At 40.4% G+C, this 115,343-nt stretch carries 100 protein-coding genes and 2 tRNA genes (2 of these 102 running past the window's edge); 31 read left to right on the plus strand and 71 right to left on the minus strand.

The window, feature by feature from the left end; genetic code table 11:
* The 14 genes from P162_RS06060 to cyoE all read right to left on the minus strand — a co-directional run.
* On the minus strand, window positions 1-169 hold the 5' end (the start) of the coding sequence (locus P162_RS06060) for an efflux RND transporter periplasmic adaptor subunit (protein ID WP_031426355.1). Its footprint begins 1,115 nt before the window's first position; the window shows 169 of its 1,284 coding nt (coding positions 1-169); it begins with the start codon at window positions 167-169; its stop codon lies beyond the left edge, outside the window.
* Window positions 170-172: 3 nt separating this feature from the next.
* Window positions 173-1,612 carry a TolC family protein gene (locus P162_RS06065; RefSeq protein ID WP_031426356.1) on the minus strand — a complete coding sequence of 480 codons (1,440 nt, stop codon included), beginning with the start codon at window positions 1,610-1,612 and terminating at the stop codon, window positions 173-175.
* A 65-nt stretch (window positions 1,613-1,677) separates the two neighbouring features.
* Window positions 1,678-2,838, minus strand: a complete 1,161-nt coding sequence (locus P162_RS06070) for an efflux RND transporter periplasmic adaptor subunit (RefSeq protein ID WP_031426357.1) — start codon at window positions 2,836-2,838, stop codon at window positions 1,678-1,680.
* A 125-nt stretch (window positions 2,839-2,963) separates the two neighbouring features.
* Window positions 2,964-4,223, minus strand: coding sequence for an ABC transporter permease (locus P162_RS06075; RefSeq protein ID WP_031426358.1), 1,260 nt, complete (start codon window positions 4,221-4,223; stop codon window positions 2,964-2,966).
* A 26-nt stretch (window positions 4,224-4,249) separates the two neighbouring features.
* Complete coding sequence (locus P162_RS06080) at window positions 4,250-5,494, minus strand: ABC transporter permease (protein ID WP_031426359.1); 1,245 nt, start codon at window positions 5,492-5,494, stop codon at window positions 4,250-4,252.
* Window positions 5,487-6,188, minus strand: a complete 702-nt coding sequence (locus tag P162_RS06085) for an ABC transporter ATP-binding protein (protein ID WP_031426360.1) — start codon at window positions 6,186-6,188, stop codon at window positions 5,487-5,489. Before P162_RS06085 ends, P162_RS06080 begins: the two co-directional genes overlap by 8 nt.
* A gap of 134 nt (window positions 6,189-6,322) precedes the next feature.
* Window positions 6,323-6,532: a hypothetical protein gene (locus P162_RS06090; RefSeq protein ID WP_031426362.1), complete on the minus strand. Its 210-nt coding sequence runs from the start codon at window positions 6,530-6,532 to the stop codon at window positions 6,323-6,325.
* 10 nt (window positions 6,533-6,542) lie between these two features.
* Entirely contained in the window at window positions 6,543-7,118 is a 576-nt protein-coding gene (locus P162_RS06095) for a DUF420 domain-containing protein (RefSeq protein ID WP_031426363.1), read from the minus strand.
* 4 nt (window positions 7,119-7,122) lie between these two features.
* A complete protein-coding gene (locus tag P162_RS06100) occupies window positions 7,123-7,869 on the minus strand; it encodes an SCO family protein (protein ID WP_031426364.1) in 747 nt (248 codons plus the stop codon).
* Between the two features lie 8 nt (window positions 7,870-7,877).
* Entirely contained in the window at window positions 7,878-8,510 is a 633-nt protein-coding gene (locus tag P162_RS06105) for a hypothetical protein (RefSeq protein WP_316931591.1), read from the minus strand.
* 166 nt (window positions 8,511-8,676) lie between these two features.
* Window positions 8,677-9,051: a cytochrome C oxidase subunit IV family protein gene (locus P162_RS06110; RefSeq protein ID WP_031426366.1), complete on the minus strand. Its 375-nt coding sequence runs from the start codon at window positions 9,049-9,051 to the stop codon at window positions 8,677-8,679.
* Between the two features lie 41 nt (window positions 9,052-9,092).
* The gene (locus P162_RS06115; protein WP_031426367.1) at window positions 9,093-10,073 is read right to left on the minus strand and encodes a cytochrome c oxidase subunit 3; all 981 of its coding nucleotides are present in this window, start codon (window positions 10,071-10,073) and stop codon (window positions 9,093-9,095) included.
* Between the two features lie 192 nt (window positions 10,074-10,265).
* Window positions 10,266-10,847, minus strand: coding sequence for a heme-copper oxidase subunit III (locus P162_RS06120; RefSeq protein WP_031426368.1), 582 nt, complete (start codon window positions 10,845-10,847; stop codon window positions 10,266-10,268).
* A 3-nt stretch (window positions 10,848-10,850) separates the two neighbouring features.
* A complete protein-coding gene (gene cyoE, locus P162_RS06125; RefSeq protein WP_031426369.1) occupies window positions 10,851-11,744 on the minus strand; it encodes a heme o synthase in 894 nt (297 codons plus the stop codon).
* Between the two features lie 281 nt (window positions 11,745-12,025).
* On the opposite strand from cyoE, the gene P162_RS06130 reads away from it, so the two are divergent.
* Entirely contained in the window at window positions 12,026-12,904 is an 879-nt protein-coding gene (locus P162_RS06130) for an MBL fold metallo-hydrolase (protein ID WP_031426370.1), read from the plus strand.
* A 3-nt stretch (window positions 12,905-12,907) separates the two neighbouring features.
* On the opposite strand, the gene P162_RS06135 is transcribed toward P162_RS06130, so the two are convergent.
* The 9 genes from P162_RS06135 to ruvA all read right to left on the minus strand — a co-directional run bounded on the left by P162_RS06135 (window position 12,908) and on the right by ruvA (window position 26,781).
* Window positions 12,908-13,318, minus strand: a complete 411-nt coding sequence (locus P162_RS06135) for a Dabb family protein (RefSeq protein ID WP_031426371.1) — start codon at window positions 13,316-13,318, stop codon at window positions 12,908-12,910.
* A 97-nt stretch (window positions 13,319-13,415) separates the two neighbouring features.
* The gene (locus P162_RS06140; RefSeq protein WP_031426372.1) at window positions 13,416-14,261 is read right to left on the minus strand and encodes an aldo/keto reductase; all 846 of its coding nucleotides are present in this window, start codon (window positions 14,259-14,261) and stop codon (window positions 13,416-13,418) included.
* Between the two features lie 28 nt (window positions 14,262-14,289).
* Complete coding sequence (locus tag P162_RS06145; protein ID WP_031426373.1) at window positions 14,290-14,763, minus strand: GAF domain-containing protein; 474 nt, start codon at window positions 14,761-14,763, stop codon at window positions 14,290-14,292.
* A gap of 177 nt (window positions 14,764-14,940) precedes the next feature.
* Window positions 14,941-17,037, minus strand: coding sequence for a hypothetical protein (locus P162_RS06150; RefSeq protein WP_031426374.1), 2,097 nt, complete (start codon window positions 17,035-17,037; stop codon window positions 14,941-14,943).
* A 275-nt stretch (window positions 17,038-17,312) separates the two neighbouring features.
* Window positions 17,313-18,041, minus strand: a complete 729-nt coding sequence (locus P162_RS06155; protein ID WP_031426375.1) for an energy transducer TonB — start codon at window positions 18,039-18,041, stop codon at window positions 17,313-17,315.
* Window positions 18,042-18,097: 56 nt separating this feature from the next.
* On the minus strand, window positions 18,098-18,502 hold the full coding sequence (locus P162_RS06160) for a VanZ family protein (protein WP_051907800.1): 405 nt from the start codon (window positions 18,500-18,502) through the stop codon (window positions 18,098-18,100).
* Window positions 18,480-18,860 carry a glycine cleavage system protein GcvH gene (gene gcvH / locus P162_RS06165; RefSeq protein ID WP_031426376.1) on the minus strand — a complete coding sequence of 127 codons (381 nt, stop codon included), beginning with the start codon at window positions 18,858-18,860 and terminating at the stop codon, window positions 18,480-18,482. Before gcvH ends, P162_RS06160 begins: the two co-directional genes overlap by 23 nt.
* A 95-nt stretch (window positions 18,861-18,955) precedes the next feature.
* The gene (gene sprA, locus P162_RS06170) at window positions 18,956-26,119 is read right to left on the minus strand and encodes a cell surface protein SprA (protein WP_081868461.1); all 7,164 of its coding nucleotides are present in this window, start codon (window positions 26,117-26,119) and stop codon (window positions 18,956-18,958) included.
* 80 nt (window positions 26,120-26,199) lie between these two features.
* Window positions 26,200-26,781 (minus strand): Holliday junction branch migration protein RuvA, encoded by a 582-nt coding sequence (gene ruvA, locus P162_RS06175; RefSeq protein ID WP_031426378.1) that lies wholly within the window; start codon window positions 26,779-26,781, stop codon window positions 26,200-26,202.
* 314 nt (window positions 26,782-27,095) lie between these two features.
* Between ruvA and P162_RS06180 the strand changes: the two genes are divergently transcribed.
* Complete coding sequence (locus P162_RS06180; protein WP_035916897.1) at window positions 27,096-27,569, plus strand: DUF4168 domain-containing protein; 474 nt, start codon at window positions 27,096-27,098, stop codon at window positions 27,567-27,569.
* A 222-nt stretch (window positions 27,570-27,791) separates the two neighbouring features.
* On the opposite strand, the gene P162_RS06185 is transcribed toward P162_RS06180, so the two are convergent.
* Window positions 27,792-28,937: a mechanosensitive ion channel family protein gene (locus P162_RS06185; protein WP_031426380.1), complete on the minus strand. Its 1,146-nt coding sequence runs from the start codon at window positions 28,935-28,937 to the stop codon at window positions 27,792-27,794.
* Window positions 28,938-29,335: 398 nt separating this feature from the next.
* On the opposite strand from P162_RS06185, the gene P162_RS06190 reads away from it, so the two are divergent.
* Window positions 29,336-30,211, plus strand: a complete 876-nt coding sequence (locus P162_RS06190; protein WP_031426381.1) for an NAD(P)H-binding protein — start codon at window positions 29,336-29,338, stop codon at window positions 30,209-30,211.
* 499 nt (window positions 30,212-30,710) lie between these two features.
* Here the strand turns inward: P162_RS06190 and P162_RS17670 are convergent, their stop codons facing one another.
* From P162_RS17670 to P162_RS06225, 7 genes are all read right to left on the minus strand, one after another.
* Window positions 30,711-30,950 (minus strand): hypothetical protein, encoded by a 240-nt coding sequence (locus tag P162_RS17670; protein WP_164076223.1) that lies wholly within the window; start codon window positions 30,948-30,950, stop codon window positions 30,711-30,713.
* A 188-nt stretch (window positions 30,951-31,138) separates the two neighbouring features.
* A complete protein-coding gene (locus P162_RS06200) occupies window positions 31,139-32,302 on the minus strand; it encodes an MFS transporter (protein WP_031426383.1) in 1,164 nt (387 codons plus the stop codon).
* Between the two features lie 59 nt (window positions 32,303-32,361).
* Window positions 32,362-32,688: a DMT family transporter gene (locus P162_RS06205; RefSeq protein ID WP_031426384.1), complete on the minus strand. Its 327-nt coding sequence runs from the start codon at window positions 32,686-32,688 to the stop codon at window positions 32,362-32,364.
* A gap of 254 nt (window positions 32,689-32,942) precedes the next feature.
* On the minus strand, window positions 32,943-34,259 hold the full coding sequence (locus tag P162_RS06210; RefSeq protein ID WP_031426385.1) for a DUF3570 domain-containing protein: 1,317 nt from the start codon (window positions 34,257-34,259) through the stop codon (window positions 32,943-32,945).
* Between the two features lie 9 nt (window positions 34,260-34,268).
* Window positions 34,269-34,481 carry a DUF4266 domain-containing protein gene (locus P162_RS06215; RefSeq protein ID WP_031426386.1) on the minus strand — a complete coding sequence of 71 codons (213 nt, stop codon included), beginning with the start codon at window positions 34,479-34,481 and terminating at the stop codon, window positions 34,269-34,271.
* Complete coding sequence (locus P162_RS06220) at window positions 34,478-35,461, minus strand: FAD:protein FMN transferase (protein ID WP_031426387.1); 984 nt, start codon at window positions 35,459-35,461, stop codon at window positions 34,478-34,480. The genes P162_RS06215 and P162_RS06220 overlap by 4 nt, the downstream gene beginning before the upstream one ends.
* A 5-nt stretch (window positions 35,462-35,466) precedes the next feature.
* Window positions 35,467-35,910 (minus strand): thioredoxin family protein, encoded by a 444-nt coding sequence (locus tag P162_RS06225; RefSeq protein WP_031426388.1) that lies wholly within the window; start codon window positions 35,908-35,910, stop codon window positions 35,467-35,469.
* 143 nt (window positions 35,911-36,053) lie between these two features.
* On the opposite strand from P162_RS06225, the gene P162_RS06230 reads away from it, so the two are divergent.
* The 4 genes from P162_RS06230 to P162_RS06245 all read left to right on the plus strand — a co-directional run bounded on the left by P162_RS06230 (window position 36,054) and on the right by P162_RS06245 (window position 43,688).
* A complete protein-coding gene (locus P162_RS06230) occupies window positions 36,054-36,722 on the plus strand; it encodes a response regulator transcription factor (RefSeq protein WP_031426390.1) in 669 nt (222 codons plus the stop codon).
* Window positions 36,719-38,101 carry a sensor histidine kinase gene (locus P162_RS06235; protein WP_031426391.1) on the plus strand — a complete coding sequence of 461 codons (1,383 nt, stop codon included), beginning with the start codon at window positions 36,719-36,721 and terminating at the stop codon, window positions 38,099-38,101. Before P162_RS06230 ends, P162_RS06235 begins: the two co-directional genes overlap by 4 nt.
* Before the next feature lie 98 nt (window positions 38,102-38,199).
* Window positions 38,200-42,555, plus strand: a complete 4,356-nt coding sequence (locus P162_RS06240; RefSeq protein ID WP_031426392.1) for a CusA/CzcA family heavy metal efflux RND transporter — start codon at window positions 38,200-38,202, stop codon at window positions 42,553-42,555.
* Between the two features lie 143 nt (window positions 42,556-42,698).
* Window positions 42,699-43,688: an efflux RND transporter periplasmic adaptor subunit gene (locus tag P162_RS06245; protein ID WP_051907801.1), complete on the plus strand. Its 990-nt coding sequence runs from the start codon at window positions 42,699-42,701 to the stop codon at window positions 43,686-43,688.
* Window positions 43,689-44,274: 586 nt separating this feature from the next.
* Here P162_RS06245 and P162_RS17940 read toward each other — a convergent pair.
* The 4 genes from P162_RS17940 to P162_RS06265 all read right to left on the minus strand — a co-directional run bounded on the left by P162_RS17940 (window position 44,275) and on the right by P162_RS06265 (window position 46,561).
* Entirely contained in the window at window positions 44,275-44,409 is a 135-nt protein-coding gene (locus tag P162_RS17940) for a response regulator transcription factor (RefSeq protein WP_206340678.1), read from the minus strand.
* 351 nt (window positions 44,410-44,760) lie between these two features.
* Window positions 44,761-44,832: transfer RNA gene (locus P162_RS06255), tRNA-Arg, on the minus strand.
* A gap of 24 nt (window positions 44,833-44,856) precedes the next feature.
* Window positions 44,857-45,993 (minus strand): methionine aminotransferase, encoded by a 1,137-nt coding sequence (locus P162_RS06260; RefSeq protein ID WP_031426394.1) that lies wholly within the window; start codon window positions 45,991-45,993, stop codon window positions 44,857-44,859.
* Window positions 45,983-46,561, minus strand: coding sequence for a DUF3109 family protein (locus P162_RS06265; protein ID WP_031426395.1), 579 nt, complete (start codon window positions 46,559-46,561; stop codon window positions 45,983-45,985). The genes P162_RS06260 and P162_RS06265 overlap by 11 nt, the downstream gene beginning before the upstream one ends.
* A gap of 112 nt (window positions 46,562-46,673) precedes the next feature.
* Here P162_RS06265 and P162_RS06270 point away from each other — a divergent pair, with 112 nt between their 5' ends.
* Together P162_RS06270 and P162_RS06275 are read left to right on the plus strand one after the other, a co-directional pair.
* On the plus strand, window positions 46,674-47,255 hold the full coding sequence (locus P162_RS06270) for a MarC family protein (RefSeq protein ID WP_031426396.1): 582 nt from the start codon (window positions 46,674-46,676) through the stop codon (window positions 47,253-47,255).
* Between the two features lie 7 nt (window positions 47,256-47,262).
* A complete protein-coding gene (locus tag P162_RS06275) occupies window positions 47,263-47,454 on the plus strand; it encodes a hypothetical protein (RefSeq protein WP_031426398.1) in 192 nt (63 codons plus the stop codon).
* A gap of 162 nt (window positions 47,455-47,616) precedes the next feature.
* Here the strand turns inward: P162_RS06275 and P162_RS06280 are convergent, their stop codons facing one another.
* The 4 genes from P162_RS06280 to P162_RS06295 all read right to left on the minus strand — a co-directional run bounded on the left by P162_RS06280 (window position 47,617) and on the right by P162_RS06295 (window position 50,621).
* Window positions 47,617-47,910: a hypothetical protein gene (locus P162_RS06280; RefSeq protein WP_031426399.1), complete on the minus strand. Its 294-nt coding sequence runs from the start codon at window positions 47,908-47,910 to the stop codon at window positions 47,617-47,619.
* The gene (locus P162_RS06285) at window positions 47,907-49,499 is read right to left on the minus strand and encodes a S41 family peptidase (protein WP_031426400.1); all 1,593 of its coding nucleotides are present in this window, start codon (window positions 49,497-49,499) and stop codon (window positions 47,907-47,909) included. Before P162_RS06285 ends, P162_RS06280 begins: the two co-directional genes overlap by 4 nt.
* Before the next feature lie 7 nt (window positions 49,500-49,506).
* Window positions 49,507-49,947, minus strand: a complete 441-nt coding sequence (locus tag P162_RS06290; protein WP_031426401.1) for a deoxycytidylate deaminase — start codon at window positions 49,945-49,947, stop codon at window positions 49,507-49,509.
* A gap of 89 nt (window positions 49,948-50,036) precedes the next feature.
* Entirely contained in the window at window positions 50,037-50,621 is a 585-nt protein-coding gene (locus tag P162_RS06295) for a HupE/UreJ family protein (protein WP_031426403.1), read from the minus strand.
* 276 nt (window positions 50,622-50,897) lie between these two features.
* On the opposite strand from P162_RS06295, the gene P162_RS06300 reads away from it, so the two are divergent.
* Complete coding sequence (locus P162_RS06300; RefSeq protein ID WP_031426405.1) at window positions 50,898-51,353, plus strand: hypothetical protein; 456 nt, start codon at window positions 50,898-50,900, stop codon at window positions 51,351-51,353.
* Window positions 51,346-52,341, plus strand: coding sequence for a YihY/virulence factor BrkB family protein (locus P162_RS06305; protein ID WP_031426406.1), 996 nt, complete (start codon window positions 51,346-51,348; stop codon window positions 52,339-52,341). Before P162_RS06300 ends, P162_RS06305 begins: the two co-directional genes overlap by 8 nt.
* Window positions 52,342-52,370: 29 nt before the next feature.
* On the opposite strand, the gene P162_RS06310 is transcribed toward P162_RS06305, so the two are convergent.
* Complete coding sequence (locus P162_RS06310; RefSeq protein ID WP_241077738.1) at window positions 52,371-53,462, minus strand: endonuclease/exonuclease/phosphatase family protein; 1,092 nt, start codon at window positions 53,460-53,462, stop codon at window positions 52,371-52,373.
* Between the two features lie 70 nt (window positions 53,463-53,532).
* On the opposite strand from P162_RS06310, the gene P162_RS06315 reads away from it, so the two are divergent.
* From P162_RS06315 to hflX, 4 genes are all read left to right on the plus strand, one after another.
* Window positions 53,533-56,286: a TonB-dependent receptor gene (locus P162_RS06315; RefSeq protein ID WP_031426408.1), complete on the plus strand. Its 2,754-nt coding sequence runs from the start codon at window positions 53,533-53,535 to the stop codon at window positions 56,284-56,286.
* An 18-nt stretch (window positions 56,287-56,304) separates the two neighbouring features.
* A complete protein-coding gene (locus P162_RS06320; RefSeq protein WP_051907802.1) occupies window positions 56,305-57,138 on the plus strand; it encodes a DUF5689 domain-containing protein in 834 nt (277 codons plus the stop codon).
* A 93-nt stretch (window positions 57,139-57,231) separates the two neighbouring features.
* The gene (locus P162_RS06325) at window positions 57,232-57,516 is read left to right on the plus strand and encodes a DUF1456 family protein (protein WP_051907803.1); all 285 of its coding nucleotides are present in this window, start codon (window positions 57,232-57,234) and stop codon (window positions 57,514-57,516) included.
* Between the two features lie 143 nt (window positions 57,517-57,659).
* The gene (gene hflX, locus P162_RS06330) at window positions 57,660-58,889 is read left to right on the plus strand and encodes a GTPase HflX (protein ID WP_031426411.1); all 1,230 of its coding nucleotides are present in this window, start codon (window positions 57,660-57,662) and stop codon (window positions 58,887-58,889) included.
* Between the two features lie 113 nt (window positions 58,890-59,002).
* Here hflX and P162_RS06335 read toward each other — a convergent pair whose 3' ends face one another.
* The 13 genes from P162_RS06335 to P162_RS06395 form a co-directional block, all read right to left on the minus strand.
* On the minus strand, window positions 59,003-59,935 hold the full coding sequence (locus tag P162_RS06335) for a DUF3078 domain-containing protein (protein ID WP_031426412.1): 933 nt from the start codon (window positions 59,933-59,935) through the stop codon (window positions 59,003-59,005).
* A 72-nt stretch (window positions 59,936-60,007) separates the two neighbouring features.
* Window positions 60,008-60,511 carry a DUF2480 family protein gene (locus P162_RS06340; protein ID WP_031426413.1) on the minus strand — a complete coding sequence of 168 codons (504 nt, stop codon included), beginning with the start codon at window positions 60,509-60,511 and terminating at the stop codon, window positions 60,008-60,010.
* An 8-nt stretch (window positions 60,512-60,519) separates the two neighbouring features.
* Window positions 60,520-60,849, minus strand: coding sequence for a DUF59 domain-containing protein (locus tag P162_RS06345; protein WP_031426414.1), 330 nt, complete (start codon window positions 60,847-60,849; stop codon window positions 60,520-60,522).
* 11 nt (window positions 60,850-60,860) lie between these two features.
* On the minus strand, window positions 60,861-61,220 hold the full coding sequence (locus tag P162_RS06350) for an SdpI family protein (protein WP_035916905.1): 360 nt from the start codon (window positions 61,218-61,220) through the stop codon (window positions 60,861-60,863).
* Window positions 61,221-61,226: 6 nt separating this feature from the next.
* Window positions 61,227-61,652: a SufE family protein gene (locus P162_RS06355; RefSeq protein ID WP_031426416.1), complete on the minus strand. Its 426-nt coding sequence runs from the start codon at window positions 61,650-61,652 to the stop codon at window positions 61,227-61,229.
* Window positions 61,649-62,299: a DUF4377 domain-containing protein gene (locus P162_RS06360; RefSeq protein ID WP_081868387.1), complete on the minus strand. Its 651-nt coding sequence runs from the start codon at window positions 62,297-62,299 to the stop codon at window positions 61,649-61,651. Before P162_RS06360 ends, P162_RS06355 begins: the two co-directional genes overlap by 4 nt.
* A 58-nt stretch (window positions 62,300-62,357) precedes the next feature.
* Window positions 62,358-63,596, minus strand: coding sequence for an aminotransferase class V-fold PLP-dependent enzyme (locus P162_RS06365; RefSeq protein ID WP_031426418.1), 1,239 nt, complete (start codon window positions 63,594-63,596; stop codon window positions 62,358-62,360).
* A gap of 83 nt (window positions 63,597-63,679) precedes the next feature.
* The gene (gene sufD / locus P162_RS06370) at window positions 63,680-64,993 is read right to left on the minus strand and encodes a Fe-S cluster assembly protein SufD (protein WP_031426419.1); all 1,314 of its coding nucleotides are present in this window, start codon (window positions 64,991-64,993) and stop codon (window positions 63,680-63,682) included.
* A 65-nt stretch (window positions 64,994-65,058) separates the two neighbouring features.
* Window positions 65,059-65,811 carry a Fe-S cluster assembly ATPase SufC gene (gene sufC, locus P162_RS06375; RefSeq protein ID WP_031426420.1) on the minus strand — a complete coding sequence of 251 codons (753 nt, stop codon included), beginning with the start codon at window positions 65,809-65,811 and terminating at the stop codon, window positions 65,059-65,061.
* Window positions 65,812-65,867: 56 nt separating this feature from the next.
* Window positions 65,868-66,215 carry a hypothetical protein gene (locus P162_RS06380; protein WP_031426421.1) on the minus strand — a complete coding sequence of 116 codons (348 nt, stop codon included), beginning with the start codon at window positions 66,213-66,215 and terminating at the stop codon, window positions 65,868-65,870.
* Entirely contained in the window at window positions 66,215-67,117 is a 903-nt protein-coding gene (locus P162_RS06385; protein ID WP_051907804.1) for an MBL fold metallo-hydrolase, read from the minus strand. The genes P162_RS06380 and P162_RS06385 overlap by 1 nt, the downstream gene beginning before the upstream one ends.
* Before the next feature lie 25 nt (window positions 67,118-67,142).
* Window positions 67,143-68,588, minus strand: a complete 1,446-nt coding sequence (gene sufB / locus P162_RS06390; protein ID WP_031426423.1) for a Fe-S cluster assembly protein SufB — start codon at window positions 68,586-68,588, stop codon at window positions 67,143-67,145.
* Between the two features lie 58 nt (window positions 68,589-68,646).
* The gene (locus P162_RS06395) at window positions 68,647-68,976 is read right to left on the minus strand and encodes a HesB/IscA family protein (RefSeq protein WP_031426424.1); all 330 of its coding nucleotides are present in this window, start codon (window positions 68,974-68,976) and stop codon (window positions 68,647-68,649) included.
* Window positions 68,977-69,199: 223 nt separating this feature from the next.
* On the opposite strand from P162_RS06395, the gene thiL reads away from it, so the two are divergent.
* Window positions 69,200-70,261 (plus strand): thiamine-phosphate kinase, encoded by a 1,062-nt coding sequence (gene thiL / locus P162_RS06400; RefSeq protein WP_031426425.1) that lies wholly within the window; start codon window positions 69,200-69,202, stop codon window positions 70,259-70,261.
* 519 nt (window positions 70,262-70,780) lie between these two features.
* Here thiL and P162_RS06410 read toward each other — a convergent pair.
* Both P162_RS06410 and P162_RS06415 read right to left on the minus strand, forming a co-directional pair.
* Window positions 70,781-71,020, minus strand: a complete 240-nt coding sequence (locus P162_RS06410) for a hypothetical protein (protein ID WP_035916908.1) — start codon at window positions 71,018-71,020, stop codon at window positions 70,781-70,783.
* A gap of 272 nt (window positions 71,021-71,292) precedes the next feature.
* On the minus strand, window positions 71,293-72,072 hold the full coding sequence (locus P162_RS06415) for an alpha/beta fold hydrolase (RefSeq protein ID WP_031426427.1): 780 nt from the start codon (window positions 72,070-72,072) through the stop codon (window positions 71,293-71,295).
* A 37-nt stretch (window positions 72,073-72,109) separates the two neighbouring features.
* On the opposite strand from P162_RS06415, the gene brnQ reads away from it, so the two are divergent.
* Together brnQ and P162_RS06425 are read left to right on the plus strand one after the other, a co-directional pair.
* Window positions 72,110-73,423, plus strand: coding sequence for a branched-chain amino acid transport system II carrier protein (gene brnQ, locus P162_RS06420; RefSeq protein WP_035916910.1), 1,314 nt, complete (start codon window positions 72,110-72,112; stop codon window positions 73,421-73,423).
* A 59-nt stretch (window positions 73,424-73,482) separates the two neighbouring features.
* A complete protein-coding gene (locus P162_RS06425; protein WP_031426429.1) occupies window positions 73,483-74,088 on the plus strand; it encodes a DUF2652 domain-containing protein in 606 nt (201 codons plus the stop codon).
* 72 nt (window positions 74,089-74,160) lie between these two features.
* Here P162_RS06425 and serS read toward each other — a convergent pair whose 3' ends face one another.
* From serS to P162_RS06460, 7 genes are all read right to left on the minus strand, one after another.
* Window positions 74,161-75,438 (minus strand): serine--tRNA ligase, encoded by a 1,278-nt coding sequence (gene serS / locus P162_RS06430; protein ID WP_031426430.1) that lies wholly within the window; start codon window positions 75,436-75,438, stop codon window positions 74,161-74,163.
* 94 nt (window positions 75,439-75,532) lie between these two features.
* Complete coding sequence (locus P162_RS06435; protein ID WP_031426432.1) at window positions 75,533-77,041, minus strand: tetratricopeptide repeat protein; 1,509 nt, start codon at window positions 77,039-77,041, stop codon at window positions 75,533-75,535.
* Window positions 77,042-77,097: 56 nt separating this feature from the next.
* Window positions 77,098-78,423 carry an HTTM domain-containing protein gene (locus P162_RS06440; protein ID WP_031426433.1) on the minus strand — a complete coding sequence of 442 codons (1,326 nt, stop codon included), beginning with the start codon at window positions 78,421-78,423 and terminating at the stop codon, window positions 77,098-77,100.
* Window positions 78,413-79,351, minus strand: coding sequence for a bifunctional riboflavin kinase/FAD synthetase (locus P162_RS06445; RefSeq protein WP_031426434.1), 939 nt, complete (start codon window positions 79,349-79,351; stop codon window positions 78,413-78,415). Before P162_RS06445 ends, P162_RS06440 begins: the two co-directional genes overlap by 11 nt.
* A gap of 1 nt (window position 79,352) precedes the next feature.
* Window positions 79,353-79,985 (minus strand): aminoacyl-tRNA hydrolase, encoded by a 633-nt coding sequence (gene pth / locus P162_RS06450; protein WP_031426435.1) that lies wholly within the window; start codon window positions 79,983-79,985, stop codon window positions 79,353-79,355.
* A gap of 152 nt (window positions 79,986-80,137) precedes the next feature.
* A complete protein-coding gene (locus P162_RS06455; RefSeq protein ID WP_031426436.1) occupies window positions 80,138-80,794 on the minus strand; it encodes a 50S ribosomal protein L25/general stress protein Ctc in 657 nt (218 codons plus the stop codon).
* A 153-nt stretch (window positions 80,795-80,947) separates the two neighbouring features.
* Window positions 80,948-81,889 (minus strand): ribose-phosphate pyrophosphokinase, encoded by a 942-nt coding sequence (locus tag P162_RS06460; RefSeq protein WP_031426437.1) that lies wholly within the window; start codon window positions 81,887-81,889, stop codon window positions 80,948-80,950.
* A gap of 155 nt (window positions 81,890-82,044) precedes the next feature.
* On the opposite strand from P162_RS06460, the gene P162_RS06465 reads away from it, so the two are divergent.
* The 8 genes from P162_RS06465 (at window position 82,045) to P162_RS06500 (ending at window position 91,703) form a co-directional block, all read left to right on the plus strand.
* A tRNA-Leu gene (locus tag P162_RS06465) sits at window positions 82,045-82,124 on the plus strand.
* A 297-nt stretch (window positions 82,125-82,421) separates the two neighbouring features.
* Window positions 82,422-82,880: a hypothetical protein gene (locus P162_RS06470; protein WP_164076225.1), complete on the plus strand. Its 459-nt coding sequence runs from the start codon at window positions 82,422-82,424 to the stop codon at window positions 82,878-82,880.
* Window positions 82,881-83,033: 153 nt separating this feature from the next.
* A complete protein-coding gene (locus tag P162_RS06475; RefSeq protein WP_031426439.1) occupies window positions 83,034-84,251 on the plus strand; it encodes an efflux RND transporter periplasmic adaptor subunit in 1,218 nt (405 codons plus the stop codon).
* Window positions 84,252-84,373: 122 nt separating this feature from the next.
* The gene (locus tag P162_RS06480) at window positions 84,374-87,520 is read left to right on the plus strand and encodes an efflux RND transporter permease subunit (protein WP_031426440.1); all 3,147 of its coding nucleotides are present in this window, start codon (window positions 84,374-84,376) and stop codon (window positions 87,518-87,520) included.
* Window positions 87,521-87,563: 43 nt separating this feature from the next.
* Entirely contained in the window at window positions 87,564-89,033 is a 1,470-nt protein-coding gene (locus P162_RS06485; protein ID WP_031426441.1) for an efflux transporter outer membrane subunit, read from the plus strand.
* A 161-nt stretch (window positions 89,034-89,194) separates the two neighbouring features.
* Window positions 89,195-90,088 carry a helix-turn-helix domain-containing protein gene (locus P162_RS06490; protein WP_241077739.1) on the plus strand — a complete coding sequence of 298 codons (894 nt, stop codon included), beginning with the start codon at window positions 89,195-89,197 and terminating at the stop codon, window positions 90,086-90,088.
* A gap of 118 nt (window positions 90,089-90,206) precedes the next feature.
* Window positions 90,207-90,866, plus strand: coding sequence for an SDR family NAD(P)-dependent oxidoreductase (locus P162_RS06495; protein WP_031426443.1), 660 nt, complete (start codon window positions 90,207-90,209; stop codon window positions 90,864-90,866).
* Between the two features lie 147 nt (window positions 90,867-91,013).
* The gene (locus P162_RS06500) at window positions 91,014-91,703 is read left to right on the plus strand and encodes a DUF2652 domain-containing protein (protein WP_051907806.1); all 690 of its coding nucleotides are present in this window, start codon (window positions 91,014-91,016) and stop codon (window positions 91,701-91,703) included.
* A gap of 335 nt (window positions 91,704-92,038) precedes the next feature.
* Here P162_RS06500 and P162_RS06505 read toward each other — a convergent pair whose 3' ends face one another.
* The 6 genes from P162_RS06505 to P162_RS06530 all read right to left on the minus strand — a co-directional run bounded on the left by P162_RS06505 (window position 92,039) and on the right by P162_RS06530 (window position 102,622).
* Window positions 92,039-94,261 (minus strand): xanthine dehydrogenase family protein molybdopterin-binding subunit, encoded by a 2,223-nt coding sequence (locus P162_RS06505; protein ID WP_031426445.1) that lies wholly within the window; start codon window positions 94,259-94,261, stop codon window positions 92,039-92,041.
* Window positions 94,258-95,250, minus strand: a complete 993-nt coding sequence (locus tag P162_RS06510) for an FAD binding domain-containing protein (protein WP_031426446.1) — start codon at window positions 95,248-95,250, stop codon at window positions 94,258-94,260. The genes P162_RS06505 and P162_RS06510 overlap by 4 nt, the downstream gene beginning before the upstream one ends.
* A 50-nt stretch (window positions 95,251-95,300) precedes the next feature.
* On the minus strand, window positions 95,301-95,798 hold the full coding sequence (locus P162_RS06515) for a (2Fe-2S)-binding protein (protein WP_031426447.1): 498 nt from the start codon (window positions 95,796-95,798) through the stop codon (window positions 95,301-95,303).
* A gap of 259 nt (window positions 95,799-96,057) precedes the next feature.
* On the minus strand, window positions 96,058-97,281 hold the full coding sequence (locus P162_RS06520; protein ID WP_031426448.1) for a GAF domain-containing sensor histidine kinase: 1,224 nt from the start codon (window positions 97,279-97,281) through the stop codon (window positions 96,058-96,060).
* A 255-nt stretch (window positions 97,282-97,536) separates the two neighbouring features.
* A complete protein-coding gene (locus P162_RS06525; protein WP_031426449.1) occupies window positions 97,537-99,324 on the minus strand; it encodes a RagB/SusD family nutrient uptake outer membrane protein in 1,788 nt (595 codons plus the stop codon).
* Between the two features lie 34 nt (window positions 99,325-99,358).
* A complete protein-coding gene (locus P162_RS06530) occupies window positions 99,359-102,622 on the minus strand; it encodes a SusC/RagA family TonB-linked outer membrane protein (protein ID WP_035916914.1) in 3,264 nt (1,087 codons plus the stop codon).
* Between the two features lie 607 nt (window positions 102,623-103,229).
* Here P162_RS06530 and P162_RS06535 point away from each other — a divergent pair.
* Window positions 103,230-105,617 (plus strand): S9 family peptidase, encoded by a 2,388-nt coding sequence (locus P162_RS06535; RefSeq protein ID WP_031426451.1) that lies wholly within the window; start codon window positions 103,230-103,232, stop codon window positions 105,615-105,617.
* 211 nt (window positions 105,618-105,828) lie between these two features.
* On the opposite strand, the gene P162_RS06540 is transcribed toward P162_RS06535, so the two are convergent.
* The 3 genes from P162_RS06540 to P162_RS06550 all read right to left on the minus strand — a co-directional run bounded on the left by P162_RS06540 (window position 105,829) and on the right by P162_RS06550 (window position 109,298).
* On the minus strand, window positions 105,829-106,431 hold the full coding sequence (locus P162_RS06540; RefSeq protein WP_031426452.1) for a hypothetical protein: 603 nt from the start codon (window positions 106,429-106,431) through the stop codon (window positions 105,829-105,831).
* Between the two features lie 23 nt (window positions 106,432-106,454).
* Window positions 106,455-108,863, minus strand: coding sequence for a TonB-dependent receptor (locus tag P162_RS06545; protein ID WP_031426453.1), 2,409 nt, complete (start codon window positions 108,861-108,863; stop codon window positions 106,455-106,457).
* A gap of 123 nt (window positions 108,864-108,986) precedes the next feature.
* Entirely contained in the window at window positions 108,987-109,298 is a 312-nt protein-coding gene (locus tag P162_RS06550; RefSeq protein ID WP_164076227.1) for a hypothetical protein, read from the minus strand.
* A 271-nt stretch (window positions 109,299-109,569) separates the two neighbouring features.
* Here P162_RS06550 and P162_RS06555 point away from each other — a divergent pair, with 271 nt between their 5' ends.
* The 4 genes from P162_RS06555 to P162_RS06570 all read left to right on the plus strand — a co-directional run.
* Window positions 109,570-110,271 (plus strand): DUF2064 domain-containing protein, encoded by a 702-nt coding sequence (locus P162_RS06555; protein WP_241077801.1) that lies wholly within the window; start codon window positions 109,570-109,572, stop codon window positions 110,269-110,271.
* A 97-nt stretch (window positions 110,272-110,368) separates the two neighbouring features.
* Window positions 110,369-113,578: a SusC/RagA family TonB-linked outer membrane protein gene (locus tag P162_RS06560; RefSeq protein WP_031426456.1), complete on the plus strand. Its 3,210-nt coding sequence runs from the start codon at window positions 110,369-110,371 to the stop codon at window positions 113,576-113,578.
* A gap of 10 nt (window positions 113,579-113,588) precedes the next feature.
* On the plus strand, window positions 113,589-115,040 hold the full coding sequence (locus P162_RS06565) for a SusD/RagB family nutrient-binding outer membrane lipoprotein (RefSeq protein ID WP_031426457.1): 1,452 nt from the start codon (window positions 113,589-113,591) through the stop codon (window positions 115,038-115,040).
* Window positions 115,041-115,166: 126 nt separating this feature from the next.
* A protein-coding gene (locus P162_RS06570) for an ABC transporter substrate-binding protein (RefSeq protein ID WP_031426458.1) crosses the window boundary here: on the plus strand, window positions 115,167-115,343 show its 5' portion. Its footprint extends 1,047 nt past the window's final position; only the first 177 of its 1,224 coding nucleotides appear in the window; it begins with the start codon at window positions 115,167-115,169; its stop codon lies off the right edge, out of view.

Raw genomic sequence — 115,343 nt, forward strand, 5'->3', positions numbered from 1 at the left:
TACCGGTAGCGGCAACAGTTTCCTCGAGTGCTATTTTTTTGACCTGTTGCACCTCAACCTGCTTAAATTCTCCAGAGTTACCAAACCAGCCAGCTTTCTTTCCTCCTATCAGCACTAATACAAGCACTACAACAACAGAAATAATGATGATCAGAGTCTTTTTTTTCATGTTCTAAAATTTTAATTCTGTAGCCGGAACCCCAAAATAAAGTTCGAGTACTTTTAATCTAAAGATGTAATCATATTTAGTACGGTTTAGATCGATACGCGCATTGTCATAACGCTGCTTGCTTTGACTAAGGTCAAAAGCATTTGTAAGACCCACATCATAACGCTCTTGAGCATATTCAAAAGCAAGTTCCTGTGATTCTGCGGCGGCCTCCGCAGCTTCATAGGCTTTTAAAGATCCCTGAACATCTACATACGCCTGATACACGTTTGATTCTAAATCAAGTTGTGCCTGTTCCAAATTGAAATCTGCCCGGCGTACGTTAACCTTACTCCTATTGATCTGATTGCGCGTTTGAAAACCATTAAATAAGGGTACGCTTAACTGAAAACCATAATTAATACCATCGTTAAGATAGAGTTGCTCAAAAAAGGGAAGTGGATTTCCAAGTGTATTTATCGTATTTGGCGCAACTACCACCTGTTCGGTACTTTCCACAAAACCGATCTCCCTGGTAGGTTGATCTGGATCTATACGGGAATTTGTAAATCTACCCGCACTCGATTCTCTCGTGTTATAATTAATGAAAGCACTTAATGTAGGTAAACTTGCGCCTCTGGCAATCTCGATGTCCTTTTCGGCCAACTTCTTATTTTCTTCGGCAATTTTAATTTCGTAACGTTTTTCTTTAGCCTGATCAATAATTTCGTAAGGTGAATTTAATAAAATTTCTTCTCCTGCTATCTCATAATCGGCTTCAGCTACGTCAAAGTTCTTATAATCCTCAATGAGCAAGGTCTGCGCAAGACTTATTAAAGAGATTTGAACCTGATTCTGCGCATCTACGATGTTCTGTATTTCTGTTGCGTTTTGCGCCTGCACCTCCAGTAAATCCCCTTTGGGAAGCACGCCACCATCTACTAATTCACGCGTGCGGTCTATTTGTTCTAAAGTGAGCTCATTCTGGGTTTTAAATACTTTTAGATTTTCTTTATTCAGTATAATTTGCAAAAAGTTGTTTGCGACCATTAAGCTCACATCGTCTTTCATTTTTCCCAAACTATACTGTGCAGCAAGCTTTGCTATTTTAGCACGCTGTATCTGCTTATAATTTCTCAAACCATCAAAGAGGTTTATGGAAGAAGTAGCACCAGCGGAAACGTTACGTGTAACCTGCGACTGCAAAATACCTGTTGTGATGTTCTGTGTCAGACCCGTGTTCCAGGTGTTGGAGATTTGTCCATTAAGCGATGGAAGCAGTGCACCCCAGGCATCTTTTTTATCAATTTGTGCAGCTTCCACATCAAGTTCTGCCTGTTTAATCTGAATATTTTTATCAAGGGCACGTTCCAGACATTCCTGAAGCGTCCATTTTTGTTGATCCTGGGCTATTGAGGTTTGTACCGCAAATGCCAAAATGAGAAAAGAAACTAAATATTTCATACTGTTCTAGAATTGTAATTATAGGTATAGATAAAAGCGAAGATGTTACAAATCATGCAACTTTTTTAATTGTTACTGACTTCTGCAACTGGTTTAATGGCGTTCCAGACCTTAATTTTGTCTCCTTTTGAAATCCCATTTTTTACTTCTACATTAATACCATCACTCACTCCTAGTTCTATATCTCTTCTTTCAAATTGCTGATCTCCGGTTTCTATCTCTACAAACGGTTTCTGCGTCTTGGCATCAAATTGCACTAGTGCTTCTTTGACCGCGAGCACACTATCTGCCCTGGCAAGGATGATTGATGCATTGGCACTCAGCCCAGCACGTATAAAGGTGGTATCTGCTTTATCGAGGGTACCTTTGATCTCAAATTGTATAGCTCCATTTTCGGCTATACCTTTAGGGGCAATATAATTAAGTACAGCGTCAAATTTTTTATTTTCAATGGCTCCTACTGTAATTTCCAATGGAAGGTCTTCTTTTATTTTTCCCACTTCGCTCTCATCTACTTTACCCTCAAAAATCATATTATTTACATTCGCAAGGGAAGCAATGGTCGTCCCGTCATTAAAGTTATTGGCTTCTATAACCTGATTTCCTTCTTTAATAGGTACTTCTAATACCATGCCTGATATTGTGGCGCGTACAGATGTAGTTGCAGCGTTACCAAGACCGGTAGTAGTTCCTGTTTTAACAATATCATAGTTTTGGTTTGCCGACTGTAAACTGATCTCCTGTTGTTTGAAACTCTGTTGCGCCTGATCATACGCCTGCTGTGCGGTATCAAAGTCATTTGCCGACAATACGCCACTTTCAAAAAGTGTTTTTTGCCTGTTATAGATGCTTTTCTGGTTATTAAAGGCCAATTTTGATGTCTCTAAGGCAGTTTTTGCACTGGTAATGCTGTTTTTAGCACTGGTTAAGGATGAAACATTAGGCACTACTTCAATCCTAGCAATAAGATCACCCTCCTTTACAGATTCCCCGGCCTCCACCAAAATTTCCTTAATAATACCAGAAATATTCGGCTTAATAAGGATCTCTTCCCTGGGCACGATGCTTCCCGTGGCGACCGTACGTTTTACAATTGTTTCTGTCGTGGGGCTTTCCGTAGCATAAGAGGTAGGATCTTCCTGATTTTTAGCATAGATATACCAGATGCCTATGATAAATAGCACCACAATAGTTACCAGGGTAATAACGGTTCCTGTTCTTTTCATTATAGATTATTTTTTTTGATGATGAACGTTTGGATTTATTGATTGTTTATATGAGCGTATTATTCTGAAAATGCATCTTACTATCCTTAAGATGTTGGTTTTATCTTGTTGGCCTCTCTTTTCAATTAATCGATTCTTAGGGCATCTACCGGTTTCATCTGCGTGGCCCTTGTAGCCGGTATCAACCCTGCCAGGATTCCCGAAACGATAAGTATGCCCAGTGCAGTGACGATCACACTGACATCTACAGACGGATTTACAAAATTTTCTATAGGGCCATAGATTTCAAGCACATAATTCATAACCCAGATGATTCCTGCCGCTATAGTAATTCCCACCATACCAGAAAGGATCGTTAAAACAAGGGATTCCTGTAAAATCTGGGATTTAATGCTCCATGGACTGGCCCCAAGCGCACGGCGCACACCTATTTCTTTTGTACGCTCTTTAACTACGATGAGCATAATATTGCTAATTCCTATTACGCCACTCATGAGAACGAGCGCGCCCACAAAGTAGCCTACAAAACTTAAAATGCTAAAAAGGCCATTTACTTTTTTAAATTGCTCTGCAAGATCAAAGTTACCTATGGCGCGTTCATCGGCTGGGTTTACCGTATGTTGCGCTTTCATTATATCTACTATTTGATCCTTTAGTGATGTAATTGTAGTACCATCATTTGCGGTAATAGCCATATACCCAATATCTTCACCGGTATTGAATGCCTGAGCAAAGGAGGTAAAAGGTATATGTATGGTATTTGCATTTTCCTCCCCATCACCATTGTTGTTTGTACTTTTAAAAATACCTACGACCAGAAAATTTACTCCGTTGATCTTTATGTATTTCCCCAGTGGATCTTCTCCAGTGTCAAATAGGGTTTTGACAACATCAATCCCTATTATGCAAATTTTTCGCTTATCGTTTATATCCGAATAACTTATAAACCTGCCGGCAGTAATATCCATAGGTTCCTGGTTTATATATTCAGGAAAATCACCATAAATACTGAATGCTCCGGTTTTTTCATTACGGGTCACATTGTTAGCGCCATTATAACCTCCCAATTGGTTACGGGGCGACACATATTTTAAAGCAGGAATTTTTTCTTTAAGAATCTCCACATCACTAAGATTGAATTCAAAACTGCGTCCTTTGGGAAGGCCTTTGTACGCCATTGACGTTCCCTGAGTCCACATGAACATAGAGTTCGTTGCAAATCCTGCAAAACCGGTCATTACCCCATTACGCAGGCCGTTTGTAAGTGCCAGTAAAAGAACCAAAATCATAATCCCCCAGAATACACCAAAGGCCGTAAGCAAGGTCCTGAACCTATTGGCGTTCAGTGCTTCCAGTATTTCGTCCCATCGATCTCTGCTAAACATTGGTTTTTTAGTTAGTTGATTATATATTACTCGTCACGCAAAGCGTCAATAGGTTTAATATGCGCCGCCCTTCTCGCAGGGATAAATCCAGCCACAGCTCCCGCAATAATCAGGATAATCACGGTAGTAACTGATGTTTTAAAATCTACTTCTGGAAATTTTATGAAATCGCTGTTCACCATTGGGCTGATCAATTCAAGAAGGCCTACCCCTAAGAAAAGACCGGTGAACCCGGCGATAGTGGTTATAAAGATCGCTTCTTGTAAAACCATACCAATTATAGACGAAGGTGTGGCACCTATAGCTTTGCGAACGCCTATCTCTTTAGTACGTTCCTTCACGATTATAAGCATGATATTCCCCACGCCCACAACACCTGCGATAATGGTGCCTATGCCCACAAACCAGAACACCGCGCGTATGGTATCTATGAGTGTGTATATTTTTTTAGCCTCTTCCAGAGTACCATAAATACGCACTGCCCCACGATCATCTGGCGCCACATTGTATTTGGTTTTCAGGTCGTTTTCAAAGCTTTTTTCCATTGCAGTAGAAAGCGCAACCGCCTGATCAAAGTCATCTTGCATCTTCACCGTATATGACATGGAACGTAGTGTGTCTCCCGCATTAAATGAACGTTGCGCGGTGGAAAGCGGTATAAAAACACGTGATTCTTCACGATCTCCGCCGGGATCTGAATACACCCCAATTACCCTAAAATTGATACCATAAACAGAAACCATTTCACCCACTGCCTCCTTGTCTTTAAACAATTCCTGTTTTACTTTGTTCCCTATGACCATCACTTTTTCCACGCCGCTTATATCCGTCTGGTTTAAGAAACGACCTGCGACCATACTCTCGTTCTCAATAAACTGATTTTCTGGATAGGCGCCTTCAATACGATAATTACCGGTCTGGTTTTTATAATTTACCTGACCTCCCCAGATAGTATACAAAGGGGTTTTATACTCTATATCCTCTTTATATTTTCTACTCATGTCCTGAAAATCGCTCAGGTGCAGGTTTATTTCCCTGCCGGGGTTTAGGCCTTTGTATTCTTTTGTGGTAACTCCAGTACGAATGAATATGAGACTCGCTGCGTCCTGCTCAAATTGCGAGGAAATCCCCTTTTGAATTCCTGTACTAAAACCTAAAAGTATCACGAGTATGAAAATCCCCGAGGCTACTGACAATCCCGTTAAAAACGTACGCAACTTGTTCATACGTATCGTTTCAAAAATTTCCTGCCAGCGTTCTATATCAAACATGGTTGACGGCCTTTACTTGTTCAATGCGCTTATCATCTATTATCAAACCATCCTTTAGATTGACGATACGCTTGGTCATATGCGCGATATCATCTTCATGGGTAACGATCAGGATTGTTTTTCCCTCATCGTTGATGCCTTGAATAAGTTCCATCACCTCGTACGATGTTTTAGTATCAAGCGCACCGGTAGGTTCATCGGCAAGCAATACTTTGGGATCGCTCGCCAGGGCACGGGCAATGGCAACACGTTGCTTTTGACCTCCAGAAAGTTCACTGGGAAGATGCCCCGCCCATTGACCTAGACCAACTTTTTCAAGGTAGTGCATGGAGCGGTCCACCCGTTCATTACGTTTCATGCCCTGATAATACAAAGGCATGGCCACATTATCAAGTGCACTTTTGTAATTGATGAGATTGAAAGACTGAAAAATAAAACCAAGAAATTTGTTCCGGTAACGCGCGGCGATCTTTTCGTTAAGGTTTTTAATGGGAACATTGTCAAGCGTATAGGAACCGCTATCTGCTTCATCAAGCATTCCCAGAATATTCAGTAGGGTTGATTTACCGGAACCCGAAGAACCCATTATAGATACTAGCTCACCTTCTTCAACGTCAAAATTGATCCCTTTTAAAACGTGAAGGGAGTTGGATCCCATATGATACGACTTATTTAGATCTTTTATTTTGATCATTCCGGCAGCAGTTTTGTGGTTATATGTATCTGAACACTGAAAAAATAAAGTACTCTCATAAAAGACTGCAGCTGGTCAAAAAAGTTACCGTGAGAAAAGTTATAAATTTGTTAAAATAATATTTTCTTTAACATTCAGGACTTCTTCCTGCTTTTGTAAATGTACCAGATCAAACCACCTACAAGAATATAAGGGAGTGCCATAAGATAGATAATACCATTATTTACCCCTTCTGCCATACCGCTATCTGTCTCACTTTCCAATACGGCACGACACATTGCACACTGTGCATCTACGGGCAATGTGCCAATAAGAACCAATACTAATGTAGCAACATATTTCATTGTTCTCTTTTTAATTAGGGTAGTAAGGTGATATCAAAATATAAATCACAACACCTGTTACGGCCACATAAAGCCAAAGGGGGAAAGTTATCTTAGCAATCTTCTTATGAAGTTTGAATTTGCCATTAACGGCGCGCGTATATGTTATTAAAACGAAGGGAATAACAACTATTGAAAGAATAATATGTGTGATCAGGATAAAATAATAAACATAAGAAAATGCACCCACTGAAGCCTTTTCTGCCACACTTACCACACCATCATAGTTCGCATCGCCAAATTTTGTCGAATCTGAAGTAGCATGATAGACTAGATAAAGTATCAGAAAAAGTACAGATAAACCCATTGAACATTTCATAAGCAGTTCATGGGCAGATTTATTGCCCCATTTTATCTGCATGATTGCAACTATGAGAAATATTGCGGTAAGCGCATTTATAGCCGCGTACGTGGGAGGTAAAAAACCCATGCGCTCTACTCCGGGAATACGCACGGTGAATAAATAAGCAACTATGACCGGGACTGCAATAGACGATGCGGTGATCAAAAGCTTATAATTTTTACCCTTTGTAGCGCTTTCTTTCATGGCATCAATCGTTACTCAACAATTTATTTATATCTTCTATAAGCATATCAATTTCCGGGCTCTCCCTGTCCTCATTCTCCCCTTCACCCCGCGGGATAAAACCACGATAGTAGATTTTTGGGTTACCAAAATTATCCATACGTGATCGTATAAAACCATTTTGATCTATTAAAGCAAATAGCCCAGAATGTAAAAAGTTATCTTTTACATTAGGATTTGCCTGTGCCAGTAGTCCAAATTTCTCATTGGCCATAGTATAAATAGAGTCTTTGCTCCCAGTCAGGAAATTCCAATGCGGATACGTCGCACCATACTCTTTTGCATATGCTTTTAATACTTCTGGCGTATCGTGTTCAGGATCTATACTTATACTTGCGATACCAAACTTATCTGAATCCTTAAATTCTTTTTGGATTTCGACTAGATTTTCGCTCATGGGAATACAAATATCAGGGCATCTGGTAAAAAAGAATTCAACCAGAAAAACCTTTCCCCTGTAATATTTATCTGTGATCGTATCGCCATTCTGGTTTACAAGCTTAAACTCGGGTACCCGCCGATCCTTATCGTTTATACGAATGTAGGAAAGCTCTGAAGAGCTGTTTTCAGCTTCATTAATGTTCACCACATTGAGCCTGTCATTTTCCACGACACTCCCATTTCTAAGTCGTTCAAAAATTTTAGGAATCGCAAACAGCCCAAAGATGAGCACGATTACGGCAATCCCTATATACGTTTTCTTTTTATTCATTACTATTTCTATCTAACGGCATTATTCTTTTTAAGTGCTAGTCGGTATTCTGCCAGAACGATTTTGACATCATCCTTCATCTTATCTGCAAGTTCTGCAACATCTGTGCTGTTATAGCCGTACAAGGTACCTACATCTTCATCATCATCACGCCCACGCAAATTCCGGTCTTTATCTACAATAAAGACGTAAGGGGAACCATCATTATCACTCCAGCGATGTGCGCTGTTTAAACTGCTGAAAATCGCTTTGATCTGTTCATCTTCGGCATAAACAAAATGCCAATTTTTAAGATTGCTCACGCGTTCCAATTCCGTGATAATATTTTGAAGTTCTTGTTGGGAAACCGACTTAGGAACGAGATAAACGAATTGAAAATCATTGAATTCGTAAAAATATTTGTAGATTTTCTGGTTGAGGTTGAATAGTACCGGACCGTCTTTTTTGAGGTCAGTCCCCAGAAAGCCAAGCACCGTAATTTTATCTTTGAGCTTTATATCTTGAGAGAAACTTAGTTCTTCCACACCTTCAGATACCGTGGGAAGTTTTGCAAAGTTATGGACTCCCGAAGCAAAGAAGAGGTAAGCAACTACAGGGAGTATAAATAAAATACTTAAAACGAATATTTTTTGAATCTTCATCGCTGCAAAGTTAAGCGAATAGGTTTTAAAGTACCGGTGTTCTGGGAATTTTAGTCACAAACAATTCGTTGTACCAAAGGGATTTTTTTCCTCTAAAACAACGTAGAATAAGAAACTATCCTATAAAAAAAGGTGATCTACGATCACCTTTTGGTTTTTGATACTATTAAAAGTTCCAGTTTTGATATCCTTCTGTATACACATCGTGGATATAATCTCCTTCAGTGAGAAGAATGAAGACCAGATATGCAATGAGAAATACTGACGTCCACACCACAGATCTGCGCAAACCTTTTGTCTCATGCTCCATGTGCATAAATGCCCAAGTGATCAGATAGGCTTTGTAAACCGTAAGCAGGATAAAGATCCAGTTGAGCAGTTTCATCCTGGCTATTTGCGTATGCTCTAAGAATTCTGGCCTAAAAATACCCAGTATAACTTCAGCAATTGTAACTACGGAAAGTATGATGAACACCTTCCAGATTCTTTTTACAGCCGAGTTGCTTTCAGAATCATTTGTATGTGATGCGTCGTGTGCCATTATATATAATTTACTTCAGCCCCAGCGGAACTATTTTTAGATTAAACCAGATAGAAAAAGGTAAATACAAATACCCAAACCAAATCCACAAAGTGCCAGTACAGCCCTACTTTTTCAACCATCTCATAATTCCCCCTGCGCTCATAGGTACCTATGATCACATTGAAAAAGATGATGATATTGATAAGGATTCCCGTAGATACGTGAAAACCGTGGAAACCGGTAATAAAGAAAAAGAAATCAGCAAAAAGTGGAGCGCCATATTCATTGTGAATAAGGTTTGCACCTTGAACAACACCAGCACCATCATCCTTTAATTTCTTGATCGATTCTTCTCTTGACAGTATGGTTTTTTGACCATTTTCATTGATTACATCGGTGCGGACTAGCAAATTCTCATCAGCCATAAAACCAGCCAAAACCTCAGTATAATTTACGGTGGGCATACTGGAATCGCTCTGATACCACAAGGCTTCACTACGGGTAAGCTGCGTACGCTCTGATGGTAAATCTTCAGCAAAATCCTCTAGCGCAACGCGTTCTCCGTCTGTATTTACAAATTGTAGGATACGACCCGCCCTGGTTTCAACAGCGCCATATTCACCCTGTATAAAGTTGGCCCACTCCCATGCTTGTGAACCTACGAAGATTATACCGCCTATAATGGTAGCAAACATGTACCAGATTACTTTGTTCTTCTTCATATGGTGGCCGGCATCTACCGCAAGCACCATCGTCACCGACGAAAATATAAGAACAAACGTCATGAACGCCACGTAGTACATAGGCGCATCTACGCCGTGCAAAAATGGAAAGTGATTAAAAACCTCATCTGCGATAGGCCACTCTTCAATAAATTTAAACCTCGAAAAACCGTAGGCTGCAAGAAATGCCGAGAACGTAAGACCATCCGAAAGGATAAAGAACCACATCATCAACTTACCATAACTAGCACCCAATGGCTGGTTGCCCCCTCCCCAGGTTTTACCTTCTGTGCCTGTTCTAACCGCAGTAGCGTCCATAAATAATTATTGATTTTATAAGCGTTGCAAAAATAGGAATTTTAAAATATAAATGTAATGTTAAACCTGAGATTTTAGGAGCGATAAAGGCAATAAATTGAAATCAAACCAAATAAACAGGGATAAGCGCACTGAAAATCATTCACTTTTGTAAAGATCAAAGTTTTATGAACTCACCTATTTTTAAAGATTCTATTTAAAGAACACCAGAAAAAGAAACAAATAAACCCATAAAACATCAACAAAATGCCAGAAGGTAGATCCAAGTGAAATACCAAGCATATCATCTGGGGAATATTTTGAACGCATCGTATTGACAAACATAACCATGAGCACGATGATACCTGCAACCACATGGGTTATATGCGCGATAACAAATGCATAAATAAACGAAGTGGTTATATTGCTCTCACTCCCCGTAAAAAAGTAGCCATTTGCTATGATCTCGTCAAAGCCCACAAACTGCATATAGACAAACACAATACCCAGTAAAAGTGTTGCTGCCAGAAAAATTTTAGCGCGTCCTACAGCATTTCCCTTTATGGCGCGCTTGGCCAAAAACATGGTGAGACTGCTCAGGACAATCACCGCGGTACTGATATAAAATGCCTGCGGAAGCTCAAAATCTGTCAACCAGTCCCTGCGCTCCTTACTTACGATATATGCGCTCGTGAGACCGGCAAACATCATGGCAAGACCCACAATGCCAAACCATAGCATCATTTTTTTTGCGCGTATCATTTTTTCCCCTTCAGGTTGTGAGGTATAATCCATTAGCTATCTTATAAATTTATCGGCAACATATATAATTTGTACAAGCGTAATATAACTTACGCTCATGAGCATCAGCCTTTTTGCGGTTATAGCATCCATCCTTTTGTACAACAAAAAGGCGTAATACAAAAAAGCAATTCCCAGAAGCCCAACGAGTACGCCTGCAACGGGGGTCAAAAATAAACGTCCGGTGGCGCCAAAAACCGGTATTAGTGATACTAAAACGGTCCAAATGGTATATAAAACCACCTGCAGGGCGGTTCCTTTGTCCCTTTTTCCGGTAGGAAGCATAAAAAACCCACCCTTTTTGTAATCGTCATACAAGAACCAGCCAATGGCCCAGAAATGTGGAAATTGCCAAAAAAACTGAAGCATAAACAACGTGCCTGCCTCAATTCCAAAATCATTTGTGGCCGCTACCCAGCCCAGCATGAACGGAATGGCCCCCGGGAACGCCCCTACGAATACAGATAAGGGAGTCCTGGTTTTTAATGGGGTATATACACAAACGTATAAAAAGATGGAAATAGCCCCAAAAAATGCAGTTTTTGGATTTATTATATATAACGTGACCAGACCACATATCGTAAATGCACTGGCTATAGCAAACGCCATAGGAACGCTCATACGACCGGCAGGCACCGGTCTGTTTTTTGTTCGATCCATTAGGTTATCAAGGTCACGCTCTATAATCTGGTTATACGCGTTTGAAGCGCCTACCATAAAATAACCACCTATCGCGAGGAGCAACGCAGTGCTCCAGGAAATTACGGTTGCGCCTAAAAAGTAACCCGCCATACTGGAAAATACCACACTTAATGCAAGGCGCATTTTAGTGATTTCCTTAAAATCGCCCCAGACAGAAGTCGTTGCTGTATATGTTTTTGCGATGCTCAAGCTTTTTTTAGGTACTTTTTAAAAAGTTGTGCAAAGATACGGCGCAAGCCTGTTTTAGACAATGAAATAGCTATTAATCTTAAAGGTCTTTCTTTCATCATCAAAGCAGTCAAACTGAAAATTCTATTCTTTCGGAAGAATTGTATAGCGCTTAGGGTAGCGGAAGCCGTTTGATTGATTTGAAACTATAAAGAATAAACTCAGAAAATCCTTGAGCGTATTAGAAAGTTCAAATTGACATAAAATGACGTACCTTAGAGCACCTTCATTAAACCTTCATCATGATAAAATATCTACCAATTTTTGTTACCGCTTTACTTTTCATCTCCACATCTGTCTTTGCGCAACGCGACTTTTCAGAAGTTGAGATCAAAATCGTTCCCGTCAAAGACAGTATTTACATGCTTCAGGGAAGTGGTGGCAATATTGGTCTTTCGGTAGGAAATGATGGGGTTTTTATGATTGACGATGAGTTCGCAGAACTATCCGAAAAAATAACCGCCGCTATTAGAACCTTAAGTAACAAACCCATAAAATTTTTAGCGAATACCCATTTTCACGGGGATCACACGGGTGGAAATGGAAAATTTGAAGACGCCGGAGCGGTAGTCCTAGCGCAGGAAAATGTTCGGAAACGCCTTAAAAATGACGATAAATCAGCTGGTTTACCGGTAATAACCTTTAAAAATGACCTTACGCTACACCTTAATGGCAACGATATCATGGCGGTACACGTAGATAGCGCACACACAGATAGTGACGCTTTAATTTATTTTCCGCAAAGCAATGTCATGCACACCGGAGACACCTTTATCACCAATGGTTTTCCATTTATCGACTTGAAAAGTGGTGGCAGTATCGATGGGGATATTGAAGCTGGCAAAGCCGGACTCATGCTTGCCAATTCAGAAACCATCATTATTCCCGGGCATGGCGAACTGGCTACGTATTCAGACTATGAAACCTATGTGGATATGCTCAAAACCCTTCGGGAAAACGTTCAAAATGCCATAAATAATGGCAAAAAACGTTCAGAAATCAGCACTATGGAAAACCTTACGAGTACTTTTTACACAGATGCCGAAGCCGATAAAAGTTTTATCAATGGCCCTAAAATCAGGGAAACTATATATGACAGCCTCAAAGCTAAAATGGAATAGTTATTACTCCAGACCTACAGAATCATAAACCTGTACGCGTTCCCATAAATCCTCAGATTCTTCTATAAATAGATGATGCACATCTTCATCCTGATACTTGTCCTGTATTTCTTTTGAAGGGAAAGTAAGGACGAGTGAATACGTCCATGAGTTGTCAACAACCTCTCGCGGTGTATTTGCCGGAGTTCCTATAAAATGGGTTTTAGCGTATTTACTGGTCTTTAAAAATTTCTTCAAAGAAGCCTCAAAATCTGCTCTATCCTGCTTGTTTTCTGGGTTTTTAAGCCAGAAATAGACATTGTGCACAAAGTGTGAATCAAATTCGGTTTCCTGTGTTTGCGATTGGTTTTGGTTTTGGGCTTGCATGAGTTGGCTTGATGTTAAAAGTATAAATAGGAATAGGACTGATTTCATGATATATTGTTTATCGTATTTTTGGTTTTTAAATATAGTTATTTCAGAATTAACTGGGATGCAATCAAAATAAAGTTGGTTTAGCAGTATAAAATATTCAAACCTTATCAGGCCATTCGTTTGGCAATTCCCCACTGAATCCCATTTTCGGAATTTCATTGATCGTTCTCATTTCATCTACAGAAAGTTCAAAGTCAAGAATATTCTTATTTTCTTTGATACGTTCAGGAGTTGTAGACTTTGGGATTACCACTACATCGTGCTGATAGATCCACCTAAGACAGATCTGCGCCACGGATTTATTATGCTTTTTTGCCACTTTTTCCAGAACAGGGTGACCAAAAACCCTGCCCTGCCCCAGAGGCGACCAGGATTCTACTACAATATCCTGTGCTTTACAATATTCGGTCACTGCCTGTTGCCAGTATCCAGGATGGAATTCAATTTGATTTACGGCAGTTTTTACCCTTGCAGTTTCCAGGAGCGGCTCTAAATGTTCAGGCCAGAAATTGCTTACCCCTATGCTTTTGATTGTACCCTCAGACTGTAAATCTTCCAGGGCGCGCCAGGTTTCCGCATTTGTTTTTTGCCAATTTGTATGGTTCTTAGCATTGGCCGGCCAGTGAATCAGGTATAGATCAATATACTTTAGATTCAATCGCTTCAAAGATTCCGCAAAGGCTTTTTTGGCCTGGGCATACCCAAGGTTTTCCCTCCATAACTTGGTCGTTATAAAAAGTTCCTCACGCGGTACTTCACTAGCTTTGATGCCCTCGCCTACCGCCTTTTCATTTTCATATTTTGCTGCAGTGTCTATTAAGCGGTATCCACTCTGCAATGCGGTCTTGACGGAAGCTACACCTTCCTCATCGGTGGCTTTATAGGTGCCAAAACCAATTCTTGGGATTTTATGACCATCATTGAGAAGTATAGGACCTTGCATGTAATGCGAATTATTATTTATTTTAATACTATTTATTTAAATGCGCTTCACTCATGGCTTCTCCCAGTTGCAAAAGATCATTTTCTTCCTGCTCTGTAAATTCGTAGGGAACCGGTTTTGCAATACCAAAAACGCCATAAAGCGTACCGTTTTTAATCATAGGTACCGCGATTGACCCTTCTACTTTTGTTTCTTTTGCTGCAGGACGCGCCACGCCAGAGTCATCCGTTTGCAAATTACACATTTCAACAGGTTTTTTCCTTTCGGCAGCAATGCCGGCCATTCCTTTTCCGATAGGGATTGTCGTTAGTTTAGGAATAAGAAAATCTGGTATCCCCTGCTGTGTTTCCAGTTGCAGAAGATTCTTATCATCCAGAAAATGAAGTGTCCCGGTTTTACAATCAAAATGTGCGATAATATCCTTAAGAACCCGTTCCCATTCAATGGAAGACTTGTTTATATTTTCTTTGATTTGTGCTATTGAAGTGCTTTTATCTGACATATCTTTTTTTTTAATTGAGGCCAAAAGGCTGTGCTATGACATTCTTGGGTAACAATAACCCCTAAAAAGAAGTTACCAAAGTAATACTATACAGGTAAAATTACCCAAAAAATAGAGAAATCAGGCTAATTTTAATCGCACATTATATTATAAGAAGAGATGAAGCCTTTAAGAAGATTACTGATCAAAATACCAATTAAATAGATCAGTCCTAAAACCCAGGTTAAGCCATAAAGTTTCTTCTTCCAGGTTTACGGGATCATCAATTGCTGTAGTATTGTTGCGGTACATTGCACTTGCGTACAGTTTTAAATTGGTTGCGGGATTAAGCAAATAACCCACTTCCAGGTTACCAAGAATGGTTTTTGTCTCATTCCCCTGACCTATAAAGTTGCCATTATCGGCGGGACGGTTTTCATCATTGCCATAAATACTACCGCCGTAGTAAATTTCATTCATACCCCCGGTTTCAAAACCACGTTTTCCATAGATCAATTTACCTGTACCGTACCAGCGTTCTCTCTCGTAGCGGGCAATGGCAATATATTCTGAAAAACTGGCTCCCCAGGTATGCGCCATACTCTGGTTGTTATGTCCGTAATTTAGGGTAATCTCATTATTCGAATACACATAGGGCCGTACCTGGTTAAATTCCAGTTGGAGCTGCAAATTTTTCACACTGAACGCATCATAATATTTCACGCCCAACTGTGCGCCCTGCTTATTTTTATAACTCTGGTTTCGGCTTCTAATGGCATCTACAGAAAATTCATCTATAATTACCTGTGCATACGCGTTAAAACTATTACTGAATTTATATTTCGCCGCTAAACCTATAATTGCATTACCACCGCGCGAGCCGGTAGAAAACTCTATGGCCCGGTAAAAAATAACGGGATTCAGGTAATTCAGGTCCACCCCGCGGTCGTTTTCATTTTCCCAGATCACGCTTTCAAAAAAACCAAGATTGAGCCGTTTTGAAACATTGAAGCTCAAATAGTGATTGGCCATATATTTGGTTCTAAAAGAGCCATCTGCCGTAACCTCTGGGCGCACATCGCGCAACGACATAAATGTATTTGTGTATTTAAATTTCCAAAATGTGGTATTTAATTTTATAAAAGGATAAGGACTGGCATTATCGCTAAGTAGCAGGGAGCGGTATCCATCACCTATAAATTGCTTGCCATGCCCCAGCTGAATATTGAAATGATTACTGGGCGTGAATGACAAATAGCCCTCTGCGATGGGGTAATCAAAATCCCCGCCACGCCCTTTTGCTGCGACCCCACGACCGGGAACTATCGCCGGGTTGCCACCATCAGGACGAATGGAACGCGCGTACCTGTTGAAATAACCTGCAAAACTGCCCTGACTTTCATAAAAAACAGTGTAAAAATTGAGATTTTTGCCCAAACCACCCTGAAAAATAAGCGCTCGCGTATTGTTGTACGTGAAATTCTGATCTTCATTATCTGCAGTTTCCTTGCCCAACATCAAATCTGCAGCAGGATCTACAGTAAACCAATAATCTTTTCCCTGTAGGGTAACCATATGCTCGTTCCAGAATTTACGGCCAAACCAGGATTTTTTATCCTTTAAGAGATCGTTCTTCTCTTCCGCAAAATCGTAATAGCGGTTCACCTCTGAATAAACAAAAGGTTTTCCCGCCGTGTGACTATTCGTCCCTACTTTATTCATTTCTGAATCAAACCGACTGTAGACCTGATGGGAAAAGGGAATATTCAATTGACTGGTATATTCATTATCATGATAAGCCGTTGTTTCTATGGAATCATATTCATTAGAAATAGCCGCAATAGTCTGTTTGTTCTCAATATCGGTGTTGGAATTGATCAAATTCCGTTCAAGGGGATATTTGATGGGCATGGTAAATTGCATATAGGTAGGCCTGCCATTATACGTTGCAGGAGCAATTTGCGGTAACTCTTCAAATGCGGTCAGTACGTTTGAACGAAGTTCGTCATAATCTGCCTGTATATTGAGCACTTTAAAGATCCCATCTCCATTTACCTCAAAAAGCACCATCATTTCACCTTCGTAATTTTCATCAACACCGAAATTTACGTCATTTAAGGACTCCAATATTTTGCTGATAAGCGTCTCGTTGAAACAGTCCCGAAGACCAGATTTATCAATGGCTGAACAATCTTCAAAAACAGGATAACGCTCGTAATTATCATACGTAGACTGACCATAAAAAACATTATATGACGCACCAAAGAGGAGCAGCAGAAAAATGCTGGATCTCATAGAAATACTTTAAACGTTAGGATACGAAAGATAAGTCTTTTTTAAACAAATAAGACATCTATCGAACAATATGGGCTTTTTATCGATTTTGAGCATGGTGCTATTCAAAGGAGCAGGTATTCTTCAGGTACTCTATCCTGAATAAGAATTACCTAAAATGGCCATTGCTTTGATATAGTATTTGCTTACGAAAAATTTCTTCTTTCAAATAAGAACAAAAAAAATCCCGTCTCACTAAAGTGGACGGGATTTTCTATTAAATACTTAATTCTAATTTAATCCTGTATTTGAAATACGATAGGCAATGCATAAAGTACACCTACTGGCTTACCTCGCTGCATACCTGGAGTCATTTTAGGAAGCATTTTTGTTACACGTTCTGCTTCACTCTCTAAGCGAGGGTGGGGTCCACGTGCACCCATATACTCTATGTTTCCTTGTTTATTAATCTTAAACTGAACATAAACCTTATTAATACCGCTCAATCCTAATTCGCTACCTAACTCAGTATTGAACTTCTTTTGAACAAATTGTGTGATTTTAGCAGACATACAAGCTTTTTTAGCAGCATTGTCTTTTTCACCTTCACAACCTGGGTACACAGGTACATTTTCAATTACAGCAAAGGGCACATCGGCAATTTCTTCTTCAGGCTCTTCATAGCTTACATCTTTCACCTCAACCTTTTCTTCCTGGGTCGTCTCAGTAGACTGGATTACGGTTTCTTCGATTTCAACCTCATCTTCAACTACCTCAATAACCTCCGGTGCTGGTGGTGGTGGTGGCGGTGGTGGTGGCGGTGGTGGTGCATTCAGTTCTGTGATCGGCACATCTTCTTCGAGAACGTCATCTACATTGAGCTGGCCAATGTCTATGGCTTCTTTGTCATAGGTCTTCCACTCGATTGCCAAATAGGACAAACCGAGAATAAGAATAAGACCCAATTGAAAGAAGAGTACACTTCTCCTGCCAAGATCTTTTTTCGGGTTCTTTTTAGGTTCCATACTAGTTTTGATTGTTAAGGATTGCTAATTTAGATAAAAATTGCTGCAATCCGAAATTAAAATTTTGTTTTTATACGATTCAGTCTTTTTTTTAAGATATACAGCAGCAAAACTGCGAGTAAAATCCCCGTGGAATTAGCTAGCATATCCCACAAATCGCCTGATCTGTATGTGGTGAATTCTGATTGAAGAATTTCAATAACCATACCAAAAAATAAGCCCCACCCTATTGTGATGAAAAGAATTTTGTTAAATGTATAGTTTTTGAAACCCACTAAAAATAAATACACAAACCAGAAGAGACAGAAAAAGAAATAAGCAGTACCATGCAAAAGCTTATCGCTGTTCTGTGGTGCCCCTTCTATGACTTTTGGCATATGGATTAAACAACCAATGGCAAGTGCCATTGAATAGGTAACTACTCCTAATAAAAGAATATTACGCGTTGATGACTTCTCCATATGCTTTGGCATCAAGAAGGTCTTTTAGCTGCTCTTTATCTTCAATTTTCATTTTTATGATCCATCCGTCACCATAAGGGTCTTTATTCACAACTTCCGGTTCTGCTTCTAGTTTGTCATTAAAGGCAATAATCTCTCCGGTAAGGGGTAAAAACAAGTCAGAAACCGTCTTTACGGCCTCTACGGTGCCAAAAACCTCTTCGCGCTCCAGTGTTTCCCCTTCAGTCTCCACTTCTACATAAACGATGTCCCCCAGCTCTCCCTGAGCAAAATCTGTAATCCCTACAGTTGCGGTATCTCCTTCTATGCGCACCCACTCATGATCTTTAGTGTATTTTAAATCGTCTGGTAGATTCATTTTTTTCTGTTGATTTTAGTATAAAATTGATTTATTTAGCTTAAAACTGCCTCAAAATTGCTTTTTTTCGGCTTAATAACAAAGATATTCCCCTCTTAATTTCCGAAGTTATAGCGTAGCGTAAATCCTGATCTTATCGTGGTCTGTGGGAACGCCGTTGATATGGCATAGGTCGCAAAAGAATGGTCATAATAGAAAATAGCGGTTAGGTTTTTGCTAAGCGCATAATCAGCCTTAAGGGACAAACCATAAATATCCTGACCTGCGGTGGTCTGATTGTTATCTATATCAAGATAGCGCACAATCGTCTCATTTTGCCGTAGTGAAAGGTCCGCTTTTATATTCAGGTCACTTTTTAAAATTGCCTTTTTACCACCTATTCGGGTTGCAAAGGTAATATCCTTCACCCGGTAGCCCAGTCCTACAATATATTCATTGCCCTGTATCTCGGTCATTAAATTATTATCAAAACTTAGGGAAAGCGCACGGTCTTTACGGAGCTCGGCAAGTACTTTAAGCGAATTTCGCATTTCAAAATCCAAACGTATAAGCGGTGAAAATTGTTCTACAAGGTTCATATTTGAGAACAATGTGGGGGTCAGGAAATTGCCAGACTGGTTAAACTGCGCATCATCTGGAGTGGTATTTAGGTTCCTATCGTATTTCAGGTTTGTGGTAAACTGGTTTACGGTATACCCGGAACGATAGCCATGATTTACTGAAAAGCGCTTGAACATTTTCTTGAACCATTCAATATTCATCAAGCCCGTGTACTTGATGTTCCAGTTAGGCAATGGAAAACTGCGGAAAGCACCCAGGTCCACACTTTCTGCATTTCCCACTGTATATGCCGAAAGAAAAGCAGGAATAAGAACTGCCTGGCTGGTCTGCCCATATCCTATAGGATAGCCATTTTCATCACGCGGGATTTCTGCACCTTCTCCATAAAATTGTGTTGCAAGCCGGTTTGCCACCGTTAGGCGGTTTTCCCTGAACTTGTCAAAGGTTTCTGAAAGCTCCGCCGTACTTTGCGCAAATGCGGAACCTATCATTAATGTCGAAATGCTAAAGTTTCCATTTGTTACGCCGGTAAGACTTTCATAAGCGAGACTTTCTGGATCCACACGGTAGTTCTCATTGTAGGTTTCCTGATAAATACGGTTGAAATTAACGTCTATGGTAAGTTCAGGTATAAATTCTGCTTGTGCCTGTATATCCAGTTGACGGTTTTCTACTTCTCGATATTGCTGGTTGAATTCCTGATAAAGCGTCAACCAACCCTGTCTTGCGGCGTAATCACGTACTTCAGACTGACTTCCAAAAACAAATCCTGTAGTGGGTTTTACGGTCCCCACAAAGCCTACACCGGGCAAATACCCTGGCAAATAGGTGCCATTATTTTGTTGATAGTTCACCTGTATACGCTTAACCCCTGTCAATAATCCTATTGCAGAATTTTTAACCTTGTCACCACCGCTAAGGGTTGAGGGATTCTGATCCGTGTTCTGTGCGTTGTTATCTTCATTATCAGGATCGCTATTTCCCAGCGTAGGTACCGCCCTGCTCCTTGCTCCTTTGGAAACGCCCACACCGCCGCCGGCTTTCTTTTTCTCCAGCCCCACACTTTTGTAAAGCTTATCCAGGTTCATCGTTCCATTTATGGCATGTGTATTGGCATTTTCCACCGTATTTCCCAGATTTGGAATGTTTTCTAAAGTCTGGAATTGCAGCGAACCACGGTTCCATTCAAAATCTGCGGTATACGAATAGGTTGCGTTTACAAAATCCAGAAAAGGGACTTTGCTAAAAGGAATATCATAATTGGCCTGCAAGGTCTGAAAATGCCTGTCTGGCGTACCTACTTCAAAAATACCCTGATAAACACCACCGGCATCATCATCTATACTTCCATCAAAATCAAGATAATTACGTACTATCCTGTTTTGCCCCTGGTCAAAATTGACTCGAAACGATTGCGTTATTGGGTAGTTTACGGTAAACTGCCTATCAAAGATATAGTTGCGCTGGTAAAATTCTGGTAAAATGGAATTGTTGCCCAGCGATACATATACATCCCTGAATTTTTGCTGGTTATATTGTCGGTTGATGTTCGTGGTATAACTGATGCTTGCCGGAAGATAATTAATATTAAAATCCTTGAGTAACTGCCAGTATTTATTCATGAATATGGAGTCATTCTTTTTAAACGGCTCCAGTGGTTTTGGGGTAAAGCTGTAATTATAGGTCGCACCTAAGCGTACGCTCTGGTTTGTTGCGCCTTCTATTTCAAAATCCTTATAATCCTCCTGATTGTGACTGTAGGCAAAGGTTAGGTTTTCCACATCATAGACATGGGGTTTGGCCTCGCCGGTGCGTTCTTTGCGCACACCTATGAAATTTATGCTCTGGCGGCGGGTACGCGCAATGGCCGCATCTTCTATACTGTCCCTTGCGGCAGAAGTAACTGCGGCTTCTAGGGTATTATCAAGTTCTACATCGGTAAGAAGAGGGTCATACTGTGGGGTCACCACTTCTGCACCAGAGGCGTAGTTAAAGGGGACTTTTACGCCCCATTCTTGAGGCAGGAGCTGACCCAGATTGACATTGGTCACCACATCATACGATTTAATATCTTCCCGGCTTCGGGCATTAGGACCTTCTTCAATGGCACCAAAACCGGTAGTTGTCTGCCTTCCTGTTGCTGAAACCGTTGCAAAATCGGCCAGGTTTGCGTCCAGATTCAATATTCCGGCCCAGCCGCCTTGGTTTTTGAGACCAGAAATGCGTAGCTCATTGAACCATACTTCACCGCAAACATCCCTGCCGCCAGAACGGTTACCGTTTTTAAGTCCCAACATGATCGTACGCACATCGCCAAAACTGGGATTCCCTTTGATACCAACCCGAATAACCCCCGTTTGATAAGGTGTGTTTTCTGGATTGAGTATCTGCGTACCATTTTCATCAAAATAAATAAGGTCGTCGCCGGTGAGATTTATACCGCCGCCAAAAAGTTGGGCTTTTATATCCTGCAATAATTCAAAAGGCACACTGAGCCTATTTTCTTCTGGCCAGATTGCATCCTCATTATTCGCGCCAAATGCGGTGGGACTCAACGGAAGTTCGATCTGATAGAAATTTTCGGTAAGGTCTGTCCCCATTCTTACAAACGCGACCATTTCATTGGGGACTAATGGTATTTCATTTATGCGGGATTCTGCATGCAGAAACATTTCCATCTTCTCATACTGCCGCATATCAAGACGGAAATTTTTATAAACAGCCCGGCTATCCTGCGCTTCCAGATCGCAAACGGTCATAGAAAGTGACTGTTCGTTTTGCCGAATATTGTTGTTGTTGTTGTTCAGGAACTCTTCCCTATAAACACCGGGAGGCAGTACATAGGGAATGGGGCTTCTGTTTTCGTTCTCCTGTATGCTTACCGCAGCAACTTCAAACAACGTGTTGCTTTGAGCAGGATCAGCTTCATCAGGATCAAGGGACAACTGGTACCTACGGTAATCGCCACGTACCAGATCCAGGGTACCAAAGCGCAATACGGTATTCTGCTGAAAATCTGTCATCAGCATTCGCATAAATCGAATGGACCTAAAATCTGAGATTCCCCCTACTGCATTCGTAGGCTGATTGATGGGTACTTTAAATTGATACCAGCGTACCGGCAAGGTGCTACCATTTTGTAATTCTACCTCTATATTACGCTCATCTACGATAAATTCATTATCAATATTGAGGCTTTCCCGGTTGATGTCAAGTTCATACTCAAAATAACTATCTACCGTGTTCATGGTATAATCCCGGTTGATATCTTCCACATCAGGAAACGTGGTAGAACCTCTGTTGTTCTGCCCCACTTCTACGGGAGAATTGCCTTCAACCCCATTATATTGCTTATAACGCTCTAAAATTCCGCCTTCAGCGGCAAGAAAATATTCGTAGTTATCGCCAGAAGGATCTTCCAGATCAGCAAAGCCGGTGAACATCTCCCGTTCCTGCACATCTGTAAGACCATCGTAGCCCACATCCTGATTGAGACGTTGCTGCCCTTCGGTATCAAAAGCATAAATAAGTGCCTGACTCACGGGTACTTTACCAAAAGAGGTGGACGAGGTGTTTTCAAAACCTGCATCCTGTGGCAAACCATTTTCATACTGCTTGCGGCCATCTTTGAGTATATCTTCAGAAATATTACCTAGATTTAAGGTAAGCGTACCGCCGGGATTATTTGCATTTTCCGGGTAAATGAAAGGATCCATGAGCCAGAATTCAACAAACTCCACATTAGACTGTTCAAAATCTGTTGAAGTGAACGAACGCATAATCCCTCCAAAATTATCTTCGGGATTGTCCAATATACCATCCTGCGCATCATCACTAAAATTATATGGGCCACGTTCTGTAGGATAATAGGCAAGATCAAGGGTAAATAGCGCCAGACTGGTTCCTGCTACCCTGTCCTGCTGCGGGAAAATTTCATTGTAAAGCACCCTGCGCGAGGCATAATTGGACAAATCTGAATCGTTTATACCATCTGGCCTGCTAGAATTATAAAAAATGGGATCAATTGTGTACCACGCCAATTTTGCCCTTCTAAAATTAGATTCCAACTGATCATTAACCAGATCACCACCGTAACCTACCGGCACGGAGGATAAATACCACTGTAATGGCGAACTGATATCTATGGATGTTTGCGCACCTTCAAAATCATCTATATAGGACGTCGCCTCCCCATCAAAATCAGTTCCTTTAGGCTGACCGGGCAACAGATAAGCAAATTCCCCACGCACCGAAACATTAGAGGCCACATCAGTATCAATATTGGGTAATTTATTAACCAGACGGGTAAGAAAAGGGACTTCTGTGGAATAATTACCGTTTATGCCGAAAATCGTATTGTTTATAGGCTCGTAACTATACGTTGCCTTTTGGGTAATGGGACGTTCGTTAAGGTTGATAAACGTACCGCCCAGTAAAAAGTTTTCATTAAACTGATGTTCAACATTCAATCCTGTAAAACGTTTGGTCTGTTGACCAAAAAGTGTATTATTTTCGGTAGAAACCTGAATGGGCGTGTTAGAACCAAGCAGTGCCTCGTCAAGGATTATTACCCTGCCGCGCTGATAATCCACTGTATAATCAAGCCCCTCTTGAAGTACACGACCCCCGGCAGTTACGGTTACAGATCCCTGCGGAACGTTGAAACCGCCTATGGGAATACCTTCATCCTGACTGGATTTATATTTTCCTTTTAACTGAAATTTATTCTTTTCGGCATTGTCCCTTGCAACAGTTTTAGTGGATTTATAAAGGGATTTATACACATATTTGACCTGGTTTGCATTATACGTTTCCAGCTCGGCATCGCTGGCATCCATATTATCATCATAAACCTCTCCCGCGCCATTACGCAGTTTGTTGAACAAATATTCCCCAAAAGGTTCTACGGAAGTGAATATAATGCTCCCATTACGCACATTCACGGTAAGTCCCGGTACAAAGTCAAAAAACCCATCGCCGCCTGTTTGAGGATCACCGAAGGTGGTCAAACGATCCAGGTTAAAAACGTTGAGCAACGGAGTATCTGCGACATCGGCAGGTAACGCAGGCCCATTTGTAGCAGGGTTAATATAGTTTATGGGCGAAGGCTGCGTATATACAATATTCAAACGAAAACCATCCTGCTCCAGCTGACCGCCACCCAAATTGTAGATGTTTTTCATCATCAAATCCCAGATAGGCTCATTTACGGTCGTTATATTGCTCTTAAGCATTTTTACCACCAGTGCCTGTGGCGCCCCTCCTTGCGGTCCCACGGGGTCTGGGGTATCCTCATTAGGGTTATCTATGACATTTGCTGTGGCATCTACGCCATCATTGGCAAGTTCTCCTACCTGATAGACCTGGCCATTAGCCGTAAATTGATAGGCGACACCAAGTATTTCATCATTACTTAAACGCTGGTTCAGGGATATATAGCCCAGGGTAGGCTCCAGCGTGTATTCGCTGGGAGAAAGTTTTCTGGCACTTTCAAGCAAAGCGTAATCTGTACCGTCTGAAACGGGAACACCCCCAAAACCCTGTCCTACCGTGGCGGCATCTCGAATGGCGGCATTAAGGACACTTTGCTCGTTACCTTCAATGCCCAGCGGGTTGAAATCGTTGTTATCATTCTCTGGATAACTGCCAGGGGGATTGTTGAGGAAGCCACCGGGTATCGCGGCAAGTCCTATATTATCTGGATCTGATTCCCCAAGGTCCTGAAGCGCAACCACGGTACGGGTATTTTCAAACGTCTGGCTCCTGTTAGTAACCCAGACTTCGAGGCGCGTGATCTGTACGTTAGAAGCATTAAAGGGATAATTGGCCAAATTGCGATCGTATTGATCCCGAAAGTAGTGCGACAGGAAATAGTGCCGGTTTTCATCATAATCAAGCGCAAAAACTTCAAAATCCTGAATGGTACCGCCACCTTCTGCAGTTACAGAATTGGTCTGGCTTTGCTGTTCCGAAAATACTCCGGTAACGGTAGTTTTACCAAATTGAAGCTGTGTTTTTACACCAAAAAGACTTTGTGAGCCCTGAATCAATGCGCTGTTAAGCGGCATACTTACATTACCAACTTCGATTTTCTGAATAATATCATCTTCTGTGGGGGTATACTCCAGTTTGATTTGATTCTGAAAATCAAAGGTTGATTCTGTGTCATAGTTGGCATTTACCTGTAAGCGCTGGCCCACTTTACCCAGAAGGCTCAAACTGATGCGCTGATCAAAGTCAAAGCTAAAGTTGCTTCGGTTTCTGGGAGAAAAGCTGGGATTATCCTGTTTTGTAAAAAGTGCACCAATATCAAGTTCCACCGAACCCTGTGGTATAAATTCTATCGTATTTCCTCCAAAAATGCTCTCAAAAAGGCCAGAATTGACGTAAAAATTGGGCAACAGGCTTTTTTGGGCTTCCTGTCCTGCTTCGGTACGGCCATCTACGGCAGCAATTTTCTCCTGAAAATAATCACGCATTCGCTCCTGGCGTATACGTTCAATAAATTCTTCCCGCGTGAGATATTGAGGATAGTTGATATTGTACGTACCCAGATTTTCAGTATAAATATAACGTTCTGTAAGCGGGTCGTAAGTGTATTTTGAAATAATGCTCCCGGGATCCTTTAATTGCAAACGTCCCATATAATAGCCAGATGCCGTAGAATCTTGTGGGATCGTATCATTCTGGCCAAACATATCTGCGCCACAGGCAAAAATGCTCAGCAGGAAAAAATACCGCGATAAATGATTGAAAGATAATGTTGTACCCAAAGGAATTACAAGTTTTTTAGTGCTTGTTTGATAATAGTCTCCACCCCTGCGCCAGGATCCTCACGCACAATTTTAGCACATACTTTTTCTGCTTGTTTCCGTGCAAAACCCAGTGTCTCTAAAGCAGATAACGCCTCTTCTTTATTTGTATTGCTCGCCGGTTGTGAAACATCGTCAATATCATAGACTTTTAATATTTTATCCTTAAGATCTAAAATAATGCGTTGTGCGGTTTTCGCACCTATACCTTTTACTGATTGTATAACAGGAACATCGCCGGTGGCAATGGCATGTTTAAGCTCCTCTGGATTTAAGGAGGACAACATGGTTCGCGCAGTACTTGTTCCCACACCAGAAACAGATATGAGCAATTTAAAAATTTCACGTTCTGACTTATGCATAAAACCATACAAGGTTTGCGCATCTTCCTTAACATGCATGTAGGTAAACAACTGTATTTTTTCGCCCTCGGGAAGTAACGAATAGGTGTGCAGTGAAACGTTAACGGAATAACCTACGCCATTACATTCAATGACAACGTCTGTAGGGTTTTTCTCCACCAGTTTACCGTTCAAGTGTGTGATCATATGTTAAGAAAAAGTTAGCGCCTCAAATGTACTAAATTTATTTGCTCTTCAAATTTGAAAGCTTCATAAAGGTTCTTATAAACAGGATTTAAAAAGTCTCAATTTCTTTTCTCGAAAACCTATAGCAAACTACAATTTGCTATGCATCAAACCCTTAACGGAACTATTTTTTAATCTACAGGAGTTCCTAAAAAATCAAAAGGCGTTAATATATTTCAAAAATGGATGAATTCTTTGTTAAAAAAACTCATCCTTCCCTTAAACCAGATAGATTTACTGCCAACTTATTTTTAAACAATTAAATAAATCAAATTATGTCTAAGATAAAAAGAATATTAAGCGGTGCTTTTGTATTTGCTGCCATGAGTAGCATGCCTGCTTTTTCTCAAATGGAGGCCACACCACAATTAGATCAAAGTGAAACCGAAATTTCTGATGAAGAATTACAGAAATTTGCCAACGCTTACAAACAAATGCAAGTCATGGGACAACAGGCCCAGCAGAAAATGGTTCAAAGCGTTGAGGAAGAAGGAATGGAAATTGAGCGATTCAATGAAATTCACCAGGCTTCAATGGATGCAGATGCCGAAAGTGATGCTAGCGATGATGAAAAAGCAACGCACAAAAAGATAGTTACTAAGCTAGATACCATGCAAAAGGATTTTCAGGATAAACTGACCAAGGTTGTTGAAAATCAGGATTTGGATATTGAACGTTATCAAATGATTGCAACTGCCCTACAAACAGATACTGAACTGCAACAGCGTCTTCAGAAAATGTTGCAATAAGCCTTAAAACAGCATACAAATCGATCTAAAGCGACTAAAAATCGGGCATTTTGCCCGATTTTTTTATGCCTTTTGATTAAATTCCTGTTATGGTAAAACTGTCGAATTTGAGAAAAGTAGATAGTATGTAAAGCAAAAAAAATGATTCACAAACTTAGATATCAAAGTGTTCTATTTTAAAAACCAGCAATTTACATCTTAAAATGACCGATTTATAGCATTTTACCCCTCCTTTTCATCGTTTTCTACAGCTTTTTCTTTTTTGAGATCATCTACAATAGCCTGAAGCTGTTCCTTCTTAAAAACCATCGTTCTATGTGGGAAGGGAATCTCAATACCTTCCTTATCAAAACGTTTTTTAATACTTTCCAGAAGTTCGCACCTCATCACAAAAGCCTCCGGAAAGTTCATTGCCCAGGCCCAGGCGCGCAAATCGACAGATGATTCTCCAAGCCCTGTAACCCTAACGAGCACCTTGGGTACTTCATTATGCAGATCAAGTTCGCTTCTGTTATCAATCAGATTGGGATGTTGCTCACACTCTTCCCGCATTATATGTTTGGCAAGATCTACGTCGCTATCATAGGAAATCCCTATTTCTATCCATTCGCAGCACCGCCGGTCGCCCAGATCGTAATTAACAAGTTTTTCTTTGTTAATGATAGCATTTGGGATCACGATCATCTTATTTTCATAATTGCGGAGTACGGTATGCCTGAGGGTAATATCTGTAACCGTGCCCACCATCGTATCTGTGATCTTGATCACGTCACCGGTTCTAAAGGGTTTGAAGAAAATGATAAACAGACCGCCCACGAGATTTGCCAGCGCTTCCTGAGATGCCACACCTGCTACTACCGCGATAAGTCCCGCACCTCCCAGTGCAGTCTGGGCAATGCCTCGCAAGGAGGGAAATGCAAGAATAGCCAATAAAATACCTACAAAATATACCGCAAAAACAGCCAGATACCTTAAAAACCGATAACTTGTCGTATCATCATTCAATGCGGTTTTCTTCGCTATGGCTCGTTTGAACCACATGCGAACCAGTGAAGCGACCACCAGTGTGATGACCGCTACCATACCCAGGTAGAAAACGATCTCAAAATTTTTCTGAGCGCGTTTGTAGCTCTCTTCATCAATAACTATAAAGGCAAGTGCCATTATACCCAGCACAATCCATAAGGCGTTGAGTATTCTTTTTATTAGGTGAATGGGGGCAATATCCTCCCCCTGATATTTAAGTGCCGATTTACGTTCGATGAATTTATACAAATAGTACGTGGCGATACGCAAAATGCATACAATCCCCACGACACATAGGGCATAGATAATCGTACCTTTATTCAGTTCCCAGAATTCCTGCATCACTTAATCGTGTTTTTTATATCTTTTACCAGTTCGCAATACTATAGATAATCAACGAATTTTCGGCTTAAAATTGTCCCGAAGAAAAAATAGGGATCGAGCTAATAATTGCTTGGCTTTGATTTGAGTGAAAGTACTGCTCCATCCGCTAGCGCCTTATGGTTTTAATTGAATCTTCTATACCGAAGAACTAAAAGAACGCTACGGAAATATTTGTTTCTACTTGAGAGGATGCTTCATTCCTGCAATAAATTTCAAGGGTATCGTTTAAAATTCCATTCAACTTTGCCTTATTAACTAGCAGTATTCACGCTTTTTCTAAGGGGATATAATAACGTTAAATAGGCATATTTTACCAGTTTAAACCCGTATTTTGAGTTCATACAAAAATTAAACATATGAAAATTGTACTCACTGGATCACTTGGACATATAAGCCACCAGATAGCGGAAAAGTTGGTTAAAGATCACGATGTAACCATAATTAGCAGTTCTGAAGATCGGAAAAAAGAAATTGAGGACCTGGGCGCAACGGCAGCTATAGGCTCTTTAAAAGATGCTGAATTCTTAACGGAAGCTTTCAGCAAAGCTGATGCCGTCTATTGTATGGTACCCCCTAATCATTTTACCGAACCCAATATTCTGCTCTTTTACCGTAAAGTGGGGAGCAATTATTGCGAGGCTATACAGCGCGCAGGCGTAAAACGTGTGGTGCATTTAAGCAGTATAGGCGCTCACCTGGATAAAGGTACCGGACCCATACTTGGTTCGCATGCCCTGGAGCAAATGTTTGATCAGGTACCTGATATAGTACTCACGCACATGCGACCCACTTCCTTTTACTATAACCTCAACAGTTTTAAAGAGACCATAAAAGAGCATAACGCGATCTTTGCAAATTATGGCGAGGATAAGGTACCTATGGCTTCTACCGAGGATATTGCAAACGCAATTGCCGAAGAACTTGTCAAGATGGAAGATGTGCCAACATACAGATATGTTTCAAGCGATGAGCGCAACGGGGACGAAATAGCAGACGTACTGGGCAAAGCTATAGGAAAACCAGATTTGAAATGGAAGATTATAAGTGATGAAGAAATGCAACAGGGAATGCAGGCCAGTGGTATGCCAGAACATATTGCCATGAGCCTGGTAGATCTCTATGCAAGTATACGTTCAGGTAAGCTTGCCGAAGAATACGAGCGCCAAAAGCCACAGGAAATGGGCAAAGTAAAACTAGAGGATTTTGCTAAAGCATTTGCCAAGGATTTCTAAAAGCCATTTTTGCTCTAAAAACACCAAAAATCTGCTGAAATGGCGGATTTTTGGTGTTTTTAATGATTTTCGAAAACCTCTTCGGGTTCAAATTTTTCAGAAAATAACTGCAATTAATAATTGGAATCCTTTAATCCATACGTTTCATTAAGACCAAATATAATAAGGAGCAGGCACTAACCAATATAATAGTAGTATGGCTATCAAACTACAAAGTATTACGATGGTATAGAATTTTCGGTTGCTCATAAGGCTGGAATTCCAATTTCCCGATGGAGACAATTTCCAATAAATTTTCAAAGTTAAACAGAAACCAACTTTAAGTACGTAATATACCAAATATCTGTTAATTACAAACAACTACATCGATTGATCATTTGTAAATTAGAGTTTTTGTTTAATCCGTTAAATTTTGTTTTTGCTATTTGAAAAGAAGTTTAAGTTTTGACGTCAATCTATATTTCAAATAATAAATATTGCAGTCCCGGAATACTTTAAATCAGTTTCCATTAATTAAATAAATAACCGCTTTCTCATTTGAAAATGTTTGTCTCCCATCCTTAAAACCAGCAAGTGGCTGCGCAACGGTGCGTAAGACTTCAATTGCGCTTTTAGCCTCCAGTATGACCAGATTAGCATGTGCACCTATTTTGATTTTGGACGGCCTCATCCAGCGTTCCTTCTTCAATGGAACACCGGTCGAGAATACAGGCTTTATTAAGGGGGATATGACTTTCATAAAACCCGGAACAGATAAACTGACCGCAGGCGTCGTAGGTATTTTTCGCTTCCGCGGAAGCGTCAGTATGTATACTGATACTGTCAATTTTGCCCTTTAAAATGCCAATATTTACTGGTTTTTCACCATTTTCAAGGTGTGCATTTTTTATAATCAAATCTAACATAGCGATTTGAAATTATTATAATTTATACGGTTTGTTTTCTAAAAATCAGATGTACAAGTCCAATGAGCGCCGTAAGGATTATCCCCAGGCCCGCAACGCCGTGCCAACCAAAATGTTCATAAGCATTAGCCCCCAGGACAGTCCCTAAACCACCGCCCACGAAAAAGCCCACCATATAAATGGTATTTACCCGGTTGCGTGCTTCAGGGTTTTTTGAAAAAACAATGTTTTGGTTCGTAATGTGAAGCGCCTGAAAACCCAGGTCTACCACGATAATCCCTATGATTAACCCAATGATTGAAGTAGCCGAAAAGTAGAAAATCCCCCAGGAAACGATCATCAACACAACGGCATAAAAGATAAGTTTGTTCTTGCTTACCTTATCGCTCATTTTGCCCACAACCGCAGCCGCAATGGCGCCTACTACACCAAAAAGGCCAAACGCCCCAGCAACATCACTGCCATAGCCAAAGGAATCTTCCAGAAGAAAAACCAGGGTGGTCCAGAAAGCGCTCAGACCAGCAAAACCCAGGCCACCGCGCAGCGCAGCCAGTCGTACCGAAGGTTCGGTCTTGAAGTAATATCCTATGGATTTCAACAAACTGCCGTAGCTTCCCTTATAATCCGGCCCTAGTTTTGGAAGCTTGTATTGCAGAAGAATATACAGCAGCACCATCAAAGCAGTTGCTGCATAATACATAAAACGCCAACCAAACTGCTCCCCTACCAGACCGCTGATGACCCGGCTTCCTAAAATACCTACAAGCAAACCGCTCATGACGATACCTATCGCCCTGCCCCTGTTTTCATCACTTGCCAGTTGTGCCGCCATGGGAACGAACAATTGAGGGATCGCCGATGAAAAACCAATGAAAAAACTGCTAAGGATCAACAAGAAAATTGAATTTGAAACCGCTGCAGCCACAAGGGAAATGATCATCAATAAAAAATCGTATTTCAGGATTTTCTTGTTGGCCATCATATCACCCAGCGGTACGATAAACAACAGGCCAAAAGCATAACCCATCTGCGTGGCCAGCGCTACATTGCTCACCGTCGCCTGACTCACTTCAAAATCAACCGCCATTTGATGCAACAACGGCTGGTTGTAATATAAGTTGGCAACCACAAGTCCGGCAGAAATACTCATTAAGTAAAGTACAGGATTGCTAAGCTGATTTTTCATTTTGTAATGTCTGCGGCCAGCGATAGACCATTAATTTTGAAAACGATTTTCTTAGTAAACTAGTGGGAAACAACCTTAAGCCCCACTATGGAAATAATAAGGGAAGTAAGAAAAAACAAACGCCAAAATGTAGCGGGCTCCTTAAATATATAGATACCGATGATCACCGTACCCACAGCGCCAATACCCGTCCACACCGCATACGCCGTACCTATGGGAAGTTCTTTACTTACTTTGAGCAACAGAAGCATGCTAATAGCCGCACATATGAAAAAACCGATATACCAGTATGTTGAAATTATGCCCACGCTTTCTTTAGCCTTACCTAGACAGCCAGCAAAGGCCACCTCAAAAAGGCCGGCAATGATAAGTAGAATCCAGTTCATTGAAAAAGATGTGCTTTTAAACTTATAATATGAAATCAAGGCTAATCGTTTCCGTCAAAAAGAGGAGACGGATTTTGTTTTCATAAGCAAATATAAAGCACTGATAAGGTTAAAACCTTAAACGTATCGAACCTTTTATAACGCCGATAGAAAAATAGAGCTAAAGCCGTAATATAGTCTTTTATATAGACAAACTATTTTTGTGTATTTATATGATCAAGTGGTACGTATCTATGGCGTGTACGCAATGCCCATCAATCCATAATAAACTTGAATCCTACAGCAATGATATCAGCTTTAAACTTTGAATTACGCGCGTAGCGGTTGTATTTAAGGTCAATACTTTTAAGGCCCAGTTCCCAAATATGGATTTTGGTAAAAATATCTGTATAAGTGGCTCCAAAACCGTATTGATTAGCATTAAAATTAGAAAGATCATAGTCTGAAGTATAAAATGCTTCGGTAGACAAATGACTTTCGTATCCTGCAAAATAATCTGAAGCCGTCTGGGTATAATAGCGATAGGATGGATAAATGGTAAATTTAGGTGCGACTTTTATAGGAACTTCCAGACTTGCCGTGTGGGAGCGTATGCCCCAATCATCAGTATAATAGCGATAATAGCTTCTCAGGACAAAAAGTTCATTAATGTAATAATTAAGCCTACCGCCCACTGCTATTTTAAAGCGGGTATCCGGTAAAAGTTCTATAGCATCAGCAAGCTGAAAATTTTCTATAAATGAATTTTCAATATCCTGAAAATAAACCCGCTGAAAGGGTGTGGAAAGCAATCCTTCCTGATGCACTAGATCAAGCTCTAGTGCTCCCTGTAATTTTTTCGATAGGATCTGTGAAAAGGTTAAACCCAAAGCATAAGTATTACGCGATTTGGTCTGAAACTCATCAAAACGAGGCTGATAATTAGCATTCCCCAGTATCTTATAGTTACTAAACAACGCATTTGCAAGACCATTTTGCCCTTGTGCAAAGGGACGTAGCTCTATGGGATAAATAGGTTTCCAGCTATCAAGAAAAATATTTCCTTTAACACTCAGCTCCGTATTTTTTTCATTGAATAAATGGGTATAATTCCCTCCAAAACCCACTGAAAAGTAGTCGTATTCATTAGAAAGCGAAACATTTGCAGACCAGATCTTATCCCGGTCATCTGAACTGTGGCTATATGATACATTTACATTAGTCCATACATCACTTGAAGAGGCACCCGAAGACGACACAAACGGATCTGCAGGACCATTTCCATCAAAGGGATCAATATTACTTGAAGAGGCTGAAGTATAGGCAGAAATGTTCGCATCTATACTCAAAACGTCATCAGCATTGAGCGGTATGGAAACAACAATACTGGGAGCGACATCTGTCAATTCCTCTGTGCCGCGGCCACCGGTAACAGCGGCACTGTTACCGCTCTGCGAGTAATAACTCGCCAACAGGTCTACTTCGGTGTTTTCTAAAACCCGTCTTTTATAAGTGCTTGTAGAATCCTGGGCTTGCGAATAAGTATTAATTCCGCCACTAAGACAAATCAAAAGCAAAAAGTATTTATTCATATTTTAATATTAATTGCAGCCACAACCTCCACCAGTCTTACCTCCATTTGCTCCCACGGCCGCTTCCCTGTAAGCGTGAAAATTAGTTTCAAAACGGTCTACATTTTTGGTTCCTAACACCATATCTGGGTCATTTATATAGACTTTTTCATACTCCCTGACCGCGGTACACGAGCTAAAGCAGAGCGCCAGTAATGCAACAAATCCAATTTTCTTTATCATTTTGTATCAATATTAATATTTTTTGAAGTACTTATATTACCCTCGTCATCTATAAGGATACACTCTATATTAGGCAACTGATTGATGCGATCCAGCCCTGTTTCCCTACCCATAACAAATACTGAGGTGGCGAGGGCATCTGCCAGTTCTGCTGTTGGTGCAAAAACGGTAGCGCTGATTATTCCCGTAGATGGTAAGCCTGTGCGAGGATCAATAATATGCGTATACCGTACTCCATTAAAAGTTACATATTTCTCATAATTACCTGAGGTCACGACGGCACTTTCCAAAATAGGCAAAAGTGCAAAAGCATTGTTTTTGTTCATGGGGTTAGTGATCGCAACTTTCCAGGTACTGCCATCAGGCTGCTTCCCCCAGGTATTCATATCTCCAGAGGCATTTATGATACCAGCGCTTACTCCCTTTTCTATTAGCAGCGCTTTTGCCTTATCTGCTGCGTAACCTTTACCTATTGCACCAAAACCTATTTTCATACCCGGGAGTTTTAAGAATACGCTGTGATCTTCAGCATTTAAAACAATGTTATCATACCCCACTTTTGCCACCGAGGCCCTTATGGTTTCAGGATCAGGCATCTTGGTCATACTTCCGTCAAATTTCCAAAGCGCGTCCATAGATGCGTAGCTGATATCAAAAGCTCCATCTGTCAATTTTGAAATAATTTTTGCCCTTTTTATAAGATCGTAAAGTTCAACCGCTACCGGTACGGGCGCTACACCCGCATTCCTGTTAATAGACGATGTCTGGGAATTGGGATCCCATGAAGATATCAATTTTTCTATGCGTGTTATCTCTGCAATAGCTGTATCTATAGCTGCATTTGCCATTGGAGCATTCTCTGCAACCACGGTAATCTCAAAACGACTTCCCATCAATTTAACCACACGCTTATGGGTTTCCTGCGCCGAAAGGAGCAAAAAGGACAGCGAAAAAGCAAAAAAAAGAACTGTTTTTTTCAAAGGAACTACTGAAAGGAATTAAGCGTTTTAATATAATCTTCTGGTGAAACGTGCTGATAACCTGTCTTTCCTAAAACGTCACCCTTCTGGTTTAGGACTACCACAAGTGGAAAATATCCCTCCTGATTATATGTTTCAGCTAATATATTGTTTTTATTCTGCTGTTCCTTGGCCAAAGCATTTTTGCTGCTTCTGGGAAAATCAGCTTTAAGCATTACAAAATGCTCTTTGGAATATGCTTTAAAAGCTTCGGTAGACCAGATCTCACGGTCTAGTTTAATACAGGGCGCGCACCAGTCTGATCCCTGGAAGACCAGAACAATAGGTTTATCTTCTGCAGACGCGATTTTTTTTGCCTCTTGAAAATCAGTATGCCAGTTTTGTGCAAAGACAGAAAAATGTACTGCTAAAGCGAAGAATATAAGTATTCCCTGTTTTCTTGATATCATGATTTATATTTATGATGTGTAAAAACGATTTTGCTTATCAAATTTACTTCATTTCAAACTGTCCTGAAGTAACGTATTAAAACTTAAGCGAATCTCAAGATAGCCTATGCTTGTTCTTTAATTTAAAATTTAAAATTTGCAATATGAATATCCTAGTTGTTGAAGATGAGCCAGGTATTGCCAGTTTTGTGAAACAAGGCCTGGAGGAAGAAGGCTATGTCGTTGATGTTGCTTTTAATGGAAGTGATGGATTGATACTTGCCACCTCTGGAAATTACGACTTGTTACTACTTGACTGGATGTTGCCAGGCACAAGTGGCATCGCCATTTGCCGTGAAGCACGTATTCATTTTCCTGATACTCCGGTAATTTTCCTCACCGCAAAAGATACCGTGGATGAAACCATTTTTGCCCTAAAGGCCGGGGCAAACGATTATATAAAAAAACCTTTTCATTTTGCTGAACTTCTTGAGCGTGTGCGCGTACAGTTACGCAAGATAACAAAGGAAAATAAAATTTTTAAGGTGGGTAATCTAAAGCTCGATCTTGGAACATATAAGGTTTATAAAGGCCCTGAAGAGATTCACCTTACACAAAAAGAATTTGATCTATTGGCTTTTTTAATGCTTCATAAAGGCAAGGTTTGCAAAAGGTCTGATATTATTGAACAGGTCTGGGATATACATTTTGAATACAATACCAGTGTTATTGATGTATATATAAATGCATTACGAAAAAAACTTTATCTGGGCGATACGGATAATTATATTCAAACCATACGCGGTGTGGGTTATAGCATCGCAACAGTATGAAGCTCAATTTTAAAACCAGAATCGCGCTGTACTATATGATTGCCACGGGCATAATTATGGCAGTGGTTTTTTTGGCGATATTTTTTGTTGTCCAAAATACGGTTTATAATAACCTGGATAAAGATCTTGATTTTGAGGCGCATAAGCATAGTAAAGAAGTTACGATCACAAGGGATACCATCTATTTTTCAAACAAGGCAGAACTCGAAGAGAGGGAACATCTAGAGGTGCAGGTCAATCCCGTATTTTTACAAATCACAGATGCGTCAGGTAAGCTATTTGATAAATCCCCTAATTTAAAAGGGAACAACCTTATTGTTATAGATAATCAACAAACTGGCAAATACAACAATACCACTCTTACACATATTCCTATAAGGCAGGTGCAACTCCCATTGTACCATGATGGCAGGAAGCATGGATACATAATCGCGGCGATGTCACTTACCGCATCGCTAAATGTTATTACAAATCTAAAATACACCCTACTTATTTTATATCCCGTTGTATTGTTGGGGCTTTTTTTGATATCCAGTTTTCTTGCGGGGCGCAGTATAAAACCCATTCGTACCATAATAGACACAACAAACAGGATCTCGCGTAATAATCTCAATGAACGTGTGATAATGGCACATCAAAAAGACGAGCTCTACGAACTTTCACAAGCCATCAATGCTTTGTTGCACAGGCTTAAGAACACTATAGAACGTGAACGCCAGTTCACTTCTGATGCATCCCATGAACTCAGGACTCCGCTCGCGACCCTTCGCGGAACCCTTGAAGTACTTATACGAAAGTCAAGAAGCCAGCAGGAGTATGAAGAAAAGATAAATTTTAGCATTTCCATTATTGATTTTATGACTTTAACTTTAGAACAGCTTCTTACGCTTGCCCGTATGGAAAACCCTACCTCAATTGCTAAAAACAATAGTACATTCTTATCTACATTAATCGATGACATCCTATCTAAATATAAGAGGGAAATAACGGCAAAAAATTTAAAAATAAACCTGGAGCTCGATGATGCCCTTGAAAGTAAAGTGCATGGATATTATGCGAATTTGATTCTTGATAATATCATTGAAAATGCTATTAAATATTCAAGAAAGGAAGGAGTGATTCACATTTCAATTAAACGGAATAAAAATGACGTGCTGTGTACCATTCAAGATGAAGGTATAGGCATAAGAAAAGAGGAACTTGATAAACTCTTTAATAATTTTTATCGCTCTGATGCACTTGAACATAAGCACATTTCAGGAAACGGACTTGGCCTGTCAATCGTGAAAAAATCTGTTGAAGCCATTGGCGCTGAGATAAAAATTGAAAGTAAATATAAAATGGGAACGACATGTACCATAGTATTTAAAAAGGGTTAAGGAAATCTGTTAACCCCTGATCTTAATTGAATCTTAAGGAAAGTGATCTTTTATAGCCATAAAAGAACTTTACATTTACCTAAAAGAATGAACATACTATGCTGGACCGTATTATAAAATTTAGTATCACACACAAACTTATCGTGTTGTTATTTACGGTTTTTATTATTGGTTTTGGCCTATACTCACTTTCTAACATCCCCATTGGGGCAGTACCTGATGTAACTAACAATCAAGTACAGGTCATTACTACTTCCCAAAATCTTTCTACCCAAGATATGGAACAGTATATCACGTATCCCATAGAGCTTGAAATGGCTAATTTACCCGGGGTAGAAGAAATACGTTCGGTCTCTAAGTTTGGTCTCTCAGTAGTTACTATTGTTTTTGAAGGCAGTATGGGCACTTACCTTCCCCGCCAGCTCATAGCAGAAAAAATAAAATCGGCTTCAGAAAAAATTCCGGAAGGATTCGGCAATCCCGAAATGGGCCCCATAACTACTGGCCTGGGAGAAATTTATCAATACACATTAGATGTCAAGACTGGTTATGAAAGCAGGTTTGATGCACAAAAGCTGCGCACCATTCAGGACTGGGTGGTAAAACGCCAACTTTCGGGCATTAAAGGAGTCGTGGAAATCAATGCCTGGGGTGGTTACCTCAAAGAATACGAAGTTGCCATTGATACCAGGAAGCTCAATGCCATGAACATTTCTATCTCCAGGATATTTGAAGCGTTACAAAGTAATAATAGTGTAGCGGGTGGCGGTTACATTGAAAAGGTAAATCAAGCTTATTTTATACGCGGTCAGGGACGTATTACTTCCCTGGACGATATTAGAAACATAGTTGTGAAAAATGACAATGCGACCCCCATATATATAAAAGATATTGCTGAGGTAGGCTTTGGAAACGCCATACGCTTTGGAGCGATTACGGCTAACGGAAAAGGGGAAACTGTCCTGGGACAGGTAATGATTTTAAAAGGCGCAAATTCCAATAAAGTTATACAGGCCGTCAAGGATCGAGTTGCAAACATTTCCAAAACGCTACCAGAAGGTGTGATCATCAAACCCTTTCTAGACCGTAGCGAACTCATATCACGCACGACGTACACAATAGCCGAAAACCTTATCATAGGTTGCCTTATCGTAATCTTTGTGGTAGTTATGTTGCTGGGTAATTTTCGGTCTGGACTGGTTGTAGCTTCTGTCATCCCGTTGTGTTTGCTTTTCGCGCTATCCCTAATGTACATTTTTGGTATAGATGCTAACCTTATGAGTCTGGGGGCTATAGACTTTGGGATAATTATAGACGGAGCGGTAATCATAGTTGAGTTTACCGCTTATCAACTTACCAAAAAAGAAAAGAAATATGATGACCTTTCTAAAAATGAGTTGAGCAACCTTAGGGATCGTGTCACTTACGAAGGAGCTTCAAGAATGATGAATTCAGCTATTTTTGGTCAACTTATCATTCTTATCGTATTTATACCCATACTTTCCCTAACTGGCGTAGAAGGAAAAATGTTTCGCCCCATGGCCCTTACCTTTAGTTTTGCACTTCTAGGTGCCATGATTCTCTGCTTAACCTATGTCCCGGTAGTTTCTGCTGTTTTTCTAAAAGCTAAAGAACCGTCAGATAAAAATATTTCGGTACGTCTCCTTAAATTTTTGAACAGTATGTACAAACCCGCAATTTATTGGGCACTGGCCCGTAAAAAAATAGTTCTGGGACTGGCAGGGGCGATACTGGTTTTTTCCGGCTATATCTTTAGTACAATGGGAGGCGAATTTATACCACAGTTGGACGAGGGCGATTTTGTGATTCAACCTATCCTGAAAACAGGAACCTCACTCAGCAAAACCATTGAAACCACCACACGTATAGAAAACATCCTTTTAGATAGTTTTCCCGAAGTAGATCAGGTAGTAAGCCGTATAGGTGCGGCAGAAGTACCTACAGATCCTATGTCTATGGAGGAAAGCGACGTCATCATATCACTGAAACCTAAAGATGAATGGGTTACCGCTTCCACAAAAGATGGCCTTGCCGATGCATTTAAAAAAGCGCTTACAGTCATACCCGGTATGGATATAGAATTCACCCAACCTATAGAAATGCGATTCAATGAACTTATTACCGGAGTACGGGCAGATATTGCGATAAAGATTTTTGGAGAAAATCTCGATATTCTCAATACGAAAGCCCAAAAGATAAAAACGCTTATCAAAGAGGTGAATGGCGCGGCAGACATTAGTGTTGAAAAAATCATAGGGCTTCCACAAATGAACGTTAGCTATGACAGGCAGAAAATCGCCCGATATGGCCTGAATATAGCAGATTTAAACAAAATAATAACTATGGGTTTTGCCGGCAAAACGCTGGGGAACGTTTTTGAGGGGGAAAAACGCTTTGACCTCGTTCTCCGCCTACAAAAAGAAGACCGACAGGATATTTCCAATTTAAAAAACCTTTACGTAGATACGCCTTCTGGTGAGAAAGTACCGCTTAGCGAGCTAGCTGTCATTACCTATCAAAAAGGAGCCGCTAAAATATCACGGGACAATACGCAGCGCAGGATTGTTGTGGGCATTAACGTACGCAACAGGGATTTACAATCTGTGGTGGATGATATACGTAAAATCGTGGATGAGAATATAAGCTTGCCTCCAGGCTATAGCATTACATATGGCGGTCAGTTTGAGAACCTGCAAAGCGCTACCGCCAGGCTCAAAATCGCAGTTCCTATTGCTTTAATACTCATCTTTATCTTATTGTATTTTGCCTTTGGCAGTATTAGGGAAGCACTTATGATCTATTCTGCTATTCCACTTGCGGCCGTGGGGGGTATTTTATTACTCTGGGCCAGGGGGATGCCTTTTAGTATTTCTGCCGGGGTTGGCTTTATAGCACTCTTCGGGATAGCCGTGCTCAACGGCATCGTGCTTATAGAACACTTTAAAGAACTGCGCAAAAATGGAATGAAGTATGACGATGACTTAATCGTCAACGGTGCTCAAGACCGTTTGCGTGCCGTTCTACTTACCGCCTCAGCGGCGGCATTAGGCTTTTTGCCCATGGCAATTTCTTCGGGAGCTGGTGCAGAAGTACAGCGACCACTGGCCACTGTTGTAATAGGCGGACTGATAACTTCCACAATTCTCACGCTGTTTGTACTTCCGGTGATTTATTCCTTTTTCAGTCAAGACAAAAAAGATGAAAAAAGGATCATTTCTGATGAAAAACGTATAAAACCGCTAAGTTTTCTATTGATTTTTATCGGGTTTTCCGGGTTTTCACAGGATAATGCTACGATACGTAATTTCAGTACATTAAAGACGATCGCCATGGAGAATAACATAGGCCTCAGCGCCGCTAATTTGCGCGTGGATGAAGCCAATGTATTTTCCGGGAGTGCTTTCAGCTTTGACAAAACAGACTTTTACTATAGTTATGATCAAAATAACCTGGCAAACGGCGAACCCCTCCGCATTTTCGGGATTCAGCAAAACTTTAATTTTCCAACCGTTTATTTCGCCAGGAAAAAATTGCAAAAAGCCAATTACAGACAGCAAAAAAACCATCTCTCCCTTGATCAGCGCAGGCTAGAACAGGAGTTGGCCCGCATCTATTACCGCTTGCAGTATGAAAATGCCAAAGTAGATGTTTACCAGCAGCTAGACAGCCTTTACCACCAGTTTGCCTATGCCGCAAAGCGCCGTTTTGAACTGGGGGAAACCAATTATCTTGAAAAGATCACGGCACAGGCAAAACAACAACAATTACAAACGAAACTAAAGCAGACGCAGGCAGAAATTGCCGCCTCCATGGAGCAGCTCAAGCCTCTTTTACAGAGTGATTCTATAATTACGGTCAAGAAGGTTGCTTTTGAAAAACTGCCGTTAGAACCTTATGATCTCGACAACAATCCAGGCCTTGATTATTACAATAACCGCAATGATGTTTTTGCGGCACAAGCAAGTCTGGAAAAACAGAATCTGTTGCCAGATATCAGCCTCAACTATTTCAATGGAAATAATAGTGAGATTCAACAATCATTAGAAGGATTTCAAATAGGTTTGAAAATACCTTTGCTTTTCTTTGGCACGTCGTCCAGAATTAAAGCGGCGACTTTTGCGAAGAATGCTGCAGAACAAGAGGCAGAAAATTATAAAATAAGATTAAATGCTCAATATCTCGAGCAGCAAAAGCAACTACAAAAGTATCAGGAGGCCCTTTCTTATTATGAAGCTGAAGGTAAAGACTTATATGAAGAAATATTAAAAACAGCTACATTAAGCTATAAAAATGGAGAGATTGATTTTTTTGAGTATATACAAAGTCTTGAAAATTCGTATGAGATCATTTTAAATTATTATGACAATTTAAATGCGTATAACCAGACCATTATCCACTTGAACTATCTCACAATATATCCTTCTGAAAAATAAAAAATCCAACTATAAAAGCTCTATCTCTCTCAATTATATTCTTTTGTTTCTCCTGTGAAAAAGACAAAGATAAAAATACGGAGAAGCCAGATAATCAAGAAGCCGCAGTTAAAGTAACAAAAGCGCAGTTTGAAGGAAGTGCAATGAAGTTACAGCCTATGCAAAACACTACTTTTCCTGTGGTCGTAGAGGCTACGGGGGCCATTGATGTACCCCCAGAGAACAAAGCTATAATCACCACTTATGCCTCCGGCTATATCAAGCAAACGCCACTCCTCATAGGCGATAAAGTAAAAAAGGGACAATTTTTAGTAAGCCTTGAAAACCCTGATTACGTCCAGATGCAACAGGATTACCTGGACGCCATGGAACAGATGAACTATTTAAAATCAGAGTACGAGCGTCAAAAAGAACTAATCAAGGAAAAAATCACTTCGGAAAAGAATTATCTCCATGCAGAAAGTGAATACAAACGCAACCTGGCAAAGTACCAGGGCTTACGTAAAAAACTGGAAATGCTCAATATTGATCCACATGCGGTAGAAAATGGCAACATTACCACCACAATCCCTTTGTACGCGCCCATTTCAGGAAGCATCACTGAAATGATGATCAACAAGGGAATGTATGTTTCGGCAGCAGATGAGCTTATGCAAATCATTGACCCAGAACATATGCACATTGAACTCAATGTTTTTGAAAAGGATATTTTGAAAGTTAAAAAGGGACAGGATATACTTCTTAGTATAACAGAGGCACAAACTGACACCGTACAGGGCGAGGTTCATCTTGTAGGAACTTCTATAGATGAAAAAAAAAGAACGGTAAAAGTGCATGGCCATTTTAAAAATGAAGATGAGAAACACTTTGCTACAGGAATGTTTGTGAATGCTGAAATTATTACAAGTGAGAAAAAAGTGAAATCGCTACCTACACAAAGTATTGTTTCACTTGATGCTAAAAATTATGTACTTCAACTCCTGAAAAAGAATGACAGCATGTATTTTTTCAACCAGCGCGAAATAATACCGGGTGAAGCTTATGACGGCTTTACTTCTATTTTAAACGAAGGTGAATTTAAGGATGGTGAAACATTTCTTATAAAGGGGGCTTTTGACCTTATACAGGAATAATTTTTTTAGAAACTATATATATTAAAAAAACATAACCCTACTGATCAACTAAAGAGCGTTATTCTGAAGATCGCATCAACTGAGCCTGTAGAATCTAAAGATTGATCTCTTTCTAAGAAAGTAGCTTTTTATAGTTAATTGCAGTAACTTTTGCACTTGCGCAGTCTTATTTTGCCTTTTATTGGAATCTGCCATAAATTTATATCCTGTACCATATGACATATGCACATATTTTGCGCCTCTCATGGTAAGTTTTTTACGTAGGTTATTGATATATACGTATAAAATCAAGATTATAAAGCATTTCAATATCCACGCCACCCAAATGTTCGGCGATCATGTTTTATAAAATATACTCTTTTAATTGCTACTAAATTGTGTTCTTTTCGGGTAAGACTTATATGCTTTCACTTATATACGTCGTTAGTGGAAGGGTTTCTATTCTGATATCATTAAAAATGAGGTCTTCACTACCTCCAACTTTCACCCACCTTAGAACAAATTTGGAACTTGAATTAAGTTCGGCAAAGTATAAAGAGTTAGGCCTATTGCTGGTTATAAAGTTGAAATCTTATATTACGAGATCTTAATCAAATAATTCCAGTTTTTCTAAAGCCGACCAATAATCTGCTGTTACTTCGCACACGTGTGAATCCCGCCTTAAATAACGTGCAATAGCTTTTTGTAATTCTTTTTCATCTTCGGCAATTAAAAATTTCATTCACTAAATTTAAAGTGTCTTGATTTTATCTATAAGTATACTATAAAACATATAAATTAAAGATGTAACGCAGCGTTTAAATTCCAAGATTTAAAATTTATACTGCGTTAATGTGTACTAACTGACGCCCCATATATTTAAGAGGTATTTATTACAATTCGTGGAAAGATAACTTTAATACAAACTCAAAGATCCTTTTATAGATATGAATCGGCCAAGCTAGAAAATACCTAATACAGGCAGAAACCTGAGAGGTGCGCTTCAAAAAGATTTTCAGTATTTAGGAAATTAAAGTTGAGCAACACAACACGTAGTAAGCATTTGTAGTAAGAGAAGTAATATATTAAAAAGTAGCCTCGGCAAGAATCGAACTTGCATCTAAAGTTTAGGAAACTTCTATTCTATCCATTGAACTACGAGGCCAGGGCGGCAAAAATAAGCAAATTTTTAGATGGCATTCAAAATTTCTGCTGCTTTTTCAAGTGTTTCATTTGATTTGGCAAAGCAAAAGCGCAATAAATGGTCATCTTTCCCATTCTGATTGAAAACAGAAACGGGAATACTCGCCAGACCATATTCTTTTATTAGGCGTTCAGCAAAGGCTTCATCTGCCTCTTCTGTTATAGCGCTATATTCCATAAGCTGAAAATAAGTGCCCTGCGCAGGCTCAAATTTAAACCTTGATTGCTTAACACGTTCGAGGAAAAAATCCCTTTTTTCTTGATAAAACTGCCCTAAATGAAGGTAATTTTCGGCATTTTCGAGATATTTAGCAAGCGCACGCTGGGTAGGATGATTTACGCAAAAAACATTGAGTTGATGCACTTTTTGAAACTCACGTATCAGTTTTGCAGGTGCAAGACAGTAGCCCATCTTCCAACCGGTAACATGAAAGGTTTTGCCAAAAGAACCGGTAATAAGCGCACGTTCTGCAAGTTTAGGGAAGCGGGATGCACTTTCATGCTGTCTTTTATCAAAGGCAATATGCTCATAAACCTCATCGCTTAAAATTAGAATACCTGTGTCTTTTACCAGATTTTCAAGCGTTTGCATATCTTTTGTTGAAAACATCATTCCGCTGGGGTTGTGCGGGGTATTGATGATGATCATCCTGGTTTTTGAAGATATGGCATTTTTTACAGCCTCCCAGTTCATTTGTGTATACGGCGGCTCTAATTGTACCGCAACTACTTTTGCGCCCTGCACTAAAATGGCAGGTTCATAAACATCATAGGCCGGTTTAATCACGATAACCTCATCGCCTTCTTGCACAAAAGCCGTAATCGCATTAAACAAAGCTTCAGAAGCTCCCACGGTAATCGTTATTTCGGTTTCGGGATCATAGCGCTTACCATGAAGGGCAAAGATCATTTCAGATATTTTTTCCCGAAGGCTGTAAATACCGGCGAGCGGTGCATATTGATTGTAACCTTCGCGCATCGCGGTAGCCACCAATTCTATAAGCTGGGGATCTGTAGGAAAATCAGGAAAGCCCTGAGATAAGTTGATCGCATCATATTCAACGGCCATTCCGCTCATTTTAGAAAAAATGGAGGGCCCTATATCTGGCAGCTTACTGTGCATCTTTTTCCATTTTTCCCACCACTTCTTCGAGTTCGTGGTACCAGTCTTCACCAAATTTGCGTACTAGCGCATCTTTCGTGAATTTATAAACAGGAACCTGCAACTCTTTGCCAAGGGTACATGCATCATCACAAATGGGCCAACTGTGGTAATTTACGGCTTCAAACTCACTGTATTTCTGAACCCGAACAGGATATAGGTGACAGGATACCGGTTTTCTAAAATCAACTTCACCGGCATTATAGGCATCTTCGATTCCGCAGGAGGCAACCCCTGCATCTGTAAATGTCACATAAGCACATTCTGCACCGTTTACCAGTGGCGTTTCCAGATCACCAAATTCGGTTTCTATATGCGTTCCCTGTTCAGCAATTGCCTGAATGCCCTCTGGGCGCAAGAATGGTTTTACCCTGGGATAGATATCCCTTAAAATTTTTACTTCGTCTTGCTCTACGGGCGCTCCTGCCTCACCGGCAACGCAACACTCCCCTTTACAGGCTGCAAGATTACAGACAAAATCCTTGTTGATAATGTCTTCTGAAACGATGGTTTTTCCTAGCTGAAACATGCTACAAAGATACATTTTTAGCAGCGATTACAGATTATCAAAAATTTCTTTAAATCTAGGTTGTAAATCCTTTAATTCACAGTAGTTTTGCACGCCCCAAAAAACGGTAATGATGAGTTTAAATTTAGATTTTAAAGAAATAGCAACGGCCAGCATGATCTTGTTTGCCATAATTGACATTATAGGCAATATCCCTATCATAATAGGCCTCAAGAAAAAAGTTGGAAAAATTCATAGTGAAAAGGCCTCTATAGTGGCCGGTTGCATTATGATTCTCTTCCTTTTTATAGGTAAGGAAATCCTAAACCTTATAGGCATTGATGTAAACTCCTTTGCCGTGGCCGGTGCGTTCATACTCTTTTTTATAGCACTGGAGATGATCTTGGGGATCACGCTTTACAAAGATGAAGCTCCAGAAACAGCCTCTATCGTTCCTCTTGCATTCCCACTTATTGCCGGTGCTGGTACCATGACCTCATTGATCTCCCTGCGTGCGGAATATGCGGTGGAAAATATCGTGGTTGCGATCGTGATAAATATTATCTTTGTGTACGCTGTGCTTAAATCTTCTGGCAAAATAGAGCGCATTCTTGGTAAACAGGGAATTGGCGTTATCCGGAAGGTATTTGGGGTGATTTTATTGGCTATTGCAGTAAAATTGTTTACCACAAATATCCAGGGACTTCTAAACTGATCTCGTTATGAAAATCTTCATTTATATTTTAATGGCCCTTGCCACCGCACTCCTTATATTCAATCTTACCAAGGTTGATTATAGCGACCCACTTGCCGGTAACAGCGAGGTAGCCATAATCTCTGTGTTGGCATGCCTGTGCGCGTTAGTCTTGTTATTGATCCTTACCGTTTCACGGAAAATTGCCAACAAGAAATAATCCTTCAGATATATTTTATTATCCCCGAATACTAAAGTGCTTAGAAACTATAGTTGTTTTTTGATTTGATATTTTTTCATTATATCAAATATTCTCCTTTCCGAAACGGATTTTTAAGTCGGCTAAAATTGACTTGGCAATACTGAGAAAAGTTGAAGGCAATTAAAATAGAAGAATCAACGTAGGATTCATCACTTCATAGACTATACCGCTTATGAAGGTAAGTATTGCTAAATAAAGAAACAGTTTATGCAGTTTCTGAAACAACAATGTAATACGCAGACGTTGCAACAATTTTGTGTCCGTAATGTTTCCCATCTGCATTTTTATTTCTTCCCTGGAAAGATAAAACGGACTAACAGATATCCCGTGACCTATCAATAAAGATGCGCTATTATCCAGAAGCCGAAAAATAGCCGCAATGCAAAAAACAAATATAGAAGCAATAAGTATCATTGTTTTTTAGTACTAATAGAGATGACTTTTTGAATCATTGCATCGTTTTTATTGATCATCTTTTCATAAAGCGTGGTACCAAACAATTGCTGGGCAATCACCGCTTTTATACTTTCCCTGAGTTCTTCCTTATACTCTTTCAGGCTGATTTTAATCTCCCTACGCGCGGCGTAAGATACAAAATCATTCAAATCTGCATCAGAAATTTCATAATCCCGTTTAAAATCTGCAAGGGAAAGTGAATTATAATAACTCCTATCGCGTTCCAACTTGTCAAAAACATACCTTGACATAAAACCAGACCGCAAAGCGTAATTTATAGATTCTTTCTCATAATTTGCTTCTCTGGGCACAAAGATATCTGGTATAATACCACCACCCCCATAAACTTCTTTACCGCCGGGCGTTATAAACCGAAGGCTATCGTCTACGTGTATGCTATCCTGGGAAAGCATTTCTCCATTTTTATAACGGTTTAGATATTCCTCATAATACGCCTCGTTACCATCATCATAGGGACGTTGTATACTTCGGCCAGTGGGTGTGTAGTAACGTGCAATGGTAAGACGTACCGCACTACCATCGCCAAGGGCCATCTCCCGCTGCACAAGCCCCTTACCAAAGGTTCTTCTGCCTATGATGGTACCCTGGTCATTATCCTGAATAGCACCGGCAACGATCTCGCTCGCGGAGGCAGAATTCTCGTTTACCAAAACATAAACGGGTGCATCCTCAAACATCCCTGCATCTGTAGCATAAGAGTTGTCTATTTTTCCGGTTTTGTTTTTTGTAAATAAGATGAGTTTATCCTCGTCTAAAAACTCATCTGCCACCTCTTCTGCCGCAGAAATATACCCTCCCGGATTATCACGAAGATCGAGAGCGATCTGCGTGGCACCCTGGTTTTTTAAGATTTTTAAGGCGTTCTGGAATTCCTGGGGAGTACTTTCCGCGAAGCGATTAATCTTAACATATCCCAGGTTTTCGGTTAACATATAACTGGCATCTATACTTATAATGGGGACTATATCCCGCGTAACCTTAAGCGCTATAAGTTCTTTTTTTCCGGGACGTTTAATATGGATAGCTACCGTTGTATTGATTTTTCCTTTAAGGCTTCCCATAAGGGAATCGTTAGTGATATTTTTACCTGTAAGATTTACGCCATCTGCTGAAACGATGCGGTCACCTCCCAGTACACCTGCCTTATCGCTGGGGCCGTCTTTAATGGCATTGATAACGACAATGGTATCCTTTTCGGTAAAAAAACTTACGCCTATACCTACAAAATCGCCTTTCATGTTATCTGAGATCCGCTGCATATCTGCGGGGGGAATATAAACGGAATGGGGATCGAGATTTTCTAATATACTATTTACGGTAACGTCTACAATACTATCTGTATTGACGTCATCCACATATTCATAATCAATGTAATCTATAAGTCTGTTGAGTTTCTCTTTCTTCGCATTGCTTGTAGAAAGAAAGCCGGCATTGTTGCTATAATTAAGCTGACTGCCAAGTGCGATACCCAGGGCAATGGCGATACCCAGCAAAAGAGGAAGATATTTTTTCTGATAGCCTGTCATCAATTAACTAATCCTTTAAATCTGTGATTTGCTGCACCTGCACACCTGCCTTTTCCAGAAAAGAAAGTCCACTATTATCTTTGTAATCTACATGATATACCAGACGGGTAATCCCTGCCTGATGTATAAGCTTACTACAATCTTTGCACGGTGATAATGTAATATAAAGCGTGGCCCCGGCGCAGGACTGTGTGGAAGATGCCACTTTTAAGATCGCATTGGCCTCGGCGTGAAGTACAAACCATTGCGTCTCGCCCACTTCATTTTCACAAATATTTTCAAAACCGGTGGGGGTGCCATTATAACCATCAGAAATGATCATTTTATCCTTGACAATGATGGCCCCTACCTGTTTGCGCTTACAATAGGACAACTTTGCCCATTCCCTTGCCATACGCAAATAGGCAATGTCGTATTTTAATTGTTTTGAAGAATTCTTAGCTGGCATGAAATTAGGAAAATGCTTTTCAAACTAATTTTGAAAAGCCATTGCAAAGATAAAAAACTTAAGTCGCTTACGCTTGAATATTAATAGGTTTAACCGGGATAATTTGCGATTAACATAGGTATAACCATACCCAGGACAATAGCAGATACTACCATCATCCAGTCGCGCCTGTTGAAACGAAATATGGTCTGAAAGATAAATCCAATGATGAGCACAACAATTACGATTGCCACCTGTGCGGCCTCGATACCCAGCGCAAATTCTAGCAAAGGCAATATGCGATTATCAAGATGCGCGGTTAGCTCTTTGAAGAAATTTGAAAAACCCAGGCCATGAATGAGGCCAAAAAACAATGCCGTTATGAGCAAAAGTCCCACTTTATCTTTTTTTGCCCCACGTCCTGCTGTAAAGACATTATAGAGCGCTGCTATAAAAATGGTAACAGGTATTAAAAATTCAACTAGGGAGGCATTCACTCGCACCACATTATACACAGATAAAATCAGCGCCAGGGAATGGCCTATCGTAAACAGAGTTACCATGAGCAGAACGCGCTGCCAGTCTTTAAAGGCGTAAGGTACCGTGAGAACAATAAGAAAAAGAACATGATCGTAAGCGCGCCAGTCTAGAACGTGCTCTAAACCTATTTTAAAATAAAACCAAAAATCTGTCATGGGGATGTGATAAATTTTAATTGAGCGCCTAAGCTACTGCAAAACATAAAAATTCCCATGAATTAAGACAATAAAAACGAACTTGATCTTCCTTGTTATAGAAAAAGAGTATAATATTCAAGGTGTAAAATTCGTATTATCAAAGAAAAACCAAAATATAGGGCAATCTTTTTTATGAGAATAACCCAAAGCATGAGACATTCGGTTGAAAAGTTAAACTATCTATAATTTAAAAATCAAGGGCGGGAAGCTTTTGTAATTTTCGTCGCTCATTTTATGGACATTCCTTTGAAAAAAATTACGCTGTTTTTTAGTATACTGATTGCTACAATCCTTATAGGTTGTGGGGCTACCCCGGGTATATCTACGGGTTCAAAAGAGCCGGATAAAAATTTCCCTTCCTATCATTATCAGGATGCAGAAGGCAATTTGTATGATATAACCTCTCAGAAATTTATTTACACCCCCGTATCTGCCACAAATACCATAGATGGCATCACTGATGAAGGACTTTATATGGAATTGAACATCAGCCTCAATGAGTACGCTAAAATCGCAGCAGCTTGTGAGGCGCAATTACAACGTAATCAGAACCCGCTTACAGAGCGCAGCCCTGATATACCCCTGCCTTTTTTAAGGCGGAAAGGTGATAATACCCCAAAGAAGATAAATATTGATTACACAGCGGTAAACGCGCTTAATTTTATATTAGAACCTTTTTTAGATGAATAAGACACAACCAAAATGGAAGGTAAAATCACTGCGGCTTTTCAGTTTTCTCAAACGGAGTTACTTTGCCTGGGATAGTATAGATCCTTTTGCAAAAAGTGCGATCATCGCCTATTATACTTTATTCTCCCTGCCTTCCCTGCTTATGATCGTTACCGCAATTGCAGGTTATTTTCTAGGTCAGGAAGCGGTAACAGGAAGAATAAGTGGTCAAATAGGGTCTTATATAGGCCCAGATGCAGCTGAGGCTGTAGAGGGAATGATTAGCAATGCAGCACTGACCGAAGGCAACTGGATAACCATTACAGTAGGTATAGGAGCACTTGTGTATGGTGCAACAGGGGTATTTTTTCAGATGAAAAAAGCGATGAACGAAATATGGAACGTTCGCGAAAAAAAGCAAAACTGGAAACGCATGTTAAAAAACAGACTGCTTTCTTTTGGGATGGTACTTATTTTAGCGTTTATGTTGTTGGTTTCCCTTGTTCTTTCCGCAGCACTTGCAGCCTTGAGTACTTACATAGAATATTACGCACCAACACTGGCAGCGGTATTCGCAGATATATTAAGGTTTTTACTCTCCTTTGCCTTTATCGCAGCCTTATTTGCAGCTATTTTCAAAATCCTGCCAGATGTAGTCATGAGCTATAAAACTACTTTTTTAGGCGCGTCAATTACAGCGGTTCTGTTTCTAATAGGCGAGTATGCGCTTGGATATTATTTTACAAGTAGCAACCCTGCATCTGTTTATGGTGGAGCTGCCTCAATTGTGCTTATTTTATTATGGGTTAACTATACATGCCTTATTCTCTTTTTTGGAGCAGAAATCACAGTACAATACGCGCTGGCCTCACAACATAAAATAGTACCCAATGATAAAGCGGAAATGGCTTATCTTCAAGATATGAGGGATCTTGAGGAGCGCCAGAAAAAAGCAGAACTGGATAAAAAAAAAGCGGAAGAACTAAAGAATAATTCAGAAACAACCTGATTTCTTCTGTTTTTAAGCCATTTTCACTGCTATTCAACTCGTTTTATAAGATAAACATAAACCGGAAAGTGATCGCTGTATCCACCGGTGTAGCTTCCGTTTGCAAAACTTCTGTAGGGATACCCCTTGTAGCGGCCATCTGGATTGCTTAAAAAGGCTTCATTGAAAATCCCTGCCTTGTAAAATCTGTAGCTGTTAAAATCTTTTTTTAAAAAGGGTTCAGAAAGAATGATCTGATCAAAAAGATTCCAGCGGTCTCTGTAAGCAAGTGTACCCGTACCGGTTTTAAAAATACTACCCATAGGGTTAAACAACCCTAAACTCTTTACCTGACGCTTCTTATCTTTGGCGCCCAGTACTTTCTTTATACTCTTGTTTATTGGATCATCATTAAAATCACCCATGGTAACAATTTTTACATTCGGGGCACTGGCCTGCAGGGAATCTATAATCCGCTTGTTTAGTGCTGCCGCAGCTTCCCGCTTATAACTACTTCGCGCCTCACCTCCACGCCGCGAGGGCCAGTGATTCACAATAAAAAATATATTATCAGTATCCAGAATTCCCGAAACCAGGAGTTGGTCGCGGGTGTACACACGCTTATCAGGCTCTTCTGTATCGTAAAGCGATAGTTCGTACGCTGTGCTTTTTATCACTTTAAAAAGGTCTTTTTGATATAAAAGCGCCACATCTATTCCCCTCCGGTCTGGCGAATCATAATGAACGATACCATAGTTTTTCTCCTTTAATAGCGGTTGGTTAACCAGATCTTCCAGCACTTTTCGGTTTTCTATTTCGGCTACGCCTAAAATCGCCGGACTCGTTTGTGCGACCTCAGCACCTATCTTATTAATGACAAAGGCCATGTTTTTTAGCTTCTCTTGATAAATTTCTTCCGTCCAGTGGTCTTTCCCATCTGGCGTACGGTCGTCATCAAATGTTATGGGATCGTTTAAGGTATCAAACAGGTTCTCCAGATTATAAAAAGCAACCGTAACGACCTTAAAATCCTCCTTTTTCTGACCTAAAATGGCTTGAAAAGAGTTAAAAATAAATACAATAAGGAATACTTTAAAATGCATTTGCTCGTAGTGAAAGGGTCCTTTGGCTAAAAAATCCATAAAGTCAATGTAATACATTTATATTACTTCCTGATCCTTAAACACTTCTAAAACAACCAAACCAAGTTGCATGGCAAAGAACTATTTATTTCTTCTTTTCTTGTCATTTATAAGCTCAAGCGCCTTTGGGCAGTCCTACACCTTATCAGGAAAAGTTGTGGATATAGTCAATGGAAAACCATTATCAGATATTGAAATACATGTGGAAAACACCCACTTCACTACGAAAACCGATATTAACGGTTCATTTTTTATAGAAGGAAACCTTCCGCCGGGAAATCAGATCGTGCTTGTAGAAGCAGAGGGTTTTACAGATCAACGACTCCCGGTGCTCTTTGAAAATGGCCTGCCCGTGCACATTCCCCTGATTCCGCTGGAAGTAAATATTACCGAAGAACAATTGCAAATAGGAATCATAAGCCTGAGTGACCAAGAACTAAATGCAGATGCGGGCGATGCAGATTACAGTATTTCCGGATTACTTTCTGCCTCAAAAGATGCCTTTCTTACCGCAGCTGCCTATGATTTTAGTGCAACTTTTTTCCGTCCAAGGGGACTGGGCAGCGAGCGGGGAAAAATACTCATCAACGGTATAGAGATGAACAAACTGTACAGCGGTAGGCCGCAATGGGGCAACTGGGGCGGACTCAACGATATGCAGCGCAACCGTATTTTCACCCTGGGGACAGCGGCAAACGATTATACTTTTGGTGGACTTGCCGGAACCACGAACATCATCATGCGCGCTTCACAATACCGCCGTGGCGGCCGTGTATCCTATGCTTCTTCAAACCGTACCTACAAAGGGCGCATCATAGGTTCCTACAATTCTGGACTTAATAAAAACGGCTGGGCATATAGCGTATCCCTGGCGAGGCGCTATGGTAATGAAGGTTACATGGACGGTAGTCTGTACGATGCAAACTCAATATTCATCGCGGTAGAAAAAGAGATAAATCCGGCTCACAGCCTTAATTTTTCGGCATTTTATACGCCTAACAGGCGTGGAAAGTCTTCGGCAAACACGCAGGAGGTGATTGATTTAAAGGGACGCAGGTACAATTCCTATTGGGGAAAACAGGATGGGGAAATCCGTAATTCGCGTACACGCAAAATCAAAGAACCCGTTTTTATGCTGAACCATTACTGGAATCTTTCAGAAAAGATCAATATAAACACAAACGTGGCGTATCAATTTGGCAGTATGGGCAACAGCAGATTGGGCTATGACAACGCACCAAATCCTGACCCGGGCTACTACCAGAAATTGCCCAGCTATTTTATAGGATATCGGGATTCGCCCAACAGGGAAACCGCCTACCGTGCCTATGAAAATTTTACTGAAGATGGTCAAATAAACTGGGACGGCCTTTACAAAACCAATATTCTATACGGCGGCAACGCGTGCTATTATCTCTATGAAGACCGCGTTGACGATAAACAGCTTACCGCTAATAGTATTGTAAACGTTAGGATAAACGATAACGTAAACCTGAATGCTTCCATAAATCTTAAAAGCCTGACTTCCCATAATTATGCGAATACACTTGACCTGCTGGGCGCCACGACCTATCTGGATATTGACACGTTCAATACGGGCGATGCTGCACAAAGCGATCTCAACAATCCCAATAGACGTGTGGGTGAAGGGGAAATTATCAAGTACAATTTTGAGATCAATGCATTGCAGGCCGATGTTTTTATGCAAGCACAGTTTAGCTATAACCGGTTTGATTTTTTCCTTTCTGCAAGTGGCGGGACTACTACATATCAACGTAACGGACTCTTTAAAAACGGTAATTATCCTGAGGATTCTGAAGGGAAAAGCGATAAATTGTCCTTTGCACCTTACGGAATAAAAGGCGGCATGACCTACAAATATTCCGGTAGGCACATTTTTACAATGAACAGTGCGTACTTGAAAACGGCACCTGTATTGCGCAATGCTTTTTCCAATTCAAGACAGAACAACCGCACGGTTATCAATCTTCAGAATGAGGGAAATATTAATCTGGATCTAAGTTATATCTATCGCGATCCTATTGTGAGCGCACGGCTGACCGGGTATTATATCGCGATGAACGATGCCACGGAAATTTCTTTTTATTACGCTGACGGTATTTCTGGTCTGGGAAGAAATGTGACCACCGCTTTTGTGCAGGAAGTACTCACCAATGTTGACAAAACGCATCTGGGCGGCGAACTGGGCATTGAAGCGCAGCTCACGCCCACGATTAAGGTAAAAGGCGCAGCGGCCTACGGTCAATATACCTATAGCAACAATCCCGATCTATACCTTACCTCAGATGATTTTAATGCCGAAGTAGAATTTGGCCAGGCCAATCTTAAAAACTACCGTATTGCGGGAGGACCGCAACAGGCCTTTCAGCTGGGCTTTGAGTACCGGGACCCTGAGTATTGGTTTTTTGGTACCACGGCAAATTATTTTTCACATGCTTATGTAGATATCGCTCCACTTACCCGTACCAAAAACTTTTATCAGGATACAGACGGGCTTCCCTTTAATGATTACGATCCACAGCTCGCACGCGAACTGCTCAAACAAGAGCGTTTTGAAGACTATATGCTCGTCAATGCCATAGGTGGAAAATCCTGGCGGGTAGGCAGTTATTATGTGGGTTTCTTTGCGGTGATCAACAATGTTCTCAATACAACTTATAAAACCGGCGGTTTTGAACAAGGACGCAGTGCCAACTTTAGAACCCTACAGGAAGATGCGCAACGGGAAACCCGCATTTTTGGACCTAAATACTGGTCAGGTTACGGTACAAGTTATTACCTCAATTTCTATATCAGGTTTTAGTATTTAAATAAAGTCAAAATGAAAAATTTCAAACCTACTTTTCTATTGCTCTTATTGATCCTCACTTGTGCAGGATGCGTACACGATGACGATTTTGAAGTCCCTGAAATCAATACAGAAGAAGTGGAAATTAGCGCTAATTTCAGTATTGCCAAAGCAAAAGAATTTTACCGTGGTTTTGATCCTGTTCTTATCAATGCCGGCCCCAATGCGGATGCGCCCCTCTATGTGGAAGGGTATGTGGTTTCCAGTGATGAATCTGGCAACTTTTTCAGGACTTTGATCATTCAGGATAAACCCGAAAATCCCACGAGCGCCATTGCGATTTCCACAGATGCAACGGATGTGTACACGCTTTTTGAACCGGGCCGAAAAGTGCTTGTGCGCGTTGACGGGCTTTATAGTGGCGAATTTGCAGGTTTGCCCACCATAGGGCTTCAGGGCGAAGGCGGGTCTGGGGATGTGGGGCGTATATCTACCGGTGAATTTGATGAGCGGGTGTTGCGAACCAATACTACAGCGACTTTGATTCCATTAGTCATTGCCATCAATGATGTAGCGGAAAAATACCTTAACATGCTCGTGCAGTTTGATAACGTCCAGATTCCGGAAGAGGAGTTGGGCGAATCCTATGCAAATATCAACAACACCTACGGCGTAGATCGCGCGCTTGCTAATTGCGCCGGTGATCAGGTAATCCTGCGCACCAGCGGCTATGCCGCTTTTAAAAATCTGGAACTCCCTGCCGGAAACGGGTCAATAATTACCATTTTAGGTAAGTTTAACGCCAATTTTCAGGTGTATATTCGGGATCTGGAGGATGTTGCGATGGATGGTGAACGCTGCAAATAACCCTTCAAAAAGGCCAATTATTGGTCAAAAATGGTTAAAAAACGCTCTTTTTTGACGTATATTTTTTTGGTCTAAAAAAAGTATCTTTGCTGCATGGCACTATCTAACAACGACATTTTTAAAAAATTACGTGTAGCCCATAAACTGCGCGATGATGATATTGTAAAAATTTGCAGCCTTGTGGATTTTTCGGTATCAAAAAGTGAACTGGGAGCAATTTTTAGGCATGAAAGCCATCCCAAATATGTGGAATGTGGTGATCAGTTTCTACGAAATTTCCTTAACGGACTCGTGATTCACATGCGCGGCCCTATGCCAGAGAAAAAGCCGAAAGCACCTTCAAAACCCAAAAGACCAAAATCCCAGGATAATAAATAAGGTTTAAGGTTTTCATAAGAGAGATTTTCAGCTTAAAAAACTACTTTTCAAGCATTATAGGAAGTTTTTCCCAAAAGTTTACGGTCGTATGCTTTGCTATGGATTAACGTTTTCCTAAACATTTTTGTACTTTATTTTAAACTATGATTGAAGAAACTAATATAGAATATGAAAGGACGGTTCTCATTGGCTTGATCACACAATATCAAGACGCAGATAAGTCCAAAGAATATATGGATGAGCTTGAATTTCTTGCTTATACCGCAGGCGGGGAAGTTTATACCCGTTTCACCCAAAAACTGGAAAGACCTGATCCCAAAACGTTTTTGGGAAGTGGTAAAATTGACGAAATACGTGCATACGTTGAACAACACGAGATAGGAACGGCAATTTTTGATGATGAACTGAGTCCGGCGCAGCAAAAGAACATTGAAAAAATACTCAAGTGCAAGATCGTAGACCGCACAAACCTTATCCTTGATATTTTTGCACAGCGCGCGCAGACCAGTTATTCCCGCACCCAGGTAGAACTCGCGCAATATGAATATTTATTGCCGCGCCTTGCCGGTATGTGGACACACTTAGAGCGTCAGCGAGGTGGTATAGGAATGCGCGGGCCTGGTGAAACGGAGATCGAGACTGACCGTCGTATTGTGCGTGACCGTATCTCATTACTCAAGAAAAAGATCGAGAAAATTGACAAGCAGCAAGAAGTGCAGCGCGGTAATCGTGGCGCATTGATACGTGTTGCTCTTGTAGGCTATACTAACGTGGGAAAATCCACTTTGATGAATGCCATTAGTAAGAGTGATGTTTTTGTACAGAACAAACTTTTTGCGACATTAGATACAACGGTGCGCAAGGTGGTGATAAAAAACCTCCCTTTTCTGTTGAGCGATACGGTAGGTTTTATAAGGAAACTGCCCACCCAATTAGTAGAATCTTTTAAAAGTACGCTTGACGAAGTGCGTGAAGCTGATTTGTTACTCCACGTTGTCGATATCTCACATCCCGAATTTGAAGATCATATTGCTTCGGTGAACCAGATTCTTGATGAGATCAAAAGTTCTGACAAGCCTACATTGATGGTTTTCAACAAAATTGATGCTTATGAGCATAAAACCATTGAAGAGGATGATCTGGTTACAGAGCGCACGACAGAGCATTACACCTTAAAGGAATGGGAACGCACGTGGATGAACCGGGTGGGAGATGATGCCATATTTATTTCGGCTCTTAAGAAAAAATCGCTCAAAGATTTTAAACGGAAGGTTTATGAGCGCGTGCGCGAATTGCATGTGACCCGTTTCCCTTACAACAACTTCCTGTATCCCGACTACGACACGTACACGGAAGGGGAAGAAGAAGAATAAATACGGTAAAAAGTATTGCAATAATTACCAATTAAGCATAAAAAACGCCCGATTTCCAGTTGAAAATCGGGCGTTTTTGTTGTTTTTACCTTGTACAGCAAAACTATATTTTCTTAGAATTTATAATTCAATCCCAGCAAATAATAGGTTTGTAATTTATTATCTACGTTGTCAAACGTAACATCAGGATCTGGAGTACTTTGCTTGTTTCGCGCGTAATCCAGTGCTTCCGCTTTGTTATCGCGCATACCAAATTCAAAACCAACACCTATATTTTTCCATAGAGTATAACCGAAAGCGTTTATCCAGGTAAAATTGGAAAAATCCGAATTCTTGTAGCTCTGAAAGGCAGATAAATTCGATTTAAAGGAGATTGCTCCAATTTCACGGGTATAATCCACCAGAAACTTTGCACCTAAAGTGGATTCATAAATATTCTCTCCCTGACTAAAAACAATATTATAGTTGAGCGGGTTTACGGTCACCGTAAGATTGTCCAACGGCGTCCATGTACCACCCAGACCCAGATCTAAATAGCCAGGATCATTAAAGTTAGATAAGATTGTAGTCCTGTATTCCCCCAATGCAGATATGGCAAATTTTTCGGTCAGTTTATAACCGTATAATGAGGATACATTAAAAACGTCTGTTGATTCCTGAAAACTATCATCATCAGTAGGATCATCCTGATCATCAAATTTTACCCAGGCAATATTCACATTCAAAGCATTGCGCCAGAAGTATTTTGGTTCTTTAAGATTTGCAAACGCATTGACCGTAAAGCCTATATTTCCTGCGGAAACATTAGGAGTTCCCTGTGAATACCAGTTGTTAAAACCAGAGAAACTACCACCGATTGTTCCAAAGGCGCCTAATTTCCAACCCGGAAGGTTATCAATTTGTTTTTGAAGGGCATTGACGCGTTTCTCAATCGCCGAAATGGAATCCTTTTTTTCTTTTTTAGCTGCTTTGAGCTCTTGTTCTGTTTGTGCAAAAGAGAAGCTTACCGCAAATAATAAAAAGAAGCTAAGTACAATATTTTTCATGGAAAGTGTTAAGATGTATACTTCTGCAAAAATCCTTTATTTATTGACTTGATCAAAGGATATTCAAGCTTTTTACTTTTTTTTATATAATGGGACGGCAGAACAAGCCTCACCAAACATTAAGCTCTTTACCACTGGTTGTAATTTTTGCAGGAGTTCCAGGTAAGCGTTTTCCGGTACGGGTTTATTCGTACAACCTTTTATAATGATTAGCTGATCGCGATATTTTTCTACATCTATTCGATCAATCAAGGTGGAAAAAAGACGTGTTTCCAGTTCTACTTTGTCCCCTTTCACCACGTATTTTGCATAAGGTGCGAGATGTGCTGTAACAAGCATAAAAGCCCAGGCGGGCAAGATTGCATCTGCACTGCAATAAAGCGCAATATAATTGCCTTCATGCTGCGTCCAGTCATACTTTTTAAGCTGCTCCCTGAAATCCTTTTCCCTAAGAATAAAACCTTCGTATAACCATTGCGATATATCAATAGTTTCACGTTTTCCTTCAGGATATAAGTCCTCAAGGTTAAAGGTGATTAGCTTGCTGTCTGCAACGCGGTTTACGATTTCGTTCATTTGGGATTTTATAAAAGTCCTAATTCAAGTTTAGCTTCATCACTCATCAAATCCTGCGTCCATGGTGGGTCAAAAGTAATTTCAACCTCACAGTCCTTCACTTTTTCTATCGTTTTCACCTTCTCCTCTACTTCCAGCGGAAGGGTTTCTGCCACGGGACAGTTGGGCGTTGTAAGTGTCATTAGGATTTTTGTTTCATAATCTTCATTGACAAAAACATCGTAAATCAATCCCAGTTCATAAATATCAACGGGAATTTCAGGATCATAAATCGTCTTTAATACGCGTACAACTTTCTCTCCCAGCTCTTGTGTATCTAATTCTTTTAATTCGCTCATAATGTAAGATCTTAATCGGTTTTAAATTTTGTTTTAAGCGCACGCTCTGTACTCATAAATATAAATACAGCAGCACTTAGTATAGGTATGGTTATGATTAGGTTTTGTGTCAGGCTTTCAAATCGCTCCCAATCAATAAATACGGCAAACAAGCTCAATAGCACCAAAAATATACCGGCTTTTATCATTTGAAGGGCTGAAAAACGCTGAGCAAAATCCCAATTTGCCTGGCCTTTTCTGGAACGCTTTGTCCTATACCCATAAAAAAGATTGATTTTTCCCGGTGGGAAAATAAGCATGAAAAGGCCAATAATAGCAAAGATGCCACCGCAGGATATTAGTGCCGCAAATACGTTGCTATTTAAGTCCATCGTCGTTTAATCTAATTGTGTCTGGTAAGCGATTGCATACAGCTTAATTTGCTTAATCATACTTACCAGTCCATTGGCCCTTGTGGGCGATAAATGTTCTTTCAACCCTATTTTGTCAATAAATGCGGTATCCGCATCCAGAATTTCTTTAGGGGGCTGTCCAGAAAAGGTACGTATTAAAATGGCGATTATACCTTTAGTAATGATCGCGTCGCTATCTGCGGTAAAAGCCACCTTTCCTTCTTCCATATCAGCATGAACCCATACTTTGCTCTGGCAACCTTTGATGATATATTCTTCGGTTTTATACTTCTCGTTGATAAGTGGAAGCGATTTCCCAAGTTCTATCATGTATTCATACCGCTCCATCCAGTCGTCAAACATGGCAAACTCATCAACAATCTCGTTTTGTATTTCCTGTATACTGCTCATTCTTCTGTTTTAAGGCTAGCCGTAAGTACGGTCTCGTCACCTTTCATTAAATTCAATTGATCCTGCTTCAACGTAAAGTGATCAACCTGATTCATTGCCTGAAAAAAATCCCTTTCAAGTTCTGGCTTTTCGCACATCATTTTTGTGGTTGCCGCCTGTGAAAATTTTATTTTTTCACCACTTGTTGTAAAAGTACCCATAAACCTGTTGCAGATCCCTTTACCACTAACCTGTCCTTCTTTTGCATTAAATTTCATTTCCATGGCACGGTCAGCGACAGATTGCCCCATAAAGGTAGCGATACTAAAATTCCCCTTAAGGCTTAAATCATCCTGTCCCATTTTGGTTTTATCAAGTATGCGTTTTAGGGTGTATTTTAAATGTGATGCATCTGCAGGACTATCTTTTGCCTGTTCTTTTTCAACTTCCAAGGTGTAAACATATCCTGGTTCATAATCGAAACCCTCTATATTTCCGTAGAATTGCTCCCAGGTTGCGGTACTGTCTTTTTTGACCTGAAGGCAGTCCTGAGCAGATTCTCCCGTACATGGAACTTTTGAAGAACCAACAATCAGGGTTTCCGTAGAGATGCCTCCGCAGGAAATGCAGAACAGACAAATGATAAGCACTACAAAGAAATTTCTCATTCGCATATATTAGTCATATTGAATTTAGGTGTCGCCCCCGGGTATGATCTAAAGCATTTTATCTCAGCATGTTCAGTGCACGTTTCAGCGCTGTAATCATAACGTCAATTTCTTCTTTGGTATTATAAAAAGCAAACGAAGCACGTACCGTACCGGGAATTTTATAATAATCCATAATGGGCTGCGCACAATGATGTCCCGTCCGCACCGCTATACCCAGTTTATCAAGGATGGTACCAATATCGTAGGGATGAATTTCATCAACATTAAAGGAAATTACCGCTGTTTTTTCTTTGGCTTCGCCAAAAATGCGCATGCCCTCAATTTTCTTCAGTTCATTCGTCCCGTAAACCAATAACTCATGCTCATATGCGGCTATAGCATCAAAACCTATGGCATTCATATAATCCAGCGCTGCGCCAAAGGCGATACCCCCACAAATATTAGGCGTCCCCGCTTCAAATTTATGCGGAAGTCCAGCATAGGTTGTTTTTTCAAATGTTACGGTCGCGATCATTTCACCGCCCCCTTGATATGGTGGTAGTTTTGTAAGCCATTCTTCTTTACCGTACAGCACGCCCACACCCGTAGGCCCGCACATTTTATGCGCTGAAGCTACGTAGAAGTCGGCATCAAGTGCTTGCACGTCTGCTTTTACATGTGGTGCAGCCTGTGCCCCGTCTATAAGTACGGCACCTCCCACGGCATGCGTCTTATCAATAATTTCCTTGATGGGATTTACGGTACCCAGTGCATTACTTACATGATTTACAAAAACCAGTTTTACATCCTCGGTGATCGTAGCGTTGAAAGCAACCATATCCAGTTCACCGGAATGCTTCATGGGGATCACCTTTAACACGGCTCCTGATTTTTCACAAAGCATTTGCCAGGGTACGATGTTGCTATGATGTTCCATCGCGGAAACCAATATCACATCTCCCTTTCCTATTAAATTGGCAAAACCCGCTGCAACCATATTGATCCCATGAGTCGTTCCTGATGTGAAAATAATCTCATAGGGATTTTTTGCATTAAAATGCTTTTGGATCTTGATCCTCGCCTGCTCATAAGCATCTGTTGCTTCCTGTGACAAGGCGTGAACCCCACGGTGAATATTGGCATTATAGTGCGAGTAATAATCTACAATCGCATCAATAACCTGCTGGGGGGTTTGTGAAGTTGCGGCATTGTCAAAATAAACCAATGGATTACCATTGACCTTGCGCGTTAAAATAGGGAAATCACTACGGATTTTCTCCACTGGAAAAGTGCGGGGTTCTTGTATGGTATTCATGAATTTAGTTTACTCAGATTATCATTCTTTTTACTCTAAAAACCGATAAAAAGGGCTGAAAACAACCCTAAATAACCGTTTTTTTAGACATCAAAACCAATATGAACACCAATCTTATTGGCGATCAATTTTGTTATCCTGGTTTTAATCTGTGGTATTTTTACGCTTTCCAGTACGGTATTGGCGAAGGCATACATCAACAAAGCCCTGGCCTCTTTTTTGCCGATACCGCGGGAGCGCATATAAAAAAGAGCACTCTCGTCAAGTTGACCAATAGTGCAACCGTGCGAACAACGTACATCATCTGCAAATATTTCCAGCTGCGGTTTTGAATTTATGGTCGCTTTATCACTTACCAGAATATTATTGTTGCTTTGGTAAGCATTGATCTTTTGTGCGATTTTATCTACCAGTACTTTACCATTAAAAACACCGGTAGAGCGATCATCAAAAATACCTTTATAATCCTGATGGCTTTCACAGTTGGGCTGAATATGGTGCACGAGCGTATTGTGATCTACGTGCTGCTTACCTTCAATAATCGTAACCCCTTTTAAAATGGAATTGATGTGTTCCCCATTCTGATAAAAATTGAGGTTGTTACGCGTTAATTTTCCACCAAAAGAAAAGGTATGTACCGAAACTTCACTATTGTCCCGCTGATCAATATGGGTATTATCAATAAGCGAAGCTTCTTCTTTATCGTTCTGTATTTTGTAATAATCAACCATGGCCCGTTTACCGGCATGGATTTCAGTCACTGAATTTGTAAAAACAGCGTTATTACCTAAGCTTTGGTGCCGTTCAATAATCTGAACTTCAGTATTTTCTTCGGCAATAATGAGATTACGGGGCTGCAGCATAAAATTAGCCTCGTTCCCGGTAGCCAGATGGATGATCTGTATAGGCTTGTTTACCGCCTTTCCCTTTGGAATATAAATATAGGCGCCTTCTTTTGCAAAGGCGGTATTTAGGGATGTCAGGCTGCTTTCTTTAGCGATCTTGTTGTAATATACATCTATGACCGGTTTGTATTTTGCTTTATCAAGTGCGGAACTCAACAGGCAAATATCTACACCATCATGGGTCGTTTCAGATAAGTAAGAGCTGTAAACGCCATCAATAAAGACAATTTTATAGGTGTCAATATCATGAATGAAATATTTCTTGACATCCTTAAATTCTATGGTATCTTCTGTAGCCGGAGTTATACTAAAATCATTTTTGACAATGCTGTTAAGTGAAGTATACTTCCAGTCTTCATCTTTTTTAGTCGGAAACCCCTGGGATTCAAAATTGCGTATGGATTTGTCCCGCAATTCGCTCATGGAATTGTTGAGATCCATATTTTCCTGATAGGCCAAATAAGATGATAGTAATTTATCTTTTAAATTCATTGTATTTGTTTTAATAGCACTGAAAAATGCGTGAAAAAGGGCGTTTTTATATCAAAAACACCACTTTATGCGGTAAGTTCTGCTTTTACCCAGTCGTACCCTTTTTCCTCTAATTCATATGCAAGTTCCTTACCACCAGATTTTACAATCCTTCCTTCAATCATAACGTGCACGAAGTCAGGAACGATATATTCCAGTAAACGCTGGTAGTGCGTGATCACGAGAATGGATTTATCTGCAGCGCGCAATTTATTCACGCCACTGGCCACAATGCGCAAAGCATCAATATCCAGTCCTGAATCTGTTTCATCAAGAATAGCCAACTTGGGATCAAGCATGGCCATTTGGAAAATCTCATTTCTCTTCTTCTCCCCGCCCGAAAATCCTTCATTTAAGGAACGTGCCAGGAATTTGCGATCCATATCAAGCAATTCAGACTTTTCACGGATAAGCTTTAGCATTTCGCTTGCCGGCATATCCTCAAGACCTTTAGCTTTTCGGGTTTGATTAATAGCTGTTTTTATAAAATTTGTAACCGAAACACCAGGGATTTCAATAGGATATTGAAACGATAGAAACAAACCTTTGTGGGCACGTTCTTCCGCATCAAGTTCAAGAAGGGACTCCCCTTCAAAAAGCACTTCACCTCCAGATACCTCATATTCCTCTTTACCGGCAATGACAGAAGAAAGTGTGCTCTTACCAGAACCATTAGGTCCCATAATAGCGTGTACTTCACCAGCATTAATTTCTAGATCAATACCGTTTAATATCTGTTTGCCTTCAATCCCGGCACTTAAATTCTTTACTTGTAGCATATATTCTTGCTTTGTGAGCAGTCTGGACTGCCCGTAATTTTAATTTATTTACTCTTTTATTTTGTGTTGCTCACTTTTTCCTGCCGAACCTTTAGGGATCCTACAGCAATGATTTTGTCAACCTTAACGATGGTGTCCCACCCTTCTGTGTTTTTTTCTTTTTCGTGCAAACTTCCTTCTATAATGATGGGAACCATATCAAAATCCCCATTTTTAAAAGCAGCTGCCTCTTTTGCCAATTGCATGGTCATACTGTCTATTTCAACACCATAAATAAAATCCTCACCTTTAATAACTGCTGAATCAGCGATATAAATAAAATCTCCTGTTATTACATTTTCACGCTTATCGGTACAACTGAAAAGTACGAGAAGAAAGCTACTAACGATGAAAAATTGTTTCATTATTTCAGGGATTTGGGCGCTTTCTGCAATGATTTAAAATCGTTTATATCATGTTGAATGTAGATTTTAGGGTTTTTCACCCTTACAAACTCATCCACTATATCTAAATTTTTATTTGATTCTGCCCAACTTTCAATAAGGTCTGAATTCACCATTCTACCTTTATGCTCCATAAAATGATACTTGTCTCTCGCGAGAAGTACAGGTCCATGTTGCTCTAAGTTCACAAACAAACCCTGATTACCGTCAGCAGGACCTGACACATATTTGACAATTACTTTACCATCATCAAAAAGATCATAGTCACCATTGAGCATTTTTTTATCTGTCAATTTATCAAAGCTGGCCAGATCGTATAAATTGTTATCTTTTACGGAATCACTTTTTATAAAATCAAGGGTATTTTCCTGAACGAGCCATTTCGCGTTGGGAAAGTAGTTAGCGGCGCCTGTATGGTCAAAATATATGTTAGAGAACCCAATATAATCCACATCCTCAGTACTTAAACCTATACTTGCCAATTGCTTAACCAAACTATCCTTGCGGGAAATAGTAAACGCGCCATCTGAAGTCGTAAAGGGGTCTTCCCCCACCACTTTTTCCGGTAAGCCCGTATCCCATATCAACACCCCTTTAGAATGCTTGACCACATAAAAGGCATCGGCTAATATGCGAAGCTCATTCTCCTGGGTTTCTTGTTTACGTGAATGTTGATTTCCATGTTCAAAAATCCTTCCACCGTCAAAAACAAACAATTCCAAAGCATTTTCAGTTTCCAATTGTTCTTCTACACGCGCGTCGTTCTGGGCATTCTCATAACCTTCCTCAAAACTATTTTTTGAATCCTTACAAGAGCCCAAAAAAAGAAAAATCAAAAATATAAAGCTAAAAGCCTTCTGCATGTACTAAAACTTTTATTGACTAAGATTAACCTACAGAACCTTCCAGGGAAATTTCAAGAAGTTTTTGAGCTTCCACCGCAAACTCCATGGGCAATTTGTTTAAAACCTCTTTACTGAAGCCATTTACGATCAGGGCGATAGCCTTTTCAGTATCTATACCCCGTTGATTACAGTAAAAGATCTGATCTTCCCCTATCTTACTGGTCGTGGCCTCGTGTTCTACTTTTGCCGTCTTGTTCTTCGCCTCGATATAGGGGAATGTATGCGCCCCGCAGGCATTACCCATCAACAAAGAATCACACTGGGAAAAATTACGGGCGTTTTCTGCCCTGCTGTTGATCTGCACCAGACCTCTATAACTATTCTGGGATTTACCGGCAGATATACCTTTTGAAATGATCGTACTACGGGTATTTTTACCTAAATGCACCATTTTAGTTCCCGTATCAGCCTGCTGGTAATTGTTAGTTACTGCAATAGAATAAAATTCACCAATGGAATTATCCCCCTTTAAAATACAACTGGGATATTTCCAGGTAACGGCACTACCGGTCTCTACCTGCGTCCACGATATTTTTGCACTTTTCTCGCAAAGTCCGCGCTTGGTCACAAAATTGAACACGCCACCCTTGCCCTCACTGTTACCAGGATACCAGTTCTGTACAGTAGAATATTTTATCTCTGCATCATCCAGTGCAATAAGTTCAACAACTGCCGCATGCAACTGATTTTCATCACGCGATGGCGCAGTACAACCTTCTAAATAACTGACGTAACTACCTTCATCTGCGATAACCAATGTGCGCTCAAACTGACCGGTACCGGCTTGATTGATCCTAAAATAGGTGGAAAGTTCCATGGGACAACGCACCCCTTTAGGGATATAGCAAAAAGAACCATCACTAAAAACCGCAGAATTCAAAGCCGCATAATAATTATCTTTTTGCGGGACAACGCTGCCCAGATATTTCTTGACCAGATCGCCATGCTCCCGTATAGCTTCGGAAATTGAACAGAAAATAATCCCTTTTTCCGCAAGGGTCTTTTTGAACGTAGTTGCAACAGAAACCGAATCCATTACTACATCTACCGCGACCCCGGCAAGTTTTTTCTGCTCATCAAGTGATATGCCAAGTCTTTTGAAGGTATCCAGCAACTCTGGATCTACTTCATCAAGACTATCGTATTTCGGTTTTTTAGAAGGTGCAGAATAATAGGAAATATTCTGTAAATCTGGTTTTTGATAGTGCACGTTTGCCCAGTCGGGCTCCGTCATTTCAAGAAAACCACGGTAAGCCTCCACGCGCCAGTTGGTCATCCATTCCGGCTCTTCTTTTTTCTTTGAGATAGCACGCACAATATCTTCATTGAGCCCTATGGGGAATGTATCAGACTCAATATCTGTATAAAAGCCATATTTATACTCTTTTGTGGCTAATTCCTTCTCTAAATCTTCTTCTGTATATGCCATAATATATCTTACTAAGCCGCAGTACCTGTTTAAAAGGCGCGGTATTTGTCAATTTTTTTTACAGGGAAAAGCTCTCTCCGCAGCCGCAGGTACGCTGCGCATTGGGATTGTTGAAAACAAAACCTTTCCCGTTAAGACCACCGCTATATTCTAACGTTGTCCCTATAAGGTATAAAAAACTCTTTTTGTCAACGATCAACTTGATCGCGTTATCAACAAAAAGCTTATCCTCTTCGTGCGCGGTTTTATCAAACTTCAACTCGTAGGACAAACCGGAACACCCACCACTCTTTACACCTACCCGCACATAATCCTGTACGGCATCATAACCCTCCTCACTCATGAGGTTTGCTATCTTCTTTTTAGCATCTTCGCTTACTTTAATCATAATGGTTTGATATTATGTACAAATATACCACTAAAGTAGGGTTTTACCATAGAACCTTACAGCAAACTCCCAGTGGCTTTGTTGATTATAGGATAGGAGAATTCAATGACATTCCCTAAAGAAATGATTATGAATTCTTCGTTTTCATTAAAATAGGGGAAATGCCTAAAATAAGCGCAATTTCTAACTAATTCCCATTAAATTTGCCGGCAAACAAATACCTATGTTTCAAGATAAAGAACCTTCACGAACTTCCCTGAGCGATCTGGGGGAATTTGGACTTATTGACCACCTAACACAGCATTTTTCGATTGCACAGGAAAGTACGCTCAAGGGTATAGGCGATGATGCCGCGATTCTGGATTTTAAGGATAATAAAGTTGTCCTTACAACTGATTTGTTAGTGGAAGGCGTTCATTTTGACCTCAGTTTTATGCCGCTCAAGCATTTAGGCTATAAAGCGGTCATGGTCAACCTTTCTGATGTGTACGCCATGAATGCCGAAGCAACACAGATCACCGTTTCCATTGCGGTATCTAATAGGTTTCCACTTGAGGCGTTAGAGGAACTTTATGCCGGTATTTTACTTGCAGCAAAAGCCTATAATGTTGATCTGGTGGGTGGCGATACCACTTCAAGTTCAAAAGGGCTTTTGATAAGTGTAACGGCGCTGGGCACCGCTAAAGAAGAAAAAATTGTAAAACGGGATGGGGCAAAGCCTATGGACCTGCTTGTTGTTACCGGAGATCTTGGTGCTGCTTATATGGGTTTGCAGGTATTAAATCGCGAAAAAGAGGTTTTTAAGGTGAATCCCAATTCCCAGCCAGATCTTGAACCTTATACATACCTGGTAGAAAGGCAGCTAAAACCCGAAGCGCGAAAGGATGTGGTAAAATTACTTAATGATCTGGAACTTCAACCCACTTCCATGATAGATATAAGCGACGGACTCTCTTCGGAAATTTTGCATCTGTGCAAAAATTCTAAAGTAGGTTGCAAATTATATGAAGATAAAATCCCCCTAGATCCTCAGATGATCAATGTCTGTGAGGAATTTAAGATTGACAGTACCACGGTTGCACTCAATGGCGGGGAAGACTACGAATTATTATTTACAATCTCCCAGCAGGATTACGAGAAATTAAAAGCCAATCCCAATTTTACCGTTATAGGCCACATGACCGAAGAACATGAGGGCATGCATTTGATTACACGTGGCAACGCACAAATCCCAATTATCGCACGCGGCTGGAACGCCCTTAACGAAGATGAAGCGGAAGATTAAGCCGTTTTTGGTCTGCGCCTTAAATAAAATTGTTCCATAACCTCATTTACCCGTTTTAATTTAGGGGTAAGTGGTGTGAGGTATCCGTTTTTATCTTCAGTGTATTGACATTTGCAGGCATTACAAATATATTCTCGCTGATGGGTTTCATATTCTTTGCTTAAGGAAATGTTGTGGCCTACGAACCGGCAGCGTAATCGGCTTAACTGCTCAGCAATTTTGCGACTTCGTTTTTGCATAGTAAAAGTTTGATAATTAGGTTCTTGAATATAATAAATTATCTGAAGGAAACCAGAAAATTCACCTACTATTTTATCAAAAAATCCAACTTGCTAAAAACTATTATTTAGACTTCAGCTATATTAACAAAAAAATGCACCCGGCGCCAGCGCAACATGTGCCGTAACGCTGAGGAACAATATAATTTTCGATAAAATAACTAGGAAAATATCAAAAAGACTGCAATATTTTTCTTATTAAAATAAAACGCTCCGGAAGATCCAATCTTTAGGAAAGCGTTTAAGACATTCTCATTTTCCTGTAATAGATCTTTTCTAAGGCAATATTGATGCGATGTAGTTTTGGTGTGAGAAAACCCGGCTTTCCGCTATCAGTATCGGTAAATTGATTTTTGCACCATTTGCAACAATATTCATTTTGACCATGCTTGTAGTTTTTGACCACTTCTAACTGATGACCTAAAAAACTGCAACTTAGTTTTTTCTTCCTTTCAACGATTTGGGATTGTTGTAAGCTCATAATATGTAATTTAGAAAATAAACTTACGATGAATCAGCTTAAGTAACATATTTAATCGTTGAAATACATTATTTTGGTAATTTTTAGATAAATTAAGGTTAATTTGAAGCCTATTTTATCAATTTTCTTCGGAATTTAACATTCTACAACCCCAAAATAATTTCAGAAAACAGGTAAAATGGGCTCTTTTTAGATCATAAAATGACTTTTATTTCACGAAATAAAACCTATTCTTCAACTGTGAATGCGTATAAAATTCTTGAAAAGAAAACTTATCCCAATTCCAGAAAATTGCTTATTGCTTTAAAAACCTCAATTTCATTTTCCAGGAATAGAGCATGACCTCCAGATTTAATAGAGATTTCAGGAATCTCATCTTTAAAACTGTCTCTAGTCGCTTCGGCATCAATTATAGGATCTTCCTTCCCAAGCACCATGGCTTTTTTGAAATTCGCCATTTTCCAGAAGGTTGAAAGATCCTCCCTGGTCATCATTGCTTGCTGCGCGCTGATGTATCCCTCAAGAGGTGTTTTTAAGGCTTCGGCTTTGAGGCTTTCAATTTCTTTTTTAAATTTCTTCTGGCTCCCTTCGGCAAACATATTGGCCACAGACATTTTTACGATGGCCTTATAATTTTTTTTGGCCATCTTTATACCATGCTTTCTATTGGCTATCCGTTCTTCTGTATCCTCTACAGGGGTTGAATTGAGCAATAAAATTCCGTTTGTTTTTTCAGGGAAAGCCTTAGCAAAAGCGAGTGCGACGTAACCACCCATGGAATGGCCTATAATATCAATTTTTTCTGTATTCTCTTTTATGAGGATTGCAAATATCACTTCAGCCATGGCTTTTATGCTTGCAGGTTCTTTGAGCACCTCGCTCTGCCCGTGGCCCGGTAAATCTATACATACGACTTTACGGGTATTCTGTAACTTTTTTGACAAAGCGTTCCAGATCGTATGGTTTTCTATAAAACCATGCAGCAGAACACAGACCGGTCCCGTTCCGGCAACGGTATAAAATTGTCTCGACCCATTATAGTCTAATGTCATAATTACCTTATCTTTCCCCACGAAAGTACGACTTACCATGAGATCTACAAACCAGACGCTTGTAACCGCTTTTGCACTTTTTTCGCTGTTTTTTGGTGCGGGAAACCTGATTCTGCCTCCATTTTTGGGATTTAGTGCAGGCACTGGTTGGTCGCTGGTTACTTTAGGCTTTGCAGTATCTGCCGTGCTTATACCCATTCTGGGCATTATTGCACATGCCCGGTTACAGGGCACCATGTTGGATTTTGGCAACAAGGTGCATCCTGTTTTCAGTATTATATATTGCGTTTTGATTTATGCGGTCGCGATTTCCCTACCTGCGCCACGTACGGCAGCAGTAACTTATGAAATGAGCATAGCGCCCTATTTTAGTGTGAGTCCGCTGATTTTTAGCGCGCTCTATTTTGGGTTGGTATTCCTATTCGCCATAAACAGGACACGGCTACTGGATATCATAGGTAAATACCTCACACCTTTATTGATTATGATCCTGATCATGATTATAGGTATAGGCATATTTAGTGGCGGAGAACCCAACCTTGCGAATACTCTAGAACAACCCTTTTCAGAAGGTTTTCTTGAAGGTTATCAAACCTTTGACGCCATTGCCGCTATGGTCGTAGGGGCGGTGGTCATCGTTTCCTTAAACCTCAATCAAAATGGGGATTACTCCCATAAGAGAAAGGTCATTATGCGTGGGGCATTACTTGCAGGAATGGCGCTTGTACTCATTTACACGGGACTTATATATGTAGGGGCATTGTATATCCCAGCACAACCCACAGACTCCCGCACGGAGCTGCTTTCTTTTATAAGTTATGACACATTGGGGTCTGGCGGGCGTATTTTACTGGCAACTTCTGTAGGTATCGCCTGCTTTACCACTGCCACAGGAGCGGTTACGGGAACGGCAGATTTTATTCAGGGTCTTTTTAAAGGATCAAAGAAAGCATACTTTATAACCTTATTTTTCGCATGTGCGCTAGGCGTACTTATAGGACAGTTCAACACAGATTTTATAATAGCCATTGCCGTGCCTGCGCTTTTCTTTGTATATCCAATTACCATTATTCTTATCTTGCTCAATGTTATGCCCAGAAAATGGATCTCGCATTGGGTTTTTAAGGCAGTGGTTTTAGTTACGCTCCTTTTTAGCCTTCCCGATTTTTTACACAGTCTCAACAGGACCAGTTTAGATATGGTACGCAACACGATTCCCCTGGGTAACTGGGGACTGGGGTGGACGCTTCCGGCAGCGATAACATTTATAGCGGTGAACATTCTACTGTATTTCTTCGGAAAGGGTGAAGACAATAAACCATCAGAAATAACAGAAAATCAGTCGAAATAATCAATAAATTGGGCGTTTTTACACATTTTTAGAAGATTTACCGAATAAAATATTTACTTATGAAAACATCTCCCACGCTTTTGTGCATCCCAGATATAAGCGGTTTTACCCAGTTTATGCGTGAAGCCAATTTTAAACTGACCTCTCAGGTGATCCCGGCACTTCTCAATGAGATTATCTATGCAAATGAACTCGACTTGAAAGTATCTGAAATTGAGGGCGACGCGGTTCTTTTCTATAAAAGCGGTGATTTGCCCAGGTTTAAAGAACTTATAGATCAGTGCCGTAACTTTTATGTTGATTTTTACGAGCGCTTAGAACTTCTGAAGGAAAAATATAACGAAAATAAAGACTCAGACAGCATGCCTGAAATCCTGGGCTTAAAAATAATCTTACATTATGGTGAAGAGATAGGGATGGTGCCCATAGGAACGCATATCAAACTTATGGGTGAGGACGTCATTACCGCGCACCGTTTGCTTAAAAACAATCTGGATATAAGCGAATATATATTGATCACAGACGCATTACTGAGTCAATATTCCGAAGAGGAGATATCCATAAACTGCGACTGGTGCACTTTAAAGAAAAATAAAATTGAAGTGGAACATCTGGGAACCGTAAAATATCATTACATAGATCTAAAACCGCTTTCAGAAAAATAAGGGATTTAAAAACCCCTTATTTATGCTCTAAAACCACCATAAATAGGTTTAAAACATAAGAAAATAGCTTTCTTAATTTAATTCTATCTTATCAAAACCACAATACGGCACTAACACTTCTGGTATTTTTATGTGATCTTCGGCCTGATAATTCTCAAGGATTCCCGCTAAAACACGTGGTAGTGCGAGTGAACTACCATTCAACGTGTGTGCCAACTGTTTATTCCCTTCTTTGTCTCTTATACGCAGCTTTAACCGGTTTGCCTGAAAGGTTTTAAAGTTGGAAACAGAACTGATTTCCAGCCAGCGGTCCTGCGCGGTTGAAAACACTTCAAAATCATAGGTCAAACTAGCTGTAAAGCCCAGGTCACCACCGCAAAGCCTAAGAATTCTATAGGGAAGCTGGAGTTCATCAAGAATCCCCTTCACATGTTCTACCATTCCATCCAGGGCGGCATCGCTGTTTTCTGGCTTTTCTATACGTACGATCTCCACTTTCTCAAACTGGTGCAAACGGTTTAGACCGCGCACATGCGCACCATAAGAACCCGCTTCCCTGCGGAAACATGGCGTATAGGCAGTACAGGCAATGGGAAGATTCTTTTCGTCAAGCAGTTCATCCCGAAACATATTTGTGACCGGCACTTCTGAAGTAGGGATAAGGTAAAGATCATCATTTGTTACATGGTACATCTGCCCTTCTTTATCTGGAAGCTGCCCGGTACCAAAACCAGAAGCTTCGTTGACCATTAACGGAACCTGATATTCGGTATAGCCCGCGTCAATATTTTTATCAAGGAAATAGGTGATCAGGGCACGTTGCAGACGCGCTCCCTTACCTTTATAGACCGGAAAACCGGCGCCGGTAATTTTGTTGCCCAACTCAAAATCGATGATATCGTATTTTTTTGCCAACTCCCAGTGCGGCAGTGCGCCTTCGGCCAATACGGGAACGTCCCCTTTTCTAAAAACCTCTTCATTATCATCTTCACTTGTTCCTGCAGGAACGCTTTCCTGGGGCACATTGGGAATGGTGTACAAAAGGGTTTCCAGTTCTGCGATCGTTTTATTTAGCGTTTCCTGAAGATTTTTAGAATCTTCTTTCAGTTTACCGGTGCGTTCTTTAAGGATAGTTGCTTTTTTAGCCTCCCCATTTTTGTACATCGTACCGATCTCTTTCGAAAGTTTGTTGCTCTCTGCGAGGGTATTGTCTAACTGGGTCTGCGTATTACGGCGCTTTTCATCTGCCGAAAGTACTTTATCAAATACTTCAGTGGCATTAAAATTCCTTTTCTTAAGTGCTTGAATGTAAGCTTCTTTATTTTCCTGAATATCGGCAACGTGTAACATGATGTTTTGATCCTAAGTTGAACGGCCAAAAGTAAGGAATTCTAACGGATTCAACTACCATCAGACACTTTACAAATAACAATTAGAAATTATTTTAATTGTTATTTGAAATTATATTATTAGCAATATTTATCCAATGTTTTAAACTTGGATCAACCTCAATGTATGGTGTGTATAGCAAAATTGCCTTTTGCGCATATTCCTTTGCCTCATCAAACTTCTTTAGATCATCATAAAGAAACATGGCGTAAGATATGTATCCATCTGCAAGTTTTATACTGCTAAAACCAGGTGCTTTTTCAGCTATTTTTTTTCGTAAAACTAATACTTCCTTATATGTTCTTTCTGATTCCTCATACTTACCCATATATCTAAGAATATTCGCCAAATTACCCAAAGATTGACCAAATTGAAATTCAATATTGTCATCTTCGTAAATTTTGAGTTCTAAATAAACCTTTTTAGCCTTCCTCGAATAATTTAAAGCTTGCTTCAAATTATGACTTTTGTTCAAATTAAACTGATTAACTTCTTTCTGCGACACATTAGAGTATGTTAATGCTTGTAATCTTAGACGTTCTTTTTCATTATTTATTTTTGGTAAAACATTCAAAGCCTTTAAAAAGAATGAGTCAGCCTTATCAAATGCGTTCTTATTGACATGGTACAATCCTAAACTGTTCAAAACATTAGCATAGTCTATAAATAACCCACTTTTAAAGTGATTTATACCTTTTAAGAGCTTCTCAGCTTTAATCAAATTAGAATAACCCTTCTCGCTTTGATTAAGTCCACTATATAGGGCATAAATTTTTTGATGGGCTTTCGCCATCTGAAAATCATATTGGCGGTAGAATTGCTCATTCAAACTTTCAAATAAATGTAATTCCTTAGAATAATAAAAAACTGCAGACTCTAGATTATTTTCTCTCTTAGCAATTACTCCCAAATTGCCATAAATACGTCCTAACTCAAAAGCATAAACTCTATTTTTCAGTAACTCATTATTATTTGAAAAAATTTCTAATGCATCTAATGAATTTTTTTTACTTTCATCTAGTTTCAAAATCCTCAATAAAATTTCACCTTTAAAAGAATAAGCCATGACTCTTTTTTTGGGGTCATTGGAATCCTCTAACAGCTTATTAAAATATAATAATGAGCTATTGTAATCATCGGAAATAAAATAACTCAACGCTGCTCTCAGAAGATCATCTTTGCGTGATTCATTTTCTTTAAGCAGATTATTTAATTCTCCTTGTTTTAAATTAAATTTCTCAGTTAGATAAGCCTCAGCATCTTGATAATTTTCTTGTTCATTAAAAAGAGATTTTTCTTGAGCTAGTTGTAGAAGAAATTCTATATTTTTTTCATTATTCAATATTTTATAATCCTGGGTCAATTCTCGCTGTTCTTGAGAATATTTTTCTATCTTATTTTGTTTTTCTTTGATAAGATCATAACTAAACTTACAGATCAGCAAAATAAAAGGTAGAAGAATAAAGAGTATTAAATTAATCCAAGATTTAATTCCAATACAATACCTCCAAATCCCAATAATCATGGGGATAATTAGTATTAAATAGTATAGGATATTTTTCATTGAGAAAAATTAGAATACTAAAATAGTCAATTCTTTTATAATTGAACTTTTTTACGCTAATCGGCAGGATTCAATTGCGATGGCATTATCCACTCATTATGCCAAAAATAATCCCATTCCGCAGCAGCCATATCTACTTTGGGATCTATAAAAGTTTCATAATCGTGATCATTCACGCGCACCTTGCAATCAATGTAAATTGCAATATCCCTTCCTTCCTTAGCGTACTTTTCTTTTAGATATTGACAAAACTGCCAGATCATATCTGGTTTTGTTGCCACGGCGCGTTGCTGTTTTTTGGAAAGGAAATCCTTTCGGTCTATGGTGATGGGCTCTTTTGTGGCTTTATCGATCACGTTAAACGTAATTCTTCCAGCTTTTGCCCGCAACATCATACGCCAACTTAAACGATGTCCTTCTTCCGTCCACAATACATCATCTTTAATGAACAAATGACGAAGAGGCAAACCTATCTGAAAAATGAAATAGACGATAAATACTGTTTCAAAAAGCTGTCGGTTTTTAGGTAAAATCACCTCATTTTCGGTATAAATCGGCTTTTTCGGCAGAAAAATGCGCCGTATCGTTTCCGCCGGAAAAAAGAATAGCGTAAATGCCAGCGACATATACGGGAAAATACCGATTTGAAATACAATGGAATTGAACAAATGAAAAAATATGGAAAAGGCGAATGCTACTTTTCGTGTTGGTTTCCACAACAATGCGGGGATTATTAGCGCATCAAATAGAATTCCCACATAAGCAATCACATGATGCGTCCATTCCTGTTGCAGCACATCACCCACAAGCCAATAATGACTGCGTGCCTTCATGAGCAGCCCCGGCAGGGAACCGTCTAGCCAGTCAGGGTAAATTTTTGCAATAGCGCCAAAAGTGTAGACGATCCATAACTGGGCGATGATCACAACATAAACCCACTGCGGCATAGTGCTCTGTTTAAGTGCTGGCTCCCGTCTTACATCTAGTGATAAATAACGGTTGGCCGGCATACAGGCTAAAATGCACAACAAAAGTAATAATAAATAATAATGATTATTGTAGGATGATTTTTGCATAAAATACACCCCAGCCCACATTACTGCGTAACCCAAAATGCTTAAACGGTAGCGATAACCCAGCATCACAAATATACCCAGCAGTCCCATGATACCATAATAATAGTACATCCCGTGACCGGGCAGTGGCTGTAGAAAGTCTAAACCTATAAAATGGAAATTGAAATTGCTCTCTAAAAGTGTACGGTCAATCCATCCGGTAGCAATTGCACCCCAGGCCTCAATGGTAATCAGCAGCCCGAAAATAATCCTAAAAAGGACAAGGGCAGAATTGTCAACGCGCGTATAGAGCCACTTATTCAGCATTCATTTTTGCGATATAATTTCTAGAAAACTGTTCATCTGCCTCCATCGCGGCAATGAGTTCCTCAATACCACTAAAGTTTTTTTCATCCCTGATCCTGCAGAGCATCTGTATCTCAAGTTTTTTGTCGTACAAATCCCTGTCCAGATCAAAAAAATAGGTTTCAACGGTAAGATCGCTTCCCCCTACCGTAGGGTTTGTGCCTATGCTCATCATCCCATATTCTTGCTTGCCGTCTATTTCACACTGAACTACGTATACCCCTTTCTTTGGAATAATTTTGTAGGATTCTTCAATCTTTAGATTAGCGGTAGGGTAATTCATTTTACGGCCCAGACCTTTTCCCCGGGAAACGATTCCGGTAAGGGAAAAAGGATGCCCCAAATAAATATTGGCTTTCTCTACATCTCCCAGAAGGAGCGCCTTTCTTATTTTTGTAGAACTTATGGAAACATCATCAATGTCCTGTTTTGATATTTCCTCGACTTCAAAGCCATATTCCTCTCCATAGCGTTTGAGATCCTCTATGTTCGCATTTCGATTACGGCCAAAGTGGTGATCGTAACCTATGATCACTTTCTTTGCATGAAGCTGGTCCATTAAAATATCCTTTACATAAGCTTCTGCCGAAAGACGCGAAAATTCAAGGGTAAAAGGGTGGATAATAAGATGGTCAAGACCCGTTTTTTCAAGCAGGTTTTTACGCTCTTCAATGGTGTTTATCAATTGTATATCCGCATTTTTCTGAACAACCATACGCGGATGCGGAAAAAATGTCAACACCACAGATTCAAAATTATTGCTTTTTGCACTGGCCAATAAGCGCTGAACGATCTTGCGATGCCCCATGTGTACGCCATCAAAAGTGCCTATGGTAACAACAGTAGAACGCGTGCCGTCAAATTCTTGTGCAGAGGTGTGGGTTTTCAAATTACTTACCGTTATATGTGTTCATGGTTTTTGCAATACCATCAGATATAAAGCTGAAAATTGCCTTACTGGAGATATCCAGACGCTCTGGCATGTCTTTTTGTTCTTCTTTATCCCATTCGCCCAGTACATAATCTATCTGCTTACCTTTACTGAACCGATCTCCTATTCCAAAACGAAATCGCTTGTAACCATGGGTCATCAACTGATCCTGAATATCCTTTAGACCATTATGGCCGCCGTCACTACCTTTGGTCTTGATTCTTATAGTACCAAAGTCAAGGTTGAGATCGTCTGTAACGACTAATAGATTCTCCAGTCCTATTTTTTCTTTTTGCATCCAGAAACGCACCGCCTTTCCGCTCAGGTTCATATAGGTATTAGGTTTCAGCAGAATTACCGGTCTGCCCTTTATTTTTGTAGTTGCAATATCTCCCAGTTTATCAGTAGACCATTTGATTTCCTGATCCTGTGCAAAAGCATCTAATATCTTGAAGCCAATGTTGTGTCGGGTTTCGGCATATTTAGGCCCTATATTGCCCAGTCCTACGATCAGAAATTTTTTCATGGATGCTTCGGTTCTGTTAGCCTCTGTACCCTTCCCGTTAAAAAGCTTACTGAAATAGGCTAACATATATTTTAAAATGTACAATTAAGCAGCAAATTTAAGGTTTTGCGTCAGAAAATTACCTCAGCAGGTCCATTTTTGGCTATTGGGCATAAAAAAACACCCGTTCACTAAATGAACGGGTGTTTCTGATTGCTTTAAAGTGTACCTTAAAAGGTCTACTCTTTGCTTTCTTCTCCTCCTTCAGCACCTTCTGCTGCTCCTTCTTCGCCTTCAGCACCTTCTGCTCCTTCTTCACCTTCTTCCTCCTCATCTTCGAGGTCTTCAATGATATTACGAGAAGTACGTACCTGACAAACCACTGTATTGTCTGGGTGAAGGTATTTCCATTCACCTTTTTCAATTTCGGTAATGTAAAGCTTATCGCCTATTTTAAGTGGAGATATATCTGCCACTACAAAATCAGGAAGATTTTTAGGCAATGCTTTTACGCGCAGTGTACGATACGTTTTGCGCAATACACCACCATTACGAACACCTCTGGAATTACCCTCATAGTGAACGGGAATGGTCATGGTCACCTCTTTACCTTCAAAGATCTGGTAAAAATCGATGTGCAGAATACGATCTGTCACCGGGTGGAACTGTATATCCTGAAGGATAGCCATAAAGGTCTCCCCTCCTAGTTCTAACGTTGCGGTGTGCGCATCTGGAGTGTAAACCAATTCTTTAAACGCTAATTCTGGCGCGTTAAAATGCACTGGTTCATCCCCTCCGTAAAGTACGCAAGGAACCTCTCCAGCATTACGTAGGGCCTTAGTCGCCTTTTTGCCCACGCTTTCTCTTTTAGATCCTGTGATCGTGATTGACTTCATTCTGAATTATTAAATTAATTACTACTACTTATTATTGTTATTAATATTTTTATTATCATTCTTCCTTAGGCTCTTTCAGGACGGTGGTTGATATTTTTTTAAAATATTAACCACTATCGTAACTCCCCTACTAGGGAGAGGCCGGGGGAGGAATTACATAATAAACTTGGAGGCTATACTGGTATTTGTGTGTACGCGATGCATTACATCTGCAAATAGCGGAGCACAACTTACCACTCGTATTTTTTTACTTTCCTGTTTGAGCGGAATACTATCGGTCACGATAAGTTCTTCCAACTTACTATTTTCTACACGCTCATATGCGTCACCGCTTAAAATAGCATGGGTACAAATCGCACGTACGCTTAATGCACCTTTTTCCATCATGAGATTCGCAGCTTTGGTAAGCGTTCCTGCCGTATCTACCATATCATCCACAAGTACTACGTGACGGCCGGTTACCTGGCCTATAAGTTCCATATGACTAATGATGTTAGCTTTTTCCCGCTGTTTGTAACAGATTACCACATCGCTTTTCATTGCTTTGGAATACGCGTAGGCCCGTTTTGACCCACCCATATCTGGCGATGCAATCGTCAGGTCTTTTAGGTTCAGACTGTTTAAGTAGGGCAAAAAGATCGTTGATGCGAATAAATGATCAACAGGTTTTTCAAAAAATCCCTGTATTTGATCTGCATGTAGATCCATTGTAATAATGCGGGTAGCTCCTGCGGTTTCAAGCAAACTTGCAATAAGTTTTGCCGCGATGGGAACCCTGGGCTTATCCTTTCTATCCTGCCTTGCCCACCCATAATAAGGTATGACAGCCGTGATATGCCGTGCCGAAGCTCTTTTTGCCGCGTCAAGCATTAAAAGCATTTCCATTAAGTTCTCACTACTGGGCATGGTAGATCCTATCAAAAATACCCGTGAACCCCTAACACTTTCTTCAAAAGATGGCTGAAACTCACCGTCACTATAAGTCGAGGTAATAATCTTACCAAGCCCCTGACCGTATTCCTTTGCGATTTTCTCAGCAAGGGCTTTGCTCTGGGTGCAGCCAAATATTTTAGCTTGTGGATCAGTCAGTGACATACTTTACCTAATTTTGCTTGGTTGCTTTTCTTAAAAAGGAGTGCAAATTTAGAAATTAAGTTTTGATCAGCGGTTATTTATCAAAATTATTATCGATTAAATCAATTAATTTTTTAATTTTGCCAAACCATTCAATGGTATATTTTCTATCACTTGCCTCGGTGGCGGAATTGGTAGACGCGCTGGATTCAAAACCCAGTTCTTACGAGTGCGGGTTCGATTCCCGCCCGGGGTACAAAAAAGCTCAAACATTTGTTTGGGCTTTTTTTTATGACATAGTAATAGTACTCTGAAACCTGCTCTCTAATCTTCTTTCCATAGAGCTGTCTGTCTTTTTTATTCAAATAGTGCCCTATATGTGTTAGCAGAAGTACTTAAGTCAATTGAAAGCCTTTACTGTATTTTAGATCACTTAAAGATTCCACTTTAGCGTTTTTAGTAGATTTTGGTCATTCCTACCTTCATTTTGATAATTGAATTTGTAACTGCTCTAAATAATTTTGTGCGGCAATCCAAAATCCCCATTGATAAAATGAAAGCGTTCCTCAGTAGATTGATAAAAATAGCCGCCTTAACCATTCTCAGTCTTGTTTCGGTTTCAGTTACCGCACAGACAAGCAATAGGAATAAATTTAAGATTATACAACTTGATACCATATCTGTAACATCAGGCCAACAAGACTTTAATAAATTTATTTTAAATACTATTCATAGCGGAAGCTTTAATTACCGAAAAGTTTTAAAAAAGGCGAAATCAGAAAACGAACTTTACAAATTTAAACGCTTTAATTTATCAAAAGTTGAACTTTTAAAGCAATTCAAAAAAGCAGCCCGCAAGTCTGATTCCGTCGAAGAATTTGTGTCCTATTTTCATGAACAGGACTTTAATTTTCTCGAACACCTTGAAGATTATGTGATTGCCGGTCTTTACAACACCATGCGCAAAACAACTTTTAATGGCCTTTTAGACGCCTGGCAATCCTACTATTAAAATTCATCTGCGCCATTTTTGACTAAAATCAGTATTCAAAAAAAAGAAAATAGTAGATTTTGGTCATTTATGCTGTCATAATGGTTAACTGCTACCTGGGATTCAAAATACCTTTGTCACTTCAAAAACAATCAATCCAATACATTTTAGAACATGAAAACAATAGATTTAAATACACGAAAAATAGCTTTAAGAATTCTGGCTGTTGCTGGTTTGATCTTCGTTATACTTTTAGTGTTATCGTTTACCACTGGTAACAAAGTTGAAAATGGCCAACAAGCAGCAGCACAGGCAATGCCAGTAGAAGTTGCATTTCCTGTTTATGAAAAAATAACCGAATGGGATGAATATACCGGTCGTTTTGAAGCCAGTGACCGTGTGGAAGTTCGCGCCAGGGTAAGTGGATTTTTAGAAGCCGTAAACTTTGAAGATGGTCAGATGGTAAAAAAAGGCGAAGTGCTTTTTACCCTTGATGACAGACCATTTAGAATTGCGCTAGATCAGTCCAATGCAAATTATGGTCAGGCAATTGCATCTCTCAAAACAGCACAGGATAATTATGACCGCGTAGAAACGCTTCGGGAATCTGGTGCAATGTCTACTGAAGAATACGATCGCAGAAAGCAAGCATTGGAATTTGCCAAATCAAGTATTCAATCGTCTCAGGCAAGCGTAGATGCTGCTAAGTTAAATCTTGAATTTACCCGGGTCAAAGCGCCTATTTCAGGTTTGGTGAGCCGTGACAAAGTAAATGAAGGCAACCTGATTGATGGCGGTTCTTCCACTTCAACACTGCTAACCACAATTGTTGCCACAAGTCCTATTGATTTTTATTTTACAGGAAGTGAATCTGATTATTTAAGATATGTGCGCTTAGCCAGAAATGGAGAACGTGGTGCGCTGCGTTCAGAAGGAATTCCTGTTTATATAAAATTACAGGATGAGGATGAATTTCTTCATGAAGCCAAAATGGATTTTGTTGATAATGAAATAGACAACAGCACCGGAACCATTGAAAGCCGTGCCGTGCTGGAAAATAAAGATCATCTTCTGGAGCCGGGAATGTTTGGGAAAGCCAGATTATTGGGAAGTGCAGAACATACCGCACTCATGATCCCGGAAGATATAATAGGCACTAATCAATCCATCCGATTTGTCTATGTGTTGGGCGATGACAATGTCGTGACCAGTAAAAACATCAGTTTAGGACCGTTGCATTCTAATGGTTTGCGCATAGTACGGGACGGTATCTCTAAAGATGACAAGCTAATTGTCAATAATATTCAGAAAATAAGGCCAGGAATGCCGGTTTCTCCTATCGAAACTTCGCTATCTAAAAATGCACCTACAGAAGAAACAAGCGTGAATTAAGCTGGAATACATCAATTTTCAGTAGTCACAACATTTAAGCAATCCATTCAATTGCTCTTACTATTCATTTTTTGAATTAAGAAGCACTACGGGAATGCCATATCCTAATTGTAAATAAAATCATGAATTTTAGTCACATTTTTATAAAGAGACCCATATTTGCTGCCGTGTTGAGCGTGCTCATCCTTATCGTGGGAGGTCTTGCTTATGTTTCCTTGCCCGTATCGCAGTTTCCAGACGTTGCGCCCCCTACGGTAGAAGTGGTTGCACTTTATCCGGGGGCAAATGCTAAAACACTTTCAGAAACGGTGGCCGCACCACTCGAGAAGGAAATTAACGGTGTGGAAGGGATGCTCTATATGACTTCTCAGTCTTCTGCAGATGGCCGGGTGGTACTTCAAATAGCTTTTGAGCTGGGTACAGATCTTGACAGGGCACAGGTGCAGGTTCAAAACAGGGTAGCGATTGCAGAACCTCGATTGCCGGAGTCTGCCCGCCGACTGGGAGTTACCACAAAGAAAATATCACCAGATATCCTGCTCGTGGTCAATATGTATTCTCCTAACAAAACCTATGACCAGACGTATATGGGTAACTACGCCACGCTTCAATTGAAGGATGAATTGGCCCGTATAAAAGGTATTGGGGATATACAGATTTTTGGTGCTGCAGAATATGCCATGCGCATTTGGCTTGATCCCAGCAAAATAGCAAATCTGGATATGACCGCGGGCGAAGTGGTAGCTGCGCTTCGGGCTCAGAACGTACAAATAGCAAGCGGAACTTTAAATACATTACCCTCCGGAAGCCAGTCCGCTTTCGAAATAAATATACAAACCCAGGGTAAACTGGTTACCACGGAACAGTTTGAGAATGTTGTTATAAAATCAGACGCAGGAGGAAGAATTGTACAGGTTAAAGATGTGGGACGTGTTGAACTAGGTGCTCAGAATTATGCCACTAAAGGCTATTTAGGAAAAGAGCCTGCTATAGCCATGCCCGTTTTTCAACAGCCTGGAGGAAATGCACTGGAAACGGCTGCCGAAATCAAATCCAGAATGGAGGAACTTTCAAAAAATTTTCCGGAAGATTTGGAGTATAAAATCGCCTATAATCCTACTGAATTTATACAAAAATCAGTTGATGAGGTTTACCACACCATATTTGAAGCTATCCTTTTGGTAGTGTTGGTTATTTTACTGTTTCTGCAATCCTGGAGAGCGGCCATTATACCTATTCTGGCCATTCCCGTTTCCCTTATAGGAACATTTGCTGTTATGGAAGCAATCGGTTTTTCACTCAACAACCTTACCCTTTTTGGACTGGTACTGGCCATTGGGATTGTGGTAGATGATGCCATTGTGGTGGTTGAAAATATGGAGCGCTATTTAGCAAAAGGACTTTCGCCCAGGGAAGCTGCCGTAAAAACAATGGATGAAGTAGGAGGCGCTTTGATTGCCATAGGTTTAGTACTGGTTGCTGTATTTATTCCCACGGCATTTTTAGAAGGTATTTCCGGTCAGTTTTACAAACAATTCGGGATGACCATTGCCGTGGCAACAACTATTTCGGTATTTGTCTCCTTAACCTTAAGTCCGGCGATGGCTGCTTTATTGATGCGCCATGAAGTAAAGGATCCCAATAAAAAAACCCCGGTAGTGCTTCGGCCTTTTGCTTATGTAGGCAATGGATTTAATAATTTCATTGAAAAACTCTCTGGTAATTATGCCAAAAGCGTTCAGAAACTTCTGAGAACTTCCATACTTGTTTTAGTTGTCTATGGCGGTTTAATATTGATTACCGGCTTCGAATTTGGAAGAGTGCCCAAAGGATTTATTCCTGCAATGGATCAGCAATATTTTATCACTTTGGTACAATTACCTCCGGGATCCTCATTATCGCGAACAGATAAGGTGATCAAAGAAGTGCTGGACATAGGTTTAGACATTGACGGCGTAGAAAATGCAGTTGCCTTTACGGGATTTGATGCAGCTTCAAACACCAATGCTTCAAACACTGCAGCGGTATTTTTAACCCTTGAGGATTTTAATGTGCGTAATGATAAAGGCCTGGATTATGCAGGTTTATTGGGCACCGTAAGTGCAAAATTAGCCCAAATTGATGACGCGATCGTTCTTGTAATTCCCCCGCCATCCGTACGCGGGATAGGAAATGCGGGCGGATTTAAAATGATGATTCAGGACCGGGCAAATTTAGGTACAGAGGAACTGGTAAAAGCCACTAGCGCGTTGGCAGCAGCGGCAAATGCAGATCCTATACTCAGTAATGTTTTTACTTTTTTTAATGATCAAACACCTCAGTTATATTTAGATATTGACCGCGTAAAGGCCGAAAAACTAGGTGTAAGTGTGGGAGATGTTTTTCAGTCGCTGGAGATTTATATGGGTTCTGCCTTTGTAAATGAATTTAATTATTTGGGAAGAACGTATCAGGTTACGGCCCAAGCAGATGCTCCTAACCGATTGACACCAGACGACATTTCGCGTATAAAAGTACGCAACAAGGATGCCGAAATGGTGCCCGTAGGAACCTTTACGCGCCAGCAAGATATAGCGGGTGCTTCCCGAATCCCCAGGTATAACCTGTATCCCGCAGCAGACTTAAATGGTAATGTTGCACCGGGACACAGCTCTGGAGAGGCACTGGATAGAATGGAAGAACTTGCAGCCGAAATTCTGCCAAAGGGAATTTCGTATGAGTGGACAGAATTGGCTTATCAGGAAAAGCAAACAGGAAGTACCGCTGGTATTGCTTTTTTCCTTGCCGTTGTATTTGTATTTCTTTTACTAGCGGCTCAATTTGAAAGCCTCATACTTCCCCTGGCCGTTATTTTTATTGTTCCCATGGTTTTGTTATCAGCGATTGTAGGGATTGATCTGGCAGGGCTGGATAACAATATAATGGTACAAATAGGATTGATAGTTTTGGTAGGGCTCGCCAGTAAAAACGCCATTCTTATTGTGGAATTCGCCAGGCAATTAGAAGATCAGGGTGCAGATTTAAAAACCGCTGTAATTGAAGCATCTAAACTGCGCTTGCGCCCCATATTAATGACCGCATTGGCATTTATACTTGGTGTGATTCCCCTGGCCATCGCCACCGGCGCTGGTGCAGAGTTGCGTGTTTCTTTAGGAATAGCGGTATTCAGTGGAATGCTGGGTGTTACTATCTTCGGAATATTCCTTACCCCGGTGTTTTACTATCTGGGCAGAAAATGGACGTCCAAAAAACCAAAACAGATACACTAACAAAATTCAGCACTAAAAAGGTTGAAATAACTTAAAAATAACGATGAAAAATCTGATTTTTATAACATTATTGTCATTTTTCCTGCTTTCCTGTGGGATGACAAAAAGGGATTTTACGGTCAATCCAAGAACGCAAATACAGAATGATTTTTTACAAGAAGAACTGGCTGATACGGCATTCACAACTTCAAAAATAATTGAAAACTGGTGGTCAAAATTTAATGATCCGGTTTTAGATACTTTGATATCAAAAGCAAGAACAACTAATTTAGACATTAATTCAGCCGTGGCGAATTTCTATGCTTCGCGGGCTTTTTTGAAAGAAACAAAATTTGACAGAGCACCCACGGTTACTGCAAATGGTGATTACACCAGAACCCGCCTTGGGGAAAATGTGTTTGTACAGGGCAGCAATCCTACCTATAGCAGTTATAACAGTAGTTTTGATGCATTTTGGGAAGCAGATTTGTTTGGACGGGTTTCCAATCGTATTAAAGGTGCGTACGCTAATAATCAAGTAGCCCTGGCAGATATGCATGGAATGTATGTAAGCATTTTTGCTGAAGTGGCTAATAATTATATGGAATTACGTGGCACACAATATCTCTTGGATATCGCGAATCGCAATTTAAAAGGGCAACAGAACACGTATGACCTTACCGTTCAATTATCGGAAGCCGGTACAAGTAATAGTCTGGATGTTGCCAGGGCAAAAGCACAACTGGAAAACACCCGGGCGACCATTCCACCTTTAAAAGCGCGCCTGGAAGCTTTGAAAAATAGCTTGAGTGTTTTGATAGGGGAAGCCCCCGGTAACCTGGATTCAGAAATTATTGATAAGCAGCCTTTGCCCAGTCTCCCAAATTCGGTAGCGCTGGGAGATCTTACTGAATTATTTCGCCGCAGACCAGATATAAGAAGGGCAGAAGCTACCTTGCAGGTACAGATCGCACAGTACAATCTGTCTGTTGCAGAGCTTTACCCTAAAATCCAGTTTGGTGGATCTATTGGCTTTTCAGCTGTTGATTTTGCGAATTTTGGAAGTAAAGAATCCTTTACGTGGAGCATCATGCCCACTATAAGCTGGGCAGCATTTAACCTGGGAAGGGTAAAACAGCAAATCAAACAAAATGATGCCCTGACCATAGCGGCAATAAATCAATATGAAAAAGCGGTGTTAGATGGTCTTGAAGAAATCAAGACCGCCCTCTCCAGATATTCCAATGAATTGCAAAGAAGGGAAATATTAAAAATTTCTTCCGAAGCTAGTGCGCAGGCAGCACAGTTTGCCAGACAACGCTATAATGCAGGTTTAGACAGTTTTATTGACTATTTAAGCGCAGATAATACCTTACTTCAATCTGAAAATTCTTTGGCTGAAAGTGAAATATTTTCTGCAACTTCATTGATTGCAATTTATAAGGCGTTAGGCGGAGGCTGGGAAATAATTTCAGAAGATGAGGTAAATACCAGATTTGAAAAAATGAAACAGGAAGATAAACGTTCCAGATAAACCGGTAATTATGCCTGAAAATCGGCTTAAAAACAGACCAATTTGACCAATAAATTATTTACCAAAATTCAATATCAATCAGTTAAACACCTGTTTTTTGCATATCGAAGATACTTTAATATTTAAAAAAATAACATTATGTCATTATTTAATACTTTTATATGATGACTAATACTGAAATTCCGGTTTTTGAAACCAGTAATGATTTGAGTGAAGCTATGGGCTTTCCTCACAGAAGTCATATTCCTAATTTTGATATCTATTCTTTAGAGCGATTAGAACCTTCTGCAAGGAGATGTATGCCTCCATACCGGCAGGGATTTTATCAAATTGGGCTGTTGAGTTATGTAGGAGGGAGCAGGTTAAACCTGAATACAGATTGGCTTACGCTAGAGGATTATCCCTTATGGTTTGTGGTGCCCGGGCAGGTATTTTCCTGGGTGCGTGATGAGAAAATGGCTGGGTTCAATATCATGTTCCGAAAAGAATTTTTAATGAATGTGGCTGATAATGTGACTGAAGATTTTCCGTTTTTGAAAATGTCTGAAAGGAGTTTGTTGATGCTTACCAAAGAAGAGCATGAAACGCTTTATTTTGATGCCCAGAGAATGCTTTCGGTATTTGAAAATCCGCATCCGTATCAGGAAAAAATGCTGGAAGGTATGCTGGTTTCGTTTTTATATTTTTGCAAAGCGGTTTATGAGCGTTACAAATCCACTGAAACTCACTTATCACGAGCGCAGATGATCACCCAGAAATTTGAAATTCTTGTAGATAAAATGTACGTGGACACTAAAAATGTGAGCGATTATGCCGAAAAACTCAATATAACGCCCAATTATCTCACCACAACGGTAAAAAAATTAACGGGTAAAAGCGCTAAGGATATTATTCAGGAAAGGCTTCTTGTGGAAAGTAAAAGTCTTTTAAGATTTTCTGGTCTGGACGTAGGAGAAATTGCCTACCGACTTAATTTTCAGGAGCCAACACATTTTACACGTTTTTTTAAAAAATGGAGTGGTACAACGCCGAACAAATTCCGTCAAGGATATTGAGTATAGTGGAATACATAGTGTAGTCATAGACTGATTATTTTTTGGTCATTCATTAATGAAAAATGGTTCTTTTTTGAAGTAAGGTATAGTTAAATTTGCATAGTATAATTGGAAAGTCATGAAAACTAAAAGGGTAGCAGTTGTTACGGAAGCAGGAAATGGGTTGGGAAAAACGTTTGCTAATATTTTATTGAATCATGAGTATGAGGTAATCCTTGCAGCGAGTAAAAAAAGTTTTGAAAATCTTTCACAGGAAGGCGGAGCGCTGCATGATTACAAGCTTTTTAAAACAGATTTTACTTCATTAGAAAGCTTAACCGAACTAAAATCATTGATCACATCAAAATTTGGAAAACTGGATTTGTTGATTAACAACGCCGAAATAGCCAATGGTTTTGGGCAAAAGATTGAACAGATACGTATTGAGGATGTAAAACAAGTGTATGAAACCAACCTGTTCGCCGTTATTAGAATCATACAGCTTTTTAAACCTTTGCTCGAAAAAAGCGATGCTCCCAGTATTATTAACATGACAAGCGCTCTGGGCGATATTGATAAAATGACAGATGAAAACTTTTGTTATGCTAACTATTGTATGACTGCTTACGCTACTTCAAAAGCAGCATTAAATATGTTTACACATCTGCAATGCAAAGAGTTTAAGCCTTCAAAAATCAACATTCAAAATTTTGATCCTGTTGCCTTGAAAAACTGTACGCATAATTCCGTATCTATTAAGGATGGGATAAAGGATGACTTTATTGCTTTGATTAAATAAAGGCGTCTCAATCCTCATAAAAAATTTCTACCAGACTTTCTCGGATTAGCTCATTAATAGCTTCCTAAATTAATGTTGTTGCAGGAATAATCCTATTTGAATATAATACTACAAACAAAAATAATACTACAAACAAAAGCAGACCACGTGAAAACAACAATTACAAAAAGACCGATTAAAAAATCTCAACTTCAGCCTTTGGATAGTTCCTTTGAGGGAACACTACTAATTCCGGACATTAGCGGATTTACAAAATTTGTAAATGAAACTGAATTTAACGCAGGGCGTGAGATTACAAAGCAACTGCTGCAGGTTATCCTTAACAATAATATACTTGACCTTAAAATTTCAGAAATAGAAGGGGACGCCGTTTTGTTTTATACCAAGGTTCCCTTAACTCCTATTCAGATCAAAAATCAATATGAAGTCATGCTGGAGTCTTTCACAGAAAAGATCCTACAACTAAGCAAAGAAAATGGTTTTGAAATCAATCTTTCTTTAAAACTGATTGCACATTATGGCGAATTGTCAACCTATTCGATTAGTAATTTTGAAAAACTCTATGGTAAAACGGTTATTGAGGCACACAAACTTCTTAAAAACAACATTGTAAGTGATTCCTATTTATTGCTTACCGAAAGTGTTTTCTATGCAAATAAAGGAAGGTTTAAAGGAACCTGTTATTATTCTAGCAGTCAGCTATGTGAGGTCTATGGGCATTTAAAGAAGATAGGCTACATTTATTTAGACTACAAAGATGATAAAGATAGCGGTACGATAGATCAAGTAAATGATTTTTTGAATTATAAACCGCGTTCCACCCACGTTTTGCAGTAGCTATACAAATCAAACCGGTACTCTATACCAGTACTGGGATTATTTCTCAATTTTTTTTTAAATCAAAATTTTCATTTTTAGCGAATTGGGCAATTTACCTAAGGTGTTGGTATCAAATGCCTCGGCTTTTCCCATAATAGTACCTTCACTTCCCAAAATGGCACGGATGGTATCCATCCAAAGTTCTTCTCCAGTTGGGAATATTTAATCGCCCCCATATGGTAGTGAACTAATACAGGTTCAACAAAAAGAATTATAAATATTAACGAAAACTCCAATAAAACAGGTAAAATTCCTATTTTATTGAGGTTTTTAGCTATTCAGACTTCTCATACTTATAATAACTTATCCAAAGTAATGGGCAACTCCCTAATTCTCTTTCCAGTTGCGTTATAGATAGCATTTGCGACCGCCGCGGCAACACCTACCATCCCAATTTCTCCCAGGCCTTTAGCCCCTAACGGGTTTACAATTTCATCGTTTTCTTCTACAAATATCACTTCCAGTTCTTCAATATCGGCGTTTACGGGTACGTGATATTCAGCAAGATTGGCATTCATGACCCTACCATTTCTGGCATCCATCATTCCCACTTCCTCTAGCGCCATACCAAGTCCCCAGACGATACCTCCCATAATTTGGCTTTCCGCGGTTTTAGGGTTTATGATTTTTCCTCCTGCTATAGCACTAACCACACGTGGAACATGAATCACTCCCAGTTCACTATCTACATGTACCTCAACCATAACACAGGAATGGGTGTAACAGGAATAATTTTCACGCTCATCCTCTGGCTCGGTATTTATACTTTCTTCAATCGTATTTTTCTGGGCGGCATCCATTATATCTATATAATTAATGGATTTTCCAGAACGTAAAACCAGTGTACCGTTCTCAAAACTGGCATCTTCTATCATTTCCCCTTCTAACAATTTAGGGTGTGTTTCTTCGGCAAGTTCAAAGAGCTTCTCCCGGAGTTCGATACAAACCAACTTAACGGCAGAGCCTACAGAAGAAACCGTCCATGAACCGCCTTGTATGGGGGCTTTGGGTAATTCGGTATCCCCTAGCTTAAAACTTACATTGTCCAGCGGAAGACCCAGAATTTCTGCTGCAATTTGTGTCATCACGGTATAGGTACCCGTACCAATATCCGCAGTACCAGAAAGCACGGTAAGATTGCCTTCTTTAGTGAAAATGGCCTTTGCGGAAGCTTTTTGCTGCATGGCTTCCCACACCCCGGTTGCAACACCATGCCCTATAAGTATATTGCCATTCTTATTGCTTCTGGGCTCTGCCTTGCGCTTATCCCAGCCAAACTTTTCCGCAGCTCTGCTATAACATGCCCTGAGCTCTTTACTCGAAAAAGGTTTGTCTTCATTCTGATCTTTTTCGGCATAATTGATCAGGCGCAAATCGAGCGGATCAATACCCGCGGCAACCGCCAGTTCGTCCATCGCGCACTCCAGACCATACATCCCGGTCGCTCCTCCCGGTGCCCGCATATCATTAGGCGTATATACATCTAAGGGCACCAGTTTATAATCCAGCGCTATGTTATCACACGTGTACATTAACCCAGACCAATCTACGATGGTCTCCGTATATTTTTCAAATTGGGAAGTTTCACCATAAGCATGATGCGTCAGGGAAGTAAGTTTTCCCTTCTTATCTGCCCCTAGCTTAAATTCCTGAAAACATGCCGGGCGATGCCCAAAAGAAAACATTTGCTGCCGTGTCATGACAACTTTTATGGGTAGGTTGAGCATTTTTGCTGCCACTGCGGCAAAAAACAACTGATATTGTGGTCGTAACCCGGAACCAAATCCACCACCCACAAATTCTGATTTGACACGTACTTTTTCTTTATCAAGGTTAAAAATACCGCTAATGTATTTTTGACTGCTCCCTACTCCCTGTATCTTGTCATAAATAAGAAAACTTTCCTCCTGATCGTTCCAGATCGCTACGGTGGCAAAGGTTTCCATAGGGTTGTGATATTCCCTGGGCAAGAGATATGCAGCCTCTACTTTGACTTCTGCATCAGCAAAAGCTTTTTTGGCATTACCGCGAGATTCAGCTGGTTCTGGTATATCATCATCCTTGAAAGCGTTCCCTAAATTTTCTTTTAAATCGATGGCGCTTGAACCTTCAGCTTCATAAGTAACGGTTATCAAACCCGCCGCGTAGCGGGCAATTTCAAAAGTGTCTGCAACCACAAGTGCAATGGGCTGGCCATTATAAAGCACTTTGTCATTGTAAAGTGGCCGGAAAGGACTGCCCCCCGGAGGGGCAAGGGGATCGCTATAGTCTGCATTGACCTTAACGGAAACAGGTACATTCTCATGTGTTATCACCTCTTTTACCCCTTCAATTTGAAGCGCTTTTTGAGAATCTATTTTTGTGATTGTTCCTGTAGCTATCGTACTGTTCGCTATATAACCGTACACCATATCTGGTGGATTGAATTCAGCACTGTATTTAGCCGAACCAGTAACTTTTTGATGACCGTCCACGCGGGAGGTTGCCGCTCCCATAAATTGATTTGTTGCTATCATTTTTTACTCTCTAATGCGGTTAATAATGCCCTAACGATACTTTTTTTGGCCAGATCAATCTTAAAATCATTGTCACCAAAACCTTTTGCACCTGAAATTAGCTTTTCTGCAAATTCTTCAAAATGCTTGCGATTTGGCGTTTTACCTACATAATCCTTTTCTAGTTCTGCCAGGCGCCATGGCTTGTGCGCAACCCCTCCTAGGGCCACCCGTAAATCTTTTATATGCTCACCATCCATTTCAATTGCCGCTGCTACAGATACCAGAGCAAAGGCGTATGAACGTCTGTCCCTGACCTTTAAATATTCAAAATGCTGTGAAAAACCTTTTTCCGGCAGGTCAATAGAAGTTATGAGTTCGCCAGGTTGAAGATTCGTATCTTTTTCTGGTTTATCGCCTGGCAAACGGTGAAATTCCAGAATGGGTATGCTGCGTGATCCCTGATCTCCCGTTACCTGTACCGTAGCATCAAGCGCTGCCAGGGCGACACACATGTCAGAAGGATGGGTCGCTATACAGGAATCGCTGGTTCCCAGGATGGCATGTATACGATTGAAACCGCCAATTGCGGAACAACCACTACCAGGCTCCCGCTTGTTGCAGGGGGTAGCCGTATCATAAAAATAGTAGCAACGCGTGCGCTGCAAAAGGTTTCCACCATCAGTGGCCATGTTGCGAAGCTGGGTTGAAGCACCACTTAGGATCGCTTTTTGCAAAAGGGGATATTTCTTTTCCACCTCTTCATTATATGCTGTATCCGCATTCGTAGCTGTGGCGCCCAGACGTAGACCTGCATCTGGAAGCGTCTCTATTTCTGAAAGTCCGAGCGCGTTTATATCCAGCAAATGCCCTGGATTTTCCACTCGGTATTTCATGAGGTCTATCAGGTTAGTGCCTCCTGCTATATAACGGTTGCCTATAGTATCCTCAGTAGCTTTATCAACAGCTACAGATATAGAATCAACCTGTGTTAAAGAAAAATTGTTCATGATAGTTGGTTTATAATAAGTAAGAAAATGAACTATGCTACAGACAGTTTTTAAATGCCCTGCACATTTTTTTGTTTCATCTCTTCAATAACCTTGTAGATGTTTGCATAAGCGCCACAGCGGCATATGTTACCACTCATAAGATCCCTGATTTCATCTGGCGTTTTACCTTTATCCATGTTCAACAGACCCACTGTGGCGCAGATCTGGCCGGGGGTACAATAACCACATTGAAAAGCATCATGATCCAGAAAAGCTTGTTGTACGGGATGGAGGTTATCTCCCTTAGATAAACCTTCTACGGTAATAATTTCTTTTCCCTGTTGCATAACAGCCAAGCTAAGACAGGAATTGACAGCTTTACCATCCACTAAAACTGTACACGCACCGCACTGACCATGATCGCATCCCTTTTTAGTTCCGGTTAATTTTATGTGTTCCCGTAGGGCATCCAACAATGTAGTCCAGGGAGAAATTGCAATTTTCTCTATGTTTCCGTTTAATTGGAGTTCGATCTCCTGGGTTTGAGGGTATTTTTTATATTCCATAGTAAACTTCTTTATTCAAATACTATCGCTTCAGAGCGCAATTAAAAGGAAAGTTAAGCCTATATTCTAACTCATTAAGCGACATTAGTATATCTTTTACATATTGCAATCAAGACAAAATGCATTCTCTGTATAAATTTTTAAGGCTTTAAAATAGGGCAATATCGTAGCATGAGCGGGAGCCATTACCTAGTGAGGCTATTTATGAAAAAGAAACTTCTGTGTATACTACTTAATGCCCCTGATAAATACTTCATTTTTAGTCCAATTTCTCTAGAACCTTATTTTCTAATGGCATGCTGAAAGTAAAGGTTGTACGTTCTGAATTGGTATCTACCTTAATCTTCCCGCCGTGGGCCTTCGCAATTTCCAAACATATATAAAGACCCAGACCAAGGCCATTTCTATTATAGGTAGAATCCTGGCCAATAAAAGGTTTAAAGAGTTGGTCAAGTCTATGCTGTTCTATCTCTTTTCCTGTATTGGACACTTCAAAATTCAATGAACCATTTTTTGTGTTTATCTCCAGGTCAATGGTACCTCCATTCTCACCATGCTTTACGGCATTACTGAGTAAATTGGAAAGCAATTGGCCTATTCTTGTGGCATCACATATTACCAGGTGATCCAGTTCTATGGCAGTAGTTATTGTGTGATTAGAATCTAACGTCCTGATTTCATTTACTACTTGACTTATATTTTCTCGCAACAGATTCATATCAGCACTGAGGTTGAGGTTAATACCGTCCCCCAGGTTCCCTTTTGCAAAACTGAGAAGATTATCAATCAAGCGCTGCATACGGTAAGATGTTGATTTTATGTTCTCCGCAACCTTCATCCCTCTTTCAGAAAGAGACTCCATCTGAAGAAGCATATCTGCACACATTCTTGTTGTTCCCACAGGGTTTCTAAGGTCATGTGCAAGTATGGCAATAAAAGTCTCCCTTAGCTCACCAGAGGTACGCTCATTCCTCAAATTTGTAGTAAGTTGCTCTAAGTCTTCTACGGTCGCCAGATGATAGGATATTAGCTGAGCAAAAAGTTCAAAGAGCTCTTTAGTCTGTCTGTTTTTCAACTTCGCAGGACTCGGGTCAATAGCACAGAGGGTTCCGAAAAAATGACCGTCACGTCTAAAAATAGGGTATGAAATATAACTCTGGAAACCATATTTAGCCGGGGTGTGGTGATCGTGATATTCCTCATCTTCATCAACGTGTTCAATAATTATGGGATCAGGATACTGCATGATTTCATTGCATAATGTAGTCTGTAAATCTAATTCATCACCTGTAGTAAGCCCGAAGCCTATCTCGTCCTGAGACAAACAGGTAATCCATTTAGAATCTGTAACTCGGGCTACGGCAGCAAAACCCATACCTGTAGTGCGACATACAACATTAAGAAGCGGCACTATTGCCTTGATACCCGCTATATTATTGATATCCCTATCAAGTTCAGGACTGCGATCACTTGTAACTATCATATATGCTATTGAACCTTAAATGTTTAAAATTAATATATTTCTAGAAAAGATCTTAATTCTGCTCAAGTTGTCTAAAGTTTCTTCTATTACATCATACCAAATCATTAAATATTCTCAAGCCATCAAATTACGTTTCAAAATGTTAATTCTATTGTCGAAAAAAGCCCAATAACCTGACGGTTATTGGGCCTTTTCATTAGACTTCCTGTGAAATATATGGCTTGATATACACCGGCCATATCAGAAAATTAAAATTTAATATCCTGGATTTTGCATTAGCAAAGGAGTTCCATCTGGACCAACACTCAGGTCAATCTGAACCTGAGGAATAGGATAGTACTCGTTTTTACCGCTAACAAACCTTCCACCACGTACATCTGTAGTGATATCGCCTTGATACTCAAAATAAGCATTTAATGTTTCTTCGGCAATTCCCCAGCGCACAAGATCAAAAAAGCGATGACCTTCCATGGCCAGTTCCAGTTTGCGTTCAAAATAAATAGCATCCAGAGCGGTTTCTTGTGATGAGAACTGAGTCATCGTATAAGGCGCTATGTTATAATTGGCAGCATTTTCACTTTCATCAAAACCATCCAACGGTTTATTGGGATCAAGATAATCCTTAAGGAACCCATCTTCATTTGAAGCACGTTCCCGCACTTGATTCACATAATCCATTGCTGCACCAAGATTACCGATCTGAGCTTCAGCTTCGGCTGCCATTAGTAATACATCTGCAAAGCGAATAATTGAAACATTGATTGCCGTACCTGGTGCCCATGAACTTTGATCTGCATAAATATCCTGAGTTGCCTGTCTATATACACTTTTCTTAGGTGCATAGGGTCCACCATAACTCTGCTCTCGTACCCAAGCAGCACCTGGATGATAACCCCAGTCATGATAAGGAACCCCTCTTCTACCTATAGTCCAGTCCGCTCGAGGATCTAAAGACCCCTCATAAGGTGTGAAGGAATCATCAGAACCTATACCCTGATCATTTTTTACGGGTTCATCATTGTAATTTTCAATAAAAGGTAGACCTGTAGCCGCATCTGTTCTATAAGAATTCATTAAATCCTGTGAAGGTTGATAAAACCCACAGCATCTAAACGGACTGTTGTATGGAAAGTTCAATTTACTACCCTGACGGGAATTTGTAATAGTTCCCGTACCATCATTTGCTACCATTTGAATATCAAAAACGGTTTCTGAATTGTTTTCTGTAGCAGCGTCAAAGTTATCCTTAAAGAAGGGAACAAGATCATAGGCAACCCCTCCAGAGTTAACTCCTGAAGATATTACTGTACCTAAAATCTGCTGCGCCTCAGCAAATTTTTCTTGATAGAGGTAAGTCTTACCTAAATAGGATCCCGCTGCCCATTTATTTGCCCGTGCAAATTCTGGTTGCGTTGCAGGCAAATTTTCATAGGCAAACTGGAAATCAGCTTCTATCATAGGCCAGATATCCATATCATTGGGTTTATTGGCATCCTCGGTAGTCTCATCTATCCAGGGTACCATATTCCACATTTTCTTAAGCTCAAAATAATAGTGCCCTCTTAAGAAACGAGCCTGCGCCTCAATATTTAATCTATCAGCATCTGTAATATCCTCAACATTATCTAACAATCGTAATGTATTATTAGTACGTACAACGCCTTCGTAAAGTGCCTTCCATTTGGTATTATAATAACCGTTTGAAGGGTTTGAAATGAATTTTACGATTTGATCAATAGCGGGTTGGTCACCACCAAAACTTCCTTTACTGGCTTCACCCCCAGCTACTGTACCATAGACCCAGTTATCTGAGGCAGCTTCCCAGGGACCTCCTCCACCCAGAGCATTGTCAGCATCCTGTTGACCATCTAAAGCTCCGTAAGCACCAATGAGGAGTTTTTGAACTCCATCAGTATTACTAACTAGTTCATTGCTCAAAGAGCCCTGAGCAGGTTGTTCAAGAAAATTATCTGAACAGGCGGTTATTAAAAACACCCCAAGTACAGGAATGCAAAATGAGCTTATATTTTTTATGATTCTCATGATTTTTCTTTTATGATTCTTTATATAGCTTAATTTAAAAGGATGCATTTAGACCAAATATTATTTGTCTTTGGTTAGGATAAGCCCCTTCATCTATTCCCGTATTAGTAGCTCCTCCACCTGCGATTTCAGGATCTATACCAGAATAAGAAGTTATGGTAAATGCATTCGCCATTTGCGCATATATACGAAGTTTGCTAATGCTTATTTTTTCAAGCATTTCTGTAGGCAATGAATAGCCTAATTGAATTTGTTTTGCCCTCAAATAGGAACCATCTTCAACAAAATAAGAATTAGGCACATCTGCAAGGCTAAAAGATCCTGTTGTTTGCTGTATAGGTGCAGATGCATTCATATTTTGAGGTGTCCAGGAATCATAGAGGGCCGTAGTACTTTTCGCCCCTACAAAAGAGCTATAAAAGTCTGTCCACCATTTAACCTGATTCCAGATATCATTACCTTGCGAACCATACAAAAACATGCTAAAATCCCAGTTTTTATACATCAGTTCTATGTTGAGGCCATAGGTAAAGTCTGGATTTGGATTACCCAAGAACGTACGGTCAGCATCAGTGATTTGGTTATCACCGTTTGTGTCTGCATATCTAAAACGACCTACAGCTACATCAGATTGGTAGAGGGCATTGTTATTTCCAGTAGCTGCAATGGCTGCCTGGTTTGCCTGATCTATTTCTGCCTGGGAATTCCAGAAACCTGTTGTCTGGTAACCAAAAAATTGACTCAAAGAATGGCCCGCCTGGTTTCTAATGATATTACTACCATTAAAACGTCTTCCTTCCGCGTCAAAAAACTGAATACCATCAGATAATTTGATGATTTCATTATTATAACTGGTGAAGGTAACGGAAGTGTTTAACCTTAAGTCATCGGTAAGATTAAAGTAAGTAGAAAGGTCTATATCAAAACCAGTATTTCTCATTTCTGCTACGTTTTGAAATGGAACAGTGGCAGTTCCCTCTGTTGCAACCAGATTAGGATTGTAAAGTAAATCAGTAATATCTTTCCTGTAATAATCTGCGCTCAATTGTACAGTACTATTGAATAAAGAAGCATCTATACCGAAGTTAGAATCTGCATCCCGCTCCCATTTAGCATCTGGATTCCCTATACGTAACTGTCTAAATCCTTCCGTCAATGTATTATTACTACCTGTAATATCATAATAAGAGTTCGTTTGAACACCCCCAAAGGTTGTAAAAGCGTTAGGTGGCGTAACATTTATTTGATTACCACGAACACCATAACCCGCGCGGATTTTTAGATCGTTCAACCAGTCAGCTTCTGGCATAAAGGATTCATTTAAAATATTCCAACCTACAGATGCGGCAGGAAACCAGCCGTACTGCTCATTCAAGAATCTTGAGGAACCATCACGTCGTATGGTTGCACTTAACAAATATCTATCATTGAAGTTATAATCCAATCTACCGAAAACAGATGAAAGTGCATCAGCATACTGGAAACTGGTATTTGTTTGGGTACCGGCCCCTGTATCTAAATTCACATAGTTGGGATCAAAAGAAAAATAACTTTGTGTAGTTCCTCCTAATTCCCTACCTCTATTTTGATAAGCTTCTGTACCCACCAGAACGGTTACATTATGTTTATCGGCAAAAACGTTCTTATACTGTAGGGTGTTGGTCCAGGTCCAGTTATAATTGGTTTGAGAAGTTTCTGTATATTGATTAACGTTCAGATTTTCAGCGTTTTCATATTCTGGGAACTGAAAAGAATTAAAACTATTTGACAGGTACTGACCGCCATAGCTTGTTCTAAAGGTAAAGTGATCTAAAAAGTCAACTTCGGCAAATACGTTTCCAAAAAACCTGTTGGAAACACCTCTGTTATTCTTTCTGCGCTGTGCAATGGCTACCGGGTTTTTAGCGTTACCCAGGTCAGAACCAAAAGACCCTGCATAGTTACCACGTATGTCATATACTGGTATAATAGGTAATTCCCTAAACGCCATACCTATAACACTTCCTTCTGTAAGTGCATCTATTGTTGGGTTGTCACGCACCGCAAAACTAAAATTTTGTCCTATGCGAATGTTGTCATTGATATTATAGGTTGCATTAGCGCGCACAGTATATCTTTTAAGGTATGTATTTTCAATTGTTCCCTGCTGGTTGAAATAATTCATGGACAAGAAATAGCTCCCCTTTTCCGTCCCATTACTTACAGATACGTTATGGCTTGTGATACTGGCCGAGTCAAAAATTTCCTGAAACCAATTGGTTCCTTGTTTATTTGCCTCTACGATCCTATAGAAATTATTCAAATCATTGGGATTAGTATATAATGGATTAACATTATACAACGATTCATCTACACTGTTAACACCTACGGGTGCTATATAGTTAGGCAATACAGGGTCTGGTCCATTGCCATATTGATTATGGCTAATAGCCACACCAGGATTTGTATTCCTTATTGCTTGAAAAGTAAGCTCAGCTTGCTCCTGGGGGGAAAGCATGTCCCAGGGGTTTCCTTTTTGTACAAGCTGCATCCCATAATAAGAATCATAAGATACGCGCATTTTACCTTTTCCTTTTTTAGTGGTTACGATGATAACACCATTTGCAGCCCTGGCTCCATATATAGAAGCTGATGCCGCATCTTTTAAAACCTGAAGACTTTCAATATCGTTAGGGTTTATATCCTGAATGGTTTCCGTGGGGATACCATCTACAACATAAAGTGGGTTGTTATTACCAAAGGTATTTGCACCACGCACTTTAATCTGAGGCGCCTGTCCAGGCTGGCCGCCGCCAGTAATGGTAACACCAGAGACCCGGCCCTGTAATTGACTTGTAATTTGTGCAGAGGGTTGCTGTACAAGCTCGTCTACCTTGACCACAGAGATGGCACCGGTTAGATCCTGCTTACGTTGTGTACCATAACCTACCACGACCACTTCATCCAGTTGACCCGCATCTTCAGCAAGTGAAACATTTACGGCTGTCTGATTATTGATGGCAATTTCCTGCGTTTGAAAACCCACATAACTTATTACCAATGTTGCATCGCCAGGAGCATCTATGCTATAATTTCCGTCAAAGTCGGTTTGTGCACCTATGGTAGTCCCTTTTACCAGTACGCTCGCTCCCGGGAGCGGGTTACCATTTGCATCGGTTACGGTACCACTCACCGTTGTTTGCACGTATTCGCTATTTAATGAACCTCCACTTTCAAAAACGTTGGCTGTTATTGACTGATGTCCCAAACAGACCATCAGTGAAAAAATCCCGGTTTTTACAACGGAAGGATACTTCATCCGTTTTTTTGAATTGCAATAGTAATTTTTACTCATAGTAGTTTTGTAAGTTAGTTAAGTGTATTCGTCTTTGTCAGCGAAAACGATTTCTACACTATTAAGATGATTTAAAAACCTACAACAATATTAACTAATAATTTGACTATCCAAAACGAATTAGAAAAAAATATTAACCAGTATTACCAAGAATAATTGTAAGAAAACAATTTATTACTTAAAATAACACTTATTAAATGTAAATTATACATTTCTTGAAGCTTATTTTTGAACTATTCTCAATATCACAAAGATCACTTTAAACTTCTTAAATTATATTAATCACATTTTTTTAACACAAATTAAACCGTATTGAAATTGCACTTTTTTTGGCACAAATCATTAAAAAATCTATTTTTCAGTGAGGTGATTCAGACATAGATTATTAGATTTTTCAATTCAGATAAATGCTTAAATCATGTTTTTAAGTTTTCGATTTATAGTAGCACTTATCTAATAAATTACTTCTTAAATCCACTGAATACTACTATTTTTTGACGATTTTTAACCGTTCTAAACCCTCCTTTTTAGGTATATTGCTTTCTCACATTACTGTAAAGCATTAACTCCTATGGCATACAAATCAACCTCTCTACTTCTATTATCCAGTATTATTTTTCTCTTCTCATTCACAAATGTCCTGGCGCAGACAAGTCCGCTTTCGGTAGGGAAAATTATGCAAGATTCTCAATGGATGGGGACTTTCCCTTCTGATATCGAATGGGGGCCGCAGGGTAAAACCATTTACTTTAAATACAATCCTGAGAAAAATCCGGCAGATTCCTTGTATAAAATCAGCATAAACAATCAGGATACTATTGAAAAAGTAAGTCTATCCGAGAAAAAAAACAGAATTTCTTCCTACGGAACGTTTAATGACAATAAAACAAAAAAAATATTTACAGAAGATGGCGTACTCTATATATATGACGTAAAAAAAGATGCCAAAAAAGAATTATTACAGCTCGATTCCCGCATTCAGGATCCCACTTTTATGCAAGATGACAATCAGATTACCTTTACGTATGGCAATAATGCGTTTCAATATGATCTGGCAGCGGGGAGTCTGAAAAAACTTACCAATATCCTGGAAGGCAAAGCACCAGAGGACAAGGACAAAAAATTATCTGAAAAAGACCAGTGGCTGGAAGATGAGAATCGCGAACTGCTGCAAGTGGTAAATGAACGCGAAGAAAACGAAGAAAGAACCGAGGACTATAACGAAATCCTTGCCAAGAAAACGCCTTTTGCCTTTTATCTTGAAGATCGTTCCATGAGCGATTTAACCGTTGCGCCTAATGGCGATTACATCACTTTCAACCTCATCACCCGTGAACGCGGAAAATCTACAGAAGTGCCTAACTATGTAGACGCTTCTGGTTATACCACAGACCTCAATGCCCGTACTAAAGTGGGGGACGAAGAAACCAAAGTAGAACTTGCCATTTACAACGTACAAAAAGACACCGTTTATAGGGTTGAAACCACCGATTTGCCGGGAATAAAGGACCTGCCAGATTACATTGAAGATTATCCAGATAAAGACTGGAAAGAAGAAGAACGCGAAGTAATTCTTTCAAACGCTTACTTTTCCCCTTCCGGCGAAAAAGCGATTGTCAATATACGTTCTAAGGACAACAAAGACCGCTGGATCGCGGAAATAAACCTAGAAGATGGGAGCTTAAAATCCCTTGACCGCCAGCGCGACGAAGCATGGATTGCCGGTCCCGGGATTGGCTGGAGTTATGGTGGCGGCACCATGGGTTGGCTTCCTGATAACAAGCACATTTATTTTCAATCAGAAGCGAGCGGTTACTCCCATTTATACCTGCTAAATGTAGAAAATGGCACTAAAAACGACCTTACAAAAGGGGATTTTGAGGTGTTTGATCCGTTTTTGTCTAATGATAAAAAGTCATGGTTTCTCACCACTTCAGAAGTTGGCCCCGGCGAACGCCATTTTTATAAAATGCCGCTAATGGGCGGTAAAATGGAAAAACTGACCACGATGGAAGGGAATAACGAAGTTCATCTTTCGCCAGATGAAAAGAATATGGCCATTCTCCATTCCTACAGCAATCAACCATGGGAACTGTACTTAAAGAAAACCCGCGCAAACGCTGAAGCGGAGCAATTGACGCAGGGCCAGAGCGAGGCTTTTAAAAGTTATAACTGGCGCGATCCTAAACAGGTCAATTTTAAAGGAAGTGACGGCGCCATGGTTCCTGCCCGACTTTACGTACCGGCAGATAGTGTAAAAAATAATGCCGCGGTGGTTTTTGTACATGGAGCAGGATATCTACAAAATGTACATAAATGGTGGTCCAGCTATTTCAGGGAATACATGTTCAACAATATGCTAACCGATCTGGGCTACACGGTCATTGATATTGATTACCGTGGCAGCGCTGGTTACGGCCGCGACTGGCGCACCGCGATTTACCGCCATATGGGTGGAAAAGACCTCAGCGACCAGGTAGATGGCGTGAAGTATTTAGTGGAAAATTATGGTATAAATCCGCAGAAAGTAGGTATTTATGGCGGTAGTTACGGGGGGTTTATCACACTGATGGCCATGTTCAATGAACCCGAAACCTTTCAGGCGGGAGCAGCCCTAAGGTCTGTGACAGACTGGGCGCACTACAACCATGGCTACACCGCAAACATTCTCAACGAACCATCAAATGATCCTATTGCTTACAAGCGCTCCTCCCCTATTTATTTTGCTGAAGGCTTAGAAGGCGATTTACTTATTGAGCACGGTATGGTAGATACCAATGTACATTTTCAGGATGTGGTACGCTTATCACAACGTTTGATCGAACTGGGAAAAGAAAATTGGGAAATGGCCCTATTTCCGGTAGAAAGCCACGGTTTTGTAGAACCCAGCAGCTGGACCGATGAATACCGCAGAATTTTGAAATTGTTCAATGAGAGTTTACTTGGGAAGGTTGAATAAGTATTGATTATTCCTATTGTTATTATTATTATTTGAAATTGGCTTACATTAGAAATAACACGATTTCTTACCGAAGTTTTAAAATAGGTGCTTTCTCCATGATTTTCAGCTTTAAATAGGCAAATATTCAGTGGAAAAAATCATTAAAAAAAGCCCCTAAAATCGTTGATTTTAGGGGCTTTTTAGCCAAAAATAGACCAGTTTTTGCTATTTATTGAATGGTTACAGGAAAGCTTGCTACAAAATCTTCCTCACCACCGGCGTTGGCCCTATCACCCTGCACAACGCCTGACGCATCTTTGTCTGGCTGATGAACCAATACGATAGAAACTGTACCAGAGCTTGCCTCTAAGGTTGAAAGCGTAAACAAGATCCCTACCGGGTTTGCATCCTCGTCATCATTGGTCGGGTCATCATCATAATCATTTTCGGTATCTGCGTAGGCAAAAGAAACCTCTAGTGCATCAGAGTTTGAAAAGAAAAACTGGTGTTCATCATTTTCCTCCATGATTTCCAAAGTGGTATTTTCCACTGGGGTTTCCGTTTCATTCAGCAATTCTACCTCACCGCTATAAATGGTGTTTGCAGCTAATGCACCGCTTACGGTAAGTTCTGGAGCTTTAGGTCCGTCGCCATCTGCGTCATAGGACTTTAAGGTTACTATATTTCCACTCGGGCCGGTTAATGTAACGTTCATCGTGGTGACTACTTCTTCTTGATTTACTTGTTCAGGAATGCTATCATCATCATTTGAACAGCCCGTGAAAATTGTTGCTGATATTGCCAGAAGACTCATTAATTTGATTGTTTTCATAGTATAAAATTTAAAATTGATTATTAATAATTGAATTTGAGTTGTATTCTAAAATTTCTGCCCAGATCATCAACGTAATAGCGTTGGCGGTTTAGGTATTCTCTATAATTGGTATCTAAAATATTGTCAACATACAAACCTAGCGTAAGGTTGGAATGTTGCGCTACTTTAAAATCAATACTTGAGGTAAAATGGAATAAGTTATACCCGGCTGGCGGCTGACTTACACGCACGGTCTGGTCTACTCGTTCTCCATTATCCTGCAACACTTCTACCGTAAAATCATTATCTGGAAAGCGTTTTTGTTCAAATACACTTTGACTGCGCAGTCCAAGGGTAAGATTATTCATCTTTTCATTTCGGTAGGTAAGCGTGTTGGTCCAGTTGGGCGCGGGCATATCTATCAGCGGTCGGTTGCGGGTGAGATCCTCTCCATTTACATAGGAAAAACTTCCGTCAAGGTCAAAATGCTGGTCAAAACGATACCTTGCATTCACATCTATTCCAAACAATCGCGCGTTGACCTGGCGGTATTCATAAACCGGAAAGGCGCCCCGCGTGGTTTGTTCTACCGCATCGGGCTCCAGGATTATAAAATCGTCGATTCGGTTGTAAAATGGATTTAAACCGAAGCTAAAATCCCCCACTGATCCATCAAGCGAAACACTGGCTTTATACGATTGCTCCTTATTTAACCGAAGATCGCCCAGTTCAATAATCGCTGCGGAATGGTGCAGACCATCACTAAACAATTCTGCAGGATTAGGTGCGCGTGACGCAGAACTCAGGTTTATACGTCCTGTCAAATAGTCGCTAAAAGTATATTTTGCACCCATGGTCGCTGAAAGGTTATTGTACTGAAAATCTGGTGTTGTGTACAGTTCATCACCTAAATCCTGTTGTACAATAGTTCCAAAATCCATATCATAACCGCGTTCTTCCCAGCGGGACGTTTGATAATATTTCTTGGCGTTGACCTGTATATAATCGTAACGAGCACCCGCGTTGAGAACCAGGTTTTCTGAAAGGTTATAATCCAGTGTGGCATAACCGGCCGCGGTGTACATGTCATAATCAGGTATCAACCTGCGCACGCCGGTATCTGGATTTGGAAAATTGACCTGATACATCGCCTCACCACCAAAATTTGCTGTAAAATCAGGATTAGAGTTCCACTCAAAGTTGGTATTTACCGTATGCGTGGTCAGTTCCAAGTCCAGCGAGGGTTTATCACGATCATCGCCACGTCTTATATCATATTCCTGTCTGTTGTTTAGCTGAAAGGAATACGTAAGATCCAGTTTTCCAGCATTTTCAAACTTTTTAAAAACATTGATCTTGGCCAACTGATGACTCACATCCTGTCGTGGCGCAGCAATATCATAGGTAAATGGCCGCACATAATTGGGCTCATTTGCATTTATCGCCGAGACCAGATCGCCTACACTTCCTATATGCGAAGCACGTAAAATGCCAATATTCGCATGATAATAGCTGTAATACGCCTCAAAACCGTAGGTGAATTTATTCAACCCCACACCTACTGAAAAGTCCTGTTCGCGGTTTCCGGTGTTGGAAAGCACGTAATCTGGCGCTTCCCGGTCTCCAAAATATTTCAGCGTTCCCTGACCGGTAAAGTGCAGTCCAGATTTGTACGCTTTCGTTAGGCTCGAAGTGGTTGAAGTACCACGGCCGTTGCTCATGGCCCCAAAAATGGTTTTCCCAAAAAGAGTGTCTTTTACTGGCGCCACCGCAGGATTTGTTACAATAACGCCCCCTACGGCATCTCCACCATAACGCAACGCGCCAGCGCCTTTTACCACTGTTACATTTGCCGCGGTATTAACATCCAGGTTAGGTGCATGCTCCACGCCCCATTCCTGATCTTCCATACGCGTACCATTATTGATGATAAGCACCCGGCTGCTATGTAGCCCTTGTATGATAGGCTTTACCACGGTACTCCCCGTATTTAATGAAGAAACACCGCTTACTTCTTTAAGCGCATCCCCCAGGCTGACACCACTAAAATTTTCCAGGGTTTCCGTTTTTAGGGATTCTTCAGCACTAGAGGTCGTTTCGCTATGGTATTTCTCACCTTTTAATGTCACTTTAGATAATTCCTCGGTATGATGTTCCAGCCGAAAATTTTGCGTTGCATGGTCATCAACATTTATGGTAAAGGTCTTTACCTCACATTCTGGGTGCGTTATGGTTACCTGGGCAGTACCAGCGCACAACCCACGCAAAACAAAGTTTCCGTCAAGATCAGTAACCTCGTAAATCTGCTGATTTTCTATACTGAGCACCGCACCCACAAGGATACTGCCATCATGAAAATCAACGACTTTTCCCGATAAGGTAAAATCGCATTGTTGCGCTTTTCCTGACCAACAAAGGAACAGGAAAGCGAAAAACTTAAAATAGTTCATCTAAAAAATATTTGGATATAAGAATAGGGTCATCAAAGCCTATTGCCTTGAATAACTGACTATTACTTAAAATTGAGAATTGAGGGAGTTACCCCTATATGGGAGATAAAAGCAAAGTGCTATCTAACAAACTGCCGGGGGCGCTTTATTGAGAAAAATCCCAAAGAGAGGTTCGGGACTAAGTGTATAGTTATACACCACAACAACCGGAGTGGCTGAAATGGGAGTCAGAGTAGGTTCAAAAACAACTTGCTGCGGTGGCAAGTACGTATCCGTATGCGATTGCGCGTGCGCTAACTGGCAAATGGTACAGTGATCCTGTACTTTTTTACTATCATGACTAAACTGGTGAAGATCTGCACATTTGAAAGCAAGCAACAGCAGTATAAAAAATACGCTGCCCCACTGCCTCACTTGTTGGCTATTGATCTTCATGCTCGCAAAATTATCTGAAGGAAACACACACACGCTAAAAAGAATGTTAAATTTTAAAATCATTTACCTTCAAAACACACTTTATTTTCAATAATTGCTGGCAATTTCATTGAACAACAGACGTTTTATAACTCAAAGCCAAAATATAAGAACATTTAGGAATTAAATATCATACCGATTAGAGCGTCAATAAACAGGTTTAAATTCAATAATCTTCGTTATATTGCGATTGCCTTTATGATAAAGGTAATTATTTTATCGATTTGTAATCATTAAGAGTCCAACTTCATCTACTGCCCTACTTGTATTCTCGCTTTCGGCGAAAGAAGAGGCATGCCGTAAAACGCTTAACAGTAGAAAAAATGCGAACGAAGTTGTTTTTGACGTTCTTATAAGCAAAACTGCTCAACTTGTTTCAGAAATTGGCCTGGACGTAGTCTGGATGGACGAGAGCAAACAAAAGGGTCCTAATTTTTCATCTCGCATTACGTATGCCTTTAAACAGCTTTTTGAACAGGGTTATAAAAATGTTATTTCTATTGGCAATGATACTCCTGGACTTGAGGTAGCGCATATAGAACGCGCAATAAAACATCTGGAAAAGGGCAAGGCGGTTATTGGCCCTTCCAGTGACGGGGGTGCTTATCTAATAGGGCTTAACCGTTCTCAGTTTGAGACTTCTGATTTTAAAAATCTACCCTGGCAAAAAGAGGAATTATGTTCTCAGCTTTGCGCAAATATCTTTACAAAAAATCACTCCCTGTTTTTTCTTGCTGAACTTAACGATCTTGATACTGCCGAAGACTTGTTTAACTTCGTCAACCAGAATCCCTATTCCCTTCTTGCCCTTATCAGCAGAGCGTATCCCGATCAAAATATTTCCCGTTTTGAGACTATAAAAGTTTTCTTTATAAAGCAAGCTTATTACGCTACAGGCCCTTTGCGGGCTCCGCCTCTACAAAGGGCTGCTTAGTCCCAAATAGCTTTTAGACTTGACCTATTCCATGATTCATGGGATATAGATTGTCATATCCATTTGTACTTTCAACATTTATCATTATTAAAATTCTATGAAAATAGTATTACTCGCCTGCTTGCAGTTATTTATTATAACTGCCATGGGTCAGGCCCAGACTTATACTACGCAAGTCGTTGACAATACTGGTTTACCGGTACCCTTTGCAACTGTAAACGAGGTAGGAACCCAAAACTTTACAACCACCGGTGAAAATGGGAACTTTACTTTGGAAACCGCGGCGAGCTCGTTTAAAATAAGGATTTCTTCCGTAGGTTTTGAAACGCTTACCCTAGCGGTAATCAATGAGAACCTACCGCAACAAATAAAAATGAATATCTCTTCGGAAGAGCTGGATGCCGTAGTGGTAACCGCTTTGGGAATAGAACGTGAACGCCTGGCACTTGCTTCTTCGGTATCTATTGTGGGCGAAGAAGAACTTACTGAAGTTCCCATGACCAACCTGGTGAACAGCCTGGCCGGGCAAGTGGCGGGAGTTCAGATCACTAATGGATCTTCTGGTGTGGGTTCTTCGTCCCGCATTATTATTCGAGGTGAAAATTCGCTCAGCGGAACGAATCAACCGCTTTTTGTGGTGGATGGTGTGCCCATTAGCAATGATCAAATAACCAGTGACCTGGTAAACGATGGCGCCCTGCAGGAAGTGGATTACGGTAATGGCGGCGCAGATTTTAGTCCAGATGATATCGCTTCCATTTCTATTTTAAAAGGAGCAGGTTCTGCTGCGCTCTACGGTTCGCGTGCCGCAAATGGCGTCGTTTTGATCACGACCAAAAGAGGCCGGCGCCAGCCCGGTTTTGGCGTAAGTACGAGCAGTACATTGACCATTGAAACGCTGCTTACCTTGCCTGATTATCAAAATAAATACGGTGGCGGCTCTAATGGTGAATATACTTTTCAAAATGGTATTGGTGCCGGGGTTAATGATGGCGGCATAAGCAGTTATGGCCCACGATTGGATCAGGGACAGCTGATCGCCCAGTTTGATAGTCCGTCAACAGATATCAATGGCAATCCGGTGCGGGGCGGTGATGTTATTGCGAGGACATTCCCTGATGGTTCTTTTACTGAAATTACCGCAACACCCTGGGTTTCCCGTCCTGATAATGTGCGTGATTTCTTTGATACCGGAGTTACCTATCAAAACAATGTGGCGATTTCTTCCGCAGGGGAAAATGGCAGCAGCCGACTATCATACACCAGCCTGCGCAATGAAGGTATTGTCCCCAATACTGATTTTGATCGTGACGGACTGGCTTTGAGCCTGGATCAGGACCTCAGCGACAACTTACGCGTTTCCACCTTTGTGAACTATATCAATACGCGCAGCGGTAACCGCCCCAATCTGGGCTACGGCTATGAAAATGTTTTATACGGTTTTAACTGGACCGGGCGCCAGACCAATATCGCCTCTATGCGCGATTATTGGCAGGCAGGCCAGGAAGGAAGGCAGCATTTTGATGTTAATTACCTGTGGTTGACAAATCCCTACCTAACTTTATATGAAAATACGAATAGTTTTAATAAAAACAGGGTGCTGGGCAATGTTTCCGCTACTTATGATTTTTCTGAAAAGCTGAAATTAACCGTGCGCGGCGGACTCGATTTTTACCAGGACAACCGCGCTTTTAAAAGGGCAAAGAGTACCAATAAAAATCCAGAGGGAAGTTATAGGGAGGATTACGTGAAATACCGCGAACTCAATAATGACGTGCTGCTTACCTATAAAGATAAATTTAATGAGGATTTTGAGTATTCGGTTTCTGCCGGTGCAAACCGCTTTGATCAGGATATCAGTTATTCTTATGCGGAAGCAAGTCAGCTCGCACTGCCGGACATCTACACTTTAGCCAATTCTAGAACGCCGCTAAAGGGCAACAGTCAGATTTTTGACAAACGTATTAATAGCGTATACACGTTTGGGACTATCGCCTATAAAAATCAGGTGTACCTGGATGCGACTTTTCGCAACGATTGGAGCAGCACGCTTCCCGATGGCAGCAATTCCTTCGGATATTATTCGGCAGGATTGAGTTATGTGGCTTCTAATATGTTTGAGATGCCAGAAGCGATTTCGTTTTTAAAACTTCGACTGAGCGCGGCCAGCGTGGGCAATGATACAGATCCGTATCAAAATACTCAGAACTTTCAGTTCAATCAAAACTACGGTTCCAGCTTTCGGGTAACCAATGAAACGGTGCTTAAAAATGCCGATTTAAAACCAGAACGACTGGATGCTTACGAATTGGGTCTGGAAGCCTGGTTTCTCAAAGGAAGGATACAGCTGGATGCTTCCGCATATCAAAATATAAGCAAGGATCAGATTATTTCCCGACCCATTTCTTCCAGCAGCGGATTTCAAAATTATAACGTAAATGGCGGCAAGGTGCGCACACGTGGACTGGAACTTATGCTGAGTGGTGATATTTTAAAAGGAGGGGATTTTGGCTGGCAATCTTCCGTGAATTTCTCCACCTTCCGTAGTGTCGTGATCGAACTTCCAGAAGGTGTGGACCAGTTTGTAACCGGTTCAGCAAATATATTCAATGGCGGTTCCAATGCGGTTTTTTACATCGCCAGGGAAAATGGCCGCGTGGGCGATATGTACGGTACCGGGTTTGTAAAGATTGACGGGGAAACGCTTTATGCAAATGGTTTCCCGGTACAGGACAATACCTTGCGGAAACTGGGCAATTACAACCCTGATTTTAGTTTGGGATTCAACAATAACTTTAGCTATAAAAATATTGGATTGACGATTTTGTGGGACTGGCGCCAGGGCGGCACCATCGTTTCCAGGATCAAAGCGCTGGGAAGCACTTCCGGAGTGTTGAAAGAAACATTGGTAGGTCGTGAAAACCGTATTGTGGGCGACGGGGTCATGAATGCCGGTACAGCTGAAAATCCTATGTATATCCCCAATGATCTTTCGGTAAGCGCGAGTTCTTATTATAATAATTTTTACGACCGTGGCAACGAGGAAAGTGCGGTGTATGATGCCTCGTACCTCAAATTGCGCCAGGTAAGCATTTATTACAATTTCCCTTCAGAATTGACCAATTCCATTGGTTTTTCGACCATAAAAGTGGGTATTGTAGGTAGTAATCTGCTGCTGTTTACTGAAAATCCGCATTTTGATCCGGAACTGAATGCTTTACAGGAACGCAATATCGTATATGGCGTAGAGGATTTCTCGTACCCATCCACACGCAATTTTGGCTTTAGCCTGAAAACCCAATTTTAAGAGCAAGAAAATGAAAACTATATATCTATTTTTATTCGGTCTTTTGTGCCTTATGGGCGTGAGTTGTACGACTAATTTTGATGAACTCAATGAAAATCCCAATTCGCCACCCGAAGTAGACCCACAATATTTATTGACCAATGTGATCACTGTTGAGGCCAATGCAAATACTTATGATCAGGGTTTTTTACTGGCTGATTATCTTGCCCAGTTTTCGGCAAGTGTGGAGTTTGAACGTATTGATCGCTACGAGATGGGATCGAACAGCGCATATTGGGATCAGATTTTCCTATTGTTGACTGATCTCAAATCCATGGAAAACCTCGCAGGATACAACGAAGCTTATGGCGCGGTAGGCGATATATTAAAAAGTTTCCTGTTTTCCCAACTTACTGATATGTGGGGCGACGTTCCCTATACCGAAGCGCTGGAAGCAAAAGATGGAAAATTTACCCCTAAATATGATAACCAGGAAAGTATTTATACCGCTCCCGAAACCGGGATACTTGCTGTTTTGCAACGCTCTGCAGTAACATTGCAAAACACAAATACCAGCATCGCCGGAGATGTAATGTTCAATAACGATCTGGGAAAATGGACACGTTTCGCCAATTCCTTGCGCCTGCGCTATTTGCTGCGTATTTCCAACCGACTTACGGATTTTTCTGAAATGCAGGCGCTGGCAGATTCTGGCATGTTGATCGAATCTAACGAGCAAAATGCAGTTGTTCCCTACTTAAGCGCGGCGCCCAACCAGTTTCCATTTTTCACCGCAGCGCTGGGTGCGTATGGTGAACACAGAATGACAAAAACGGTAGATTCTGTTCTGAAATTATGGAACGATCCCCGCATCAGTATCCTTTACAAACCCACCCAATTGAGCGTCACCAATGGAAATCCACAATTTAAAGGCCTTTTGAACGGTCAGAACCGGGAAACTATCAGTGAAAAAGACGTCAATTTGAACGATATTTCGCTGTTTGGGTCGATTTATCGTGATGTGCCAGATGGTGTAAATGGCCAATATATGCAATACGCCGAAGTGCAGTTTATCCTTGCGGAAGCCGCTGCCCGCGGGTATATTGCCGGAAACGCACAAACCTATTATCAAAATGCGATCGCGGGCAATTTCAATTATTATGGCACCAAAGTTCCTGACGGTTATTTTGAACAGGAAGCTGTAGCGCTTACCGGTAATCGGGATAATGATCTCGTTAAAATATTGACCCAAAAATGGCTCAGCCTCATCACCAATGGGCATGAAGCCTGGTTCAATATTCGCCGTACCGGGATTCCAGCTTTAAAACCGGGCCCAGACAATTTAAACGACGGCCGTTATCCCGCACGCTATTTATATCCTGAATCTGAACAAGCGACAAACAGCGCCAATTATCAGGAAGCGGTAAAGCGTATGGGCGGCGATGATATCAATAGTAAAGTATGGTGGGAAATCCTCCCCTAACCCCTCCCAAGGAGGGGAAAATGTTGCTGGTTAATTATTAATAGAGTTCCTCCCCTTTTTTTCAAGGGGAGGTGCCGAAGGCGGAGGGGTTTTTACCTGAATAACAAAAAGAATACAATAAATTACATGAAAAAATCAATTGAAATTTTCAGCATAATTGGAATACTGATGCTTCTTATAAGTTGTAATTCCGAGCCGAAAACTGACGATTCTGGCCTAAAAACGGCTTCCTGGGAGGATATTTCGGCGAAAGCGGAAGGAACTACCGTAAATATGATGATGTGGCAGGGCAGCCCGGTGATC

The sequence above is a fragment of the Flavimarina sp. Hel_I_48 genome (assembly GCF_000733945.1).
In the GTDB taxonomy this organism is placed as follows: Bacteria; Bacteroidota; Bacteroidia; order Flavobacteriales; family Flavobacteriaceae; genus Leeuwenhoekiella.

Excerpts from the sequence above, each read along its gene's own strand:
- P162_RS06065 (WP_031426356.1), bottom strand. The coding sequence starts at position 1,612 with ATGAAATATTTAGTTTCTTTTCTCATTTTGGCATTTGCGGTACAAACC.
- P162_RS06070 (WP_031426357.1), bottom strand. The coding sequence starts at position 2,838 with ATGAAAAGAACAGGAACCGTTATTACCCTGGTAACTATTGTGGTGCTA.
- P162_RS06075 (WP_031426358.1), bottom strand. The coding sequence starts at position 4,223 with ATGTTTAGCAGAGATCGATGGGACGAAATACTGGAAGCACTGAACGCC.
- P162_RS06080 (WP_031426359.1), bottom strand. The coding sequence starts at position 5,494 with ATGTTTGATATAGAACGCTGGCAGGAAATTTTTGAAACGATACGTATG.
- P162_RS06085 (WP_031426360.1), bottom strand. The coding sequence starts at position 6,188 with ATGATCAAAATAAAAGATCTAAATAAGTCGTATCATATGGGATCCAAC.
- P162_RS06090 (WP_031426362.1), bottom strand. The coding sequence starts at position 6,532 with ATGAAATATGTTGCTACATTAGTATTGGTTCTTATTGGCACATTGCCC.
- P162_RS06095 (WP_031426363.1), bottom strand. The coding sequence starts at position 7,118 with ATGAAAGAAAGCGCTACAAAGGGTAAAAATTATAAGCTTTTGATCACC.
- P162_RS06100 (WP_031426364.1), bottom strand. The coding sequence starts at position 7,869 with ATGAATAAAAAGAAAACGTATATAGGGATTGCCGTAATCGTGCTCATC.
- P162_RS06105 (WP_316931591.1), bottom strand. The coding sequence starts at position 8,510 with ATGAAGATTCAAAAAATATTCGTTTTAAGTATTTTATTTATACTCCCT.
- P162_RS06110 (WP_031426366.1), bottom strand. The coding sequence starts at position 9,051 with ATGGCACACGACGCATCACATACAAATGATTCTGAAAGCAACTCGGCT.
- P162_RS06115 (WP_031426367.1), bottom strand. The coding sequence starts at position 10,073 with ATGGACGCTACTGCGGTTAGAACAGGCACAGAAGGTAAAACCTGGGGA.
- P162_RS06120 (WP_031426368.1), bottom strand. The coding sequence starts at position 10,847 with ATGGATTATACCTCACAACCTGAAGGGGAAAAAATGATACGCGCAAAA.
- P162_RS06130 (WP_031426370.1), top strand. The coding sequence starts at position 12,026 with ATGATAAAATATCTACCAATTTTTGTTACCGCTTTACTTTTCATCTCC.
- P162_RS06135 (WP_031426371.1), bottom strand. The coding sequence starts at position 13,318 with ATGAAATCAGTCCTATTCCTATTTATACTTTTAACATCAAGCCAACTC.
- P162_RS06140 (WP_031426372.1), bottom strand. The coding sequence starts at position 14,261 with ATGCAAGGTCCTATACTTCTCAATGATGGTCATAAAATCCCAAGAATT.
- P162_RS06145 (WP_031426373.1), bottom strand. The coding sequence starts at position 14,763 with ATGTCAGATAAAAGCACTTCAATAGCACAAATCAAAGAAAATATAAAC.
- P162_RS06150 (WP_031426374.1), bottom strand. The coding sequence starts at position 17,037 with ATGAGATCCAGCATTTTTCTGCTGCTCCTCTTTGGTGCGTCATATAAT.
- P162_RS06155 (WP_031426375.1), bottom strand. The coding sequence starts at position 18,041 with ATGGAACCTAAAAAGAACCCGAAAAAAGATCTTGGCAGGAGAAGTGTA.
- P162_RS06160 (WP_051907800.1), bottom strand. The coding sequence starts at position 18,502 with ATGGAGAAGTCATCAACGCGTAATATTCTTTTATTAGGAGTAGTTACC.
- gcvH (WP_031426376.1), bottom strand. The coding sequence starts at position 18,860 with ATGAATCTACCAGACGATTTAAAATACACTAAAGATCATGAGTGGGTG.
- sprA (WP_081868461.1), bottom strand. The coding sequence starts at position 26,119 with ATGTTTGGCCAGAATGATACGATCCCACAAGATTCTACGGCATCTGGC.
- ruvA (WP_031426378.1), bottom strand. The coding sequence starts at position 26,781 with ATGATCACACACTTGAACGGTAAACTGGTGGAGAAAAACCCTACAGAC.
- P162_RS06180 (WP_035916897.1), top strand. The coding sequence starts at position 27,096 with ATGTCTAAGATAAAAAGAATATTAAGCGGTGCTTTTGTATTTGCTGCC.
- P162_RS06185 (WP_031426380.1), bottom strand. The coding sequence starts at position 28,937 with ATGCAGGAATTCTGGGAACTGAATAAAGGTACGATTATCTATGCCCTA.
- P162_RS06190 (WP_031426381.1), top strand. The coding sequence starts at position 29,336 with ATGAAAATTGTACTCACTGGATCACTTGGACATATAAGCCACCAGATA.
- P162_RS17670 (WP_164076223.1), bottom strand. The coding sequence starts at position 30,950 with ATGAAAGTCATATCCCCCTTAATAAAGCCTGTATTCTCGACCGGTGTT.
- P162_RS06200 (WP_031426383.1), bottom strand. The coding sequence starts at position 32,302 with ATGAAAAATCAGCTTAGCAATCCTGTACTTTACTTAATGAGTATTTCT.
- P162_RS06205 (WP_031426384.1), bottom strand. The coding sequence starts at position 32,688 with ATGAACTGGATTCTACTTATCATTGCCGGCCTTTTTGAGGTGGCCTTT.
- P162_RS06210 (WP_031426385.1), bottom strand. The coding sequence starts at position 34,259 with ATGAATAAATACTTTTTGCTTTTGATTTGTCTTAGTGGCGGAATTAAT.
- P162_RS06215 (WP_031426386.1), bottom strand. The coding sequence starts at position 34,481 with ATGATAAAGAAAATTGGATTTGTTGCATTACTGGCGCTCTGCTTTAGC.
- P162_RS06225 (WP_031426388.1), bottom strand. The coding sequence starts at position 35,910 with ATGATATCAAGAAAACAGGGAATACTTATATTCTTCGCTTTAGCAGTA.
- P162_RS06230 (WP_031426390.1), top strand. The coding sequence starts at position 36,054 with ATGAATATCCTAGTTGTTGAAGATGAGCCAGGTATTGCCAGTTTTGTG.
- P162_RS06235 (WP_031426391.1), top strand. The coding sequence starts at position 36,719 with ATGAAGCTCAATTTTAAAACCAGAATCGCGCTGTACTATATGATTGCC.
- P162_RS06240 (WP_031426392.1), top strand. The coding sequence starts at position 38,200 with ATGCTGGACCGTATTATAAAATTTAGTATCACACACAAACTTATCGTG.
- P162_RS06245 (WP_051907801.1), top strand. The coding sequence starts at position 42,699 with ATGAAGTTACAGCCTATGCAAAACACTACTTTTCCTGTGGTCGTAGAG.
- P162_RS17940 (WP_206340678.1), bottom strand. The coding sequence starts at position 44,409 with ATGAAATTTTTAATTGCCGAAGATGAAAAAGAATTACAAAAAGCTATT.
- P162_RS06260 (WP_031426394.1), bottom strand. The coding sequence starts at position 45,993 with ATGCACAGTAAGCTGCCAGATATAGGGCCCTCCATTTTTTCTAAAATG.
- P162_RS06265 (WP_031426395.1), bottom strand. The coding sequence starts at position 46,561 with ATGTTTCAGCTAGGAAAAACCATCGTTTCAGAAGACATTATCAACAAG.
- P162_RS06270 (WP_031426396.1), top strand. The coding sequence starts at position 46,674 with ATGAGTTTAAATTTAGATTTTAAAGAAATAGCAACGGCCAGCATGATC.
- P162_RS06275 (WP_031426398.1), top strand. The coding sequence starts at position 47,263 with ATGAAAATCTTCATTTATATTTTAATGGCCCTTGCCACCGCACTCCTT.
- P162_RS06280 (WP_031426399.1), bottom strand. The coding sequence starts at position 47,910 with ATGATACTTATTGCTTCTATATTTGTTTTTTGCATTGCGGCTATTTTT.
- P162_RS06285 (WP_031426400.1), bottom strand. The coding sequence starts at position 49,499 with ATGACAGGCTATCAGAAAAAATATCTTCCTCTTTTGCTGGGTATCGCC.
- P162_RS06290 (WP_031426401.1), bottom strand. The coding sequence starts at position 49,947 with ATGCCAGCTAAGAATTCTTCAAAACAATTAAAATACGACATTGCCTAT.
- P162_RS06295 (WP_031426403.1), bottom strand. The coding sequence starts at position 50,621 with ATGACAGATTTTTGGTTTTATTTTAAAATAGGTTTAGAGCACGTTCTA.
- P162_RS06300 (WP_031426405.1), top strand. The coding sequence starts at position 50,898 with ATGGACATTCCTTTGAAAAAAATTACGCTGTTTTTTAGTATACTGATT.
- P162_RS06305 (WP_031426406.1), top strand. The coding sequence starts at position 51,346 with ATGAATAAGACACAACCAAAATGGAAGGTAAAATCACTGCGGCTTTTC.
- P162_RS06310 (WP_241077738.1), bottom strand. The coding sequence starts at position 53,462 with ATGGATTTTTTAGCCAAAGGACCCTTTCACTACGAGCAAATGCATTTT.
- P162_RS06315 (WP_031426408.1), top strand. The coding sequence starts at position 53,533 with ATGGCAAAGAACTATTTATTTCTTCTTTTCTTGTCATTTATAAGCTCA.
- P162_RS06320 (WP_051907802.1), top strand. The coding sequence starts at position 56,305 with ATGAAAAATTTCAAACCTACTTTTCTATTGCTCTTATTGATCCTCACT.
- P162_RS06325 (WP_051907803.1), top strand. The coding sequence starts at position 57,232 with ATGGCACTATCTAACAACGACATTTTTAAAAAATTACGTGTAGCCCAT.
- hflX (WP_031426411.1), top strand. The coding sequence starts at position 57,660 with ATGATTGAAGAAACTAATATAGAATATGAAAGGACGGTTCTCATTGGC.
- P162_RS06335 (WP_031426412.1), bottom strand. The coding sequence starts at position 59,935 with ATGAAAAATATTGTACTTAGCTTCTTTTTATTATTTGCGGTAAGCTTC.
- P162_RS06340 (WP_031426413.1), bottom strand. The coding sequence starts at position 60,511 with ATGAACGAAATCGTAAACCGCGTTGCAGACAGCAAGCTAATCACCTTT.
- P162_RS06345 (WP_031426414.1), bottom strand. The coding sequence starts at position 60,849 with ATGAGCGAATTAAAAGAATTAGATACACAAGAGCTGGGAGAGAAAGTT.
- P162_RS06350 (WP_035916905.1), bottom strand. The coding sequence starts at position 61,220 with ATGGACTTAAATAGCAACGTATTTGCGGCACTAATATCCTGCGGTGGC.
- P162_RS06355 (WP_031426416.1), bottom strand. The coding sequence starts at position 61,652 with ATGAGCAGTATACAGGAAATACAAAACGAGATTGTTGATGAGTTTGCC.
- P162_RS06360 (WP_081868387.1), bottom strand. The coding sequence starts at position 62,299 with ATGAGAAATTTCTTTGTAGTGCTTATCATTTGTCTGTTCTGCATTTCC.
- P162_RS06365 (WP_031426418.1), bottom strand. The coding sequence starts at position 63,596 with ATGAATACCATACAAGAACCCCGCACTTTTCCAGTGGAGAAAATCCGT.
- sufD (WP_031426419.1), bottom strand. The coding sequence starts at position 64,993 with ATGAATTTAAAAGATAAATTACTATCATCTTATTTGGCCTATCAGGAA.
- sufC (WP_031426420.1), bottom strand. The coding sequence starts at position 65,811 with ATGCTACAAGTAAAGAATTTAAGTGCCGGGATTGAAGGCAAACAGATA.
- P162_RS06380 (WP_031426421.1), bottom strand. The coding sequence starts at position 66,215 with ATGAAACAATTTTTCATCGTTAGTAGCTTTCTTCTCGTACTTTTCAGT.
- P162_RS06385 (WP_051907804.1), bottom strand. The coding sequence starts at position 67,117 with ATGCAGAAGGCTTTTAGCTTTATATTTTTGATTTTTCTTTTTTTGGGC.
- sufB (WP_031426423.1), bottom strand. The coding sequence starts at position 68,588 with ATGGCATATACAGAAGAAGATTTAGAGAAGGAATTAGCCACAAAAGAG.
- P162_RS06395 (WP_031426424.1), bottom strand. The coding sequence starts at position 68,976 with ATGATTAAAGTAAGCGAAGATGCTAAAAAGAAGATAGCAAACCTCATG.
- thiL (WP_031426425.1), top strand. The coding sequence starts at position 69,200 with ATGTTTCAAGATAAAGAACCTTCACGAACTTCCCTGAGCGATCTGGGG.
- P162_RS06410 (WP_035916908.1), bottom strand. The coding sequence starts at position 71,020 with ATGAGCTTACAACAATCCCAAATCGTTGAAAGGAAGAAAAAACTAAGT.
- P162_RS06415 (WP_031426427.1), bottom strand. The coding sequence starts at position 72,072 with ATGACATTAGACTATAATGGGTCGAGACAATTTTATACCGTTGCCGGA.
- brnQ (WP_035916910.1), top strand. The coding sequence starts at position 72,110 with ATGAGATCTACAAACCAGACGCTTGTAACCGCTTTTGCACTTTTTTCG.
- P162_RS06425 (WP_031426429.1), top strand. The coding sequence starts at position 73,483 with ATGAAAACATCTCCCACGCTTTTGTGCATCCCAGATATAAGCGGTTTT.
- serS (WP_031426430.1), bottom strand. The coding sequence starts at position 75,438 with ATGTTACACGTTGCCGATATTCAGGAAAATAAAGAAGCTTACATTCAA.
- P162_RS06435 (WP_031426432.1), bottom strand. The coding sequence starts at position 77,041 with ATGAAAAATATCCTATACTATTTAATACTAATTATCCCCATGATTATT.
- P162_RS06440 (WP_031426433.1), bottom strand. The coding sequence starts at position 78,423 with ATGCTGAATAAGTGGCTCTATACGCGCGTTGACAATTCTGCCCTTGTC.
- pth (WP_031426435.1), bottom strand. The coding sequence starts at position 79,985 with ATGTTAGCCTATTTCAGTAAGCTTTTTAACGGGAAGGGTACAGAGGCT.
- P162_RS06455 (WP_031426436.1), bottom strand. The coding sequence starts at position 80,794 with ATGAAGTCAATCACGATCACAGGATCTAAAAGAGAAAGCGTGGGCAAA.
- P162_RS06460 (WP_031426437.1), bottom strand. The coding sequence starts at position 81,889 with ATGTCACTGACTGATCCACAAGCTAAAATATTTGGCTGCACCCAGAGC.
- P162_RS06470 (WP_164076225.1), top strand. The coding sequence starts at position 82,422 with ATGAAAGCGTTCCTCAGTAGATTGATAAAAATAGCCGCCTTAACCATT.
- P162_RS06475 (WP_031426439.1), top strand. The coding sequence starts at position 83,034 with ATGAAAACAATAGATTTAAATACACGAAAAATAGCTTTAAGAATTCTG.
- P162_RS06480 (WP_031426440.1), top strand. The coding sequence starts at position 84,374 with ATGAATTTTAGTCACATTTTTATAAAGAGACCCATATTTGCTGCCGTG.
- P162_RS06485 (WP_031426441.1), top strand. The coding sequence starts at position 87,564 with ATGAAAAATCTGATTTTTATAACATTATTGTCATTTTTCCTGCTTTCC.
- P162_RS06490 (WP_241077739.1), top strand. The coding sequence starts at position 89,195 with ATGATGACTAATACTGAAATTCCGGTTTTTGAAACCAGTAATGATTTG.
- P162_RS06495 (WP_031426443.1), top strand. The coding sequence starts at position 90,207 with ATGAAAACTAAAAGGGTAGCAGTTGTTACGGAAGCAGGAAATGGGTTG.
- P162_RS06505 (WP_031426445.1), bottom strand. The coding sequence starts at position 94,261 with ATGATAGCAACAAATCAATTTATGGGAGCGGCAACCTCCCGCGTGGAC.
- P162_RS06510 (WP_031426446.1), bottom strand. The coding sequence starts at position 95,250 with ATGAACAATTTTTCTTTAACACAGGTTGATTCTATATCTGTAGCTGTT.
- P162_RS06515 (WP_031426447.1), bottom strand. The coding sequence starts at position 95,798 with ATGGAATATAAAAAATACCCTCAAACCCAGGAGATCGAACTCCAATTA.
- P162_RS06520 (WP_031426448.1), bottom strand. The coding sequence starts at position 97,281 with ATGATAGTTACAAGTGATCGCAGTCCTGAACTTGATAGGGATATCAAT.
- P162_RS06525 (WP_031426449.1), bottom strand. The coding sequence starts at position 99,324 with ATGAGAATCATAAAAAATATAAGCTCATTTTGCATTCCTGTACTTGGG.
- P162_RS06530 (WP_035916914.1), bottom strand. The coding sequence starts at position 102,622 with ATGAAGTATCCTTCCGTTGTAAAAACCGGGATTTTTTCACTGATGGTC.
- P162_RS06535 (WP_031426451.1), top strand. The coding sequence starts at position 103,230 with ATGGCATACAAATCAACCTCTCTACTTCTATTATCCAGTATTATTTTT.
- P162_RS06540 (WP_031426452.1), bottom strand. The coding sequence starts at position 106,431 with ATGAAAACAATCAAATTAATGAGTCTTCTGGCAATATCAGCAACAATT.
- P162_RS06545 (WP_031426453.1), bottom strand. The coding sequence starts at position 108,863 with ATGAACTATTTTAAGTTTTTCGCTTTCCTGTTCCTTTGTTGGTCAGGA.
- P162_RS06550 (WP_164076227.1), bottom strand. The coding sequence starts at position 109,298 with ATGAAGATCAATAGCCAACAAGTGAGGCAGTGGGGCAGCGTATTTTTT.
- P162_RS06560 (WP_031426456.1), top strand. The coding sequence starts at position 110,369 with ATGAAAATAGTATTACTCGCCTGCTTGCAGTTATTTATTATAACTGCC.
- P162_RS06565 (WP_031426457.1), top strand. The coding sequence starts at position 113,589 with ATGAAAACTATATATCTATTTTTATTCGGTCTTTTGTGCCTTATGGGC.